Here is a 114754-nt window from a genome sequence, read left to right on the forward strand (position 1 = left end):
TAAGTTGCCACAAGGGCCCGTGACTTGCCACATGGCATCCGAAGTTGCCACAAGGGCTCGCGACTTGCCACATGGCATCCGAACTTGCCACAAGGGCTTGCGACTTGCCACATGGCATCCGAAGTTGCCACATGACCCGTCGACTTGCCACATGGCACCGCCCAATTCACACTCTCCAAATCTCTTAACAATTTATCATCACCCCGCTCCCTCCTACATATGATAGAGAAAACATTTTGCAGGGGTGTGGTGCGGATGAGGTGGAGGGAGAAGTGGGTGGCGGCGCTGCTCGTGACTGTGGTGCTGTTCGGGGTGGCGAAACTGGAGGAGCATCAGGTGATGAAGACGCAGATCACGCATCTGGTGCGGTCGGGGGAGGAGCTCACCGTGCTGAAGAAGTGGGTGATGTCTTTTGTGGATCAGGGGCGTCCGGAAACGGTGGTTCCGGTGACCGCGGACGGTGCAACGCCGGCGATGGCGGAGTTTTCGTCGCTGCAGCCGTTCCGGGAAGGGGTCGTGCTGTCGTATGATGCGACCATTCCGGTGACGGCGAAGGGGGACGGACTGGTGATATATACCGGGCACACTCGCCAGACGGGAAAGACGGTGACCGTCCAATATGATGACGGGGATACCGTGACATATGGGTTTATCGGAAAGTTCCTGACGCTGCCGTATACGACGGTCGGCGCGGGTGAGGCGATTGCGGAGCTGGAGACCGGGGCGATGTTCCTCGGTGTGCAGCGGGACGGTGATGCGATGGATGCGGAAGGCGTGAAAAACTGGTTGGCGTCGCTGAGGGGGACGGGGGAATGACAACCGGAGTCCTCTCTAAATGAAGTACCGGATGCATCCGGTCATGATCCCGTTCCTGCTTGCCATCATTGCGAGCGGGAATGTCTCATTCTATGCCATCGTCCTCGGTTCGCTCCTGTTCCACGAGGCCGGCCATCTGCTGGCTGCGAAATGGACGGGCGCTTCCGTAAGGCAATGTGTAATTATGCCGTACGGCGGGGAAATCGTGATTCCCCGTTTTTCCCGTTTGCCGAAATCGGACAGGCTTCTGATCGTCGCAGGAGGACCCGCAGCGACAACCTTATTGCTGGGCATTTCATTTTTGGTCCAGATGCCGGGGCGGGAACTGCTCATCTCAACACAACTGGCCTTGCTCGGCCTGAACCTGCTGCCGTTTTTGCCGCTGGATGGCGGCCGGGCGGCGCTCGTTTTCTTTCCGGAACAAAAGCTTGCATTCATTCTAATATCTATTTTTGCATCAGCTTCCGGAGCCGTTTTTTTCATCGTTTATTTGCCGCAGTCGGCACCTTACCTGTTCCTTGCTCTTTTCCTGCTGCTCCAAAATATTCTTCACTGGCGGTACAGAAAATATGAACGGGTGCTGGAGAGAGTTTATTCCGGAAGTTTTCCGAAGCCGGCAGTTGACCGGAAGTCGGGTCTGTGATAGTATTTTCATGTTGGTTTGTAGCGCACCCGTGCTACTACAACCGCACCGACAAGGTCTTAAGCACCACTTGGTCACCTTGGAGGGCGAGTCTTAGTCTAAGAGGAGGTGCAAGCATGTACGCAATCATTGAAACAGGCGGCAAGCAAGTTAAAGTTGAAGCGGGCCAGGAGATTTACATCGAAAAGCTCGCAGGTGACGTTGATGAGACGATCACATTCGATAAAGTATTGTTCGTCGGCGGCGACGACGTTAAAGTCGGAGCTCCATTCGTGGAAGGCGCTACCGTAACAGGTAAGATCGCCAAGCACGGCCGCGGCAAGAAAATCGTTGTCTTCAAATACAAGCGCCGTAAAAACTACCGCAAGAAGCAGGGTCACCGTCAGCCTTACACGAAAGTCGTCATCGACGGCATCAACCTGTAAGCCGTGATCCGGGTAATTGTGGATGAAACATCAGATGGCCGCATCACCTCATTCGAGATGACCGGCCATGCGGACTTCGCGGAACACGGAAAGGATTTGGTCTGCGCCGCGGCCTCGGCCGTGTCGTTCGGCGCCGTGAACTCAGTGTATGCACTGACGGAAACGGAACCGGAAGTGGAGCTTGGCGACAATGGCGGATATTTATCCGTCAAAGTGCCGGATCCCGAAGACGAATCCGTCCAGCTGATCCTGAAGTCCATGATCGTTTCATTGCAGACCATTGAGCGGGACTATGGTGAACATATCAAAGTGACTATTAACCGATAGGAGGTGGACTATATGCTACGTTTGGATCTCCAGTTCTTCGCGTCGAAGAAAGGGGTAGGTTCCACGAAGAACGGCCGTGACTCCGAAGCGAAACGCCTTGGTGCGAAGCGCGCGGACGGCCAATTCGTAACCGGCGGCTCCATTCTGTACCGCCAGCGCGGGACAAAAATCCACCCTGGTGAGAACGTCGGCCGCGGCGGCGATGATACGCTGTTCGCAAAGGTTGACGGTGTCGTACGCTTCGAGCGTTTCGGCCGCGACAAGAAAAAAGTTAGCGTCTATCCGGCTGCTCAATAAGCAACAGGCGGATGACGGCGGGCTGCATGATTCTCATGCGGCCCGCTTTTTTCTTTGCCGTTTTTTTAATCCCCTGCATTGAAACTGGCATGTCCTGTAGTGGTATACTGTACGTATGGGATGAACACGACCTTTTGAAGAAGGGAAGTGACCGCAATGGAAGAACGTCTGTCGGCACAAGAACTGCTGAAGTACTCGAGGCATGATCATATGAACACACTCCATCTGATCCGGATGCTTCTGGATCTCGGCAAGGAGGACGGCGTGCGGCAAGCGATTGATGCGGCCGTTGAACGGGCACGGCAAGAATCCGCATTGGGTGCCGCGGCAATGCCGCGCCTGGCAGTATGGCTTCTTACCTTCGGCTGGCGCTTCCCGGAATACGAAGTGTCGCTGGACGTGTCCGCGGACGGCCCGGGAGACAAAGAGGCGGACAGGGAGGCGGAAGCCTTTCTCGAAGAATTGTTCACAGATCTGCAAGAGGGCCTGAGTCCTTATGCGGAATACGGGGCACAAATCCGGGTAAAGACGGAATCCGGGGCGTGGGCGGTCACGTTCAAGCTGGCAGGCCCTCACGAACTGCATGAAGGGCTGCCGGAAGCGGCACCGGATGCACGCTTTACGTTCGAGCACTCTGAAGAAAATGGACAACTGAAGATGACAGTAGCTGGAAGGAAGGTGGATCGGTGATGTTTGTCGATCACGTAAAGATCTATGTAAAAGGCGGGGACGGCGGCAATGGAATGGTCGCTTTCCGCCGGGAAAAATATGAGCCGATGGGCGGACCTGCCGGCGGAGACGGCGGCAAGGGGGCCGATGTCATCTTTGTGGTGGACGAAGGCCTGCGTACGCTGATGGATTTCCGCTATCAAAGGCATTTCAAGGCCCCGCGCGGTGAGCACGGGATGAGCAAGAGCATGCACGGCAAAAATGCGAAGGATATGATCGTCAAGGTACCGCCGGGAACGACGGTGACGGATGCGGAGTCTGGCGCAATCATCGCAGACCTGACTGAACACGGCCAACGTGCGGTCATCGCAAAAGGCGGCCGCGGCGGGCGGGGCAATATCCGCTTTGCGACCCCTGCCAATCCGGCTCCGGAAATTTCCGAGAAGGGCGAGCCGGGGTATGAGCTTGAAGTCGTCCTTGAATTGAAAGTGCTGGCGGATGTCGGCCTCGTCGGCTTCCCGAGCGTCGGCAAGTCGACCTTGCTGTCCGTCGTTTCGGCAGCCAAGCCGAAAATCGGTGATTACCATTTCACGACGATTGTTCCGAACCTCGGTGTCGTGGATGCCGGTGACGGGCGAAGCTTTGTCATGGCGGACCTGCCCGGCCTGATTGAAGGGGCCCATCAGGGCGTCGGGCTCGGCCATCAGTTTCTCCGCCATATTGAGCGGACGCGCGTCATCGTGCATGTGATTGACATGTCCGGCATGGAAGGCCGGGATCCGTATGAGGACTATACGACAATCAACGAGGAGTTGGAGCAGTACAACCTCCGACTCACGGAACGTCCGCAGATTGTCGTGGCCAATAAGATGGACATGCCCGAAGCCGAGATGAACCTTGCGGAATTCAAGGAGCAGATTCCGTCCGATGTGAAGGTCTATCCGATTTCCGCGATCACCCGCCAGGGGCTGTCGGACCTGCTGTATGCCATTGCGGACCTTCTCGAGGAAACGCCGGAGTTCCCGCTTTATGATCCAGAGGAAGTGGAAGAATCACGCCACGTCCTTTACAAGTTTGAAGCGGAGAAGAAAGAGGAGTTTGTTATCGGCAGGGATGACGACGGTGCGTTTACGGTTGGCGGTCCTGCGATTGAGCGGCTGTTCAAGATGACGAACTTCTCGCATGAGGAATCGGTGCGCCGATTCGGACGCCAGCTCCGCGGCATGGGCATTGATGATGCGCTGAGGGAGCGCGGCGTCGAGAACGGCGATACGGTCCGCATCATGGATTACGAATTCGAATTCGTTGATTGAGACCTGCCCGGTAAAGGGGGCCTGCCGGCGAGGACGGCAGGAAGAGAAAAGAGGGCTGAAACAATGAAAGATGTTTCGGATGAAAATTACTACCTTGTCAGGGAAGATGTCCTGACGGAATCGATGCAGAAAACGCTCGAAGCAAAGCGCCTCCTGCAGAACGGTGAGGAGACGACCATCTGGGATGCAGTGAAACGGGTCGGCCTGTCGCGGAGCGCATTTTATAAATACCGCGACACGGTCTTTCCGTTTCATTCGGTCGTCCAGGAACGGATCCTCACGATTTTCCTGCAGCTTGAGGATAGGGAAGGGGCACTCGCGGAACTGCTGCGCACCGTGGCGGAGGCGGAGTGCAATGTGCTGACGATCCACCAGACGATTCCGATCCAGGGACGCGCCAATGTGACACTGTCCCTGGACGTCACCGCGATGACGATGGAACTGAACACGTTCCTGCAGACGCTCAAGCGGCTGCCGTTCATCGAATCGGCGGATGTCGTCAGCTCGGGCGCTTATTGAGGGGGAGAACGGTTTGGAAGAAACAGTGACACGGGTGGCTTACCTCGGACCGGAGGCGTCGTTCACCCATCTGGCGGCAGATGGCCTGTTCCACGGGGACTGGCTCATGCCTTACACGACAATTCCGGAAGCGATCGAAGCCGTATCGGAAGACCGCGCAGACTATGCGGTCGTCCCGATTGAAAATGCGTTGGAAGGGGCCGTCTCCCTGACGGTCGATTACCTTTATCATGAAGTGGAACTTTACATCACAGCGGAGATCCTGCAGCCGATCGATCAGCACCTCATGGTCCATCCAAAGCAGGCGGACAGGTGGGAAGAGGTGGAGTCGATCCATTCCCATCCGCAGGCTCTGGCACAGTGCCACAAATTCCTGCACTATCGGTTCCGCGGCGTGCCGCTGATCCAGGCGACCTCGACTTCGGGTGCGGCAAAATATGCATCCGAGAATCCGGATCTGAACATTGCCGCCATCGGCAACCGGTTCGCTGCAGAAAAATACGGCCTGAAAATCGTACAGGACAGCATCAACGATTTTCACTTTAACCGGACACGGTTTGTCGTCCTTTCAAAGCGTGATGGAGAGATCGGCAAGCCCGGATGCGGGGACAAGGTCAAGTCGACACTGATGATCAACTTGCCGAAGGACAACCGATCCGGTGCGCTCCATCAGGTGCTGTCGGTCTTTGCCTGGAGGCGGCTGAACCTGACCAAAATCGAATCCCGGCCGATGAAAACGGGTCTCGGCGACTATTTCTTTATCGTCGATGTGGACGCGGGAAAAGAAGAGCCGATGATGAAGGGCGCCATGGAAGAGCTCGCCGCACTCGGTTGCGTCGTCAAGCCGCTCGGCACGTACAGGACATATGAAATAAAACCGGCACCGCGCGAACATTAAGCGCGATGCCGGTTTTTATATTGGGTGCTGTTGGATAGGCGCAATCCCCGTCACGCCTCGTCCGTCAAAAAACCGTGCTCCCTGAGCGCCTGCTCCGCGCGGTCGAGAATTTCCTCGCTGTCCGCGGTGATGGTGTGCAGGTGCGGGCCGCCGGTCAGCTCCAGAAGAAAAGGCGATCCGGTCTCGTTCACCCGGGAGATAAACTGGCCCACGTCATGCCGGTTGTTGACCATGATTGCGGCGGTAAGTTCCCCGTACACCGGATGTTCGACGGTGACATCACGGACGGAGGCGCCGGCGTCGACGATCAGGTTCAGCTCGTCCTCCGTCTGATCCGGCGTGTGCGTGCAGGCGATTTTTCTCGAGAAACCGCTTTTCCGTTCCGGCGCTTCACTTCCCAGATGGATATACCCCGAACTCGTGGCCATGATGGACTCGCCGTGCGCCTTCAGCAGGGTGATATCTCCGACGATGACCTGGCGGCTCACTCCGCAGGCCTTTGCCAGGTCGGCCCCTTTGATCGGCCGCCCGTTTTCTTTCAGCTTCCTGAGGATCAGCTCCCTCCGCTCGTCCCCTTTCAACTTTTCCATGGGCTTCGACTCCTTCCCGTCATAACTGCTGTTCGTTTTCTCATAGCTTATTGTGAAGACGTCCTCGGAGTCTGTCAAAGTTTCAGTGTCATCGCCCAGTGCGGGTTCATACGCTATACCGATGGAAGGGGGAGAAGCAATGCACGTGCACATTGTGCAGAAAGGGGATACCCTCTGGAAAATCTCCAGGCAGTACGGGGTTCCCTTTGAGGAAGTAAAACGGCTCAACGCCCATCTGGCAAATCCGGACTACATCGTGCCGGGGATGAAGATTTTCCTGCCGGATCATGCAAAGAAAGGGAAAGGCAAGCCGCCGGCCGAACATCCGTATAAAGACGGGCGGCCGAAAAAACCGGTGAGGGAAAAGCAGGAAATGGAATCGCCGGAACTCACACCGGTTCCGCCACCGCCACCACCGATGGAAAAGCCTGCGCCGCCGAAGCCTGCGCCGCCGAAGCCTGCGCCGCCAAAGCCTGCACCTCCGAAACCGGCACCGCCAAAACCAGCTCCACCAAAACCGGCTCCACCAAAACCGGCACCGATGCCGGTTCCGCCACCTCCGCCGATGGAAGAAGAGTCGCCGATGGCCCCGCCTCCGGTCATGCCGGAAATGGATATGCCGCCGATGCATGAGCCTTGCCCACCTGAGAAGGAGGCGGCCATCCCGATGATGCCGATGCCGTTCTGTTATATGCCGGTGTTTGATATGAGCTGCATGTGCGGCCATATGCCGTACCATCACTATCCTCAAATGATGCACCCTTATCCTCAGATGCCGATGCAGCCGTACCCCGAGGCCCAGCCGTATCCGGCGATGCCGCAGATGCCGGCAGCACCGGGCTATACACTGCCTGTGGCGGAAGGGATGCCGGAATACGCCATGCCGGCGAAGCATGAATCGCCGGATGATGGCTGGAAAATGGGTGAATCCAGTTCTTATTCGTCTTCGCTGGACGTGTACATGGGCAAACATCACGAACAGGAGTCGCCGATGACTGACGACCTCCATGTGCCTCAGGCTCCGCCGCAGATGTACCCGGCAGAGTCACCTGGCGGCTGCGGATGCGGTGACGGGCCGTCCGTGCCGTACGCCGTCCAGGCCGCTGCTTGGCCATACTGGCCGCAGCCAGGTTTCATGCCTTATCCGGGCCATGGCCATCAGCATGGACATCACGGACATCAAGGACACTGCTGCAACGTATGCGGGTCACCGTTCGGATACGGCGGCTACTGATTATCCATGACTGCCGGGGGCAACATCCGACAGATCAAACAGAATGTATGGAAATGGGACGTCGGCGGCAAACGGTATTCGCTGAAGAAGTATGATTCCGTCCAACAGGCTCGCAAGGTGAGGCGGATCCATGATGAGCTCGAGAATATCGGGTTTCCGCACATCCTGCCGATCATCGGTTCGGCGGATGAACGGGCGGTCATACAGCCGTGGCTGGACCGTGCCAGGCCAGCCGACTACTCAAGCAGGGCGGGGCGGGAGCGGACGCTTTCTGTCCTCAGCCTGCTCCATGAGACATCCGAACGGGTGAACTGGGAAAGTACGGGTGTGCTTTACAGGTATCCGCTCATTGCCAAATGGGAGGACCGGCTCGAGAAGTTCCGCAGTCAGAAAAAGAAGCTGGTCCAGCTGATGGGAAGCCAGCACTATGGCGCCATAGTCTATCATGCCGAGGAAGCGCTCCGGGCCATCCGGAAAACGTATGATCCCGAAGAAGACTGCACACTCCTGCATGGGGACGTCGTCCATCATAATTTCCTGAAGGGCCCGGATGGCAAATACGTCATGATCGATTTTGATCTGGCTTGCATCGGTCCGTCCGGCACGGAGACTGCCCTGTGGGTTCACCGCGTCCTGTCGCATGTCGACTTTGACCTGGATTATTTGTGCGGCGAGCAGCCCGAACTCGCTTCGCTTACCGCGTCATCGTTCAATCTGCTGCTTTATCCGAATGAATTGCTGAGGGAATGGCTGTACTTGCTGTCCCTCGATGAAGACAAACAGAAGATCATGAAGGTGAAGCTGGACCGGTTCACAGATAAAGCGATGTCTGCATGGATTCCGCTCTGTTATCAGATATCAAAACGGGCGAACGCTTGATTGTCATTTGCTTCGGATCTCTCTGAGCGAAGAGAGATGCGGGGCATTTTTTGTTTGGCGGACAGCTATTACACTATATATTTATTATGTAAATAGAAATCTTCTCTCCATACCCCTGCTGATGCGGGGATGCGAACATGTATGCTATAATCTACTCATTGTGACAGAGGGGGAACACGGCTTGTACGATTACATAAAAGGGCGCATCACCAGGGTAACGCCCGAGTATATCACGGTTGAACAGGGCGGCATCGGCTATCAGGTGATCACGCCCAATCCGTATGCCTTCCATGCGGATGAGGAAAAGCAGGTCTATACGCATCTCCATGTCCGGGAAGACGTGATGCAGCTGATCGGTTTCCAGGCCCCGGAGCAGCGGGAACTGTTCAGGAAACTGATCACCGTTTCCGGAATTGGTCCAAAAGGTGCGCTGGCGATTTTGGCCGGCGGCATGACCGCGCAGGTCGTTGCGGCAATCGAGGCGGAAGATGAAAAGTTCCTCGTGAAATTCCCTGGTGTCGGCAAGAAGACCGCCCGTCAGATCATCCTCGACCTGAAAGGGAAGCTGGACGGCGTGACCGATGAAGTCGTCTTTATGACTGAAAACGAACCGGAGCCGGCTCTGGATTCAAATCACGACCTTGAGGAAGCGATGCTCGCGCTCACCGCGCTCGGCTACTCGGAGCGGGAGCTCGGCAAGATCCGGACCAAGCTTGAGAAAGAGACTCTGGAAAATACAGAAGCCTATATGAAGCGGGCGCTGGCGCTTTTGCTGAAGCAGGGTTAAATGATGAACCGCTTTGAACAACCTGATGGAAAGGAGGGGCACTGATGGAAGAACGGGTCATTTCCGGCGAAGCTTCGGCATTTGACGACGGCTTTGAGCAGTCGCTGCGGCCTCAGCGGCTCGGACAATACATCGGACAGGAGCGGGTCAAACATAATCTCGGCATTTTCATCGAGGCGGCCAAGCAGCGGGAGGAAAGTCTGGACCATGTACTTCTCTACGGGCCGCCTGGCCTCGGCAAGACGACGCTCGCCTCGGTCATCGCAAATGAGATGGGCGTCAATTTCCGGACAACGAGCGGTCCCGCGATCGAACGCCCCGGGGACCTTGCGGCCATCGTCAGCTCACTGGAACCGGGAGATGTGCTGTTCATCGACGAAATCCACCGTCTGAGCCGTGCGGTCGAAGAAGTGCTTTATCCGGCGATGGAAGACTTTTGCCTTGATATTGTCGTCGGCAAGGGGCCGGAGGCAAGGTCGATCCGCTTTGACTTGCCTCCTTTCACGCTGATCGGTGCCACCACGAGGGCCGGCTCTTTATCGGCACCGCTCCGGGACCGGTTCGGCGTGCCTCTGCGGCTCGACTACTATGACCGGGAGGCGCTGTCGGAAATTGTCGTCCGCAGCGCCGACATTTTCGGCGCGCCGATCACCCGCGAGGCGGCGGAGGAGATGGCGATGCGTTCACGGGGGACGCCGCGGATCGCCAACCGGCTGCTCAGGCGCGTCCGTGATTTTGCGCAAGTGCGCGGCAACGGTCAGATCACCCTGCCGACGGCTCAGGAAGCGCTGGAACTGCTTCAGGTCGATTCACACGGACTGGACAGCATCGACCATAAGCTTCTCCTCTCCATGATCGAGCGGTTCAGGGGCGGGCCGGTCGGCCTCGACACGATTGCTGCAAGCATCGGCGAAGAATCGGCCACCATTGAGGATGTTTACGAACCTTACCTGCTGCAGGTCGGATTCCTGCAGCGCACACCACGCGGGCGTGTGGTCACACCGCTCGCCTATGAACATTTCGGCATGGACATGCCGGACGACGGAAGAAGGAACCAACCATGAATGTAGAAGACTTTGATTTTCATCTGCCGGAAGAACTGATTGCTCAGACACCGCTAAAAGACCGGGCGGCATCCCGCCTGCTTGTCGTCGACCGGGAGAACGGCGATTTCGAAGACCGGAAGTTCTCCGATATCCTCGAATACTTCGAACCGGGAGACTGCCTTGTCCTGAACGATACCAAGGTTCTGCCCGCGCGCCTGATGGGTACAAAGGAAGAAACGGGTGCCACAATTGAAGTGCTGCTTCTGACAGACAAGGGCGAGGATGAGTGGGAAACGCTCGTCAAGCCGGCAAAACGCGTGAAGCCGGGCACGGTCGTCACCTTTGGTGACGGGCTGCTCAAAGCCGAATGCACCGGAGTTGGCGACCATGGGGGCCGGACGTTCAAGTTCAGCTATGATGGCATTTTTTATGAAGTGCTCGACCGGCTGGGCGAAATGCCGCTGCCCCCTTATATCCATGAAAAATTGGATGACCGGGACCGCTACCAGACTGTTTTCGCCAAAGAACGAGGCTCGGCGGCGGCTCCGACGGCAGGGCTGCACTTTACGGAACAACTGCTGGACCAGATCCGCGGTAAGGGCGTTGAGATCGTCTTCATCACGCTTCACGTCGGGCTAGGCACATTCCGCCCGGTAAGCGTTGATACGATTGAGAACCATGAGATGCATTCGGAGTACTACAGCGTCTCAGAAGAAGCGGCCGCGACCATCCGGAAAACAAAGGAAGCGGGTGGCAGGGTGATCGCAGTCGGCACCACATCCACACGGACGCTCGAAACGATTGCTTCCGAAAACGGCGGCACCGTCGTCGCATCCGGCGGCTGGACTTCGATCTTCATTTATCCGGGTTATGAATACAAGGCGATTGACGGGCTGATCACCAACTTCCACCTTCCGAAGTCGACACTGATCATGCTCGTGTCCGCCTTCTCATCCCGAGAAATCATCCTGAATGCATACAGGCATGCAGTGGACGAGCGTTACCGGTTCTTCAGCTTCGGTGACGCGATGTTCCTGAAGCCACCAAAGAAAGGGAGAATCAAATGACTCCAGCGGTCACCTATGAACTGATCAAGAAAGACAAGCAGACGGGAGCGCGCCTCGGCATCGTCCATACGCCTCACGGCTCGTTTGAAACGCCCGCGTTCATGCCGGTCGGCACGCAGGCAACTGTCAAAACGATGTCTCCGGAAGATTTGAAAGAAATGAAAGCCGGCATCATCCTGAGCAACACATATCATCTGTGGCTCCGCCCGGGCCATGAAATCATCAGAGAGGCGGGCGGCCTTCACAAGTTCATGAACTGGGACCGGGCCATCCTGACCGACTCGGGCGGCTTCCAGGTGTTCTCGCTGAGTGACATGCGAAAAATCGAAGAAGAGGGCGTCCATTTCCGCCATCACCTGGACGGCAGCAAACTTTTCCTGAGCCCCGAGAAAGCGATGGAGATCCAGAACGCGCTCGGCTCTGATATCATGATGGCATTTGATGAATGCCCGCCGTATCCGGCATCCCACGAGTACATGAAGGCGAGCGTTGAGCGGACGTCCCGCTGGGCGGAGAGGTGCCTCGAGGCGCACAAGCGTTCCGAAGACCAGGCGCTGTTCGGCATCGTCCAGGGCGGCGAGTTCGAAGACCTCCGGCGCCAGAGCGCCCAGGACCTCACCTCCCTGGATTTTCCGGGCTATGCGGTCGGCGGGCTGTCTGTCGGAGAGCCGAAGGACGTCATGAACCGGGTCCTCGATTTCACAACGCCGCTCCTTCCGGAAAACAAGCCGCGCTATCTGATGGGCGTCGGATCTCCGGATGCGCTCATCGACGGATCGATCCGCGGCATCGACATGTTCGACTGTGTGCTGCCGACACGGATTGCCCGCAACGGCACCCTTATGACGAGCGAAGGGCGCCTCGTCGTCAAGAATGCGAAGTTTGCGCGTGACTTCCGGCCCCTGGACGAGAATTGCGACTGCTATGTATGCCGGAACTACAGCCGTGCCTACATCCGCCATCTGATCAAGGCGGAAGAGTCGTTCGGCATCCGGCTGACATCTTACCATAACCTGTATTTCCTCATGAATCTCATGGAGCAGGTCAGACAGGCGATCCGCGAAGACCGTCTTGGCGATTTCCGCGAAGAGTTTTTTGAGCAGTATGGCTACAACAAACCGAATGCAAAAAACTTCTGAAGCTTGTATACTTGTACCATACAGAAAGGGGGAAAATAGATGGAAACATTAGTAGCCCTGGCGCCGCTGATCCTGATGTTCGCCGTGATGTGGTTCTTCCTGATCCGCCCTGCGCAGAAGCGGCAGAAAGCCACACAAAAAATGCAAAATGAACTCCAGCGCGGTGACAAAGTCGTTACAATCGGTGGCCTCCACGGCACAATCGATGCAGTTGACGACGCGACCGTATTCTTGAAATGCTCCGACGGATCCCGTCTCCAGTTCGAACGTGCGGCAGTCGGCCGTGTTCTTGACAACTGATCCGTTTCAATAACCGCAGGCACAGCGGAATTATCCGCCGTGCCTGCGGTTTTTGTGTTCCAAGAATTTGTCCATTGCGGCAACATGGTGAATGTTTCCCTCCCGGATGCCCATACTGAGCGGGAAAAGAGGTGCATCATGGAAGATTTGCTGACAGTGATATGGCGGACGGTTTTCCTGTATGTGCTCATCATCATCGTGCTGCGATTGATGGGAAAGCGGGAGCTCGGGGAATTGAGTGTGGTAGACCTCGTCATTTCCGTCCTGATGGCCGAAGTTGCCGCCTTTGCGCTGGATGATCCGGACAGTCCCATCTTTCTCGCCATCCTGCCGATTATTGTCCTGCTCATCATTCAGATTACCGCCTCCTACCTTTCCCTCAAAAGCAAAAAGTTCCGGGATGTCGTCGAGGGGGACCCGGCGGTCATCATCCGGAACGGAGTAATCGAGGAACAGAATATGAGAAAACAACGGTATAACATCGATGACTTGCTACAGCAACTGCGGGAGCAGCAGGTGGCTTCTGTGCGCAACGTCGCCTATGCATTCCTGGAGCCGAGCGGGAACTTGGCGGTCTTCGAAAAAAATAGTGACAAGCCGATACTTCCGCTTATTTCAGACGGTGTCATCCAAAAGGAGCACTTGCCCCTGATCGGAAAAGACATGGAATGGCTGATGAACGAAATTCAGGCCGCCGGCTACAATGGCCCCGAACAAATCTTTTTTTGCACGCTGGATAAGGACGGCATGCACATCCAGGAAAAAGGCCGTACAGGGTGATGTTCAAAAGCGCTTGGCAAGCTTGCGGACCATCTGCAAGTCGGACAGCCGGAAATAGCGGAACAGGAAAAGAAGCACAAGCAGGAAAGCAGAAGTGACGATGATGTCTCCGAGCATTCCGAATGGCACTTCCTCGATCAGAAGCGGCTGGGCGACGACAGTCAGGATAAAGGAAAGATACGGGATGATGAACATCGTGAAGCCGGTGGAAGCATCCCGTTTTTTGCGCAGCGTCGCAATATGAAGAAATGAGGTCACAAGAACCCCGAAGCCGATGGCCATAACGGCGCCCGCTTCCTGGAGACCGGGTTGTGATGCCAGGACGAACATGACGAGGAGCTTGCCGATGCCGCCGTAGACGGAGTTCATCATAGCGGCGTTTGCCTCCTGCATCGCCTGCAGAATGGAGTGGAGCGGACCCTGGATATAATAGAAGAAGAAAATCGGCGCAAGCATCAGCATATAGGCACCTCCATCCGAAATGTGGAACAGCTTGACCGCCATTTCCTCTCCGTGAAGGAAAAACACGGCGGCGGCAACGCTGCCCGTAATCGCGGAAATCCGGAGCGACAAATGAATCCTCTCCCGGAGAAGCCGGATATCGTTCAGAGCAGCTGCGCTTGAAACCGCAGGCACAAGGACGACGGAAAGCGCATGCGAGATAAAGGCGGGGAACAAAAGCAGCGGAATGAGCACACCTGAAATGACACCGTACAGCGAGGTCGCCGCCGTCACCCCGATTCCGGCCATGCCGAGCGCGCGGATAAAAACGATCGGTTCGAGAAACCAGGTGAACGATCCGAACAGGCGGCTCCCGGAAGAAGGAAGAGAAACCGAGAGAATCGGCCGGAGCGGGTACATCCCCTTCGGCTTTTCAGTTTTGCTCCTTTTGACCTGGCGGTATTTGATATACAGATAAAGCAAGGTCGCCACTTCGGCCGCTCCGGTAATAGCCATTGCAAACCCCGCCGTTATCGCAGGGCTTGTCGGATCGGCGAACATCGGCAGAAGAAAGCTGATGAGGGCAATCCGGACCGTCTGTTCGAGAATTTGTGACCAGGCGGTTTCCTCAATCCGCGCAATGCCCTGGAAATACCCGCGGATCAGGCCGGAGGCGGTGGCAACCGGCAGAGCGGCCAGCGAGATGTACAGCACGACCGAGGTTTCGGGATTCCCGAGGAGAGTCCCGGACAAATAAGGGATGCCGAGGATGAACAGCGGAAGGAGAACGATGGAAGCGGCGACAGACAGGATGACCGATGTGCGCATCACTTGATGGAGGCCGTTCCGTTCGCCCTTTGCATGCAGTTCGGCGACAACCTTGGCAACACCGATCGGGAGGCCGAGCTGGATCAGGGCTAGGAAAAAGATGAACGCCGGATAGGCGGTCATGTAAGTGCCGACCGCTTCTTCCCCTGCAACCCGCATAAACTGCATCCGGTAGATGAAGCCGAAGAACTTGGACAGGAAAACCGCGCCCATCAGGATGATGGTCCCCCGGAAAAATGTCGACACATTGAACACTTCCTTCTCATGGTGGCCGAAATCTTATACAATATCCGTATGCGGGAGCAAGGGCCCGTACGACTCACGGAGAGGATGTGACAGTATGGTTCAGCAAGATACCGGAGATCTGTTTGGGCGGGTCATGCCGGCGCTTTCGAACAAAGCGGATGAATTCAGTTTCTACGGCTACGGTTCTGTGACGGAAGAAGATCTGTGGACGTATTGCCTGGTGAAACTGTGGCGCAAAAAAGATCTTCAAGCCATTCCGGTCCATGAGGCAGTGGGTGACATTCTGTCCATTTCTCCTTCACGCTACATGACCCATACGCAGGTGGAAGGGTTTAAAAAGGCAGCGGGAAACAGCGGCTTTGGAGGACTGGACGATGAAGAATTCCGTGAGCTCCTTGCTCCGAAAGGACGAAAACGAGACACCGGCACAGCGCAAAAGCCGAATTGACACGAAAGGCAACGTATTCCATAATGGAACTGTTGCTTTTTTTGTACGTCTATAATAGGTGTCCGTAGAACCTGAGGGCACTGTTTTTTGCTGCAAATTGAATAGGGGGAACACATATGAAAACTCGAGGGCGCATAGTCGCTTTTCTCTTGCTCCTGGTCCTGTTTGCCACAATGATTGGCGGTACGGGCAAGCAGATTGCCAAGGAAGTCAACCTCGGACTGGACCTGCAGGGCGGATTTGAAGTGCTTTACCAGGTGGAACCGCTCCGCGACGGCCAGAAGATCACCGAAGAGGTCGTGGCCGACACAGCGCGGGCGCTGACTGACCGGATCGACGTGCTGGGGGTTAGTGAGCCGAGTGTCCAGATCGAGTCCGGAAACCGGATCCGCGTGCAGCTGGCGGGAGTCGAGGACCAGGAATCGGCGCGGGAACTTTTGTCCACGCAGGCTAACCTGACGTTCAGGGACACCAATGACCGCCTTATGCTCGACGGGGATGACCTGGTCGAAGGCGGCGCCAAGTCGACCTTTAGCGACCAGGGACAGCCGATTGTCACGCTCAAGCTGAAAAGTGCGGAAAAGTTCGGTGAAGTCACTTCCGATATTGCCTCGATGGCACCAAACAACCAGCTTGTCATCTGGCTCGACTTTGAGGAGGGCGTGGACTCATACGCCGAGGAAGCGGCGAAACCGGATCCGAAGTTCATTTCGGCTCCGAACGTCTCCAAGCCGATCCTTTCTTCCGACGTAGAGATTTCCGGGTCGTTTACGGTGGATGAGACCAAACACCTGGCCGGAATCCTGAATGCAGGCGCGCTCCCGGTCAACCTGGAAGAAATCTACTCAACCTCTGTCGGCGCCCAGTTTGGTGAGCAGGCACTTGATCAGACCGTCATCGCCGCGGCGATCGGCATCGGGCTTGTCTTGCTCTTCATGCTCGTTTACTACCGTGTGGCAGGCTTTGTGGCATTGGTCACATTGTCCGTCTATGTGTATCTGGTACTGCTCGTCTTTAACCTGCTGAATGGCGTGCTGACGCTTCCGGGAATTGCGGCGCTCGTGCTCGGCGTCGGGATGGCGGTCGATGCCAACATCCTCACATATGAGCGGATTCGCGAGGAACTCAGGATTGGGGCCACGGTTAAGGATGCCTTCAAGGCAGGGGCGAAATCGTCCTTCACGGCCATTCTTGATGCGAACATCACCACGCTTATCGCGGCGGGTGTCCTGTTCGTATTCGGGACAAGTTCCGTAAAAGGATTCGCGACGATGCTTATCCTTTCGATCCTGCTCAGCTTCGTTACGGCGGTATGGGGATCGCGGCTGCTGCTCGGGTTGCTTGTCCACAGCGGAACGCTTGATGGAAAACCCGGTGCCTTCGGCCTTTCGAGAAAGTATATCCATGCCAAAGAGGATGAGATGGAGGTCCTCGACCTCACCACGAGATTTGACCGATTCGACTTTGCGGGGAACAGGAAAAAGTTCTTTGCAGCCTCGATCCTCTTCCTCGTGGCCGGTGCGATCGTACTCGGAGTCTTCCGGCTCAATCTCGGCATCGACTTCTCGAGCGGTACCCGTGTGGAAGTGCTGTCCAATGAACCGCTTACCCAGGAAGAGGTTGCCTCAACGCTCAAAGAGGCCGGTCATCCGACTGAAGATATCCTGATTTCCGGAGAAAACAAGGAAATGGCTGTTTTCCGCTACAAGGATGACTTGAATCAAAGTGAAATCAACCAGCTCAAAGCGGATCTCGGAGAAATTTATGGTCATGAGCCGAATGTCAGCACCGTTTCACCTACCGTCGGACGGGAGCTTGCCGAAAATGCGGTTAAGGCGCTGGCCATTGCCATGATCGGTATCATTATCTATGTCGCCTTCCGGTTCGAATGGCGAATGGGTGTCGCATCCATTGTCTCGCTCCTGCATGATGCGTTCTTCATGATCGCGCTCTTTAGCCTGCTGAGGCTGGAGGTCGACATCACCTTCATCGCCGCGATCCTGACGATTGTCGGTTATTCCATCAACGACACGATTGTCACCTTTGACCGGATTCGCGAGAACCTCCACAAGATGAAGAAGATCGAGACGGAGGAAGACCTTAAGAACGTGGTCAACAAATCTCTCCGGCAAACGCTCGGACGCTCGGTCAACACGGTGCTCACTGTTGTTCTGGTTGTCCTCGCACTGATCTTCTTCGGGGCGGAATCGATCCGCAACTTCTCGCTTGCGCTGTTGTTCGGCCTGGTTGCAGGGACCTATTCGTCCATCTTCATCGCCGCTCAGCTCTGGCTGCAGCTCAAAAAGCGGGAAATCAACAAAAAAGGGACGCTCGACGTCCAGAAAAAAGAAAAGAACTGGGGCTCCGACGAACCGGTCGTCTGATCAGGTTTCCGCTCAGGAACGGACAGGGTATACATCTGTATGCCCTGTCTTTTTTGTGGAAAGGAGGAGCTCAATGAGATTCCAGTGGACATTGCTTCTGGGACTGATCCTTGCCCTGATCGTCGCCTGGTTCGCGATTGTCAACGTGGAGCCGGTGCCTGTGAATTATGTATTCGGAACGGCGGAATGGCCGCTCATCATCGTCATCCTGGCATCGGCTCTGCTCGGCGCTGCGGTGAGCGGGTTCGTGTCAATGTTCCGCTCCATTCTGCAGCAGCGGAAAATCAAGCGGCTCGAGCGCGAGGTGAACGAGAAGGAAGTCCAGATTGCAGATCAGCAAAATGAAATTGCCGCCATGCAGCATGCCGCATCGGCATTTGCCGCGGAACCCGAATCAGAACCGCGCAGCAACAATCTCGGCGGCGACAGCCACAGCTCCTGACAACCAGTCAGGGGTTTTTTTGATGTAGAAGAGGAGCCCGGGCGTCCGGCTCGCCAACTAAGCCGGGATTTTCCATGTGTCCCTCTGTTATTTGGGGATGGGTAGACTCGTGCGTTCTCATGTATAATAGTCTCCAAGGAAGTGATGGAATGATAGAATCGATGAAGCGCTGGCGGTCCCAGGAAAGTGAGGCCGGGGCGGCGGAAAAGCTCCGCCAGGCTCTCGGGCTTTCGCCGATTGCGGCAAAGGTACTGGCGTCACGGGGATTCACGGACCCGGAAGAAGCGTCCGCCTTTATTCAAATCGGGCTGGAAAGCTGGCACGACCCGTTTCTTATGAAAGACATGGACAAGGCGGTTGACCTGATCCATAAGCATATCCGTACAGGAAGGCGCATCGCTGTCTACGGAGACTATGATGCCGACGGTGTTACGAGCACGACCGTCCTTATGAAGGCGCTGCTTTCGCTGGGTGCGGATGCCTTCTATGTGATCCCGAACCGGTTTGAGCACGGATACGGTCCAAATACTGACCTTTTCCGTCAAATATACGAACGCGGTGCCTCGCTGATCGTGACGGTTGACAACGGAATATCCGGCAACGAGCAGGTGGCAGCGGCAAAGGAAATGGGCATGGATGTGATTATCACAGATCACCACGAGCCGGGCGAAGTCCTGCCGGAAGCGGATGCAATCATCCACCCCCGCCACCCGGAAGGAAACTACCCGTTCGGTGAGCTGGCGGGTGTCGGAGTGGCCCTCAAGGTCGCCCATGCACTGACCGGTGACTTTCCGGCAGATTCGCTGATTTTTGGTGCAATCGGCACAGTTGCCGACCTTGTCCCCCTTCATGAAGAAAACCGGCTCATCGTCAAAATGGGAATCGGGAAATTAAGACAAACATCCAATCCGGCCGTACGGGCACTCTGCAGCGTATCGGATGTGCGCCAGCATGAAATCAATGAAGAAACGATCGGTTTTGCTTTCGGTCCTAGAATCAATGCCCTCGGCAGGCTGGGTGATGCAGGACCTGCCGTCCGCATGTTCCTGACCGGTGATGCAGCGGAAGCATCGATGCTTGCCGCTCAGCTAAATGACAGGAACAAGGAAAGGCAGAAGATGGTCGCCTCCATCGCCGATGAAGCGATCGCACAGATCGAAGATACATATGGCGATGCGGTCCCTCATGTGCTGACGGTGGCGGGAGAGGGCTGGAATCCGGGCGTCGTCGGCATTGTTGCATCGAGGATAACCGAGAAATATTACCGCCCGTCAATTGTACTCGCACTCGACCCCGAAAAGGGAATTGCAAAAGGGTCCGCACGGAGTATCGAGGGCTTCCATATGTACCGTGAGCTCAAGAAAAATGCGGATCTCGTCCCGCATTTCGGGGGCCACCCGATGGCCGCCGGGCTGACAATGCCGATCGAACATGTTACGCAACTAAGGGAAAACCTCATCAGTCAGGGGGAGGAAGTGCTGACAGAGGAGGATCTGATTCCGACTCTGGACGTCGATGTGCAGCTGACTCTGGATGAGGTCGATATCGCTTCGATCGAATCACTGAGCGAGCTTGGACCATATGGTGTCGGCTTCGCCAAGCCTGTCTATTGCCTGACAGACCTGAACGTGGAATCGAGCCGGAAAATCGGTTCGATGAAAAACCACCTGAAGCTCAGCGTCTCTGACGGGACGATCTCGCTCGATGTTGTCGGGTTCGGACTCGGGCATCTTGAAGACGAGCTGACACCGGATGCGCGTGTGAGCGTTGCAGGCGATCTGCAGATCAACGAGTGGAACGGCAGGAAAAAGCCTCAGCTCATGCTGACGGACCTGAAGTCCGACGGTTGGCAGCTGTTTGACGTGCGCGGAGAGCGCCTGCTGTCCAGGTGGCTTCCTTCTATTCCGGAAGAAGCGTTATTTGTTGCCTTCAGAAAAGAGAGCGTACAGAAATTCCGCGCAGACACCGGGAAGGACATCATTCAGCCGAAGGACCTGGACCCGGCCCGTTCGTCCACGCTTGTCCTGCTGGATCTGCCTGACTCACTCGAGGAACTTGAAGGGTTGCTCAGCTCATGCATGCCGTCGAGGATCTATGCGCATTTCCACGTGCCGGAATCCCGCTACTTCATGGGGATTCCCGACCGAAAGCAGTTCGGCTGGTACTATACGTTCCTGAAGCAGAAGGGCACCTTCCACGTCTTGCATGAAGGGGAACGATTGGCCAAACATAAAGGATGGAGCCGGGAAACGGTTATTTTTATGACAAAGGTGTTTTTTGAGCTCGGGTTTGTTACAATGGAGAACGGACTTGCTGCAGTCGTGGGCAACCCGCCAAAGCGGGATCTGTCCGAATCCGAAACGTTTTCGGGGCTGGAGCGGATGATCAATATCGAGCAAACTTTACTTTATTCGCCTTATCAGGAATTACGGCGGGTCATCGGCAGCATACTGGATGCGCCTGAGACTGCCCGGGAGGAGCAACAACTATGGATTTAAAGCAATACGTGACGATTGTCGACAACTATCCGAAAGAAGGCATCAGCTTCAAGGATATTACGACTATCATGGACAATGGTCCTGTTTATAAATACGCGACCGACCAGATCGTCGAGTACGCGAAAAAAGTGGGGGCGGAAATCATTGTCGGCCCGGAAGCACGCGGTTTCATCATCGGGTGCCCAGTCGCCTATGCACTCGGAATCGGCTTCGCCCCGGTACGGAAGGAAGGCAAGCTTCCGCGCGAAACGATCAAGGTCGAATACGGCCTCGAGTATGGCAAGGACGTCCTGACCATCCATCACGATGCGATCAAGCCGGGGCAGAAAGTTCTCATCATCGATGACCTTCTGGCAACCGGCGGAACGGTCGAAGCGACGGTCAAGCTGGTTGAGGAACTCGGCGGCGAAGTGGCCGGCTGCGCTTTCCTCATTGAGCTTTCTTACCTGGACGGACGGGACCGCCTCAAAGGCTACGACGTCCATGCACTAATCAATTACGAAGACTGATTTCGGCCCCCGGCGGAAGCCGGGGGTCTGATTCGAGAGCGCGTTTTTGCAAAAACGCGTTTTTTTGATAAAATAGTCTTACTTTATATCAGAAAAGTAATCGGAAGGCGGTGGACGGAATGGCGAAAAATACAGTGATGACGGTAGAGGATGTTTTCGCATCCGTCTCCTCCTATATGAATGAAGAGCATGTCCAGTTTGTCAGAGAGGCCTACGAAGTGGCGGAACAGGCACATGAGGGGCAGACCCGCAGCTCGGGTGAGGCGTATATTACGCATCCCGTACAGGTTGCGGGCATCCTTGCCGACCTCCAGATGGATCCGGAAACTGTGGCAGCAGGCTTCCTGCATGATGTCGTGGAAGACACGGCAGTAACGAGAGAGGAGCTGGTCTCCCGTTTCGGGGAAGAAGTGGCCAGGCTGGTCGACGGCGTCACCAAGCTGGACAAGCTGAAGTACAAGTCAAAAGAAGAAAAGCAGGCGGAAAACCACAGGAAGATGTTTCTCGCGATGGCGCAGGACATCCGGGTCATCCTCATCAAGTTGGCCGACCGCCTTCACAATATGCGCACCCTTAAATTTACAAGCCCTGAAAAGCAGCGGCGTGTATCGGCCGAGACACTTGAGATCTTTGCGCCGCTTGCCCACCGCCTAGGAATTTCGACCATTAAATGGGAACTGGAAGACACTGCGCTGCGTTACCTGAATCCGCAGCAGTACTATCGCATCGTCAATCTGATGAAGAGAAAGCGTACCGAGCGGGAAAATTATCTCAAGAAAGTCATGGACCAGATTCGTGGCGAACTGGAACAGGTAAACATTAAAACGGAACTTTCCGGCCGTCCAAAGCATATCTACAGCATCTACCGCAAAATGGTCCTGCAGAACAAGCAATTCAATGAAATCTATGACCTGCTCGCCATCCGGGTTCAGGTCTCGAGCATCAAAGACTGCTACGCCGTTCTGGGGATTATCCATACGCTCTGGAAACCGATGCCCGGGCGGTTCAAGGACTACATTGCCATGCCAAAGCAAAACCTGTACCAGTCCATTCATACGACCGTCGTCGGCCCGAATGGCGAGCCGCTCGAAGTGCAGATCCGGACAGATGAGATGCACCGGATTGCCGAGTACGGGGTTGCGGCCCACTGGGCATACAAAGAAGGCAAGAACCTGCAGGAAAATCAGGACAGCCTGGATTCCAAGCTGACTTGGTTCCGGGAGATTCTTGACTTCCAGAACGAGTCGTCTAACGCGGAAGAATTTATGGAATCACTAAAGTATGACCTGTTCTCGGACATGGTCTACGTCTTCACGCCGAATGGCGATGTCCTGGAACTCCGGTCGGGGTCTGTCCCGATCGACTTTGCCTACAGGGTCCACTCGGAAGTCGGAAACAAGATGATCGGCGCCAAAGTCAACGGCAAAATCGTCCCGCTCGACACAGAACTCAACACGGGGGATATCGTGGAGATCCTCACGTCCAAGCAGTCGTTCGGACCAAGCCGGGACTGGCTCAAAATCGCGAACACCTCCCAGGCCAAAAACAAGATCAAGCAGTTCTTCAAAAAACAACTGCGTGATGAAAACATCATCAAGGGCCGAGAGATGATCGAGCAAGAACTCAAAGAACGCGGGCTGGCGAAAAAAGATGTACTTACCGAAGAGAACATCAAGCGGGTTTGCGACAAGTTCAACTTTGCGAATGAAGAAGACATGCATGCCGCCATCGGTTTTAATGGCATCACCGTCCAGCAGGTGGTCAACCGGCTGACGGAAAAGCTCCGTAAAGAAAAAGAAGCCGAATTGCAGCTTGAAAAAATCACCAAGGAAATGGCGGCTCCACAACAAAAGAAAGAAACTGAATCCGGCGTCATCGTTCCGGGTATCGATAACCTGCTCATCCGCCTGTCCCGTTGCTGCAGCCCGGTTCCGGGTGATGAAATTGTCGGGTATATCACGAAAGGCCGCGGTGTCTCGGTTCACCGGGAGGATTGCCCGAACGTCGTGCCCGACGATTCGGAAAGCCGTCTGATCGACGTGGAATGGGCGGGCAGTCCAGCAGGAAAATATAAAGAGTATCAGGTGGATATCGAAATCTCAGGTTTCGACCGTCCCGGCCTGCTGAATGAAGTGATGCACATCGTCAATGAACTCAAGACGGTGATCACGGCGGTCAGCGCGAAAAGTGATAAAAACAAAATCGCGACCATCCATATGACGCTCCTGATCACGAACATCACCCACCTGCACCGGATCGTTGAGCGCATCAAGCAAATCCGCGACATTTATTATGTCCAGCGGGTCACGAACTGAGGAAGGGGGAGAGTTTTAAATGAAAGTGGTCATTCAGAGGAGCGGGGAAGCGTCCGTGACCGTCGGCGGTAAGGTGACCGGTGCCATCGACAGCGGCTATGTGCTTCTGGTCGGCATCACACACTCCGACACGGAAGAGGATGTCCGTTATGTGGCCAATAAAGTCGCCAACCTCCGCCTGTTTGAAGATGACGAGGGAAAGATGAACCTGTCGATCCTGGAAGCGGGCGGCGCCATTTTATCTGTATCGCAGTTCACGCTGTATGCGGATACGACAAGGGGACGCCGTCCCGGATTCTCAGAAGCGGCAAGGCCCGAACAGGCCCAGCCGATTTATGAGCGATTCAATGAAGAGCTCCGCGGCCTCGGGCTCCGTGTGGAAACCGGTGTCTTCGGCGCCATGATGGACGTCAGCCTCACCAACGACGGCCCTGTCACGGTGATTCTTGAATCGAAGAAATGACTAAAAGAGCTAAAAAGGCTTTACAAGTGACTGCAGACAAAGGTGAGCATATCGCCCCTTCGCCTGCAGTTTTAATTTTAGATGAATCCTTGGGATTTCCGCGTCAGGCCCCCCGTTTTCCGAAGTATTGCTTCAGTCGGCACCAGTCCATAGGCTGACGTCTTCGCGCATCGCACAGTGGAAGGTCTTCCTTGTTTATCTGTGGTACTTGGCTATGGTTTCTATACTGCTGCGATACATTTTCCGAATCGTTCATAGTGATTTATCGGTGTTGATTGGAGCAGAAGGTGTTTGACTCCTGCGATAAAAGCGGGCCAGGCGGTACACCGCAGGACCCCGCGAGGCTCGATGAGGCTTGCGGACCGCACGCGGAAAGCAAGCACCCGGAGCGGAAATCGGTCAATAATACGTAAAAGCTGCAGATCATGGAGCAATTTTGCTCTCTTGATCTGCAGCTCGGCAGAACCCGGCTCAGTTCTGCTTTTTATTGTCCCAATTGGGAATCGAAGTATTTGATAATTCCTTTGTAGATGCCATCTGTTGCCTGTTCCCGGTACTCAGGGTTTGTCACGCGGCGTTCTTCGGACAGGTTGCTGAGAAAGCCGAGTTCGACGAGGATGGACGGCTGCCGATTGTCGCGCAGCACGAGGTAGTTCCCTTTCTGGACACCCCTGTCCTTCAGGTTCACAGATTTGCCTAGATAGATGTTGACGTACTCAGCAAGAGGTTCCTCGATTGATTTCTGGTAATAGGTGGTGAATCCCCGGACCGAGTGGTCGGTCGTCGCGTCGTAATGAAGGCTGATGAACGCGTCGGCCCCCGCCTGATTGCTGAGCGAAACCCGCTTTCTCAAGCCGACATACTCATCGGTTTCCCGTGTCAGGATCACTTCCGCACCGGCTGCCCTTAGCTTGGAAGCCAGGAGTTCTGCCGTGGGGAGGGTGAGGTCTTTTTCATTTGTTCCCCTCATGCCGGTTGTCCCGCCGTCATTGCCGCCGTGGCCCGGGTCAATTACGAGGGTGACCCCATTCAGCGTTCCCTCTTTGCGCCCGGCTTTTTTCTTTTGGTCTTTCAGCTCCGCCGCTTCGCCTCCGACTGACACGACCCAGCTTGCCACATAGGCTTCCGAGCCGTCATTCAGCGAAATCCGATACCAGTCGCCTTCACGTACACCGCTAAAGGTTTCTCCGGCAGCCGCCCGTTTTACCACATCAGATGAAGTGGAATCACTGCTTCGCAGGTTCGTTCCGTCATAAAGAATGGTGACCGAATCGGCTTGGTTGCCGGACTCCGATCCGGTTTTTCCAGAAGGGGTGCCGGCAGCAGCGGCCCCGGAAGAGCGGACGCCATGGAAGGCGTACACCCAGCCCTCTTTGCCGCTGATGGAGAGTTTGACCCAATTTCCGGAAGTTTCGGTGATCGGGTAACTTTCACCCTGTCTGACCACTGTGACTTTACCGGCGGTCAAATCCGGTTTTTCGCGGACGTTCAGCGCGGATACGGCAACTGTGAACGTTCCGCTTTCCGCTTTCGCCTTTTCCGTTTCAGGCTTGGCCGAAGAGGCGGTTATGTATTGACTGGATACCCAGCCGCGCGTTCCGTTCACAGTCACTTCCGTCCATCCGCCAGAAGAGCCGTGGGAAGTGGCCTGGTCGCCGCGGTTCATCTTCAGAAGAACCGCGGATGACGTGGTCGGCTGTGCGCGTACATTCAGCCTGTCCACCTGCGAAATGACGGTGTCGGATCCCGGTGCCGGGGCAGCTGACGTTTTGGTCAGGTAAGCGGCGATATACCCTTTGGAAGAACCGGCATCCACATACAGCCAATCGCCTTCGGATCCGAGAACCTTGACGGTGTCACCGCGTTTCAGGGAACCGGTCACACTGTGTGCGAGCCCCGGTCCAGAACGGATATTGACCGAATCGGTATCGACTGTCACTGTGCCTGCCGCCCGGACAGTGCCGGATGTGCCATGGAAGCCGAGCAACAGTCCGCAGACCAGCAAAATGGATAATGCGATTTTCCGTTTGTTTCTCATTCATCCCCCTCCTCAAGGATAAGTTTACGGTGAAGTCACGGAGAATTCTATACCTTTTTCGAAAACGGTTGACAGTTGATTCTTAAGTCATTAAGATAATGGTTAATTGATACTGGAATGGACGCCACTGACCGGAAAATTAGCGGCCCATTGTCCTGAAAAGAGAGGGTGGGACCCGGGCTGAAATCCCGCCTGCAGGACAAGGGCCGTGAACAACATCCGAGAGGCTCTTCTTCGAAAAGGGAGGATCTCCCCGCGTAGGAGAAGACGGAACCGGCCGTTACCCGGACCGAGTGGGTGCAGCTTTGCTGTGCCAATCAGGGTGGAACCGCGGTGGCTAAAAGTGAGCCTTCGTCCCTTGCAGAAATGCAGGGGACGGGGGCTCTTTTTCATTTCTTGGAAAGGATGGATATCAATGATGTTCAAAGTGCCTAGAGGAACGAAAGATCTGCTTCCGGAAGAAACGGGAAGCTGGCAGGCGGTCGAGTCGCTGATCCGGGAAACATGCCGTCTTTACCGTTATGAAGAAATCAGGACACCGGTTTTCGAGCAGACCGAACTGTTCACAAGAAGTGTCGGGGACACGACCGATATTGTCCAGAAGGAGATGTACACATTCGAGGACCGGGGCGGGCGTTCGCTGACGCTCCGGCCGGAAGGCACTGCGCCGGTCGTCCGGGCATTTGTCGAAAACAAGATGTTCGGCTCACCTGATCAGCCAGTGAAGCTCTATTACATGGGACCGATGTTCCGCTATGAACGCCAACAGGCAGGACGTTACCGCCAGTTTGTGCAGTTTGGTGTCGAGGCGATCGGAAGCGATTCGCCGGCAATCGATGCGGAAGTCATTTCCCTCGCGATGGATGTGTATCAGCGTGCGGGGCTCAAGGAATTGCGTCTTGTAATCAATTCGCTCGGCGACAAGGAAAGCCGGAACGCACACCGCGAAGCACTGATCCGCCACTTTGAACCGTCGATCGGCGAGTTCTGCAGTGACTGCCAGAACAGGCTCGAGAAAAATCCGCTCCGGATCCTGGACTGCAAAGTGGACCGGGAACATCCGCTGATGAACAACGCACCGGCGCTTACCGACTTCCTGAACAAAGAGTCCGCAGCCTACTTCGGAGAGGTGAAAACGGCGCTGGACGCACTCGGAATCGACTATGTTGTCGATCCGAACCTTGTCAGGGGGCTGGATTACTATAACCACACCGCTTTCGAAATCATGAGCACTTCGGACGGATTCGGAGCCATCACGACGCTCTGCGGAGGCGGGCGCTATAACGGGCTGTCGGAAGACATCGGCGGTCCGGAAGCGCCCGGCATCGGGTTTGCCATGAGCATCGAGCGTTTCCTGATGGCGCTGGAGGCCGAAGGCAAGATGCCGGAAACCGAAAGCAAGCTGGATGCGTTCATCGTCGCTCTGGACGATGAGTCCCGGAAAGAAGCGGTCAAGATTCTCGGCAACCTTCGGCGGGAAGGCATCGCGGCAGATATGGATTACCTTGGCCGGAAGATGAAGGCCCAGATGAAGGCGGCAGACCGCATGAAAGCGAGACATGTTATCGTCATCGGCGAAGATGAGCTTAAAAACGGAGCCGCCGGCGTGAAAAACATGGCGGACGGCACACAGGAGACGGTGGAATTCTTCCGTCTTTCGGAAGCCCTGAAAAGCAGATCTTGAGTGAGGAAGGAAGAGCTGACATGAAAAGAACCAACTATTGCGGTGAAGTCACCGAGACACAGATCGGACAGAAAGTCGTCCTGAAGGGGTGGGTGCAGCGGCGCCGTGACCTTGGAGGCCTGATTTTCGTTGATCTTCGTGACCGGACGGGAATCGTGCAGGTCGTCTTTAATCCGGACTTTTCCGGTGAGGCCATGAAGACAGGTGACCGGCTGCGCAATGAATTTGTCGTCGAGGTGCGCGGCACTGTAATCGGCCGCGAGGAAAACCAGGTTAACCCGAACCTCAAAACAGGCAGGATTGAAGTCCAGGCGGAAGAGATCGACATCATCAACGAAGCGAAAAATCCGCCATTCGTCATTGAAGATGCAAACCAAGTAGGCGAGGAAATCCGACTGAAATACCGCTACCTTGACCTGCGCCGCCCGGAAATGTACCGGACGTTCAAAATGCGCTCGGACATCATGAAAACCGTGCGGAACTATCTGGACGACAATGGATTCATGGAAGTCGAGACGCCATACCTCACAAAATCGACCCCGGAAGGTGCCCGGGACTACCTTGTTCCGAGCCGTGTCCATGACGGCGAGTTTTATGCGCTTCCGCAATCTCCGCAGCTTTTCAAGCAGTTACTCATGGTCTCCGGTTTCGATAAGTATTACCAGATTGTCCGATGCTTCCGGGACGAGGACCTGAGGGCGGACCGGCAGCCTGAGTTTACCCAGATCGACATGGAGATGAGCTTTGTCGAAATGGAAGACGTCATCGAACTGAACGAAACCCTTATGCAAAAAGTGATGAAGGACGTCAAAGGTGTTGAGGTGTCCGTGCCATTCCAGCGCATGACCTATGACGAAGCGATGGCGCGTTACGGTTCCGATAAGCCGGATGTCCGATTCGGACTTGAACTTCAGGATGTTTCCGAAATTGTTGCAGACTCCTCCTTCAAGGTGTTCGCGGGCGCGGTTTCATCCGGAGGGCAGGTCAAGGCGATCAACGTTAAAGGCGCCGCGGGCGATTATTCCCGCAAAGACATCGATGCGCTCGGGGAATTTGCGGGCCGGTACGGTGCCAAGGGGCTTGCCTGGATGAAAGTCGAAGAAGACGGGCTGAAGGGCCCGATCGCCAAGTTTTTCGAAGGCGAGACGGCGGAACAGCTGAAGGCTTCTCTCGAAGCGGAGCCCGGTGACCTTCTGCTATTCGTTGCCGACAAAAAGCAAGTGGTCGCTGACGCGCTGGGCGCTCTCCGTCTGAAACTCGGCAAGGATCGCGGCCTGATTGATGAATCCCGCTATGCCTTCCTGTGGGTGACCGACTGGCCGCTGTTTGAGTATGACGAAGAAGACGGCCGCTATTATGCAGCCCACCATCCGTTCACGATGCCGGTCCGTGAAGACATTGAGAAGCTCGGCACGGAGCCACAGAAAGTCCGGGCGATGGCCTATGACATGGTGTTGAACGGTTTTGAGCTCGGCGGAGGTTCTCTCCGGATCTATGAACGCGATATCCAGGAAAAAATGTTTAAGGCACTCGGATTTACCGAAGAAGAGGCAAAGGCCCAGTTCGGATTTTTGCTGGATGCCTTTGACTATGGAACGCCTCCGCACGGCGGAATCGCTTTCGGTCTTGACCGCCTTGCGATGCTTCTTGCGGGCGCATCAAGCCTGCGCGACGTCATCGCATTCCCGAAAACGGCAAGTGCAAGCGACCTCATGGTTGAAGCGCCGTCCGGTGTGTCTGACGCTCAACTCAAGGAACTGGGTATAAAGCTACAGAATTAAAATAAGGCGGAAGCCATAAACGTTCAGCATTGATTCCAAGATTCAGATATGTTACTATGATTCCAATACAGATCCTGATGTGTTCGTTATTTGTCTATCAGTTTTGACCGAACATTCAAATCGTAGGGAGTCCGAATACCGGCATTGCTGGCATGCCCCTCAGAGGGAAGTCAAACGTGCCGGTGAGGACACCCACCTGCCTTGTGCGGGTTCAAAACGATTAACCAAAGACGGCACAATCGGGATCTGTCCCGTTTTGACTGACCGCCTCCCGCCTGAGCGGGAGGCTTTTATTTTGATTTGCGAAAGGAAGGAACCCCCATGCTGCACCAGTTTTCCAGAAATGAACTATCAGTAGGCAAAGAGGGGCTGGACCGATACAGGCAGACGACCGTCGCCGTTCTCGGTGTCGGCGGCGTCGGCTCATTCGCGGCAGAAGCGTGCGCACGGACAGGAATAGGCCGGATCATCCTGATCGACAAGGATGAAGTCGACATCACGAACGTCAACCGCCAGCTTGTCGCTTATCTGTCTACGGTCGGGCGGAAAAAAGCCGAAGTGATGAAAGAGCGGATTGCGGACATCAATCCTGATTGTGAAGTGATCACACTCAACATGTTTTACACGGAAGAAACGGCGGACCAACTGTTTGATCTGAGTCCTGACTATGTGATTGATGCATCCGACACGATCGCCTATAAGATCCATCTGATCAAAGAGTGCGTGAAGCGCGGCGTGAAAGTCATCTCCTGCATGGGGGTCGCCCGCAAAACCGATCCGACACGTTTGCAGATTGTGGACATCTCGAAAACTCACACGGATCCGCTTGCCAAAGTGATCCGGACGACGCTCCGAAAGGACGGCATCCGAAAAGGCGTCCCGGTTGTTTTCTCGGACGAAAGCCCGATCATTTCCAAGGAAGAAGTCAATGAGGTGGTGGGGAAGCCGGATGCGAAAATCCGCAAGGCGAAAATGCCTCCTGCATCGAACGCATTTGTTCCGTCGACCGCCGGATTGTTCTGTGCTTCCTGGGTACTGAATGACATCGTCAAGGACATCAAGATCAAACGTGTAAAAGGCGAATAAATAACATCCGTTCCCCCTGGGGAGCGGATTTTTTCTCTGTTCGAGTTGGAATTAGATAATAATTTTATGTTTACAAAGTTAAACTAGGAGCCCGAAGTTGCAACATGGAATACGGAGTTGAAACATGGAGCGGAAAGTTGCAACATGGAATGCGGAGTTGAAACAAGGAGCGGAAAGTTGCAACATGGAATGCGAAGTTGAAACAAGGAGCGGAAAGTTGCAACATGGAATATGGAGTTGAAACAAGGAGCGGCAAGTTGCAACATGGAATACGGAGTTAAAACAAGGAGCCCGAAGTTGAAACAAGGAACGCCGATACCGGCTCCGGCTGCCACCAATCAAAAGGGGTTGTCCAGAAAGTAAGTATGAATTTAAAAAAAACAAACAGCACGGACTCTGGTCGCTTACCGCGGGCCGGCGCCGAGCCCCGCGTCAAGCGGGTCACGACAGCCCGGCTTTTCCCGCAGGACATAAAAGCCTCCTCGAATAAGCCTCGCACGAAGGAAATGCGAAGCATTTTCGAGGAGTCTCCCGGCGTCCATGCCGTTTGCTATATGGCGGGCTGAATCCAAATTTTTTGGACAGCCCCTTCATGGTTTTTTCATGAACTGCTTCAGCTTTTTATAGATGCCGGCCATCTTTTTCTCCCTGCCGGCGATGACGGGTTCATAGAACCGTTCATCAGCCACCTTGTCTGGAAGGTACTGCTGGCTGGTCCAACCGCCGAACTCGCCGAGGGGGGTGTCGTGCGGGTACTTGTATCCTACATGTCCGAGCGCCGCGGCACCGGCGTAGTGGGCGTCTTTGAGGTGCTGGGGAATTTCGCCGGTGTCTCCGGCATGGATTCTGGACGCCGCAGCATCAAAAGCGCGATAGGCCGAGTTTGATTTTTCGGAGAGGCACATCTCGATGACCGCCACACTCAGGGGGATTCGGGCTTCCGGCATGCCGAGGTGCTCAGCGGACTGTGTCGCCGCCAGAACATGCGCGCCGACTTCCGGATTGGCCAGGCCGATGTCCTCATAGGCCATGACGAGGAGACGCCGGCATACCGCGGTCAGGTCGCCCGATTCCAGAAGATGAGCAAGGTAAAAGACGGCGGCATCCGCGTCGCTTCCGCGTACGGATTTTTGGAGGGCCGACAAGAGATTATAGAAGTGGGAACCGTTTTTGTCCCCGAACACACCAGTGCGCCCGATGAGGCTCTTGATCACCGCATCTTCCACAATGGTCGTGCCGTCTTCCTCATCAGAAGCGAGCACAGCCGATTCAAGAAGTGTCAGTGCCTTCCTGGCATCGCCGCCAGCGCCCTCCGCTAAACGGACGACCTGGTCGTCAGTGATCCGGATGTCCATCCGGCCGAGGCCCCGGTCTGTGTCGGAGAGCGCTCTCCGGATCAGTTCCACGATGTCCTCGGTCTCCAGCCCTTTTAACTGAAGGATTTCTCCGCATCTTGAACGGATGGCGGGATTCACATCGTGAAACGGGTTTTCGGTCGTGGCCCCGATCAGGACGATCGAGCCGTTTTCGACATGCGGGAGCAGCGCGTCCTGCTGTAATTTATTGAACCGGTGGATCTCGTCCAAAAAGAGAATGACCTTGCCGGTTACCCGTGCCTCGTCTACGACCCGCTCCACGTCTTTTTTACCGGACACGGTGGCATTCAGCGCAATGAACGGCAGGCCGCTCGTGCCCGCTATCGCATGCGCGAGCGACGTCTTGCCGACACCTGGGCGGCCATAGAGGAGCATGGGCGGCACGTGCCCGTTTTTGATCATCCGGTAAAGTGCCGTCCCTTTCCCGATGATGTGCCGCTGGCCGGCAATCTCGTCGATTGTTTCCGGCCTCATCCTGAAGGCGAGCGGTTCGTTCTGCATGAGATCAGCCCTTTCTTTCATCCATCCTTCCATTATACAGTTCCTTTCGGGACTCTTCATGCGCGAGAGCGGTAATCATTATGCTATAATGGCGGATAGAAAAGCGCAGGGTAGAGGTGTACTGATGAAAATATCAACCAGGGGCCGTTACGGGCTGGCAATCATGATCGAGCTCGGACGGCAATACGGCAGCGGGCCGGTTCCGCTCCGCAAAATTGCAGAAATCAATGACCTTTCCGAGGCTTACCTCGAACAGCTCGTTCCGCCGCTCCGCAATTCGGGGCTTGTCAAAAGTGTACGGGGCGCGCACGGCGGATACAAACTGGCCAAGCCGCCGCATCAGATTTCGGCCGGAGATGTGATCCGGGTCCTGGAAGGGCCGATCCAGCCGGTCGAGGGGATTGAAGACGAGCCGCAGCCCCAGCGGCTGCTGTGGGGGCGCATCCGCGACGCTGTAAAAGAAGTGCTTGATACAGTCACGATTGAAGACCTGATCAATATGAAATCTGACAGCAAAGACGAAGGCTACATGTTCTATATCTGACAGCCTGATATCAACAGCCGGACCGAAATAATCAGTGAAACGACCGGCACCACTGCTGGGAAAGGATTTTGGAGATGAACGGAATTTATCTGGACCATGCGGCCACGACACCGGTGCATCCGGAAGTGGCCCGGGTCTACGCAGAACTTCTCACAAGCACATACGGTAATGCTTCAAGCATCCATGGCACGGGGCGCAGTGCAAGAAAGCTGCTTGATGACAGCCGGGCAACCGCAGCCGGCCTGATCGGCGCCCGTCCGGAAGAAATCATCTTCACGGGCGGCGGCACGGAAAGCGACAATCTCGCCATTTTCGGAACGGCTGAAGCAAGGTCGGATGAAGGCCGCCATATCATTACGACGGCCATCGAGCACCATGCAATTCTCAACGCCTGCAAACGGCTGGAAAAGCGCGGCTTTGAGGTGACCTGGCTTCCGGTCGACCGGGAAGGGCGCGTGTCCCCTGAAGATGTCCGGAATACGCTTCGGGATGACACGATCCTTGTTACGATCATGGCGGCAAACAACGAGGTAGGCACGATCCAGCCGATCAGGGAGATCGGACAAATCCTGAAGGGGCACCCGGCGACATTCCATACCGATGCGGTTCAGGCTTTTGGAGAGATTCCGGTCAATGTCGGGGAACTCGGTGTCGACCTGCTCAGCGCGTCCGCACATAAAATCAACGGTCCGAAGGGGATCGGTTTCCTTTATCAGAAAAACGGCACGAAGCTGGTGCCGCCGACTTCCGGCGGCCAACAGGAGCGCAAACGCCGCGCGGGGACGGAAAACGTGCCGGGCATCGCGGCATTTGCCAAAGCGGCAGAAATCGCCCATGAATCTCTTGAGGAACGGCGGGAACGGCATGAGTCATTCAAGAAGACCCTGACAGGCACACTCGAAAAATCCAAAATCGATTTTAACGTAAATGCCGGACAGGCAAGCACATTGCCGCACATTCTGAATATCAGCTTTCCGGGCACGGATATCGAATCGCTGCTCGTTAATCTGGACCTGGCGGGCATTCATGTATCGAGCGGCTCCGCCTGCACGGCGGGTTCGATCGATCCATCCCATGTGCTCGTCGCAATGTATGGGGAAGGGGCGGAGGAGCTGCGCAATTCCGTCCGCTTCAGTTTCGGATACGGCTTATCGGACGAAGACATCCGGGCCGCCGCGGAAAAAACGGCAGCTGTGGTCCGGAGACTCGCTGGACAATAGAAAGGTGAAAAAACATGGCAATTCATAAAAAACCAGAAGACACCCGCGTCGTCGTCGGCATGTCCGGCGGCGTCGACTCCTCTGTAACCGCGCTGCTTTTGAAAGAGCAGGGCTACGATGTCATCGGCATCTTCATGAAAAACTGGGATGACACCGATGAAAACGGCGTATGCACGGCGACGGAGGACTATGAGGATGTGATCAGGGTCGCCAACCAGATCGGCATCCCGTATTACGCGGTCAACTTCGAAAAACAATATTGGGACAAAGTATTTACGTACTTCCTGGATGAATACAAAGCCGGGCGTACGCCGAATCCCGACGTGATGTGCAACAAGGAAATCAAGTTTCGGGCTTTCCTCGACCATGCGATGAGCCTAGGCGCCGATTACCTGGCAACGGGTCACTATGCGCGGGTAGAGCACCGGGAGAATGAATCCGTTATGCTGCGCGGCGTCGACGAAAACAAGGACCAGACGTATTTCCTCAACCAGCTGTCTCAGGATCAGCTGTCGAAGGTCATGTTCCCGCTCGGACATCTCGATAAGTCCGAAGTCCGCAAGATCGCCCTTGAGGCAGGGCTTGCGACTGCGACAAAAAAAGACTCGACGGGAATCTGCTTTATCGGTGAGCGCAACTTTAAGGAATTCCTGTCCGGCTACCTCCCGGCACAGCCTGGCGCGATGGAGACGATGGACGGCAAGCGCATGGGAACCCACGACGGGCTCATGTATTATACAATCGGCCAGCGCCATGGTCTCGGCATCGGAGGAGCGGGCGATCCCTGGTTTGTAATTGGGAAGGACCTGAAGCGAAATGTGCTCCTCGTCGGCCAGAACTTCCACAACGACGCATTGTACTCCGACAGCCTGAAGGCGGTCCAAATCGGTTTCACTTCTGATGTCCCGAAGCCGGAAACATTCCGCTGCACGGCGAAATTCCGTTACCGGCAGCCGGACACAGGCGTTGAAGTAGAGTTGCACGGCGACGGAACCGCCACGGTGACATTTGACGAACCGGTCCGTGCGATCACACCGGGCCAGGCGGTCGTATTTTATGACGGCGACGTCTGTCTCGGAGGCGGAACGATCGACGAAGTGTACAAAAACGGCAACCGGCTTGACTATGTCGGTTGAGGAGTGATGGGAATGGATCATAATACCGAAGGGATCAAAGCGATCCGAAACGAAGACTATGAAGAAGCCGTGAAAGCATTCACGGAAGCGATCGACGCCAATCCGGACGATCCGATCGGCTATATCAATTTCGGGAACCTGCTCGCATCGATCGGACGGGAAGAGGAAGCGCTGAAAGCGGAGAAATTCTTCCAGAAAGCGCTGGCCCTTGACCCGGATTCCATGACGGCAATCTACGGGCTGGCCGGCCTCTATTATAACCTTGAGCGTTACGAGGAAGCGGCAAGGCTTTACGAAAAAGCGATCCGTGGCGGCATTGAGGGAGCGGACGCTCCTTACATGCTGGCAAAGTCACTCGAACGTACCGGCAAGCTGAAACTGGCTCTTCCGTACATGCAGCGCGCGCGGGAACTGGCGCCCGATGATTTGCAGATCCGGCTGTCCTACGGCATCCTTCTGGCTTCCTTGGAAATGTTTGTTGAAGCGATGGAAGAGCTGAAGTACGTTACGGAACATGATCCGGACAATGCAGACGCCCACTATAACCTCGGTGTGCTGTATGCAGTGTCTACGCAACAGCGCGGGCATGCGCTCAGCCACCTGGAAAAAGCATTCACGATCAGCCCGGACCATCTCCAGGCGCGTGAAGTCTATACCATGATCAGTCAGTCGGAACAGTAAGGCAAAGGAGGTAAGCGGAATGGCCGGGCAAATGGACCTATTTAAAGAAGATGAAAAATATCTATCCGGCCGGCCGGTTTCCACGGTCTTCCACAATCCGCAGAACCTGTTTTCAATCCTCCGTGTCAAAGTCACTGCGACCGACTCCGGATATGACGGCAAGGAGATTGTCGTGACCGGATATTTCCCTCCCCTTGAAGGGGAGGATACATATAAGTTCCAGGGAAGCCTTGTGGAGCATCCGAAATATGGAACCCAGTTCAAGGCTTCCGTGTTCACGAAAGACCTTCCAGACACCGAGACGGGACTTGTCCATTACCTGTCGTCTGACCTGTTTCCCGGAATCGGCCAGAAAACTGCCCAGGCGGTCGTCAAGGAACTTGGAAAAGATACGATCAGTCTCATCCTGAATGACCCGTCCGCCCTCGACAGGGTGCCGAGGCTGTCAGACGAGCGGAAAGAGACGATCGTTTCCGTCCTGCAGGAGAACATGGGGCTGGAAAGGATCATGATCGCGCTGAATGAATGGGGTTTCGGCCCTCAGCTCGCAATGCGGATTTACCAGACATACCGGGAGGAGACTGTCAGCGTACTGCAGACGAATCCGTACCGGCTGATCGGGGAGATCGAGGGAGTCGGCTTCCAGCGGGCGGATGAACTCGGGGCACGGCTCGGAATCACAGGAGATCACAGGGACCGGGTGAAGGCGGCAGTGCTTCACCTCCTGAACATGGCGGCACTGTCGGAAGGCCATGTGTTTACGCAAGCGGAGGCGCTCCTGCCGGAAGCCAAGAGGATGCTTGAAGCGAGCCAGCCCCACAAGATCAGTTTCGAAGCGATCACGCAGGCGATTATCGAACTCGGTGAAGAAAGCAAGATTGTCGTCGAGCAGCAGCGCTGCTACCTGCCGTCGCTGTACTTTTCCGAGATCGGCATCGCCTCGAAAGTGGTTTCGTTGCTTGAGGACGAGTCGCACAAGGATGCTTTTCCACAGTCTGAAATCCGGAAGGCACTCGGCGGCATTGAGGAACGTCTCGGGGTCACCTACGCCAAAACCCAGGTGGAAGCGATCGAGCTTGCGCTCAATTCGTCGTTCATGATCCTGACGGGCGGGCCGGGGACTGGCAAGACGACCGTCATCAGGGGACTGGTCGAACTGTATGCCGAGCTTCACGGGCTGTCGCTTGAACCGAAGGACTATGCGAAAAAGGAAGAATCCTTCCCGATCGTGCTCGCCGCACCGACAGGACGCGCGGCAAAGCGGATGAGCGAGTCGACCGAGCTGCCTGCGATGACCATCCACCGGCTTCTAGGCTTTAATGGAATGGAGCGGGAAGAAGAAACCGAGCGGGAACTGGACGGCCGGCTTTTCATCATCGATGAAGTGTCGATGGTCGATACGTGGCTCGCGCATCAGCTGATGAAGGCGATTCCGGACGGGGCCCAGGTCATCTTCGTCGGAGACCAGGATCAGCTCCCGCCTGTTGGCCCGGGGCAGGTTCTGAAAGACCTGCTTGCCTCCAAACAGGTGCCTGCGGTAGAGCTGACCGATATTTACCGCCAGAGCAGCGGTTCATCGATCATCGAGCTCGCCCATAAGGTGAAAAAGGGCGGTGTCACAGACGATATCGGGAAAAAGACATCCGACCGGTCCTTTATCAAAGCCGGCACGCCGCAGATTCCGGAAGCGGTCGAGAAAGTGCTGAAAAGCGCCATGACGAAAGGACAGTCGATCCAGGATGTCCAGGTGCTGGCTCCGATGTACAAGGGCCCTGCCGGCATCGACAACCTCAACAAACTGATTCAGGAAATCGTTAATCCGGCAAAAGAAGGCCGGAAAGAAACCGTGTTCGGCGACATCACCTACCGGATCGGTGACAAAGTCCTGCAACTTGTCAATCAGCCGGAAAGCAATGTGTTCAACGGTGACATCGGCGAAGTGGTCGCCATCATGAAGCCGAACGAGACCGTCGACAAAAAAGAGATGATCGTGGTCTCCTTCGACGGCCTTGAAGTGAACTACGAGCGGAAAGATCTCAGCCAGCTGACACTGGCCTACTGCATCTCGATCCATAAATCCCAGGGCAGTGAATTCGGAACGGTCATCATGCCCGTCGTCCGGACTTACCGCCGGATGCTCCGCAGGAATCTGTTATACACCGGACTGACGCGCGCGAAAAACTTCCTGATCCTCATCGGCGAGCCGGATGTCTTCAGGGAAGGCATCGCCCGGGCAGACGACCTCAGCAGGAGGACGTCGCTCTTGGAGAGGGTGACAAGCGGAGAGACGCCTTCTGCCGAAACGGCCGTACAGGCAGCGGAGAAGGAAGCTTCCGGCACCGTAACCGAGCCGGAAGCTGTCCCTGCAACATCAACTTCGGAAATCGGCTCAGGGCAAGAGCGGTCACCGTCCGCTCCGCCGTCCCTCAACCTGTCCAATCATCAGGCCATCGATCCGATGGTCGGCATGAATGGCGTGTCGCCGTTTGATTTTATGGACGGCCGTTGACAAGGTGCCTCCCTTTTCACTATAATGCGGGATATAAGACAATTCGATGACGGAGAAAGTACGCACTGCGCCGGCACAGGAAGGATTCCCCCGACTGAAAGGGATCTCGTAGGCAAGGATGCGGAAAGCTACTCCAGAGTGCAGCTCATCCCTGCCGTCCGCCGCGTTAAGGCATTTGAGAGACAGCGGCGGATGCTGCTGTAATCAGGGTGGTACCGCGAACAGATCCTTCGTCCCTATTGTATAGGGGATGGAGGATTTTTTTTATTGCCGCACCGCCCAACCAATAAGGAGGAGAACCTAATGAAAGCATTGACATCTGCAGAAATCAGAGAGATGTACCTGAAGTTCTTCGAAGAAAAGGGCCACTCGGTCGAGCCGAGCGCCTCGCTCGTCCCTGTCGATGATGCCTCGCTTCTATGGATCAACAGCGGCGTCGCGACACTTAAGAAATACTTTGACGGACGCGTAGTGCCGGACAACCCTCGCATCGTGAACGCCCAGAAAGCGATCCGGACAAATGATATTGAAAACGTGGGGAAGACCGCACGCCATCACACGTTTTTCGAGATGCTCGGCAACTTTTCGATCGGTGATTACTTTAAGCGCGAATCCATCCACTGGGCATGGGAGTTCCTGACCCATCCGGACTGGATCGGCCTCGATCCCGTAAAGCTGTCGGTGACGGTCCATCCGGAAGATGAGGAGGCGCTTGAGATCTGGCGCGATGAAGTCGGTGTGCCTGAAGAGCGGATCATCCGTCTCGAAGGGAACTACTGGGACATTGGGGAAGGTCCTTCGGGTCCGAACTCTGAGATTTTCTATGACCGGGGGCCGTCATACGGTGACGACTTCTCTGATCCTGAGCTTTATCCGGGCGGAGAAAACGAGCGCTATCTGGAAATCTGGAACCTCGTCTTTTCCCAGTTTAACCATAACCCTGACCACACCTACACCCCGCTGCCGAACAAGAACATTGATACCGGCATGGGGCTGGAGCGGATGGTTTCCGTCGTACAGGATGTACCGACAAACTTCGACACCGATCTGTTTATCCCGATCATCCGTGAAATCGAGAAAATTTCCGGGGCATCTTATGGTGAACAACCGGAAAAAGATACCGCATTCAAAGTGATTGCAGACCACATCCGCACCGTGGCATTTGCGGTCGGAGACGGGGCTTTCCCGTCCAATGAGGGCCGCGGTTACGTGCTCCGTCGCCTTCTGCGCCGTGCGGTGCGCTACGCGAAACAGATCGGAATCGACGAGCCGTTCATGTACCGCCTCGTGCCGGTTGTCGGAAGCATCATGGAGAGCTATTACCCGGAGGTCACCGAAAAAGCCGAATTCATCCAGCGGGTCATCAAGAATGAAGAAGACCGGTTCCATGAAACGCTCAATGAAGGCCTGTCAATTTTGTCCGGCATCATCCAGCGGGTGAAGGAAGAAGGCGGCAACGAGATTTCAGGCGTAGATGCATTCAGGCTGTATGACACATTCGGGTTCCCGGAAGAGCTGACTGCCGAATACGCGGAAGAACAGGGCCTCGGCATCGACGAGGAAGGGTTCCGCCGCGAGATGGAGGCCCAGCGGGAGCGTGCCCGTGCGGCGCGCCAGGATGTCGGTTCGATGCAGGTCCAGTCAGGGGCGCTCGGCGGATTCCACGGGGAAAGTGAATTCATCGGCTATGACCACATGGTGGCAGGAGCGGAAATCATTGCGATTGTCAGCGGCGGAGAACTTGTGGAAACCGCATCAGAAGGTGAGGATGTGCAAGTGATCCTTGACCGCACACCGTTTTATGCAGAGAGCGGAGGCCAGATCGCCGACCGCGGATCGATGACCGGCGAAGCTTTCCGTGCGTCCGTTCAGGATGTGCGCAAAGCACCGAACGGCCAAAACCTTCACTCGGTTAAAGTTGAAGCCGGCACGATGACAAAAGGCGATACGCTCAAAGCGGAAGTCGATGCAGCGCAACGGCGCCTGACCGTGAAAAATCATACAGCGACACACTTGCTGCATCAGGCCCTCAAAGACATTCTCGGCGGGCACGTGAATCAGGCAGGCTCCTACGTTGGACCTGACCGCCTCCGCTTCGACTTCAGCCATTTCGGAGCGATGACGGATGAGGAACTTGAAACAGTGGAACAAATCGTCAACGAACGGATCTGGGACGGCATCGGTGTCGGCACTGCCTACCATCCGATCGAGGAAGCGAAAAAAATGGGCGCCATGGCCCTGTTCGGGGAAAAATACGGCGATGTCGTTCGTGTCGTTTCAATCGGAGACTACTCGCTTGAGCTGTGCGGCGGCTGCCACGTCCGTGATACGTCGGAGATCGGTCTCTTCAAGATTATGTCCGAAGGCGGCATCGGGGCGGGCACAAGGCGGATCGAGGCGCTGACGGGCAAGGAGGCCTTCCTCTATATGAAGGGGGAGGAAGAAATCCTGGCACAGGCCGCTTCGATGCTGAAGGCAAATCCGAAAGACCTTCTCAAGAAACTGTCCGCCCTGCAGTCCGAGCAGAAAGAATTGAAGCGTGAGCTTGAGTCGCTTTCTGCACAAAAAGCCCAGGGCCAGCTTGGTACGATCCTGGAATCTGCCCGTGAGGTCGGAGGCGTGTCGGTTGTGGCGGCACGTGTGGAAGGCGCGGACGGCAACCAGCTCCGCACCATGATGGACGAGCTCAAGCAAAAGCTGGGCAACGGGGTCATCGTGCTCGGATCCGCCGACGGCGGCAAAGTGACACTTGCTGCCGGCGTAACCAAAAACATTGCCGGCAAGGAGTATCATGCAGGGAATATCGTCCGCCACGTTGCGGAAATATGTGGAGGCAAGGGCGGCGGCCGTCCGGATATGGCAATGGCCGGCGGCAAAGACCCGTCCAAACTTGATGAAGCGCTCCAATCCGTGTATGATTTAGTCAAATCCGTATAATCGCGGATCTGTACGTTTATAATGGGATGCGAGGTTCTAAAGCATCCCAAGGGAAAGCGGGGTGCTGACCATGGATTCATTCGACAAGACGATGAAGTTCAACTTTCCGGAAGAGCCGATGGAAGATGAGGTGCGGACAGTTCTGCTGAAGGTCCATACCGCGCTGAAAGAAAAGGGATACAGCCCCATCAACCAGATTGTCGGCTACCTCTTATCGGGAGATCCGGCATACATCCCGCGGCATGATGATGCACGGAACATGATCCGGAAGCTTGAGCGGGACGAGATCATAGAAGAACTCGTGAAATTTTATATTGCCGGTCATGACGAGGGCCGTTCATGAGGGCAATGGGATTCGACGTCGGCACCAAAACAATCGGCGTCGCAGTGAGTGATGGGCTCGGCTGGACGGCCCAGGGAGTCGAAACGATCAAGATCGACGAGGAGGCCGGGGAGTTCGGCATTGCCCGGATCCGCGAACTGGTTACGGAGTATGGTGTAACTTCATTCGTTGTCGGGTACCCAAAGAATATGAACAACACAGTGGGACCGCGCGCGGAAGCATCCGAGCGTTTTGCGGACCTGCTGAGGGATGAATTCTCCCTTCCTGTGGAACTCTATGACGAGCGCCTGACGACAATGGCGGCGGAAAAGATGCTCATCAGTGCTGATGTCAGCCGCAAAAAGCGCAAGAGCGTCATCGACAAGATGGCTGCCGTCATGATTCTGCAGGGCTGGCTGGACAGAAAAAACGGATGAGGTGATTTGAATGGAACACGGAGATGCGCACATCACGGTTGTGGATGAAGAAGGCAACGAACAGCTTTGCGAAGTCCTTTTCACATTTGAAGCGGAACAGTTCAACAAGTCGTATGTTCTTTACTACCCGGTAGGGGCCGAAGAAGACGACAATGAGGAAATCGAGATCATGGCTTCTTCTTTTACCCCGGGTGAAGAGGGCGAACAGGGAGAACTGAAGCCGATCGAAACCGACGAAGAGTGGGACATGATCGAAGAAATGCTGAATACGTTCCTCGCTGAAGACGACGAAGAGGACGAAGAAGAAGAATAAGAGATTTGAACACTCTGGCGATAATCCGCCGGACAGCTCCCCGGGCGCATCGCACACTCCGTGCGGTGCAGAAACGGGGGGCCTTTTCGTGTGCCTTTATCCGAATAAGCCGCACAGGCCGCCTGCCCTTCCGCCAACGCCTTTCCTGTTGCTGTTGTTTCATGTATAATAGCCTCGAAATGCAGAGGGGGAACGCGGTTTATGAGTGACCGATCCAAAAAACAGATCATGCTTGAACGCATGAACGAAAAAAAGAAGGAAGTAAAGACGGTCCGGCGAATCGTCCTGATTGTCTTTCTCTCCGTACTGCTCCTCATGGTCATCGGGGGCACCATCCTCTACTCCTACGTGACGGGAGCGCTAAAACCGGTTGATCCGGATGCTGAGGACACTGTCACCGTCGAGATTCCGATCGGCTCGAATCTGGACTCGATCGCGCTGAAACTCGAGGAGGCTGGGGTCATCAAAAATGACCGGATATTCAAGTATTATGCCAAATTCAACAATGAGAGCGACTTCCAGGCGGGCACCTATGAAATGAGCCAGGCCATGACACCCGATGAACTGCTCCAGAGCCTGAAGACCGGCAAGGTCTACAGGGAACCGGTATTCCAGTACACCATTCCGGAAGGCCTGAATCTGGCCCAGATTTCCGAAGTGATTGAGAAAAATACGGAGTACACGGCCGATGAATTCATGAAGCTCGTCACGGACGAAGCTTACATCAATGAACTGATTTCCAAGTTCCCGAATCTTCTCACCGAAGAAGTCCTGGATGAACAGATCAAGTTTCCGCTGGAAGGCTATCTGTTCCCGGCAACCTACCCGGTATTCGAGGAGCAGCCGACATTGGAGGCGCTGGTCGAGCAGATGATCGGAGCGACGGATGAGACCCTCTCGCCTTACCGCGAAGCGATTGCCGAAGATGAACGGACCGTCCATCAGGTACTGACGATGGCTTCGCTCGTTGAAGAGGAGGCCCGGACACCGGAAGACCGGAAATCGATTGCCAGCGTCTTTGAAAACCGCCTCGAGGAAGGCATGCCGCTTCAGACGGACCCGACGGTCGCCTATGCGCACGGGAAACACCTCGAACGGACGATGTACAGCGACCTGGAGATTGACGACGCCTACAACACCTACCAGAACAAGGGGCTTCCGCCCGGGCCGATTTCGAATGCAGGCAGTTCATCGATAGATGCCGCGCTCAACCCGTCCGACACGGATTACCTCTACTTCCTCGCCGACCCGTCCGGCATCAATCATTTTGCAAAAACATACGAGGAACATCTGCAAAACAGGGACAAGTATCTGAAGAGCGGGGAATGACCCGGAGAAGGAGAGCTTCCGCTTTCCTTCTCTTTTCATGTGAATAGTGCTATGATGAACGGGTATTTTTTTGGATAAGCAGGTGTGATTGATGGAACATGAATATAGCCGGTATTCGGAGGGTATGATTCTGCCCCGTCCGGAGCGGATCATGGCAATGGAGCAGTATGCACGCGAAAATAGGGTACCGATCATGCAGCTTGAGGGGATGGAAGCGCTGCTTCAGATTCTCCGTGTGCAGCGTCCCGGAAGAATCCTGGAAATCGGCACGGCCATCGGGTACTCGGCGATCCGGATGGCAGAGGCCCTGCCCGGCACCGAAGTGGTGACGATCGAGCGGGAACCGGCCATGCAGGAAAAGGCCGAGGAAAATATCAGCCGCTCCGACGCAAAGGGGAGGATCCGGCTAGTCCGCGCGGACGCGCTGGAACTGGAAGACAGGCTCCCGGAAGGACCGTTCGATGCGCTGTTCATCGATGCAGCAAAAGGCCAATACAAAAGGTTTTTCGACATTTACGAGCCGCTTCTGTCCGGACGCGGCGTGGTCTATTGTGACAACATGTTCATGCACGGCCTGACCGCCGAAGATCCGAAGGACATCCCGAGGAAAAACCGGACAATGATCCGCAAACTCAAGGCGTTCACAGAATGGCTCATGGCTCATCCGGGCTACGATTCGGCTCTTTTGCCGGTGGGCGACGGACTTATGATCAGTACGAAAAAAGAACCAACCGAAGAAGGTGCAGCATTATGACGACAAAACGGCCCCTCATCATCGGGATTGCCGGCGGTTCGGGTTCCGGCAAGACGAGCGTTACACGTTCGATCTACGACGTCGTGAAAGAACACTCCGTCGTTGTGATTGAACACGATTACTATTACAAAGACCAGTCGGAGCTGGCGTTTGAAGAGCGGCTCAAGACCAATTACGACCACCCGCTCGCATTCGACACGGACCTTCTCATCGAACACATCAAAGAACTGCTCGAGGGACGTCCGGTCAATCGGCCGGTGTATGACTATGCGCTACATACACGTTCTGACAAGACGGTGGAAATCGAGCCGAAGGACGTCATCATCATCGAAGGAATTCTGGTGCTGGATGATGCCAGGCTGCGCGAACTGATGGATATCAAGCTTTTTGTCGATACCGATGCGGACCTCCGGATTATCCGGCGCATCCAGCGGGACATCGAAGAGCGCGGCCGTTCGATCAGTTCGGTGATCGGCCAGTATTTGTCGGTCGTCCGCCCGATGCACAACCAGTTCATTGAGCCGACGAAACGATATGCGGATCTGATCATCCCTGAAGGCGGGGAGAACAAGGTCGCAATCGATCTGATGGTGACGAAAATAAAAACAATTCTTGAATCTCCACAAAATCTGTAATATACTCTTGTCAGTTAAAACCATCACATTTCCGCTATGTCGCATTCCCGGCCACGGGGCGGCATAGTATTCTTTTTATGAAGGAAAGACGCGAAGGAGAGATTGTTTATGTCTACAGAGAAAAAATTTCCGATGACACAGGCGGGAAAAGAGAAACTTCTTGAAGAACTGGAGTATTTGAAAACGGTTAAACGCAAAGAGGTCGTCGAGCGCATCAAAGTGGCCCGCAGCTTCGGGGACCTGTCCGAGAACTCCGAGTACGACTCCGCCAAAGAAGACCAGGCCTTTATCGAGGGCCGTATATCTACGCTTGAGTCCATGATCCGCAATGCGGAAATCATTGAAGACAACGGCGATGACGATCGTGTGCAGCTTGGCAAGACCGTAACATTCAAGGAAGTTCCGGATGGCGATGAGGAATCCTACACCATCGTCGGTTCCGCAGAGGCGGATCCATTCGAAGGCCGCATCTCGAACGACTCGCCGATCGCCAGAGGGCTTCTCGGGCGTACAGTCGGAGACCGCGTCAAGATCATGACACCGGGCGGCGAGATGGATGTCGAGATCGTTTCCATCGGCTGATTACTGATGGACATCACCCATACAGGCAGGGAATAACCAAAATGGCTGATTCAAGCAGATGGCTCCGGAAACCGCGGCAGCGGAGGAGTTCTGCGGAGATCAGCTTTTTTCATAGTATCGCGGCAAGCAGGTGGACGGTTTTATTAACACCCTCAGCCCTTTGCTTAACACCCGAGGGTCTGATTATTAGGGATGCCTGAAATTCCTTTTCATGAAACTGAAACAAACCGGTAATCGTTTCGTCAAATAAGCGGAAATCGTTTATGATAGAGTTACCGGGGGAGGAGATGGCATGGAAGAACAGAATTTTTCCAGGGTAGCGCGGAACCGCCAGAAATCAAACCGGATCCTCAACATCCTGATCGGCGTCGTCTTCGTCCTGATTGTCATCACTGCGGCAAGCATCTTTACCGGCGGGGATGACCGGGCGGCCAACGGAGGGAATGAGGCAGGGACTGAACAGGCGGGAGGCACCAGCGGACCCGATGGCGGAAAAGTGCCGGCTGATGATGGCGGGGAAGATTCCGATGCAGCCGGTGACGATGAGTCCGAAGACGGGGAAGCGACCTCCGAAGAAAAAGCTCCCGATTCGGACAAGCGCGGCGAAGAACCCGAAGAATCCGATCAGCCGGGCAAAGTGATCCGGACACCTTCAGAAAGCGGCGTCGTCGATGAGACGATCGTTGACACATCCTGGAAGCCGATCGGCACCGGACAGTCGGGCGAACATGTCTCGGTCTATGAGAAAGGGCATATCGACTGGCAGGAAAAGGTGAAGGCCATGTCGTATGCCACCGGCATCCCTGAAAAAGAAATGATTGTATGGTATGTGAAAAACGGCGGAGGTCCGCAAAAATCGATCGGGACCGTATCGACCGGAGATAAAAGCGAAAAATATAATGTCCACCTGGAATGGGTGGACGGTGAAGGCTGGATGCCGGTGCGGCTCGACAAGCTGAACACGCTTGAAGGGGCCTATTGACCGGAACGGAACGGAGGATTCTCGCATGAAAATAGCCATTATCGGTGCGATGGAAGAAGAAGTCGAGCTTCTGCGCAGCCGGATCGAAGAAAAAGAGACAACAATGGCCGGAAACAGTGAGTACACTGCCGGTAAACTCAATGGCGCGGACGTCATTCTGCTAAAAAGCGGGATCGGAAAAGTGAACGCGGCCATGTCCACGGCGGTATTGCTTGACCGTTTCAAACCGGATGCCGTGATCAACACCGGTTCTGCAGGTGGCTTCAACAGTGACCATGAAATCGGCACGGTCGTCATTTCGTCCGAAGTGCGGCACCATGATGTGGATGTAACGGTATTCGGTTACGAACACGGCCAGGTACCGCAGCTTCCTTCCGCATTCACGGCGGACAGCAGGCTCATGGAAGCGGCACGCAAGGCCGTGGAAGACATCGGTGAACATGCGTCGGCAGAAGGGCTGATCATCACCGGCGACTCATTTATGTCCGATGCAGATCGTGTAGCCCGTGTGCGTGAACTTTTTCCCGAGGCACTAGCCTCCGAAATGGAAGCGGCTGCGGTTGCCCAGGTCTGTCACCAATTCGGCGTGCCGTTTGTGGTTATCCGCGCGCTTTCCGATATCGCGGGCAAGGAGTCGGCCATGTCGTTTGACGAGTTTTTGCCGAAGGCGGCAAAGCATTCGGCAGAAGCGGTCATGCGCGCGGTCTCGAATCTTCAGGGATCGCATGGTATAATCGGATAAGTGAATCACCATTTGGACAGGGAGTGAACAATATGCTTTATCTGATGGCAGGTTCGTTGATTTTGACAGGTATCCTTGCGGGCGTCATGATGGCCCAGCTCGGTTCCGAAAAGTGATCTAGTCTGCCCTTCCCCCGCGCTCGGCGGGGGAGGGGTTTTTTTCATGCTTGAACTGCTGATAAAGCTTGACGAGGGCCCGCTTCTCGATCCGTGAGACGTAGCTGCGCGAAATGTTCAGCTGTGCCGCAATTTCTTTTTGGGTCATCGGATTGTCGTCCAAGAGGCCGTAGCGTCTCTGGATAATCTCCAGCTCACGCTCATCAAGCTTGGTCAGATGCCGGTACAGCCGGTCAAAGCGCTCCTTCCGCTCCAGCCGGTCATCGGCTGTTGATTCGTCGACTTTCAGGACATCTGTAATCTGGAGCGAGTATCCGTCCTTGTCAATGCCGATCGGCTCATAGAGTGAAACATCTTTCTGGACTTTTTTCTGCGCGCGGAGATGCATGAGGATCTCATTTTCAATACAGCGTGCGGCGAAAGTGGAAAACTTGGTTTTTTTATCGGGGGTAAAGCTGCCAACCGCCTTCATGAGGCCGATCGTGCCGATTGAGATGTAGTCGTCCAGCTGCTCGTGCCGTGGATGGAATTTCTTCACGATATGGGCGACAAGGCGCATATTGCGCTCGATCAGCTCATCTTTTGCGCTTTCATCACCTTCAGCTACCCGCCTCAGGCAGTCCGCCTCTTCTTCCGCATTCATCGGCTTCTGGAACGCCTGGCCCTTCAGGTAGCCGACCAGTGCTGGGATATCCGCCCACAGCTGAAGCAGAGCAGTGAAAATCCCGCTCACGCCAACACCTCCTAAGTTGTTTCTGCCACCATATGTCACAATGTGAGGAATCATGAGAATGACGGGTCCCGGGATGTGGGACGGAGCGGCGCTATGGTATAATCGGGAAAGAATTCAGAGCCAATGGAGTGAATCGGGTGTATCGTCTTTTTTTGCCGAATGAATATGTGAAGGACATTTTCCGTGTGACACCGGAAAAACTGAAAAGCAATGGGATCCGGGGAGTCATTACTGACCTGGACAACACGCTTGTCGAATGGGACAGGCCCGATGCAACCGCAGAAATCATCGAATGGATGAGGGACATGCGCGATGCGGGCATCCATGTGACAATCGTCTCGAACAATAACGAGGAACGCGTCAAGGCGTTTTCCGACCCGCTGGGCATTCCCTTTATCCACCGGGCGCGCAAGCCGATGGGCAAGGCTTTCCGCCAAGCGGTCCGCCAGATGGGCATTCCGAAAGAGCAGGTTGTCGTAATCGGCGACCAGCTGCTGACGGACATTTTCGGCGGGAACCGCAGCGGCCTGCATACCGTCCTTGTCGTTCCGGTCGCCAGCTCGGACGGATGGGCCACACGGTTCAACCGGAAGGTCGAGCGCATGATCATGCGGAAGCTCAAAAACCAAGGGCTCATCGATTGGGAGGAAATAAAGTGACCGAAGAAAAAACCTGTATCGGCTGTGGGGCCGTCCTGCAGACTGATGATGAAAAAGCGCCGGGCTATGCCCCGGCTGCGACGCTTGAAAAGGAAATGCCGCTCTGCAGGCGCTGTTTCCGGCTCAGGAATTACAATGAGCTTGAACCTGTGCCGCTGACGGATGATGATTTCCTGAAAATCCTGAATACAATCGGCTCCAAGGACGCACTTGTCGTCTACCTCGTCGATATTTTCGACTTCAACGGAAGCTGGATTCCGGGAATGCACCGGTTTGCCGGTTCCAATCCCGTGCTTCTCATCGGCAACAAAGCAGATCTGCTGCCGAAGTCGGTAAAGGAAAACAAGCTCATCCATTGGATAACATCCGAATCCAGGAAGCTCGGTCTGCAGCCGGAGGACATTCTGCTTGTAAGCGCCGATAAGGGAACCGGAATCGATACTGCGATTCACCGCATCGAGGAGCTTCGCGCTGGGCGGGATGTCTATGTGGTGGGGTGCACGAATGTCGGAAAGTCCACATTCATCAACCGGATCATCAAGCAAGTTGCAGGCGGTGACGATGTCATCACGACGTCCCATTTCCCGGGGACCACACTGGACATGATCGATATCCCGCTTGATGACGGGAATTCCATGTACGATACGCCGGGCATCATCAATCACCATCAGATGGCACACCTCCTTGATGCAAAGGACCTGAAGTGGATTACGCCGAAAAAGGAGATCAAGCCAAAAGTCTTCCAGCTGAATGAGGAGCAGACCCTGTTTCTCGGGGGGCTGGCGCGGTTCGACTATCTGAAGGGCGGCCGCACGGCGTTCACCGTACACGTTTCAAATGCACTTGACATCCACCGGACCAAGCTGGAAAAGGCGGATGACCTGTATTCGCGTCAGAAGGGCGATCTGCTAACGCCTCCGACAGCGGATCCGGAAGCATTTCCGAAGCTTGTGCGCCATGAATTTTCGATCAGGGAAGAAAAGACGGACATCGTCATCTCGGGCCTTGGCTGGATCACAGTCCAGCAGGCAGGGAAAGTGGTTGCGGTCCACGCGCCCGAAGGGGTCGCTGTCATGCTCCGTCCTTCCCTGATCTGAGGGGGAAAACAGAATGAAAAAATGGTATGCGGTGATCGGTGATCCGGTTTCCCATTCAAAGTCACCGGCCATGCATGAGGCGTGGTTCAGGGAAAACGGCATCGATGCATCTTATATTCCGGTCCATGTCCCGGCCGGAACGGTTGGCGACGCTGTCGCCGCCCTGCGCCGCCTGGGTGCTTCGGGATGGAATGTGACGGTGCCCCATAAACAGGCCATCATCCCTTTTCTGGACGAAGTGGAGCCGATTGCTGCAGAGATGCAGGCGGTGAATACGGTCAAGGTTCTCCCTGACGGCCGGCTGCTTGGGATGAACACGGACGGCCCCGGTTTCGTCCGTTCTCTCGAGGACAGGATCGGCAGCGGCCGAAAGAATGACCGTGTGCTGATCATCGGTGCCGGCGGTGCCGCAAACGGGATAGCCCTCGCCATGAGACATGGCGGGTATGAGAAGGTCGCCGTGTGCAACCGCACCGTGGAAAAGGCAGAGGCACTCTGTAATCGGATCGGCGGCGAAGCACTTGGCCTTGAAGAGGCGGCAGGGAAACTGGGCGAATTCGGGATCATTATCCAGACGACGCCCGTCGGCATGTCGACCGCAACAGGCGGCCTGCCGATTGCCATGGACCACCTGGATCCGGGCGCGGTTGTTGCGGATATCGTCTACAGCCCTCTCCAAACCGAATTCCTGAAAGCTGCACTGAAAAACGGAAATGAAATCGTGGACGGCCTGGGCATGTTCATCTGGCAGGGCGCACTTGCCTTCAATGAATGGACAGGCCGGATGCCGGACACGCTTGGAACAAGAAAACGGCTGATCGCAGAAATGGAGGAAACTACATGCTGACCGGAAAACAAAAGAGATTCCTGAGAAGCGAGGCGCATCACCTTCAGCCCGTCTTCCAGGTAGGAAAACAGGGTGTCAACGATGAACTGATCAGCGGCATTTCCGAAGCACTGGAAAAACGCGAACTGATCAAGGTGGCCATTCTTCAGAATGCGCCGGAGGAAAAAGAAGATGTCGCACAGGTGCTTTCGGAAAGGACCCGTTCCGAGCTCGTGCAAGTGATTGGCAAGACGATCGTGCTTTACCGGGAGTCGAGGGACAATAAGCGTCTCGTGCTTCCGGGTGAGTGAACGGAGGAAGGTCGGAATCCTGGGTGGGACGTTCAATCCGCCCCATGTCGGCCATCTGATGATTGCCGAAGGCGTCCGAGACGCCGAGGACCTTGATGAAATCCGCTTTATGCCAAACGCAATCCCTCCGCACAAGATAAAGGAAGGCGATGCAGAACCTTGGCAGCGGCTTGAGATGACAAAGCTTGCGATCCGCGGCAACCCCGATTTCACGGTTGAGTCCATCGAGGTGGAGTCGGGAGGGGTTTCCTACACCTCCCGGACGCTGGACCTGCTCCGTGAACGAGAATCCGGATCGGATTTTTCTTTCATCATCGGCGGCGACAGCATCGAGCATCTGCATACGTGGTATGACATCGATTCGCTCATGGATAAAGTGCAGTTCATCGGTGTACCCCGCCCGGGCAGCAGCGCATCCGGCCGGTACCCGGTCAGAATGGTCGGCATCCCGCAGATTGATCTGTCCTCGACTCTCCTGAGGGAAAAGCTGAAAGCGGGTCGTTCGGTTAAATACCTGATTCCCGATCCGGTCATCCGCTTTATCCGCGAGGAGGGATTGTATGGGATCTGAACAACTGAAAAACGGGGTGGCACAGCGCCTTCCCGCAGGCAGATTCCAGCATGTCCTGAGAGTTACTGAAACAGCGATGATTCTTGCGGACCGTTTCGGGGAAGATAAAGAAAAAGCGGAAACCGCCGCACTCCTCCATGACGTGGCCAAAGCCATGCCAAAGGAAGAGCTGAAGCGGATCGTGGTATCAGAAGGGGATCCCGCCGGCGTCCTCGGATTTCATCATGAGCTGTGGCATGGCCCGGCGGGGGCTGTGATCGCCCATGATGAGTTCGGGATCCGGGATGCCGATATCCTGGCTGCCGTCCGGTTCCACACAACGGGTCGCTCAGGCATGTCGCGTCTTGAAAAAATTGTTTTTATAGCGGACATGATTGAGCCGGGCAGGAATTTTCCCGGGGCGGAGCAGCTGAGAGCGGAGGCGGAGCGCTCGCTTGAAGATGCGCTTATTGCGTGCAGCGCACACAGCCTCCAATACCTGGTCTCCGTCCGCGCCGCCATCCATCCGGACACGCTCCGATGCTACAACGACAGTCTCTCGCAAGGAAAGGGTGCTTTAAACCGATGACAAACCAGACATTGCTTGAAACGGTATACAATGCCGCAGATGATAAAAAAGCGGCCGATATGGTCGTCCTGAACATGCAGGGCGTTTCGCTTCTCGCTGATTACTTCCTGATCTGCCATGGAAATTCCGACCGGCAGGTACAGTCCATCGCCCGTGAGATCAAAGACAAGGCGGAGGAAGCCGGCTTTGACGTCAGACGGCTTGAAGGCTTCGATTCCGCGCGCTGGATCCTCGTGGATCTGGGTGATGTGGTCGCGCATGTCTTCCATAAGGACGAGCGTGCATATTACAACCTCGAACGACTGTGGGGAGATGCGCCGGAATTGGAAATGGAAGGGCGATGAACGGGGAGTCCTACCGCGCGTTCGCTTCGGTTTATGATCTCCTGATGGAAGATATCCCCTATGGCCGATATGCCGAATGGGTCCGGAAGGCGGCAGGCGATGCAAAAGGGCTAAAGCTGCTGGATATCGGCTGCGGCACAGGGGTGCTGACAGAACGCTTTGCCCGTGAAGGCTTCAGTGTGACGGGGATTGACCTGTCCGGTGACATGCTCGCGGTCGCAAGAGAACGCTTCGAGGAAGCCGGCCTGGAAGGGGCATTTTTTGAACAGCCGATGCAGGAGATGGAAGGACACTCCGGGTACGATCTGGCGGTGATTGCCATCGACTCTCTGAATTACGTGACAGAAGACGAGGAAGTGGCCGCGGTGTTCAGGCATGTCTTTGGCGCACTGAATCCTGGAGGGCGACTGCTGTTTGATGTCCATTCCCCCTATAAGATGACCGAGCTGTTCCTTGACGGGCCGTTCACTGCCGATCTGGAAGATGTTTCGTATATTTGGCATACGTATCCGGGGGAAGAGCCGCTTTCCGTAGAATCAGAAATCAGCTTTTTCATACGACGGCCAGACGGGCTTTACATGCGGCAGGAAGAGTTTCATCTGCAGCGGACTTTCACGCCGGATACTTATATCCGCCTTCTGGAAGAGGCGGGCTTTGCCATCCGTTCGGTCACGGCTGACTGGACGGGCCAAACGCCTTCGGAGTACAGTGAGCGTGTATTTTTCCATGCCGTAAAATGAAGCTTTCCAAATAGTCGAACATCAGGTATAGTGGAGTAGACTCCATGATCCGCCATCCCCGGGAGGAAACGCTTTCTTGGAATGGCTGAAAATGAACTGGAGGAAGCTGATCCCCCCGATAGCGGCTTCCGTCCTGATCCTGACATTTATCCTGTATACGAAGAGCCATACCGCGGGTGTTCCTGCGGATTCATTCATACCAGCTTCTGACGGGTTGGACCCGATCAGTGCCGATGACCGTGCGGATTCTTCCGCAGCGGTCATTTTTGTTGATGTGAAGGGAGCCGTGGAAAAGCCGGGTGTCTATAAGGCGGATGAAGGGGACCGCGTGATCGACGCTGTTGCCAGGGCGGGCGGTTTTCTTCCAGAAGCAGTGCCGGACGCAATCAACCATGCGGAACGACTTCGTGATGAGATGGTCATATATGTGCCGTTCTTCTCGCATGAGGGGGGCGGGGAAGCCGGCGCAAGCCCCCCGCCCGTTTATGGAGCGGACGACGGGAAAGTGAATCTCAATACCGCTGAGGCGGATGAACTCATGACCCTACCGGGAATAGGTCCCGCAAAAGCCGAAGCGATCATCGCCCACCGTACCGAGCATGGGCCGTTTGCCGAGCCGGCCGGCCTGATGGATGTGAGCGGGATCGGTGAAAAGACATTCGCGGCACTTGAAGAGCTTATCACCGCAAAATGACATTGAATCCCGGCGCGCACACCGATAAACTGAGGATAGTGATTTGCAAAGTTACAGGAGGCGGACTTCATGGAGCGGATTAGTTGGGATCAATTTTTCATGGCGCAAAGTCATTTGCTGGCACTTCGGAGCACATGCACGAGACTGTCGGTCGGAGCGACGATTGTCCGTGACAACCGGATTGTCGCAGGCGGCTACAACGGCTCGATATCCGGGGGCGACCACTGCATCGATAAAGGTTGCTATGTCGTCGATGGTCATTGTGTAAGGACGATCCATGCCGAGATGAACGCGCTTTTGCAGTGCGCGAAATACGGTGCGCCGGTTGCGGGTGCTGAAATTTATGTCACCCACTTCCCGTGTCTTCAATGCACAAAAGCCATTATCCAGGCCGGAATTTCCAAGCTGGTTTATGCATCTGATTATAAAAATAATGAGTATGCCCAAGAGCTTCTCCAGCAGGCAGGAGTCCGGGTGCTCAAGGTTCCGTTCGAGGAGCGTGAAGTCGATTTTCTCGCTGAGGAAAAACTCGGTCTTTATGAGGAGCTACTGGGCAAGCTGAAGGATTCCGGAATTCCTGAGGAAGAACTCGGGGCATACGGCAGGAGAGTGAAGGCTCTATTCGGCTGAGGCTGATTGAAAACCCTATTTTGTATCTGGCGCTGCCTGTTCTGGCTGCAGCTGCCGCAAGCACGGTCTCCCCGCTGTTTGCGGCATTGCTGTTGCCTGTTGTCGCGGTTGCAGCCCTGAAGAGGGAACCCCCGGCTGTCTGGGTTGCAATTATGGGAGTCACAGCAACGTCATATGCCTGGTTCAGTCTGGATACAAAACCGGATCAATGGCCGTCTGTACCGGACGAGATTGTCTGGACGGACAAAGTGTCTGAATCAGGCGGTCTGCTTAAAGGATTCGCAGAAGATTCCTCAGGAAACAAATGGTATGTCAATTACCGGTTCCGGGCTGGAGAAGAACGGGACCGGTTTTTTCTTGAAGGAATTGCGGGGTACCGTTACCTGGTCCGGGCGGAAACGGAGGAACCAGACCCTCCACCCCACGCATATGCCTTTGACATGGCGGCGTGGCTGCAATCCGAAGGGGCAGACGGCATCCTGAAGCTGCAGGATGCCGAGCCTGCAGGGGCCGCTCCTGGAATGACCGCTGCGCTCAGAAGATGGAGGGCAATGCTCGGCAGCCATATCCGGGCGAACTTTCCGGAATCGGTCGCCGCCGAGGCGGAAGCGCTTATCATCGGCGAGCGCTCAGCCACCGATCCGCAGGATAAACGGGCATACAGAAAACTCGGGATTACCCATCTGTTTGCCATTTCAGGGCTGCATGTAGGAATCATGGTTTATTTGCTCAGGGAAGGCCTGCTCAGGCTTGGTGTCAGGACCCACGTCGTGAGGACGGGGTTGATTCTCTTCCTTCCGGTTTATGCCATGCTTGCGGGCGGCGCACCGCCCGTGTGGCGGGCTGTCCTCATCTCCCTGATGCTGCTCGTCCCGGAGTCCAAATCCGGAAAACCGCGATTGGATCTCTTCCTCTCCGCCGGTATGGTTTTGTTTTTGCTCATCGACCCCCAAGCCGTCACCAAACCCGGCTTCCAGATGAGTTACCTGGCAGCATTCGCGCTGATCCATTCTTCCACCGTTTTGGAATCGGCACGCGGTGCTCTTCATCAGGCATGGCTGGTTACGGTCATTTGCCAGGTGGCGGTAACACCGGTGCTCCTCTATCATTTCTTCGAGACGTCCATTTCCGCATTTGCCGCCAATCTGCTGTTCGTCCCGCTTTTTTCAATCGTCATCCTGCCTGCAAACCTGATCCTGCTTGTGCTGACTTTCATACTGCCACAAGTGGCCGGGCTATTGTTTGCCGTGTATGTCCCGCTGCGGGAAGGATTGGCAGGCTTTATTCTGTTGTGCGCGGAACTGCCGCTGAGTGTTTGGACACCGGGCAGGCCGGATCTGCCATCCATACTGTTGCTGATTGCCGCGATTTTCATATTCTTTTGGCTTTTGGAAAAACAAAAAGGCCTTGCGGCCGCTATTGTTTTTGGTGCTGCGTGCTGCATTGTCCATGCCGTCCCTTATGCCGATCCATCCGTCCATGTCACGTTCATTGATGTCGGGCAAGGGGATTCGGCATTGGTGGAACTTCCATTCAGGCGCAGCGTCTTCCTTATTGATACCGGAGGCAGGCTTTTGTTTGAAGGGGAAGAAGAGGGGAGAATGGGTTCCGGAGTCGGGGAGAGGGTGGTTATCCCTTATTTGAAAGGCCGCGGAATCACCAGAGTGGACAAGCTCGTTTTGTCGCATCCGGATGCGGATCATGCGGAAGCGGCAGATGAAGTACTGGAGGAAATCCGGGCTGGCGAAATCCATATCGGCCCAGGTACCCGCGGAAAGGAAGGATATGCGGACGTAATCAGGGCCGCGGGGGCCAAGAACATCCGGGTCAGGGAGATGATTGCCGGGGCCGGCTGGCAGGAAGGAAACACACTTTTCAGGTATCTCAGCCCATCTGATTCAGAATACCGGGGAAACAACGACTCTCTTGTGCTGCACATGGAACATAGGGAGTTCCGCGTGCTGTTCACCGGTGACCTGGAGGAAGAAGGGGAAAAGCGGATCATCGGGGAATACGGAAGCCTCTTCCCGGTGATGATCCTCAAGGCAGGCCATCACGGAAGCCGGACATCCAGCAGTGCTCCTTTTTTGAAAGCGGCCGATCCTTCGTTGACGGTCTTTTCCGCAGGCAGGAACAACCGATACGGCCATCCCCATCAGGAGGTCACCGGGCGGCTCGCAGAGGCAGGGCTGCCCGCCGTTTCCACTGCGGATTACGGAACGATGACTTTTTCGCTCTCCCCGGGAAAAAACATGACGATCACCCACAGCCGAACGCAAGGAAATTAAAAAACGGAGGCCCCGGTTTTCCGGAAGCCTCCGCCCTGATCAGCGTGCAACGAGTTCAATAACCGTCGCAATGACGAAGATCAGCGAAAAGAATACAAAGGATACGATGAAGCCCACGCCCGAGTCGATGACGTCGTTTCGCTTCGTCTGCGGGTTCTGTTCGAATTCGTTCATTGCTACCCCTCCTATGGTTCCCCCATATTATAAGGGATGATGCAGAAAAAAGCTATAACGTACGAACCGATCCTTATGCGGTTCACAAGAGGTTCTTAAAATTTTCACAAACGATGGCGCCGACCGGCTTCATGTATAATAGATGAACAGCCTCGCGAAACGGAGTGTTCGAAATGTTTACGGATAGTTGGAGAAACATGGCCAAAGGAAATATTTCACCGGTCTACCTGATCAGTGGCCCGGAAATGTATTTTTTTGATGAAACAGAGAAGAGGCTTAGGGATGCCATGCCAGATGCGGCCGCGTCGGAACTGATCACGTTCGATCTGGATGAAACTCCGGTGGAGGCCGTGATCGAAGAAGCGGATACGTTCCCGTTTTTCTGTGACCGGAAGCTGATCATTGCCAGAAACGCATCATTTCTGAAAGCTGCCGACAAGGGAAAGGAAAAAGTGGAACATGACTTGGACAGGCTGATGGACTGGCTTGCCCATCCTCCGGAAAGCGCGGTCGTCCTGTTTCTCGCTCCCTATGAGAAGCTGGATGCCCGAAAAAAAGTGGTCAAGGCATTCCGTAAGCATGCGGTCTGCCTGGAAGCGGAACCGCTCAAAACCCATGATGTCGAAACCTGGATCAAGCAGGAAGCGACCCGTCTCGGGAGCAGCGTATCGGACAGCGCCGCACGTCTTCTGATTGATACCGCAGGAGAAGACCTCGTCCGGCTCCGTTCAGAGCTGGAAAAGCTGTCGCTTTATACAGGAGAGGGCAAGGAAATCAGTGAAGACACTGTCAGCCTTCTCGTGCCCAAAACGCCTGAAGACGATGCCTTTAAACTGCTCGACGCCTATATGCAGGGAGACTCGGCCAGGGCACTTCAGATTTATAGGGATCTGCTCCGGAATAAAGAAGAGCCGATCCGCCTGAATGCACTTCTGGCCAACCAGGTCAGGCTCATCATACAGGTAAATGCACTAAAGAAAAAGGGCTACCAGCAGCATCAAATCGCCAAACAGCTTAAAGCCCACCCGTACCGGGTCAAACTGATTCTGGAGAACCGGAAACTGGCCGACGACGCCCGCCTGCTTGAAACCCTGTCGCGCCTTGCGGATGCAGATCTCCGGCTGAAAACTGTCTCCGGCAACAGGGAACGGATTCTCGAGCTGGTGCTTATGCAGAAGGTGAGCGGAATAAAATGAACAGACTGCAGAACCGGGCTTAAAGTTCCGGTATGCAGTCTTTTTTTATGAACTGTCACGGTTGGATATGGCTTTTGCAGGAGATTCGGGAAGTTACCCAACTCTCAATATAAAGATTAATTCCAAAGGGTTGCACCCCTGATTAAATCCGGGTATAGTACGGGTGAATTACGATCCATCGCACCCTGAGCCTATTGATGAAAGTCATATGATCGCACAAGCCACTGCCTAAGCTACACCCACAAATTCCCATGAGGTGATTGAAATGATGGATGATGAAATCCACGGCTTGCTCAGGAAAGAATACAAATGTGCAGTTATGAAAGTGGGTACAGAAACAACAGCCATCCTGATAAACCGGAAAAGAAAGAACGGGCTAAAAAAACGCATGGCAGGCATGCTGCCATTGTACGAATACGAGAAGTGGGAAGAGGAACTGGACCACTGGGAATACCGGCCGGTCGGCTTCATGACCCTGTTTTCCAGGAAATACATCCACACCACCATCGCGATCTGCTTCGATGATAAGGAAAACGTCGTTTACTGGCGCTACCTCACACCTGCAGAAAAAAACCAAATGCACTTCGCACGGGTTTTGTAATAAATATCAGGAAAAGTGACAGGAATACTACAAGAGAAATCACTCCCCGATGATGTTCTTCTCCCTTCAGGGAAGCATCGTCGGGGAGTGATTTTATGGGAGAGTGATGCCATTCGAAATTAACAGCTCTCTTTATTGGCGGATTGGAGCGGAGTGCCTGAGACACGAGCGGGAAAAGCGTATTTTAAATAAAAAAACCGCCCCTAATCCGGAAGGCCGGATCAAGACGGTCGGAAAGCCAAGCAGAATTACTGGGCTTTTTTCGTGAGGCGGGATTTCTGACGGGCAACCGTGTTCTTGTGGATCAGCCCTTTGTTTGCCGCTTTGTCGAGTTTTTGGATCGCGTCTTTCAGAAGCGCGCTTGCATTCTCGTCATTGTTGGCAATCGCCGCTTCTGCTTTTTTCATCGCCGTACGCATCGCAGATTTCTGCGTGACGTTTTGTGCGTTGACTGCTTCATTCTGGCGGATTCGTTTAATTGCTTGTTTGCTGTTTGCCAATGGATTCACCTCCATTCAGGGTCGGATCAGGAAGCGGCCCGCTTGCCGGGCCTGCCTTTATGCAACAGACAACATTCTATCAAAACTGAAGGTTGATTGCAATCATGAAACGCAAAGAATATTCCCTTGACACTTGGACATACTGATCTGGAGGTGAGCGACATGATGCAATTCGGCAGAACGGATCTGCTTGACGAAACGGAAGAAATGGTCAGGCACCGAACTGAAAAGGACAAAGAAAAACTAAAAGAATCCAGCGGCATCGATTTTCGTGAAAAGCGAAAAGGGCGCTTTATCGTAACGGAGATCCGGGTGGATGAAAAAGGCGCCGAGAAGATCGGCAGAAAGCCCGGTACGTACATTACCCTCACCGCACCGGGCCTCACTGCCGATGATTCGGAAGGCTTCGTGGAAATGGAACAGCTTCTGGCTGACAAACTGCGGGAAATGCACGCATCTCTCGGACTGCCGGAACACCCGAAAGTGCTCGTCGTCGGACTTGGCAACCGCTCCGTCACACCGGATGCTGTCGGCCCGTATGCCATCGATCGCCTTCAAGAAGCCGTCCCGGCATTTTACTCGGAGGATCCCGGACTCATTGCCTATGCGGCAGGTGTGACCGGCCAGACAGGATTCGAAACCAGTGATTTTGTACATGCACTGGCGGATAAAGTCAGCCCGGACCTGATCATTGTCATTGATGCACTGGCGGCAAGGGACAGCACACGATTGTGCCGGACCATCCAGCTGACGGATACCGGCATCCATCCGGGGTCCGGTGTCGGCAACGAGCGGAAAGAAATCTCAAAGGAAGTGCTCGGAATCCCGGTTACTGCAATCGGCGTCCCGACGGTCGTGGACGGGCCGGTCATGGTGTCTGACGCCATCGAATCGGTATTTAACTACATCGCAGCAAAAATTGAAGAAAAAAATTCCCCATCATCGGCACTGGCCGTCACCCCGTGGCTTCATGACAAATCAAAAGAAACCGATAAAAAGGTGCTTAAGCCGATCTTCGGTGAATGGTCACAGTGGTCCAAGGAAGACAAGCAGCAACTGTTCGAGGAAGTGCTTTCGTCGGACGAGCAAAGCATGTTCGTCACGCCAAAGGAAACCGATACGTGGATCCTGCAGTATGCAACGCTCGTATCGTCAGGCGTGGTGAAATGGCTGTCACCTGCCAATCCGGGTTCTGAATCCCCTGCTTCCGCCATATAGTGCGGGAGGGGGGATTCTTTTGATGAAGAAAAAGTGGCAGTTCTATACATGGCTGATCCTATTCTTGTTCTTGATGCCGTTCATAACGGTCAAGATCCCCGGCCTGAATCCGGAGGTCCGGGAGGCCGCCCCGGAATCGGGCAGGCTCGTCTATGCCGCCAACCTGTTCGACTTTGAGGTTGAAGAGGACGGAGAACCTGCGGAAGCGGGCGGGACCGGACGGGCACTGATGTACTTTACCCATTCCCACGAGGCATTTGCGCCGATTCTACGGGCAAAGGAAGGCAAGACCGCCGTCTCGCACAGCAAGGAGAATATTATGAACCTCGGCGAGGCGTTCAATTCCCACTTCGGCATGAATGGAATCAAGCTGGACGTCCTGAACTATGACAATGCCGGCCAGATGAGCCGGAATGGTGTCCCGCACAGCCGCGCCTATAAGGCGATCAGGCCCCATGTGGCAAAGCAGATGGAGGCAGGAAAATACGACCTCGTCCTGGATGTCCACAGGGATTCCCTCGGCAGGAACAAGACCACACTGGACCATAAGGACGGGCCTTATGCGAAAGTGTATTTTGTCATCGGTGAAGATCACGGCGGCCATAAGGACAATCGGCAATTGGCGGAAAAAATCTCTGCAAAAATGAACGAACTGATTCCCGGCATCTCCAAGGGGATCTTCAGGAAAAGCGGCCACGGCGTCGACGGCATTTATAACCAGGATCTCGGACCGAACGTGCTGCTGATCGAAATGGGCGGTACGGAAAATACGGAGGAAGAGCTTAACCGGACAGCGGCGATTGTCGCAAAAGCTTCGGCAGAAGTGCTTGCAGGAAGATGAACGGCCGGAAAAACAATGACTTTCCCGCAGGGCCCTGATTGAATCATGTTTTGTCCACTGTTATAATTCAAAATAGTTTACAGAGGAGTGGACAACATGAATCGCGAAGAACGACTTGCACGCCGGGACCACATCCGGAATTTCTCGATCATTGCTCATATCGATCACGGGAAATCCACGCTGGCCGACCGGATTTTGGAGAAAACGGAAACCCTGACATCACGGGAAATGAAAGACCAGCTCCTTGACTCGATGGACCTGGAGCGTGAGCGGGGCATTACGATCAAATTGAATGCCATCCAGCTGAAATATAAGGCAAAAGACGGTGAAGAATATATCCTTCACCTGATTGATACACCTGGGCACGTCGACTTCACTTATGAAGTATCACGGAGTCTGGCTGCATGTGAAGGCGCCATCCTCGTCGTTGATGCGGCGCAGGGAATCGAGGCCCAGACGCTGGCAAACGTGTATCTGGCGCTCGACAACGACCTGGAAATCCTGCCGGTCATCAACAAGATCGATCTTCCTGCTGCAGACCCGGAACGGGTCAAGCAGGAGATTGAAGATGTGATCGGACTGGATGCTTCCGAAGCCGTCCATGCTTCGGCCAAAGCGGGAATCGGCATCGAAGAGATCATTGAGCAAGTTGTGGAAAAAGTGCCGGCACCGACCGGAGACCCGGACGCGCCGCTGAAGGCACTCATTTTCGACTCTCTTTATGATCAGTACCGGGGAGTCGTCGCCTACATCCGGATTGTCGAAGGGACAGTGAAACCCGGGGACAAGATCCGCATGATGGCGACCGGTAAGGAATTCGAAGTCGTGGAGGCAGGCGTCTTCACGCCAAAAGCCACTAAACGCGACGAACTGACTGTCGGCGATGTCGGCTACCTGACAGCAGCGATCAAGAATGTCGGGGATACCCGCGTGGGGGATACCATCACACTCGCCTCGAATCCGGCCGATGAACCTCTCCCGGGTTACCGGAAGCTGAATCCGATGGTTTTCTGCGGGCTTTATCCGATTGATACGGCCAAATACAATGACTTGCGCGAGGCTCTGGAAAAACTGGAGCTGAATGATTCCGCGCTGACCTATGAAGCGGAAACATCCCAGGCGCTCGGTTTTGGCTTCCGCTGCGGATTTCTCGGCCTGCTCCATATGGAAATCATCCAGGAGCGGATCGAGCGTGAATTCAAGATCGACCTCATCACCACCGCGCCAAGCGTCATTTATGATGTCGTCATGACGGACGGTTCCATTCTGAAGGTGGACAACCCGTCGCTGATGCCGGATCCGCAGAAAATCGAAGAGGTCCAGGAGCCGTATGTCAAGGCCTCCATCATGGTTCCGAACGATTACGTCGGGGCTGTCATGGAACTGTGCCAGCGGAAACGCGGCCACTTTATGACGATGGATTATCTGGATTCGACACGGGTAAACATCATCTATGAGATCCCGCTGTCCGAGATCGTTTATGACTTCTTTGATCAGCTCAAGTCGCATACGAAAGGGTATGCTTCGTTCGACTACGAACTGATCGGATACCGCACGAGCAAGCTCGTGAAAATGGATATTCTTCTGAACGCCGAGAAAGTGGATGCGCTCAGCTTTATTGTTCACCGCGACTTTTCCTATGAGCGGGGCAAGGCAATTGTTGAAAAGCTGAAGGAACTCATCCCTAGGCAACAGTTCGAGGTGCCCGTACAGGCGGCCATCGGAAATAAAATTGTCGCCCGCTCGACCATCAAGTCCATGGGCAAAAACGTCCTTGCCAAATGTTACGGCGGGGACATTTCCCGGAAACGCAAACTTCTCGAAAAGCAGAAAGCCGGGAAAAAGCGGATGAAACAGGTTGGTTCTGTTGAAGTGCCGCAAGAAGCATTTATGGCCGTACTCAGCATGGACGAGGACAAGTCCTAACACCGGAAAAAGGAGGCGGCCGCCTCCTTTTTTCGCATGAAAGAAGGAAACACAAGATGACAGACGGTCTTTATATCCATATTCCTTTCTGCCACCAGATTTGCTTTTACTGTGATTTCAATAAAGTGTTTTTTAAAAACCAGCCGGTTGATGAATACATCGACTGCCTGGGCGAAGAATTAATGATGATGCGCAGGGAAGGAATGTTCGGCGGCGGCGGTCCGCTCACGATCTTTATCGGCGGCGGAACACCGACCGCACTGGAAGACAGGCAATTGGAAAAGCTGTTCTCCCATATTTGCAGCGCCGTGCCGACGGACCGCCTGATTGAGTTCTCCACTGAAGCGAATCCGGACGAACTCACCCCGGACAAGCTCGCGATTCTTTGGGAAAACGGCGTCCGGAGGCTCAGCATCGGGGTCCAGTCATTTGACGCCGGACTCCTTGAAAGGCTGGGCCGCACCCACAGCCCGAATGACGCGGAACGGGTTGTGCGGCAGGCCCGTGAAACGGGATTCGAAAATATCAGCATCGACCTGATGTACGGCCTTCCCGAACAGACGATTGGCCAATGGGAACACACGTTAGACCGTGCCCTTTCACTTGAACTCCCGCATTATTCCGCATACTCACTGATTGTCGAGCCGAAGACGATCTTCTATAATCTGATGAACAAAAATCAGTTGCCGCTCCCGGGGGAAGACACGGAAGCGGGCATGTTCAACCTGCTGATGGAGCGGATGGCGCAATCGGGACTGCGGCAGTATGAAATCAGTAATTTTGCCGAGGAAGGCTTTGAATCGGTCCACAACAAGCTGTATTGGCAGAATCGCACCTACGCGGGTGCCGGTGCAGGAGCGCACGGTTATGCGGGAGGTGTCCGATACTCCAACCACGGTCCGCTTAAAAAGTATATGAACGCGGTCAGCGAGGGCCGGCGGCCGGTATTTGAGGAACATCGCGTCACCGCGAGTGAAGAAATGGAAGAGGAGATGTTCCTCGGGTTGCGCATGACGGAAGGCGTCCGTTTCGACAGATTCCGGAAACGGTTCGGCAGGGAGCTGAACGATGTTTATGGGACACGGATCCGGGAGCTTTCCGAGAAGGGTTTGCTGGCATCGGACGGGGAATCAGTGCGTCTTACCCAGAAGGGCATTTTCCTCGGAAATGAAGTGTTTCAGGAGTTCCTCGGATAACGTACAGTTTGATTGACGGACGGAATGGCTTTTGTTAAATTGGGTATAGATATTAGCACTCAATATAACGGAGTGCTAACAGAGGTGATGATCATGCTGACAGAGCGTCAATTGCATATTTTGCAAGCGATCGTCGACGGGTTTATCCGGTCGGCCCAGCCTGTCGGATCGCGCCAACTATCCAAACTTGATGCCGTGCCGTTTAGCGCGGCGACCATCCGGAACGACATGGCGGACCTCGAAGAGTTGGGTCTTCTTGAAAAGACACATACATCCTCGGGCAGGGTGCCTTCCGAGAAAGGCTACCGCTTTTACGTGGACCATCTGCTAAAGACAAAAAGCCTGGAAGGCAATGATTTGGACCGGATCCGATCGATTTTCGGTGATCGGCTGCTGGAAACCGAACTGATCATCCGAAAAACAGCCGACATACTGTCCGAGCTGACCAGTTACACATCGATCTTGCTCGGTCCGGATGTCGGCCAGCATAAGGTGAGGAGGTTCCAGATTATTCCGCTGTCCGATGATTATGCGGTTGCCATCATTGTCACCGACGGCGGCCATGTCGAACACCGGAACTTCCACATTCCTGAGGATATTCATCCGTCCGACATCGAACGGATGGTGAACATCCTCAATGAGCATCTGGTCGGCGCATCGCTACATGAAATCGACCAGCGGATGCAGACTGAAGTCTCCGATATTCTCCGGCGTCATGTCGGCCGTTACGGGGATCTGTTCAAATCATTCCGGGAGTCGCTCAGCGCTTCCAATGATGAAGATCGGCTGTTCTTCGGCGGCCGCATGAACATGCTGACACAGCCGGAATTCAACGATCCGGAAAAAGCGCGCCAGGTCATGCACTATATGGAAGACGCGCCGCTCGCGGCGCTCCTGTTCGATCTTGGCGATGACGGGATTCATATCCGGATCGGTTCTGAAAACGGTCACCTTGCCATGGAAGATTGCAGTGTCATCACTGCTTCTTATACAGCGGGAGAGGGACGAAAAGGTGCGATCGCCATAGTCGGTCCGACTCGGATGGACTATGCGCGGGTCGTGTCCGTGCTCGACTACATGAGCCGCGGTCTCTCCCGTGAACTGGGCCGGCATCTTAAGTGATGCCTGCCCGATCAAGTTCGGGATTCCTTTACTCGGGAACACCCGAATCACAACGGTTAGTATGAGAGTTTGGAGGAGAATGACCCGTGTCCAAGGATGAAAACAAAGAATTGAATGAGGAAACCGTCAAGACGGCGGCGGTCGAAGGGGACAACAACCTGACCGAAGAAGCGAGCACCTCAGGGGGCTCGCCGGATGAGGCATCAGAAAATCCGGCATCGCAGGAAAGCGGCGAAGCTGAAACCGATTCCCGTGACGCCCGCATCGCTGAACTGGAAGAGGAACTGGAGCGCAAAGAAGACAAGTATCTTCGTCTGCTCTCGGATTTCGAGAACTTCAAGCGCCGCTCTGCCGCAGAAATCCAGGCTGCCGAGAAATACCGTTCGCAGCGTCTCATGCTTGAACTGCTTCCTGTCCTGGATAACTTCGGGCGCGCATTTGATGCGGAAGTGACGTCTGAAGATGCGCTCGCCCTCAAAAAAGGCATGGAGATGATCTGCCAGTCTTTCCGTTCCGCCATGGAAAAGGAAGGGCTCGAGGAAATCGAGGCGGAGGGCAAGGAGTTCGATCCGAACTTCCACCACGCCGTCATGCAGGGCCAGGACGACTCCAAGCCGTCCAATACCGTTTTGGAGGAACTCCAGAAAGGGTATATGCTGAAGGATCGGATTCTGCGTCCTTCAATGGTGAAAGTCAACGAATAAACAACTTGCATAACGCTTCATGATGCATTGATTTTAGGAGGAATGGACAATGAGCAAAATTATCGGGATCGACCTTGGAACAACCAACTCTGTAGTAGCGGTACTGGAAGGCGGCGAGCCGAAAGTCGTTCCGAACCCGGAAGGCAACCGGACGACTCCTTCCGTCGTATCGTTCAAGAACGGCGAGCGCCAGGTCGGTGAAGTGGCGAAGCGCCAGTCGATCACCAATCCGAATACAATCATGTCGGTCAAGCGCCTGATGGGTACAAATGAAAAAGTGTCCGCTGAGGACCGCGACTATTCTCCACAAGAAGTATCGGCGATGATTCTTCAGTACCTGAAAGGGTATGCGGAAGACTATCTCGGCGAAAAGGTGAGCAAAGCGGTCATCACGGTTCCGGCTTACTTCAATGATGCCGCCCGGCAAGCGACAAAAGATGCCGGCCGAATCGCCGGGCTTGAAGTTGAGCGGATCATCAACGAGCCGACGGCTGCTGCCCTTGCCTATGGCCTTGACAAGACGGACAGCGAGCAGACCATCCTCGTCTATGACCTTGGCGGCGGAACGTTCGACGTTTCGATTCTCGAACTTGGCGACGGTGTGTTCGAAGTGCGTGCGACTGCCGGTGACAACCAGCTCGGCGGCGACGATTTCGACCAGGCGATCATGGACTGGCTCGTAGAAGAGTTCAGGAAAGAAAACGGCATCGATCTGTCCAAGGACAAAATGGCGATGCAGCGCCTGAAAGATGCGGCTGAAAAATCGAAAAAAGATCTGTCCGGCGTCACTTCGGCACAGATTTCCCTGCCTTTCATCACGGCAGGTGAAGCCGGTCCGCTGCACATGGAGACGACTCTTTCCCGTGCGAAATTCGACGAACTCACGGCAAGCCTTGTCGAACGTACGATGGTTCCTACACGCCAGGCACTTAAAGATGCCGGCCTTTCTGCCAGCGAGCTTGACCAGGTCATCCTTGTCGGCGGTTCCACACGGATTCCTGCCGTGCAGGAAGCAATCAAGAAAGCGACCGGCAAGGAGCCTCACCGCGGCGTTAACCCGGACGAGGTGGTCGCGATGGGGGCAGCCATCCAGGGCGGCGTCCTCTCCGGCGATGTCCAGGATGTCGTTCTCCTCGACGTCACGCCACTGTCCCTCGGAATTGAAACGATGGGCGGTGTAATGACCAAGCTGATCGACCGCAATACGACCATACCGACATCGAAGTCGCAGGTGTTCTCGACCGCCGCTGACAACCAGCCGGCTGTTGACATCCATGTTCTCCAGGGGGAGCGCCCGATGGCGGCCGACAACAAGACGCTCGGACGCTTCCAGCTGACTGATATTCCCCCGGCACCGCGCGGCATCCCTCAGATCGAAGTCACTTTCGACATCGACAAAAACGGGATCGTCAACGTCAAAGCTAAGGATCTGGGCACGAACAAGGAGCAGCGCATCACGATCCAGTCCGACAATTCGCTGTCTGACGAAGAGATCGAACGCATGGTTAAAGACGCGGAGGCAAACGCCGAAGCCGACAAGAAGCGCCAGGAGGAAGCTGAGCTCCGCAACGAAGCGGACCAGGCTGTCTTCATGACCGAAAAGACGATTTCCGATCTCGGCGACAATGTTTCCGAAGAGGAAAAGAAACAGGCTGAAGAAGCAAAAGATGAGCTGAAAGCCGCTCTCGAAAAAGATGACATCGAAGACATCCGCACCAAGAAAGACAAGCTCATGGAGATTGTCCAGCAGATGTCGGTGAAGATGTATGAACAGGCTGCCCAGCAGGCTCAGGCACAGCAAGACGGCGGATCTTCAGATGACGGCGTCGTCGACGCAGACTTCGAAGAAGTCGACGATGACAAGAACAATAAATAATCCGCCCTCGGAAAAGCCAAAGTCGGTGTTTCGGCTTTGGCTTTTCTACTGTTTAAAAGCGGGCAGCGGGCCCCGGAAAGTTCTGCGGGGACGGGAATGCAGGCGCCCGCCATGTTTTTGAAAGACCATTTTGCGCATGGTACAATGATTCTCATGCAAGAGGGTCTCGAGTCGGGCTTCGTCGGTACTTTAGACTGAGGAGAACGACGCCTTCCTCTGCAGGTCGCAATAACGTTGCAGAGAGGTACGGAGAAGCAGGATAAATTTGTGTAGACATCTAATTCTACGTTTGTCTATGTTTAAAGGAGCAGTGAGACTATGAGCAAGCGTGATTACTATGAAGTACTTGGTGTCACGAAATCTGCAAGCAAAGATGAAATCAAGAAAGCGTACAGGAAACTGTCCAAGCAATATCACCCGGACCTGAACAAAGAGGAAGGGTCTGATGAGAAATTCAAGGAAATCGCCGAAGCTTATGAAGTTTTGAGTGACGACGATAAGCGTGCCCGCTATGACCAGTTTGGCCATGCCGACGCGGCGGGAGGCTTCGGTGGCGGCGGGTTCGGAGGATTTGGCGGAGGCGCCGCCGGATTCGACTTTGATGATATTCTGAACACGTTCTTCGGTGGCGGCGGCAGGCGCCGGGATCCGAATGCCCCTCGCCAGGGAGCAGATCTCTCCTACACGATGACCATCGATTTTATGGATGCCGTTTTCGGCAAAGAAACAGAAATCAATGTCAACAAGGAAGAAAACTGTGATACTTGCGGAGGAGATGGCGCGAAGCCGGGAACGAGTGTTAACACTTGTACAGAGTGCGGCGGCTCCGGCCAGGTAAGCGTTGCACAGACGACGCCGTTCGGCCAGATGGTCAACCGCCGCCCTTGTCCGACCTGCCAGGGAACAGGCAAGATCATTCCGGAGAAATGTTCCGAGTGTCACGGGGCGGGCCGCGTCAACAAACGCAAACGCATTAAAATCACCATTCCTGCAGGCGTTGAGGACGGACAGCAGCTCCGTGTTTCCGGCCAGGGAGAACCCGGCGTAAATGGAGGGCCTGCAGGTGACCTTTATGTGGAATTCCGTGTACGTCCGCATGAGCGCTTTGTACGGGAAGGGGACGACATTCTGCTGGAGCTGCGTGTCAATTTTGCACAGGCAGCCCTCGGGGATGAAGTGGAGGTCCCGACTGTCCACGGAAAAGTGAAGCTGAAGATTCCGGCCGGAACCCAGACGGGCACGACATTCCGTCTGAAGGAAAAAGGAGTTCCGAACGTTCACGGTTATGGGACGGGCGACCAGCACGTCATCATAAAGCTCGTCACTCCGACGAAGATGACCGAAAAGCAAAAGCAGCTGATGCGGGACTTTGCCGCCGTCAGCGGAGATGTACCGGACGAATACCAAAGTTCGCTGTTTGATCGTCTGAAGCGAACATTCAAGGGTGACTGAAAGGGCTGATTTTTACATGAAATGGGCGGAAATCGCGGTGCACACTTCCAATGAGGCAGTCGATGCCGTCTCGAACCTCCTTTACGAAGCAGGGGCAAGCGGAGTCGTGATCGAAGACTCCCGGGAACCCGACCTCGAGCACGACACACGTTTCGGGGAACTGTACGAGCTGGACAGGGCGGACTATCCTTCCGAGGGAGCCGTCGTTAAAGCTTACCTCCCGGTGAACAGCTTCCTTCCCGAGACAGTGAACGAGCTGAAAAACGAAATTTCCAATCTGGTGTCATTCGGGCTCGACATCGGCCCGAACGCTGTGACCCAGTCGGAAGTGGATGAAGAGGACTGGTCAACCGCCTGGAAAGATTATTACCACCCGGTTAAGATCTCAAAGCGATTCACGATTGTGCCGACTTGGGAAGACTATGAGCGGCTCGGCACCGATGAGCTGATCATCGAGCTGGACCCGGGCATGGCATTCGGCACAGGCACACATCCCACGACAGTCATGTGCCTGCAGGCGCTTGAAAAGACGGTCCGGGAAGGTGACGAAGTGGTCGACATCGGTACCGGCTCGGGCGTACTGTCAATCGGTGCCGCGCTGCTCGGAGCCGGGCGGATCACGGCGCTGGACCTGGATGAGGTGGCTGTAGAGTCAGCCCGCCAGAATGCTGAGCTTAACGGGCTGGCGGGAACGATCGATGTCCGTCAGGGCAACCTGCTTGATGTTTACGACGGGCGCCCTGATATCGCGGTCGCCAACATCCTTGCGGAAGTCATCGTCACATTCACAGATGAAGCCTACCGTGTCCTGAAGCCGGGAGGCCTATTCATCACATCCGGAATCATCGCCCAGAAAAAGGATGAGGTAAAGGAAGCGCTGGCAGCTTCCGGCTTCCGGATTGAGGAAGTGATGGTGATGGAAGACTGGACAGCCATTATCGCACGCAAACCGGAAGCGGGTGGGACGGATGCAGAGATATTTTCTTGACGAACCGTTTGCTGCCGGCGGCAGAGCAGTGATCCACGGTGAAGATGCAAGGCACATCGCGAAAGTGATGCGAATGGCTGAAGGCGGGAGAATCATAGCCGTATCGGGCGGAGAGGCTTTCGAGTCAGAAATCACCTCATTGGCTGATGGTGAGGTTGAGATCCGCAGGCTCGGGGAAGCACTGCCTTCCAACGAGATGCCGGTCCACGTCACGGTCGCCGCAGGTCTTCCAAAGGGGGACAAGCTGGACCTCATCGTCCAGAAAGGGACCGAGCTGGGGATGTCCGGGCTGATTCCTTTCGAAGCGGAGCGGTCCATCGTGAAGTGGGACAGCAAAAAAAGCGGTAAGAAGATCGAGCGGCTCAGGAAAATCGCAAAGGAAGCAGCGGAGCAGTCGCACCGGAGCGTCATTCCGGAAATTTCGGAAGTGACCGGCCTGGACGGCCTGGTCCGGCTTGCGGAGTCGTTCGATCTGCTGCTTATCGCGGATGAGGAAGCCGCCAAAGACCGAAGCGGGGGCTCGATTGCCGCCCATCTTGAAAACGTGTATCATGGACAGAAGGTGCTTGCCGTCTTCGGTCCCGAAGGCGGCATCAGCCGCAAAGAAGCGGAGCGGTTCCGTGAAGCAGGATTCAGGCCCATTGAACTCGGGCCGCGAATCCTCAGGGCCGAAACGGCACCACTATACGCGCTGTCCGCCATTTCAAGCGAAATAGAAGGAAAGAGGTGAGCCCATGTCGACAGTTGCCTTTCATACATTGGGCTGTAAAGTGAACCACTATGAGACGGAGGCCATTTGGCAGCTTTTCAAAGACGCAGGCTATGAGCGTGCGGAATTTGACGGCCGCGCAGATGTCTACGTCATCAATACATGCACAGTTACAAATACCAGTGACAAGAAAAGCCGGCAGGTGATCCGGCGCGCCATCCGGACGAACCCGGATGCCGTCGTCTGTGTTACAGGCTGCTATGCCCAGACATCTTCTGCCGAAATCATGGAGATTCCGGGCGTCGACATCGTTGTCGGCACACAGGACCGGACGAAGCTGCTCGGCTACATCGAGCAGTACCGCCGCGAACGCCAGCCGATCAACGCGGTCGGAAACATCATGAAAAATCGTGTTTATGAAGAGCTGGATGTCCCTTCATTCACCGACAGGACACGGGCATCCCTGAAAATCCAGGAAGGATGCAACAACTTTTGTACGTTCTGCATCATCCCATGGGCCCGCGGCCTGATGCGTTCCCGCGACCCGGAAGAAGTCGTTGCACAGGCGCGCCAGCTCGTCGAGGCAGGGTACAAGGAGATTGTCCTGACCGGAATCCATACCGGCGGTTATGGTGAGGACCTGAAGGACTACAATCTTGCACAGTTGCTGAGGGACATCGAAGCGAATGTACCCGGGCTCAAGCGGCTCAGGATCTCTTCGATTGAAGCCAGCCAGCTGACGGATGAAGTGATCGGCGTGCTGAAGGAGTCCAATATCGTCGTTCGCCATCTTCATATTCCTATCCAGTCCGGTTCGGATACTGTCCTGAAGCGGATGCGCAGGAAGTATACGATGGCCTTTTTCGCGGATCGGCTGGAGCGTCTCCGTGAAGCGCTGCCGGACTTTGCACTGACTTCAGACGTCATTGTCGGCTTCCCGGGCGAGACGGAAGAAGAATTCATGGAGACCTACACATTTATCCGTGATCACCGCTTTGCAGAGCTGCATGTATTCCCGTATTCCATGCGGATTGGCACACCTGCCGCCCGAATGGATAACCAGATCAACGAAGAAGTGAAAAACGAACGCGTTCACCGCCTTCTTGAGCTGAACGATCAGCTGGCAAAGGAATATGCCTCCGCCTACGAGGGCCAGGTGCTTGAAATGATTCCTGAAGAACCTTTCAAGGAAGATCCGGGCAGCGGGCTTTACGAAGGCTATACAGACAACTACATGAAAGTCGTCATACCTGCCGACGAATCGATGGTCGGCAAAATCGTCCGCGTCAAAATTACAAAGGCAGGCTATCCTTACAACGAAGGTGCCTTTGTCCGCGTGATCGAGGACAGGCCGGAACCGGTCGCCTGAGACGGCGCATCGCCCGGAGCCGCTCCACGGCTTCCGGGCATCTTGCGTCGGAGCGGAAAAGTCTTGGCTATTTCAGTTAACTGACCTGAGGGTCATTTTAGGAGGATCTGACATGAGCATCAACGTTGCATCAATGATCGACCATACGCTTCTGAAGCCGGAAGTGACCAAAGAGCAGATTTTGAAGCTGTGCAGTGAAGCAAAAGAGTACAAGTTCGCTTCGGTCTGCGTGAATCCGTACTGGGTGGAAACGGCCGCATCCGAGCTGTCGGGCACTGAAGTGAAAGTCTGCACGGTCATCGGCTTCCCGCTCGGCGCAAGCACAAAAGAGGCCAAGGCGTTCGAAACAAAGGACGCCATCGAAAAAGGCGCGCAGGAAATCGATATGGTACTCAATATCGGCGCCCTGAAAAGCGGCGATGAAGAAGCGGTTGAATCGGACATCCGTGCAGTGGTAGAAGCGGCGGCCGGCAAGGCCATCGTCAAAGTCATCATCGAGGCCTGCCTCCTGACCAACGATGAAAAAATCATCGCGTGCCGCCTGTCCAAGCAGGCAGGTGCTGACTTCGTGAAGACGTCAACCGGATTCTCGTCGGGAGGCGCGACAATTGAGGACGTGGCCCTGATGCGCCTGACAGTCGGCGATGAAATGGGCGTGAAGGCTTCCGGCGGCGTCCGCAGCCTTGAGGACCTGCAGGCGATGGTCGAGGCCGGCGCCACGAGGATCGGGGCCAGCTCCGGCGTCAAGATTATGCAGGGGCTTACATCTTCAGAAGATTACTGATCAACTTCTGAAAGCACGCATGCGAAATTAAAAGATATATATTGACCGGCGCCATTATATAAGCTATAATTTTTGAGTACATGACGTGTTTTCATGTATGGAAGTGCGTACGGAGGGAGGGGAAAAGACATGACAAAAACTGTCGTTCGTAAAAACGAATCGCTTGAAGATGCTCTTCGCCGCTTCAAACGTGGTGTTTCCAAATCGGGCACGATCCAAGAGGCCCGCAAACGCGAGTACTATGAGAAGCCAAGCATTAAGCGGAAGAAAAAGTCCGAAGCAGCCCGCAAGCGCAAATACTGATCCCCCCTCACCATCCCTGCGTCCATAACAGGAATGGCACAAATCAGATAATGAATGCAAAACCGGAAAGTCCCTCGGGATTTTCCGGTTTATTTCATTTAAATGAAACTTTTTGCTTTGTTCATCCGTAGAATCACCTATAATGGACGGAGAGACGAATGGGGGTGAAGACTTGAAAGGAATCCGCTTGATACGCGGTCTCCTTCTGTTTGCCGCCCTGTTCCTCATGGCGATTCCTCATGCCGGAGCGGATAGCGGTAAAGTTTACCATGTGCCATTGGAAAACGAAGTTGAACGGGGACTGTATGAGTTCCTGAACCGTTCGTTCAGCGAAGCTGAAAAGGCAGGAGCCGAAACGATCGTCCTGGAGATCAACACACCGGGAGGATTTGTGGATGCCGCCGGCCGGATAGCCAAACTGATGGACGAAACGAAACTTCATGTAATTGCGTATATCAATCGCGACGCCTTGTCGGCAGGCGCATTCCTTGCGTTGCATGCTGACGAAATCTATATGCACCCGAATGGCCGGATCGGCGCAGCACAGGTGATCGACCAGTCGGGAAATGCCGCAGACGACAAAGCCAACAGTGCCTGGCTGGCATCCATGAAGGCGGCTGCAGAATCGTCCGGCCGTGACCCTGAGTTCGCACTCGCCATGGCGAATGCGGACATCGACCTGCCACAGTACCGGGCGGAAAAGGGTAAACTTCTGACACTTTCCGCCGATGAGGCACTTGAAGTCAAGTATAGTGAAGGGACGGTTTCATCATTTGACGATCTGCTTGCAACCTCCGGGCTCGAAGGTGCAGAAATCGTCAAGATGAATGAGACATTCAGTGAAAAACTGGCCCGCTTTATCACGAATCCGGTCGTCGTGCCGATCCTCCTGTCCATCGCTGGCCTTGGACTGGTGGTGGAATTATATTCCCCGGGCTTCGGGATTCCGGGTTCAATGGGTGCCGGGGCATTGCTCCTGTTTTTCTACGGGCATCTCGTAGCGGGACTCGCCGGATATGAATCACTGTTGCTGTTCCTGGCAGGAGTCGGATTGCTCATTGCCGAGCTGTTCGTTCCGGGCGGCATACTGGGCATCCTCGGCGGTGTGGCGATGGTGGCGGGCATCATACTGGCAGGGGCTGACCCGGCCTGGATGGCCGTATCTGTCATCACGGCGCTGGTCATCACGATATTGGGAATGGTGATCATGATGAAATTCTTTGGCAAACGGCTTCATCTGCTTAACCGCATCGTCCTGAGAGACGCCACCGATACCGAAAGCGGCTACGTCTCCAGTGCCAACCGGCTTGAACTGATCGGCCGTACGGCAAGAACGGTGACACCGCTGCGTCCTTCCGGCACGGCGGAGCTGGACGGTGAGTATCTGGATGTCGTCTCGGAAGGCAGATTCATCGGTAGAGACCAGAAAGTCAAGATTACGAAAGTCGAAGGCTCCAGGATTGTTGTCCGGGAAGCCTCCGACGAATAGGAGGAAACAGAATGCTTGGATTAGGAACAATCGGGCTGATCATCGTTGCTTTTCTCGTGATCGTCGCCCTGTCCGTCTTCTTTACATTTGTGCCTGTCACGCTGTGGATTTCCGCACTGGCAGCCGGCGTAAAAGTCAGCATCTTTACACTGATCGGGATGCGTCTGCGCCGGGTTATCCCGAGCCGGATCGTCAACCCGCTGATCAAGGCCCACAAGGCGGGGCTGGACGTGGCCATCAATCAGCTGGAGAGCCACTATCTCGCCGGCGGTAACGTTGACCGCGTCGTCAACGCCCTCATTGCGGCTCACCGCGCGAATATTCCGCTGAATTTCGAACGTGCAGCTGCAATTGACCTGGCAGGCCGTGACGTGCTTGAAGCAGTAAGCATGTCCGTCAACCCGAAAGTGATCGAAACGCCGTTTATCGCCGGTGTTGCCATGAACGGGATCGAGGTCAAAGCAAAGTCCCGCATTACGGTCCGTGCCAATATCGACCGCCTCGTCGGGGGAGCCGGCGAAGAGACGATTATCGCCCGTGTCGGCGAAGGGATCGTCTCGACGATCGGTTCTGCAAAGCACCACACTGTCGTTCTCGAGAACCCGGATAAGATTTCCCAGACGGTTCTCTCGAAGGGTCTCGACTCCGGAACGGCGTTTGAAATTTTGTCGATCGATATCGCCGATGTCGATATCGGCAAAAACATCGGAGCCGAGCTCCAGACCGAACAGGCGGAAGCCGACAAGAATATCGCACAGGCAAAAGCGGAAGAGCGTCGTGCGATGGCTGTTGCGAGCGAACAGGAAATGCGTGCGAAAGTCGGCGAAATGCGTGCCAAAGTCGTCGAGGCGGAAGCCGAAGTTCCACTCGCCATGGCAGAAGCGCTCCGTTCCGGCAATATTGGCATCATGGATTATGTGAACTATAAAAACATCCAGGCAGACACCTCAATGCGTGAAACCCTAGGCAAAATGGGCAAGGAGCAGGAGAAGCGCTCCGACGGCCAACAATGATGCGCGGTCTGACGGAAAGGGGATGAGCTGATGGAACCGATCATCCTGCTGATCATCTCACTGATAGTCGGCTCCCTGTTCAAGGGAAAGGATAACCAGAAGCCGCCGGCGCAAAAGCCGAACCAGGCCCCGCGTCCTGAAGTGCCCAAGCGGTCCGCCCAACAAAGCGGAAACCTCAAGGATCTGACCAAGCAGCTGTATGAAGATCTTCAGAGGGAAATTCAGAAAGAATCCAAGGAGTTCCGGACGGATCCCCGCACTTCTGAAACGGCACCTCAGCCAAAGCAGGAGCGGCCGAGGGCCGACCGGGAAAGGACGGTTTCTGACCGTACGGCGGGGAGAATGGGGGAGACGGTTGATGTTCCTCCCGCACCGGGCCGACCTGATCGGAAAGAGCGGGTTCGCAAAACGGCACCGGTTTCCGGCAAAACGGACTTTGCAGATTCGGAATCGCTTTTCCCGGAAAATGAAGAGGAACTGGCGCGAGCCATCGTGTTTGCGGAAATTCTCGGTCCGCCAAAAGCGAAGAGAAGATAAGCCGGCTGATGCCGGTGTGAATGCCCCCCCTCGGCCTGTCATAAACTGAAGGCCAAGGGGGGTTTTTGTATGCGCAGATTTTTCAGGATGGTTCCGTTTCTCGAAATCGAGGATCATCAGACGCTGCGGCTCAACGGGAAATTCACTATCGGGAAGATCGGGGAGCGTGCGGTCAGCCTCCGCCTTGCACCGTATGCGATGACACTTGAAGGGGACGCTGTGAAAGTGGAGGAGATCGGCGACGAGGCGGCACTCATCACATTTGAGCGGCTTGACCGGCTGACGCTGATCCGGACTAGGGACCATGCGGACGGCTAAGCGGCTGCGCGGACGGGAGACCGTCCGTCTCACGGTGACAGGAAGCGGAACCGATGCATTTTTCTCAGCATGTGCCGCGTCAGGCATCCGCCTGAGGGATGTCGGCCGGGACGGGGAACGCCTCCAGTTTTCCGTGATGCGAAAGGACATGCCCGCTCTGCGCAGGCTGAGGCGGAAATACCGTGTACGGATCGGGCTGCATGCCGGACGCTACGGAGTGATCTTGGACCTTTCCCTTGTCCGCGTAATGGCCGTTCTGCTTTTCCTGTTCGCGCCCCTGGCCTGCTCCGGCTTGATCTGGTCTGTCGGTGTGGAAGGCGGAAAGCCTGAACGCCAGGAACGGATCAGTACTTACCTCGCAAAAAACGGCATCAGGCCGTTTATTCCGATTGGATCTGTTCCTGACGAGTCTGAAATCAGGAATGATCTGATGGTTGCTGATCCGGGACTTAGCTGGGTGCGGGTGAGCCGCGAAGGCGGCCGCCTGACCATCCACCCGATCGAGGCTCCGGAAACGGGCGAGGATGCAGAGGGTAAGTTGCCTCCGGCACATCTGGCCGCGTCCAAACGTGCGGTCATCACCAGGTTTGAATTATCCAGCGGAGTCCGCAACGTCCTGCCGAATACGACAGTTGAAAAAGGAGACATCGTCGCCTCCGGAATTGTCACGCAACGGGAAGACAGCCATGTGACCGGAGCGGAAGGGAAAGTGTACGGGGACTATTATGTCGAGACCCGGTTTGAAATGCCGGCAGTTATCCGGTATTCAGCCCCCGGGGATCGCGCGTACCGCTTATCATTCGGAAGTGAAGGGCCTGCAAGTGATGCTTGGCGGGACATTCCGGTTCCCTCAATTTTCGGTTCATTCCTGACGTTGTCAGAAAGCCGTGATGGCGCAGCCAGGGAGGTGAAAATCACGGAGGAGAATGGAGAGCGGATCATCCTGTCTGTTTTGAAGGAAAAGTTGCTGGGAACACTTGATCCTGACGCGACTGTAAAGGATGAAAAAGTTTTGCGAGTGCATTATGATAATGATAAAGTAAAGGGGACCGTATTATTTCTCATAAATGAAAATATTGCCGTAAGAAAACAGATTCCCCAAGGAGATTGATCGATTGGAAGAAAACAACACGGTTCAACTGCATGTGGAAGATCCAAATGAAGCGGTGATGCTGCTCGGAATTTCCGACCAGAACATGAAGCTGATTGAGGAAGAGCTCGGGGTTCGGGTGCTCACACGGGGCGGCGTCATCGTGATAAAAGGTGAAGAGGAGCCCCGGGGAACCGCCCAGGAGCTTCTGAGCCAGCTTCTGCGCGTCATCCGCAAAGGCATCAACATCAACCTCCGCGACGTGTCCACCGCCCTTGAGATGGCCAAGAACGGCACAATTGAATATTTTGCTGAACTTTACGATGAAGAAATCGCAAGAAACTCCAAAGGCAAGGCCATCCGTGCCAAGACAATCGGTCAGCGTGAGTATGTCCATGCCATCCGCGCGGAGGACATGGTGTTCGGAATAGGTCCTGCCGGAACAGGCAAAACCTATCTGGCCGTCGTGATGGCTGTCCAGGCACTGAAAAATGGACAGGTCAAGCGCATCATCCTGACAAGGCCTGCCGTGGAAGCGGGAGAAAACCTCGGCTTTCTCCCTGGCGACCTGAAAGAAAAGGTCGATCCTTACCTCAGGCCGCTGTATGATTCCCTTCACGATGTGCTCGGACCGGAACAGACAGAACGGCTGATCGAACGGGGAACCATAGAAATCGCCCCTCTTGCTTATATGCGCGGCAGGACTCTGGATGATGCCTTTGTCATCCTTGACGAGGCACAGAACACGACCAAGGCCCAGATGAAGATGTTCATGACCCGGCTCGGCTTCGGTTCCAAGATGGTCATTACGGGTGATCAGACACAGATTGACCTGCCGCGGGGCACGGAATCAGGGCTCATTGTCGCCCAGCGGATCCTGAAAGAGGTACAGGGCATTCGCTTTCAGCACTTTGAGCAGGCGGACGTCGTCCGTCATCCGCTCGTGGCGCGGATCATCGAAGCATACGAAGCAAGCAGTCACCGGGAGTGAGCGAAACGGTTCACCGGCCGAGTACTCCTGCCTCAGCTGGAGTCCGGCCGGTTTTGTCGTCCTTTGGGCAGAGTACAACAGATATGGAAGGGGAAAAGTGCTGCGGCCACGAATTTGCCAAATGCGGTTGCAGGATCACGGGTCGCATTCGCGAATGCACGTTTTGACCCGCCGCTAGGGGGAAGCTGCTATGTTCAAGGCTTTGCAATCGTTCGTTGAAAAGATTTCTTTTTCCATTTTCTCGATCGCCCTTCTGGGGCTTTCAGCAATCCTGGCCTTTTTCATCATGCTGGGAAGTGTAAAGGATGAAACTTTTGATATCCGGATGTTCCACCTTGCAAACGAAACCATACGGGCGACCAAGACGGTGGAAGATCCGGTCAAGACGGAGCAGGAAAAGCAGCGTGCCGAGTCCGAGGTCACGCCGGTCTATGACTATGATGAGGAGGCCCCGAAAAACAGTGCGGCCATCGTACGCTCTGTTTTCGACTATGCCTTGGATGCCAAAGCGGAGGCGGCAGAAGACGATCAGGAAGAACCTCCGGACACTGAACGGCAAATAGCGGATCTGCGTAAAAAGCTCGAAGACCTTGAAGAGTCGGGTGGCGGATTCCGCCTTTCCGACGACCTTCTCGGGATGCTCGTGCGTGCCGGCAACGCAGAACTTGAGAAAGCACGCGATACCGTCAGTTCGATTGTATCCGGAGTAATGGAGCAGCCGATCCGGGACACGGGGCTTGCGGATGCAAGAAATGAAACAGAGGATCTGATCCGCTCCGCCGCAATCCCTCGGGGACTTTTGCCGGCAGCGGTTGAGATCGGCCGCTCCAGCATCACGATGAATGAGAAGTTGGATGAGCAGCAGACCGAGGCAAGAATCGAGCAGGCAAGGGCAGAGGTGGAACCGACGCGCATCCTGCAAGGTCAGGTGATCGTCCAGGAAGGGCAAATCATTGACAGGGAAGTGCACCGCCAGCTTGAGCTTGCCGGGCTTCTGAATGAAAACACATCGCTTAAGCCGGTACTGGCTCTCGGACTTTTCACGCTGCTGATCTTTTGGTTCATCTACCGCCATTTCAGGCAACTGGAACAACCGGCCGCCGTAAAAAAGAAATGGCTGTCCATCACACTGGTCGTCTATTTTCTCACAATCGTTGCGATGAAGCTGCTTGCAGCAACGGAAATCGATTTTAATATGGCGCTGGCCTATGTGTACCCGACAGCACTTGTGCCGTTTCTTCTCCGGCTTCTGACTGACGGGAGAATGGCGATTCTCCTGACGGTGCTGACTGCCACAACAGGCGGGCTCCTGCTGCAGGAAGGGTATTCACCGGTCGCCAATATGGAGGTTGTACTGTATATCCTGTTCGGCGGATTTGCGGGACATTACCTGATCCAAGGTGATGGACGCAGATCGTCGATTCTGACGGCAAGCTTTGGCGTTTCGGTTGTGAACGCGCTCTTTATCACTTTTTACTTGCTCATGAACCAATCCCACTTCGGCTGGCAGGAGTGGTCGCTGTTCGTGATGGCGGCATTTGGTTCCGGCCTGCTGTCAGGTGCGCTCACCATCGGGCTGATGCCATTTTTTGAAACGGTGTTCGGCATTTTGTCCGACCTGAAACTTGTTGAGTTGTCAAATCCGAACCATCCTCTCCTGAAGAGGATCCTCACAGAGACACCGGGTACATACCACCATAGTGTCATGGTCGCCAACCTGTCTGATGCGGCATGCGAAGCGATCGGCGCAAACGGGCTCCTTGCCCGGGTAGGAAGCTATTATCACGATATCGGGAAAACCCGGAGGCCTGCATTTTTCATAGAAAACCAGATGGCCGGCACAAACCCGCATGATTCGCTGCCTCCCGAGAAAAGCAGGGACATCATCATCGCCCACGCCAAGGACGGGGCAGAGATGCTGAAAAAACATGGGATGCCTAGAGAGCTTGTGGACATCGCCCGGCAACACCATGGCACATCATTGCTAAAATTCTTCCTGGTAAAAGCCAGGGAGTCCGGAGAAGATGTGGACGAGGAGTCATTCCGTTATCCTGGGCCAAAGCCGCAGACAAAGGAAATCGCGGTCATCTCGATTGCCGACAGCTGTGAGGCGGCTGTACGCTCGATGAAAGAACCGACTCCTGAAAAGATCGAGCAGGTGGTCCGTTCCATCATCAAAGAAAAGATGAATGACGGTCAATTTTCGGAATGTGACCTCAGTTTCAGGGAACTGACTATTGTGGGGGAAGTGATTTGCACGACTCTTAACGGGGTGTTCCACAACCGGATCGAATATCCGAAGTGACCGACTGGAGGACTTGATATGGTACTGACAATCGATATGATGGATGAAACCGGCACAGTTGGGGAAAAGGATCAGCAGCTGGTCATGCGGCTTCTGGAACACGCCGCCGAGATGGAGAAGATCGGCGATGCGGAAGTGTCTGTCACATTCATGGATGATGAATCCATCAGGGCGATTAACCGGGACTACCGGGAAAAGGACCGGGCGACCGATGTGATCTCATTCGCACTTGAAGAAACGGTCGAAGGAGAGATGGCCCTGAGCACCCCGGCAGGCATGCCCCGTATTCTCGGGGACATTCTCATTTCCACAGAAACAGCGGATCGGCAAGCCGGGGAATACGGCCACAGCAGGGAACGGGAAATCGGCTTTCTTGCACTCCATGGATTTCTCCATCTGCTCGGCTATGACCATATGAACGATGAAGACGAAAAAAGGATGTTCGGCCGTCAGGAAGAAATACTGAAGCTATTCGGCCTCGGACGGGACACGGATGGACGCCCGTAAACTTTTCCGTTCCTTCCGGTATGCTTGGCAGGGGATTGCAGAAGGATTTCGGACCGAGCAGAATTTCAGGTTCCATCTACTGGCTGCGCTGGTCGTGACAATCTTGGGATGGCTGTCCGGGTTGTCTGTTTTGGAATGGCTGATCGTCATCCTGCTGTTCGGAGGCATGTTCGCTCTGGAGCTTATAAATACAGCCATTGAACGGGTGGTGGATCTCGCATCACCTGAACATCATCCGCTCGCCGGACAGGCAAAAGATGTCGCTGCAGGCGCTGTCCTCGTCTTTGCAATGGCGAGCGCTCTGATCGGATGCGTGATTTTCATCCCCAAATGGCTGAATCTCTTTTATTGAAGGTGGTTAATCAATGGATAAACAACAACTGATGGAGCGGGCCAAAACTGCCCGAGAACTCGCATACGTGCCCTACTCAAAATTTCAGGTAGGGGCCGCTCTCCTTACAGAAGATGGTGAAGTTTTCGGGGGATGCAATATCGAGAATTCTGCATACAGCATGGCGAACTGTGCGGAGCGGACGGCTTTCTTCAAGGCCATCTCGGAAGGGCACCGTGCCTTCACGGCGCTGGCGGTAGTCGCGGATACTCCGGGACCCGTTTCTCCTTGCGGTGCCTGCAGGCAGGTCATCGCGGAATTCTGCGACGGTGATATGCCTGTGTACCTGACGAATCTGCAGGGGGATGTCATGGAAACAACCGTGAGCCAACTCCTGCCGGGAGCTTTTAAAGCGGAGGATATGGAAAATGCTGAATAACCGCGAAGGCTTCAAGTCAGGATTCATCTCGATCATCGGGCGCCCGAATGTCGGCAAATCAACTTTCCTAAATCGGGTGGTCGGGCAGAAAATCGCGATTATGAGCGATAAACCCCAGACCACACGGAATAAGGTCCAGGGAGTCGTCACCACAGAAGACAGCCAGATGATCTTTATCGATACGCCGGGCATCCACAAGCCGAAACATAAGCTCGGTGATTTCATGATGAAGGTGGCCAAAAACACGCTTAAGGAAGTTGACATTGTCCTCTTCATGGCAAATGCAGACGAATCGCTCGGCAAGGGCGATGAATTTATCATGGAGATGCTGGGCGAAAGCGGAACCCCGGTTATTCTTGTCCTGAACAAGATCGATCTGATCCATCCTGATGAACTGATCGGCGTCATCGATTCGTACCGGGAGCGAATGGACTTTGCGGAGATTGTCCCGATTTCTGCCCTCCAGGGGAACAATGTGGACCGTCTGATGAACGTGATCAAGAGCTATTTGCCTGAAGGGCCGCAGTACTACCCTGCCGATCAGGTGACAGATCATCCCGAACGGTTCATCATCTCTGAAATGATCCGTGAAAAAGTTCTTCACCTCACCCGAGAAGAAATCCCGCATTCGGTGGCCGTCGTCATTGAGCGGATCGCCAAGCGGGAAGGGCAGGAAACCGTCGACGTCAGTGCGACCATCATCGTGGAACGCGACTCCCAGAAAGGGATTGTCATCGGTAAACGCGGTGCGCTACTTAAAGAGATCGGCACCCGTGCCCGCCAGGACATAGAGATGCTGCTCGGCAGCAAAGTGTACCTCGAGCTGTGGGTGAAGGTCCAGAAAGATTGGCGGAACCGGGCCAACCAGCTTAGGGAGTATGGTTTCCGGGAAGATGAATACTGACGGGGCGCGGGCCGGCTGCCCGCGCTTTTCTTCTCGTTCGGGGAAGGAGATGAACGAATGCTGAATAAGTGGGAAGGGATCGTCCTCCGCACAGGGCCATATGGCGAAACGAATAAAGTGGTGACACTCTTGACCAGGGAAGCCGGCAAAGTGACCGCGATGGCCCGTGGGGCAAAAAAACCGGCCAGCCGACTTGCCGCGGTCACACAGCCATTCACTCATGGACTCTTCATGATATACAAGGGGAGGGGCATGGGAACGCTCCAGTCGGGAGATACGCTCCACCAGATGCGTCATCTGCACCAGGACATCACAGCAACCGCCTATGCAAGTTACATTGCCGAACTGATGGACCGTCTGATTGAAGACAACCAGCCATCGCCTGCCCAGTTTGAACTCCTGAGACAGGCGTTCCATGCCATCGACGAGGAATATGATCCGGAGGCAATTACGTTATTTGTGGAATGGAAAATGCTCCCCGTCGCTGGAATCCATCCTGTCCTGCATCAGTGTGCAAGCTGCGGCGCTACAGAAGGGGAATTTGCATTTTCCTTCCAGGAAATCGGCTTTCTCTGCCATCGCTGCTTCCATGTCGACCCTTACCTGATCCGGCTTTCGCCGTCCCATCTCCGCCTGATCCGGACGTTTTACACCGTCCCGATCGAGCAGGTCGGCAAGCTGACGCTGAAACCCGCGACAAAAAAGTTCATAAGGAAGATTGTGCGGACAATCTATGATGAACAGGTGGGCCTCCGGCTAAAGTCCGCCACATTCCTCGACCAGCTCGACCGCATGCCGACTTTTTCAAGGGACGAGCCGCCGGCTATGAAAGGGCGGAATGAAGAAACAGCATCAGACGACGATGCATGACGTCCTTTCCCGGGAAATGTCAGCGTCTGACTCATGCGGAAATTACACATAAATGATGATCTGTTATCAGGCTGATTTTTAAAGCCGAATGTACCCGGCTGTACGAGACAATCACTTATGGGCCGGCTCGATAACTTACAGAGGGGCGATGCTGATCCATTGCTGGCAGAATCTCCAGCAGTGCACTTTATGAGGAGGCCCTTATTTTCTCTCAACGGACACTTTTTGTGGATCCGAACAACAAAGACAAGGTACGATCAAAAGACCTCCGAAGTCTTTTCCAGAAAAGAAAACTGCAGCCGATGAGCATCATGCTCTCTTTGGCTGCAGTCTGTGGCAGCCCGCCGATGCGGACTGCCTTTTTCATATGGAAATCAGAATTCAAGACGCTGTTCGATGAATGCGCGGACTTCGCTGATCGGCATGCGCACCTGTTCCATCGTATCGCGGTCGCGGACCGTCACTTGGCCGTCTTCCTTGGAATCAAAGTCGTAGGTGATGCAGAAAGGTGTGCCGATTTCATCCTGGCGGCGGTAGCGTTTGCCGATCGACTGGGATTCGTCGTAATCCACCGGGAACGCTTTGCGCAGATCCGCCCATACATCCTGAGCCTCATCAGAAAGTTTCTTGGAAAGCGGAAGGACCGCTGCCTTAAACGGTGCAAGGGCAGGGTGGAAGCGCAGGACCGTACGCTGGTCATCTTCTCCAATCTTTTCTTCCTCATATGCATCGCACAGGAATGCAAGTGTAACCCGGTCTGCTCCGAGGGAAGGCTCGATGCAATAAGGAACATACTTTTCACCGGTCTCCGGATCCGCCATCGTGAAGTCTTCGCCGGAATGCTCCATATGGCGCTTCAGATCAAAGTCGGTCCGGTCCGCGATGCCCCAGAGCTCGCCCCAGCCGAATGGGAATTTATATTCGATGTCGACTGTTGCGTTGGAGTAGTGGGAAAGCTCTTCTTTTTCATGTTCGCGCAGACGGACATTTTCATCCGTCATATTAAGCTGATCAAGCCAGTTTTTGCAGAAGTCGCGCCAGTATGCGTACCACTCGAGGTCTTCACCCGGCTTGCAGAAAAATTCCAGCTCCATCTGTTCGAATTCACGGGTACGGAACGTGAAGTTGCCCGGCGTGATTTCGTTTCGGAAGCTCTTTCCGACCTGGGCGATCCCGAACGGCAATTTTTTGCGCATGGATCTCTGGACGTTTTTGAAGTTGACGAAAATACCCTGCGCCGTCTCCGGACGGAGGTAGATGTCGTTCGAGGAAGAATCCGTCACACCCTGGGAAGTTTTGAACATCAGGTTGAACTGGCGGATTTCGGTGAAGTCCTGCGCGCCGCAGTCCGGGCAGGAGATTTCGTGTTCCCGGATCAGTTCCTGCATTTTCTCGAACGGCATACCGTCGACAACCATTTCATTGCCTTCGGCTTCGAGTTTGTTTTCAATCAGCTTATCCGCACGGTGGCGGGCTTTACAGCTTTTGCAATCAATCATCGGGTCGTTGAAGTTGCCGACGTGGCCTGATGCCTGCCAGACCTTCGGGTTCATGAGTATGGCCGCGTCAAGGCCCACGTTGTAAGGGGACTCCTGCACGAATTTCTTCCACCAGGCTTTCTTGATGTTATTCTTGAGTTCCACGCCGAGAGGGCCATAGTCCCATGTGTTGGCAAGGCCGCCGTAAATATCGGAGCCCGGGAAGACAAACCCCCGATGCTTGGCCAGATTGACGATCGTTTCCATTGAAGTCATGTCCGTTTCCTCCTCGTATTCTTTTTCAGGCGATGTCTGATATGGCACCGGACCGGACCGTGACTGAAGGCGAATCATTGCGCTCCATCACAAAAGGCACCCGTCCCCGGACATATCGTCCGGGGACGGGTGCCTGATGACCCGCGGTTCCACCCCGCTTGGCCGGAGATCCGGCCCTCTTTAAGAAGATCAGCTCGGGGGTGCCGCTTCATATCCATGCAGGCTTTCACCATCCCTGCTCGCTTTTGCCGGATATTACTTGATTGTCCCTTCATCGCCGTATGGACTTTGACAACATTGTAGCATGGGGTGAATCGTTTCGCAATCGGCGGGAGATTCGGATATAATGAACTAGGCTATTACCCATCAAGTACAGGATGTGAGTCGTATGGAACTCAATAAGCGTCAGGATGAGATTCTGGAGATTGTGAAGGCCGACGGGCCGATCACAGGCGAACAGATCGCGGAACGGCTCAGCCTGACCCGTGCCACGATCCGGCCCGACCTCGCCATCCTGACGATGGCAGGCTTTCTGGACGCCCGTCCGCGTGTCGGGTACTTTTATTCGGGCAAGAAAAAGGACCAGCATCTGACAGAGAATATGTTGAATATGAAAGTACGGGATTTTCAGTCGATTCCCGTCGTCGTCCAGGAATCACTTTCCGTCTATGATGCCATTACGCAGATGTTCCTCGAAGACGTCGGCACGCTGATTGTCGTGGATGATCAGTCCAAGCTGAGCGGGATCCTTTCCAGAAAGGACCTTCTGAGGACAGCGATCGGCGGCACCGACTTGGAGAAAATCCCGGTGCATATGATTATGACGAGGATGCCGAACATCGCTTACTGCAGGAGAAACGAGGCTCTCGTCCATGTGGCGAAGGTGCTGATCGAACGGCAGATTGATGCGCTTCCGGTCGTTGAAGAGACGGATGAAGGGCTTTCGGTCATCGGCCGCATCACCAAGACAAACATCACCTCGGCGTTCCTGTCGCTGGCGGAAAATCACGATTTGTGAGAGGTGCCCTATGAATCAACTGAAAATGTATATCGTGTCCGATTCGCTCGGAGAAACCGGAGATCTGGTGGCAAAGGCGGCCATCAGCCAATTCCGGAAAGACTTCGAATCGACCGCGGTCAAGCGGATTCCGCATGTGGAATCCACAGACCAGCTCAAAGAAATCACGGAGATTGCAGCAGAGCAGCATGCCATCATCTTATATACGCTTGTCAAAGAAGAGATGAGAAGCTGCCTCAAGCTTGAATGCGAGCGGAGGAATATTCCCTCGATTGATCTGCTCGGCCCCATCATCGATGTAATCGGCAGCACGCTGAACGAGCGTGCGTCCGAAGAACCGGGCCGTGTCCGGTTGCTGGACGAAGATTATTTCCAGAAAATCGAGGCAATCGAGTTTGCGGTCAAGTACGATGACGGCAGAGACCCCAGGGGGCTTCTGCTGGCGGATATTGTCCTCATCGGTGTGTCACGCACATCAAAAACCCCTCTGTCACAGTATCTGGCACACAAACGCTATAAGGTGGCAAATGTACCGCTCGTTCCGGAAGTGGAACCGCCTGAAGAATTGTTCATGGTCGACCCGGATAAGTGCTTCGGCCTCGTAATTTCACCGGAAAAGCTGAATTCGATCCGTAAAGAGCGACTTAAGGCGCTCGGATTGAAAGATGACGCGAATTATGCGAAGATCGAGAGGATCCAAGCAGAGATCGATCATTTCTACTCGGTGGCGGACAGGATCGGCTGCAGGGTCATTGATGTGACCGACCGTGCAGTCGAGGAAACCGCAAACATTATCCTGAATATCAAAACGAAACGAGAACGATGAACGGCAGAACCGCCTCTTCGGAAGGCCGGTTCTTTTTTTGCAGAGTTGCCCCGGAAAGTAACGCGGAAGTTCAAAAAAGCTTTTCTAATGGTGGAAATGCTCGGAGAAGCGTATTATAATTGGATATTGTGAATAAAATGCGCGTAGTGGGCAGTTTTCTTCCCTCCTGCGCACTTTTTTGTCGAAGAATGAAGGATTCTCCACCTGAATCTCGAATTCGAGAGTACGACCGAAAGTGTGGTGTGAAGGATGAAGCGGATTCCTGAGGAGAAGATTGAGGCGATCCGCTCCCAGACGGATATTGTCGGACTGATCGGTGAATATGTCCAGCTGACGAAGAGAGGCAGGAACTGGTTCGGGCTGTGCCCGTTCCACGACGAGAACTCTCCGTCATTCTCGGTTTCCGAGGACAAGCAGATGTTCCATTGTTTCGGATGCGGGGCAGGCGGGAATGCCATCACGTTTGTTATGGATGTTGAAAACCTGTCGTTCGTAGAAGCAGTGGCCAAACTGGGTGCACGCACGGGGATAGAGGTGGAAACCGGTGAGTCGCCCGGCGGAGAGCGGGCCATACCATCCGGCCATCGGCGACTTTTGGATGCGCATCGGTACGCAGCCGAATTTTATCATCACCTGCTCCTGAACACGGTGGAAGGAGAGGAAGCGCTCAATTATTTGTATGGACGCGGCTTCACGAAAGAGACCATCAATAAGTTCGGCATCGGCTGGTCACTGGGCAGCAGGGAGTCGCTTGTGACCCTGCTTAGGCGACAGGGCTTCACTGATGAAGAAATCGCGGAAGCAGGATTGGCGATCATCCCCGAAAACGGTAACGGCGCATTTGACCGGTTCAGGAACCGGGTCATGTTTCCTCTCCACGATATGAACGGGAAAACGGTGGGTTTCTCCGGACGGGTCATCGAAAAGGCCGGAGACGAGCCGAAGTATCTGAACAGCCCCGAATCACCTATCTTCAACAAGAGCGAAATTCTCTATAATTACCACAATGCACGTCTCGCAGCCCGCAAATCGGGTAATGTAATATTGTTTGAAGGATTTATGGATGTTATTTCGGCTGATGCGGCAGGCATTCAATCTGGCGTCGCCCTCATGGGCACGTCGATGTCGGACAAGCACCTGTCGATGCTGGGACGTGTAACAAACGAGGTCATCATCTGTACCGATGGGGACAATGCGGGATGGGAAGCAGCCAGGAGATTCAGCCGGATGTTCCCGTCAAACCGCCTGGACGCCAAGGTGGCCATTGTGCCTGAAGGCCTGGATCCGGATGATTATCTGAAAAAGTACGGAGGAGAAGCATTCAGGGAAAACATTATCGGTCAGCCGCATACGCTCTTGTCTTTCTCAATGATGTATGCCAGGCGGGATAAGAACCTGAAGAATGAAAACGACCTCCTACAGTATATCCATGAAGTTCTGGAAGAATTGGCCGGGAAGACGACGCCGGTCGAGCGCGATCTTTACCTGAAGCAGCTGGCGGAGGAGACGGGCGTCTCTGTGGATGCGCTCACTGCGCAGTTCAGGAAGTCGGAAGCCCGCCATACACGGAGAGAAAGAAATGCACCGCCGCCGGAAACCCGGCCTGCCGAACCGGCAACCTCCCGCGGGAAAACCCGGAAATCACCGGTTGCAAGGGCGGAGCGGATCATTTTATCGCACATTCTCCGTGACGGCGCCCTATTTGCCCGATTCAGGGACTCAGTAGAGGGCAGCCCGTTCTTCCATGATGAATATACGGCGATTTTCGTCAGACTTGCAGGATTTTATGAGGAATATGGCGAACCGGATGTACATCGCTTCTGTGAAACGCTGGACGATCCGGAACTGAGAAAAATTGTTATGGAAACGGCGATGAACGAGTTTTCCGGCGAATACGCCGAAGAAGAGATTCAGGACAGCATGCGCCATATCAGGAAGTACAGGATCGAGATGGAAATCAGCGAAAAGCTGCAGCAATCAAAGGAAGCGGAAAAGATGAGCAATCTGAGCCGCGCCCTTGAACTATCCAGAGAAATCATCGCATTGAGGAAGTCCTTGTCGGCAATCTGAGTGTGCCGGCTTTTGCAGGAGGAGGAGTAAAATGGCAGACCTTTCAGGGCAGTCCAATGAGCATGAACATGAAATGACAATTGAGGAAATGAAAACGCAACTGCTTGAGCAAGGCAAAAAGGCCGGCGAGCTGGCGTTTGATTATGTGACTGAAAAACTATCCGCTTTTGATATGGAGCCGGATCATTTCGAGGAATTCCTTGATCAACTCGAGGAGCAGGGAGTCGAAATTGAACGCAAAGGAAAGGGCCAGAAAGGCGAGGAAGGTGAGGAAGAAGAATTTGACCTCAACGATCTGAGCGTGCCGCCCGGCGTCAAAATCAATGACCCTGTCAGAATGTATCTGAAAGAGATCGGCCGTGTCGACCTCCTTTCTGCGGATGAGGAAATCGCACTTGCCAAACGAATCGAGGACGGGGACGAGGAAGCAAAAAAACGCTTGGCAGAAGCCAACCTGCGGCTCGTCGTCTCGATTGCCAAGCGCTACGTAGGGCGGGGCATGCTTTTCCTCGACCTGATTCAGGAAGGGAACATGGGCCTGATCAAAGCGGTCGAGAAATTCGATTACCGCAAAGGTTTTAAGTTCAGTACGTACGCAACGTGGTGGATCCGTCAGGCCATCACACGCGCAATCGCCGACCAAGCCAGGACCATCCGGATACCTGTCCACATGGTCGAGACGATCAATAAGCTGATCCGTGTCCAGCGCCAGCTTCTGCAGGATCTAGGACGCGAACCGACTCCTGAAGAAATCGGGGAAGAAATGGATCTTCCTGCGGAGAAAGTACGGGAAATCCTGAAAATCGCACAGGAGCCCGTTTCCCTCGAAACGCCGATCGGGGAAGAAGACGATTCACACCTCGGGGACTTTATCGAGGATTCCGAGGCACAGTCACCATCTGACCATGCTGCCTATGAACTGCTCAAAGAGCAGCTCGAGGACGTTTTGGATACCCTGACTGACCGCGAGGAGAATGTGCTCCGTCTTCGCTTCGGTCTTGACGATGGCAGGACCAGAACGTTGGAAGAAGTCGGCAAGGTGTTCGGCGTCACCCGCGAACGGATCCGCCAAATTGAGGCAAAGGCGCTCCGCAAGCTTCGTCATCCTTCCCGTTCGAAGCGGCTCAAGGATTTTCTCGAATAATCAATCACCATCCATCCGCGGTTCCTCATGGGCCGCGGTTTTTTGCTGTTTCAGGAAAAGACATCGTGGACAGGTACAGAAGAAGAAAGCGGGCATCTGCAAAGACCTTGTGAATCTTCCATTCATGGTTGTTAAGCGAGCGCTCGTTCAGTTATACTGTTTTTGAAAGCGTATTCACAAAAGGGGGATGCAACATGAACTTTGATCTGACTGATGAGCAGCAGATGATCCGGAAAACGATCAGGGAATTTGCCGATGAGGTTGTAGCTCCGGGGGCGATCGAGCGCGACAGGACAAAGGAATTCCCAAAGGAAATTTTCCGCCAGCTGGGGGAAATGGGGATGATGGGCCTTCCGTTTGAGGAAAAATACGGAGGAGCCGGTGCGGACACGGTCAGCTTCGCTATCGTGACTGAAGAGCTGAGCCGGGCGTGCGCTTCTACGGGAATCACTTATTCTGCTCATATTTCACTCGGGGGAGCTCCCCTGAACCTTTTCGGAACAGAGGAGCAAAAGCAAAGATATCTTATGCCAATCTGTACGGGTGAATCGCTGGGTGCCTTTGGCCTGACCGAGCCGAATGCCGGCTCCGATGCCGGAGGCACACAGACGACGGCGAAGCCGGAGGGGGACGACTTCGTCATCAATGGCAGCAAGGTCTTCATTACCAATGCCAGCTATGCCAAGCACCTTGCGCTTACCGCCATCACCGGTATGGAAGATGGAAAAAAGGAAATTTCCGCCATCATCGTTCCGACGGATGCGGAAGGGTTCAAGGTGATCGACAATTACGAAAAAATGGGGTTGAATGCTTCCAATACGACAGAACTTGTCCTTGAAAATGTCCGCGTCCCGCAGGAGAACCTGCTCGGCAAGCGGGGCAATGGCTTCCGGCAGTTCCTCGTCACGCTAGATGGCGGCCGGATCGGAATCGGGGCCATGGCAGTGGGCATTGCGCAGGCGGCCTTTGATCGAGCTCTCCAGTACGCCAAGGAACGCAAGCAGTTTGGGCGCGCCATTGCAGATTTTCAGGTGAACCAGTTTAAGCTTGCAGACATGGCCCTCAAGATTGAACTGGCGAGAAACATGGTATATAAGGCGGCTTGGCTGAAAGACCAGGGAAGACCGTTCTCAAAAGAAGCTGCGATGTGCAAGCTTTACGCGTCCGAAATCGCCATGGAAGTGGCTGACGAGGCCATCCAGCTGCATGGCGGGTATGGTTATATGAAGGAATATGAGGTGGAGCGCTATATGCGCGATGCGAAACTTCTTGAAATCGGGGAAGGGACATCCGAGGTTCAGCATATGGTGATTGCACGCCAGATCGGTGTATAAGTGACCGGAGACGCGCCGGACTTTTGCCGAATTTGTCACAAAGTCGCAAAACTTTCCCGGCTAATGCTTTCAGTTTTCGGGGGAATGCAGTACAATATGTATTGTTCACTGTATATAACTGTACAGCTATCTCACGGAAAAGGGGGTTTTAGTCGATGAACAGAAATCCTGTCGTACCTTATATCCTAATCATGGCCCTCGGGATCGGACTTATTTTCTTCATGTCTCTGTACGGACTGGATAACCAGAAGGAAATCGCAGCCGACCAGGAGCAAACCGAGGATGGCGGCGATAAAGCTGCAGATGAGGCCGGTGGAGAAGGCGGAGACGAAGCTTCTTCCGGTGACTTTGATCCAGAGGCACTTGCTCAGGGTAAATGTGTTTCCTGCCACGGCCAGAACTATGAAGGCGGAGTCGGTCCAAGCCTGGTAGGCCTTGATGCGAGCGCTGATGAAGTCAAAGACGTTCTGAAGAACGGTAAAGGCGCAATGCCTGGCGGTCTCGTCCCGGACGAGAACCTCGATGCGATGGCTGAATGGGTGCTTTCGCTTCAATAATGAACTCGCTCTAGGAGCCCTTATCCTGAATTTCGGATAAGGGCTTTAACAATTTACGCATTGTTGTTTACAATTGCACAAGGAGGTGTCGGAAGATGAATGTGAACAAACTGTCCAAGCGGCTGCAGGCAGTCGCCTCTCACATCGGACAGGATGCCGTCCTGGCGGATATCGGGAGCGACCACGCTTACCTGCCAGCCCATCTTGCGATCACTAGCCGGATCCGCAGGGGCATTGCCGGGGAAGTGGCCAAGGGGCCTTATGACTCCGCGGTGGAGACAATCCGCGAGTCGGGACTTGAAGGGAAAGTCGAAGCCCGACTGGCAGACGGCCTTCACGCGATCCGAAAAGAGGACGGAGTGGACACCGTTTCCATAGCGGGAATGGGAGGTCCTCTAATCGCCTCAATTCTGGAAAACGGGAAAAGTCAGCTGAAGAGTGTCCGACGCCTGGTTCTTCAGCCGAACATCCATGCAGGTGCGATCCGCTCATGGGCGGTGGCCAACGGATGGCTAATCACAGATGAAGACATCCTTGAGGAAGACGGCAAAATCTATGAGGTGCTCGTGCTTGAACGGGGAACAGCCATATATGATGACTTACAGCTTAGATTCGGACCGTTCCTGTCCAAGGCCCAGCCTCCCGCATTCAGGAAAAAGTGGGAGCATGAAGCAGCTTCACTTCAAAAAATCTTGCAGCAGATACAGGAAGCGGCCCCTTCCGCAGAGCGTCACGTAAAAGAAGCGGAGCTAATGCGCTCACTTGACCAAATCATGGAGGTGCTCGGTAATGGAGCAGAAAACGACCGTCAATGATATCACCCGCCTGATGGAAGATTGGGCGCCGAAAAAATTCGCATATGACTGGGATCCCGTGGGTCTTCAGATTGGAAGACCGGATGCCCCGGCAGGCAAGGTCCTTGTTACATTGGATGTGACGGAAGAGGTAGTGCGGGAGGCATCGGAAGCAGGCGCAGGGTTGATCATCGCCCATCACCCGCCGCTATTCCGCCCGCTAAAGTCAGTCAGGACCGATACACCACATGGAAGGATTGTGGAACAATGCCTGCGAAACGGCATTTCTGTGTACGTTGCACATACCAATCTGGATGTCGCACCGGGTGGCGTGAACGACATGCTTGCCCAAAGGCTCGGGCTATCCCGAATTTCGACTTTGGAAGAAACCTACAGGGAGCCGTTGTTCAAGCTGGCTGTTTTCACGCCCCATGACAGTGTTGAAAAAGTCCGGAAGGCATTGGGCGATGCAGGCGCCGGTGCAATAGGGGATTATACGCATTGCAGCTATGAATTGGAGGGGACGGGGCGCTTTACCCCATCGGATGGGGCCGATCCCTACATCGGCAGTGTGGGCAAAGAGGAAGCCGTCTCCGAAACGAAGGTCGAAGTGGTGCTCACGGGTTCCATTCGCGACCGTGTCGAGAGAGCGATGATCGACGCCCATCCTTATGAAGAACCGGCCTATGACTTTTTCGTGCTCGACCAGAGACTCGAGGAATATGGGATCGGGCGTGTCGGAAATCTGCCTGATCCGATGACCCTGGAAGCATTCGCAGAGCATGTCAAAGAGCGCCTGGGCGTTCCGGCACTTCGAGCTGTGGACGGAGGAAAAGAAGAAGTCCGGACCGTTGCGGTGCTGGGCGGCTCCGGCGCCAAGTATGTCGGTGCCGCCATCGGTAAAAAGGCAGACGTGCTCGTGACGGGTGACATCGATTTCCATACCGCACAGGACGCTGCAAACCTCGGGCTTTCTATTGTCGACCCCGGTCACCACATCGAACGGATCATGGTCGGCGGTGTCAGGGAGCGCCTGGAAAAGGACGCGGAAAAAGCCGGAATCAACTGCGAATTCATCGAGTCGGCTATTGTCACCGAGCCATTCAGATTCATGTAAACAGGAAAACGGGACTGCCCGATTTGGACAGTCCCGTTTTCAGTTCTCATACCGGATAAGGATCGATCCGTTTGACCGGTTTCGGCTTCCTGATGCGCGGCAGTATTTTTTCAAGCTGTACTTTGGATGTGTTGTCATGTGTTGAAGGGTCATTCGGGTCATACTGGTCGAGGAAGTTGATGACTTCCTTGACGATCGGCGTCGGCGTTGAAGCGCCTGCCGTGACGGCGACCGTATCGACGCCTTCCAGCCAGGCGAGGTCAATGCCGGATACATCTTCGACCCGGTAGGACGGCGTCCCGGCGATTTCGATCGAGACCTGGGTAAGCCGGTTGGAGTTGTTGCTCATCGGATCGCCGACGACGATCAATAGATCCGCATCACCGGCCTGCTCGGCAACAGCTTCCTGGCGGACTTGTGTCGCCATGCAAATCTCCCGGTGCACCTCAAGATGAGGATAGCGCTCCTTCAGGTGCTCCATGATTTCGGCGACGTCCCACTGGCTCATTGTCGTCTGGTTGGTAACCAGAAGTTTTTCGGCGTGAACATCCAGCGCTTCGGCATCAGCCATTGTCTGCACAAGATGGACTTTGTCCGGAGCGACTCCGATGGCCCCTTCCGGCTCAGGATGGCCTTTCTTGCCGATGTAGATGATTTCATAGCCTTCTGCAGTTTTCTCTTCGATCAGATCGTGAGTGCTCGTCACATCAGGGCATGTTGCGTCGATTGCGACAAGGCCTTTGCGGCGGGCAATCTCACGGACTTCAGGCGAAACGCCGTGCGCGGTGAAAATGACCGTGCCGTTTTCGACCTTTTCAAGGATCTCCTTGCGGTTCGGCCCGTCAAGCGTGATGATGCCGTCCTGCTCGAAAGCATCGGTCACATGCTTGTTGTGGACGATCATCCCCAATATATAAATGGGCCTCGGAAGCGACTTGTCCATGGCGGCGTTCTGGGCGATGACCATCGCGTCCACGACTCCATAGCAGTAGCCCCTCGGCGAAATCTTGATTACATTCATGGATTTCACTCCTTCAGGTCACTGCCCCTATTATAGCCGAGCGTGGCCGCGGATTCAAAGATTCAAATGGGCGGCTGGAAAATCCGGGGCACGGAACTGCCGTCAGAGCGCGGAGCCGCGGCTTCAGGACGCTGTTGGACAGCATCCGATGCAGTCCTGTTACCTCCGCCCGCCGAAGGAGTTCCGGAGAATCCCCGGTAGATCTGAAGCAGTGCCGGGATATTCTGCATCATCGGGCTGAGCTGGTTGATCAGCGGTGACAGCTGCTGGGCAGTGGAAAGGAATTTGTCGGCCGTCCTCATATAAGATTCGAACCGTGACATCCCCTGTCCCTGGCCTCCGGGATTTCCGGATATCCCGAACGATCCACCCGGACCTCCACGGCCTCCTGCAGCTCCAAACCCTCTTCTGCCGAACCCACCCGGACCAAAGCCGGGATTTCTGCCGAAGCCGGCAGCCGGATCGTTGAACATGCCGCTCTGAGGAGGAGGTCCGAACGGCATCCGCGGGGGGCTTCCGCCGCCTGAAAACGGGTAAAATGACTGATATCGCATACGGCGGACTCCTTTCATCAAAATACTCTCTCTCTAAATCATATGCAGAACCTTCCGCATTGCCACTGATCCCGAATATCTGCGTATCCGCAACAAACGGGAGAATCCGGGCCGCCTGTGTTAAAATAAAGGACAGTTGAGGAGGAAAACGCATGTTGAAATTCACTGAAATGAAACTCCAGCCTTTTCTGCAGGATGCCATCCGCAGAATCGGGTTTGAAGCGCCGACGCCGGTACAGGAAGCCGTCATCCCGCTGGTGCTTGCTGGAAAAAGCGCCATCGGGCAGGCTCATACCGGTACGGGGAAGACGCACAGCTTCCTGATTCCGATTGTTGAGCGGCTCAATCAGGAAGCCGAAACGGTCCAGGCCGTTGTCGCTGCACCGACAAGGGAACTTGCGGAACAGATCCATTCGGAACTGCAGAAGCTGACCGAAGGGACAAGCATCCGCTCCGGGCTATTCATGGGCGGAACTGACAAACAGCGTTCCATCGATAAGCTGAAGACACAGCCGCATGTCGCTGTCGGCACTCCCGGAAGGCTGCGTGACCTTGTCCAGGAGGATGCCCTCCTGGCCCACACGGCCAAAATTCTGGTCATCGATGAAGCTGACCTGGCGTTTGACATGGGGTATATCGAGGATATCGACCAGGTAGCCTCCCGGATGCCGAAAGATCTCGAGATGTATGTGTTCTCGGCGACCATTCCGGAAAAGCTCAAGCCATTCCTGAACAAATATATGGAATCGCCCGAGCACGTCCGGATCGGCGAGCGCCGCCCGGTTGCGGAAGGGATCGAGTTTCCGCTTGTGCCGGTAAGGAGCATGGATCGGAAGAAGAAACTGCTCCATGTCATGGAAGGGCTGAATCCCTACCTGGCCATCATCTTCACGAATACCCGTAAAGAAGCGGAAGAGGTCGGGGAATTTCTGTCCTCAAACGGCTTCAAGACAGGGCGCATCCATGGGGACCTGACACCCCGTGAGCGCCGGAAGATGATGAACCGTGTCCGCGACCTGGAATTCGAGTACATCGTCGCGACCGACCTGGCTTCCCGGGGAATTGATATACCGGGTGTCAGCCACGTCATCAACTACAACCTGCCTGAAGACCTGGAATTCTTCATCCACCGCTCCGGGCGGACGGCAAGGGCCGGCCTGCACGGAACGGTCATTACGCTCTATGAGCCAGCGGATGATGATGCTATCGTTCGCATAGAAAAGATGGGCGTACCGTTTGTCCACCGTGACGTGAAAAACGGGGAATGGATCGAGTTGAAGGAACGGCATGCACGGTCCACCCGGCAAAAGACCGACAGGGAACTGGATGAAAAAATCCGCCGACAGGTCCGAAAGCCATCTAAGGTCAAGCCTGGCTATAAGAAAAAGATAGAAAAGCAAGTGGCCGATATCCGGCGTAAGGAAAAGCGCAAGGAGTTCCGGCAGGGAAGGAGAAAGTAAAGTGCTGATTGGTTCACATGTATCCATGAGCGGCAAGAAGATGCTGCTCGGGGCCAGCGAGGAAGCAGCTTCTTACGGCGCGTCGACGTTCATGATTTATACCGGGGCACCCCAGAATACGAGGCGGAAGCCGGTTGAAGAGCTGAACATCGCGGCAGGCCGCCTTCATATGGAAGAAAACGGACTTTCAAACATTGTGGTCCACGCCCCGTACATTATCAATATCGGGAATACGGTCAAGCCGGAAACGTTCGAACTCGGCGTGAACTTCCTGCAAAGCGAGATTGAACGGACGGCTGCCCTCGGTGCCGACCAGATTGTCCTGCACCCGGGGGCCCATGTAGGCGAGGGGACTGACAAAGGAATCGCCAAAATCATCGAAGGTTTAAACGAAGTGCTTCAGGTAGAAGCCCCCGTCAGGATCGCTCTTGAGACGATGGCGGGCAAGGGCTCGGAATGCGGGTGCTCATTTGATGAATTGGCAAGGATCATCGACGGTGTGGAGCGGAACGATCGGCTGACAGTCTGCTTCGACACCTGCCACGTCCACGATTCGGGATATGACATCCTCAACGACCTCGATCAGGTGCTGACAGAGTTTGATCAGGCAATCGGTCTGGACCGGATTTCGGTCATCCACGTCAACGACAGCAAAAACGAACGCGGCGCAAGAAAAGACCGGCACGAGAATATCGGCTTTGGCCACATCGGATTCGAGGCTCTGGCAAGGATCGTCCACCTTCCCGAATTTGCAGAACTTCCAAAAATTCTCGAGACCCCTTGGGTCGGGCCGGATAAAACCAGCCGCAAGGCCCCTTATCGAGATGAAATCGCCATGCTGCGCGAACAATCGTTCAGCCGCAAGCCGATCGAAGCCCTTATGGTGTAAAAAATATAATCAGGCTGCCTGGGCGTCCCTTAAGGACGCAATGGCAGCCTGATTTTCTGATTCCGATGGTTTACAGATACTGCTCCATGATCCGACGTGTCCGTTCCGGTCCGATAATTGATTCCACTTTCCTGATAAACGGCTCCGGAACTCCTGTCCAGAGAAATGAAAATGAAACTTCATCTAGAAGCGGGCGCAGTTTACGGACTTCTCCCGAAGACAGTTCAACCCCATACTGCGCGGCAAGTTCCCTGAGTTCCCGGTCTGACATTCTTTTCAGTTCCGCAATCATCCCATTCAGATTCATCCTTGGCCTCCATTCTCAAATCATTTACAACACGCGTGAACTGTACTATACTTCATTGAGTAAATCGTAGTCATTCCGAATTGGAAAAGAGGACCGCAACATGACAGAACCATTGATAGAGCTCGAAGACGTGTCGTACCGGTACGGGGACACGGCCGCGCTCGAGCATATTTTCCTCACTGTCGAAAAGGGGGAATTCTGGGCGGTGATCGGGCCGAACGGTTCGGGTAAATCAACACTGATCAAACTGATTCTTGGCCTGATCAAGCCGCTGTCGGGGCAGATCCGCCTGTTCGGACACGATTCATCTGACTTCAGGGAAAAGGAGAAAATCGGATATGTGTCGCAAAAGTCCAACGCATTTAACCGGGCCTTTCCCGCAACGGTAAGGGAAGTGGTCCGCAGCGGGCTGGTCAAAAAGACCGGCCTGTTCAGACGCTACCCGGCCAATGCCAACGAGAAAGTGGACAGTGCGCTTGCGGCTGTCGGGATGGAAGAGTTCGCGGACCGGAGCATCGGTGACCTCTCGGGGGGGCAACAGCAGCGCGTGTTCATCGCCCGGGCGCTCATCAGCAATCCCGAACTTCTCGTTTTGGATGAGCCGACTGTCGGCATCGACCGCAAACACATGCAGTCATTTTATAATATGCTGGGCCGGCTGAACCGTGAGAAGGGGATCGCCATTGTCCTGGTCACTCACGATGTGGATACGGTTTCGGAACTGGTGACACATGTTGCCTGCGTGAACCGGTCGATCCACTTCCATGGTCCCCACGAAGAATACAGCCGGCAGGAAGACAGAATCCGCAGCGAATGGTACGGGCATGCCGTCCGGCGGGTCCATCACGGCAGGAAGGCGGAGGACGCATGATTTCTGCCATATTCAATTATGAATTTCTTCAAAATGCTTTTGCCTCCGGCCTGATCATCGGTCTCGTCGCGCCGGCGCTGGGCCTGTTCATCGTGGTGAGAAGGCTGGCGCTGATCGCGGACGCGCTGAGCCATGTTGCGCTTGCCGGGATAGCGGGAAGCCTTTTCCTGAGCCAGAACGTTCCCGCATTTGCGGCGCTTAACCCGCTTTATCTCGGGATCGGCTCTTCTGTTGCGGGATCACTTCTGATCGACCGGTTGAGGGAATTGTATAAGAGCTATGAGGAGCTGGCCATCCCGATCATCATGTCTGGCGGGATAGCGCTGGGCGCCATTTTCATCTCCTTGGCGCAAGGGTTCAGCACCGACCTGGTCGGCTATCTGTTCGGATCGGTCTCGGCTGTTGGACGGGAAGATTTGTACACGATCATTGCAGTTGCCGTGATCACGATCCTGTTTATCGTGCTGACCTACAAGGAGCTTTTCTCAATGTCATTTGATCCCGAGTATTCCAGGGCCCAGGGCATCTCATCAAAGGCGCTGAACATCGGGTTCATGATCGTCACGGCTCTTGTAGTCGCCGGATCGATGAGGATCGTCGGCATTTTGCTCGTGTCTTCACTGATGACCATACCGGTGGCGGCTGCGATGCAGCTTGCAAAGGGATTCCGCCAGGCGATGCTGTACGCTGCCATTTTCGGCGAGCTGTCGGTACTTGGCGGCCTGTTCGCCGCCTTTTACCTGGACCTTGCTCCAGGTGGCACCATTGTCGTCATCTCGATCATGATTCTGCTCCTCGTGCTGGGGGGCAAAAAACTGGCCGCATCCCGGAGTGCGGCACGGAATGGGGAGGTGGAAACCGGTGAACTTTGATCTCGCCATGGAGAGGCTGAAGTCGGAAGGTTTCAAACGTACGCCAAGCAGAGAAGCGATCCTCAGGCTTCTTGAGAAAGAGGACCGGTATCTGTCTGCCGGAGATGTCAGGAAGGCACTGGCCGAGGATCATCCGAAAATGAGCCAGGATACCGTATATCGCAATTTATCGTCATTTTCGGAAATGAAGATCCTTGAAGAAACCGAACTTGGCGGAGAGCGGAAATTCCGCATGCATTGCGACCGTCATGGCCATCACCACCACTTCATCTGCATGGAATGCGGCAGGACCGAAAAATTGGACATCTGCCCGATGGAACAGGTAACACATGCGCTGCCGTCGTTCGTCATCGATGACCACAAATTCGAGGTCTACGGCCAATGCCCCGACTGCCGCACGGCGGGCTGACGGATGATCAGGCACTGAAAAAAAGCGTGAGGATTTTCATCCTCACGCTTTTTGTGTGCCGAATTCTTGTTTGATCCAGTTGTCCGCCTCGCGCCAGTCCCGAACGCGGATGACTCCGGGCGGGGCGGGAAGGCGGTTGTATGGAGCGTCAAACAGCAGGACGGGAATGCCGACTTCCTCATGGATATCGACGGCATTGTCATGCTTGTCTTCGAAAAAGATTTCGATTTCGTGCTTTTTTGCCGCTTCGATTTTCCGATGGCTGCCTGTCAGTTCAATATGGCGGTAGGGGATGCCGTGCTCCCTGAACCAGCTGAACGTGACATCCCTGACTTCCAGGCCGCGGGCCGAAATGTAGTAAAGTTCGTGCAGGCGGTTCCATTTATTCAGGATCTCTTTTGCATAGTCATGAGCAGGAGAAGTCCGGTAAATTTCCGGTTCCGCTTCCTTGAACCAGGCGGCAAACTCTTTGGGATCCAGCATTGGAAACGAGGCAGTCAGGCTGTAGTCGGTGATGTCGTCCAGCTTGAACTCCCTGCCGAACCGCTTGTTGATGTGCGGCAGGAGGGCAGCGGGACTGGTCACCGTACCGTCAATGTCGATTCCGAGGCGGAGCGGTGTCACTCTGCGCCTTCTCCCTGAAGCGCCAGTTCTTCCTCACGGCGCTTGTTCTCGAAGTATTCTTCGGCCAGCTTATCGATTTCCTTCTTGAGTTCATCGACCATCGTTTCTTCCGGAACTTTGCGGACAGTTTCGCCCTTCATGAAGAGAAGGCCCTCACCGCGCGCCCCGGCGATGCCGATATCCGCCTCGCGTGCTTCTCCCGGCCCGTTGACCGCGCAGCCGAGAACTGCGACTTTGATCGGTGCCTTGATGTGGGAGATGTATTCTTCCACTTCATTGGCAATGGAGATCAGGTCGATCTCGATACGGCCGCATGTCGGGCAGGAAATGAGTGTCGCTGCGTTGGAAGACAGTCCGAAGACCTTCAGCAGTTCCCGTGCCACCTTGATTTCTTCGACAGGATCCGCACTGAGCGATACGCGGAGCGTGTTTCCGATTCCCATGCTGAGCAGGGTGCCGAGACCGGCCGCGCTCTTGATCGATCCGGCAAACTGGGTGCCGGACTCGGTGATGCCGAGGTGGAGCGGATAGTCAAAGGCTTCCGAGGCCTTGCGGTAGGCTTCGATTGCCAGCTGAACATCCGATGCCTTCAGGGACACGATAATGTCGTGGAAGTCGAGATCTTCAAGAATCTTAATATGATGCAACGCACTTTCAACCATGCCATCTGCAGTCGGGTATCCGTATTTCTGGAGAATGTGGCGCTCGAGTGAACCGGCATTGACGCCGATCCGGATCGGGATGCCTTTCGATTTTGCTGCTTTGACGACTTCCTCGACGCGCTCACGCTTTCCGATGTTGCCCGGGTTGATGCGGATCTTGTCTGCGCCCTGTTCAATCGCAATCAGCGCAAGGCGATAGTCGAAATGAATGTCAACGACAAGAGGGATTTCGATCTGCCTCTTGATTTCACCGATGGCGAGTGCTGCACGCTCGTCAGGGCAAGCCACCCGGACGACCTGGCAGCCAGCTTCCGTCAATTGCTTGATCTGGGCGACAGTCGCCTCCACATCATGCGTCTTGGTCGTTGTCATACTTTGTATAAAGAGTTCATTACTGCCGCCGATCGTCAGATTGCCGACTCGGACCGGACGGGTTTTTGAACGGTGTGTAATTTCACCCATGGTTCATTCTCTCCTTTTCAGGCCGGTGCCTTCACTTGGATTATTCTATCAATGCATGCGGGCTTAGACAAGTAATCCGGATGCAAATGACCCGCCGATCGGGAGTCAGCCGCATGGATTCCCGCTGGTGGGAGACAGGGGCAAAAAGACCGTCTCGCCCGAAGCCGGCTGCTGATTTTTCAGATGGGGGTTCAATTTGTAAAACTCACTCAGGCGGGTAAGGAGATCCATGTCATCCGGATAAAGCGCGAATAGTGAACGGACTGTATCGCCTTCGACGACAGTCACGGGAATCACGTCGGGTTCTTCCGATTCCGTGCATTGGGAGTTGCCGTTTTCATTTGAATAGAAGGCGGCTTTCGGAATAGTCCCTTCCTGCAGATCGGTTCTGATGAAATAAGAAATGATGAGAATCGCGATGGCCGTCAGGAAAATCCTCATGGATAAACCCCCTTTTCCACATTCTATGAACGGGCAGGGGGTTTATGCGCGCCGGGTCTCTTAGCAGGCGAGTTTTTGGGATAATAGCCGGCCGCCAGCCAGATATAAACGAGGACCACGGCCCACGACAAGGCTGTCGCAAGCGGAATGACTCCGCCAAGCAGGTCATCAGCCAGAAGCAGCAGCGTCGGTACGGTAAGCGCGACTGCAGAGGTACGCCAGAGGTGCCGGTATTCGCCGCGCCGACCGCGAATACGGATGATTCCCATCCCAGCAAGAGCAGCGATGCTTGCTTTGATATAAAAGTAAAAAGTGGAGATCAGAAACTGGAGAACAAAAGCGGCCGGATAAAGGAGCGGGCCGATGCCTTTCAGTTCCTCTGCCGGCATTTCGGTATCAGCCAGGATATCCCCGGAAGATAGCGAAAAGTTGATAAACGACAGGACGGCCGTGAGAAACACGAATACAAAAATATATTTTACCACTTTGCCGAATGGCAGAAGCCTGTAGGCGGCCAGTTTCTTCGGCTCATAAAAAGCCGAAAGGAAGAGTTGCCGGAACTTCAGATTCAGATCAATCGCCTCCCTAACCTGTTTATTTTAACATGCGGAAGGGTAGTTCTAAATGAAGAATACGACAGTTCTATGACTCCGGGGCCTCCGATTGTTAACGTATTGTAAATTCTTTTAAGCGTCTCTTTACAATCAGCAGGCAGACTCTACATAATGGACAGGCATCAATATTTGTCGAATGGGGTTGAATGAACTCGTGGAAATCAACTGGACAGAAATGTTATTCCAGTTTATTGGAGGACTGGGAATTTTTCTTTTCTCCATTAGCTTTATGGGGGATGCTCTCCAGAAAGCAGCCGGAGACCGGCTCAGGGATATTTTGGACCGGTTTACGACGAATCCGTTTATGGGTGTGCTGGTAGGGATTGTCGTAACGGTCCTGATCCAGTCCAGTTCAGGTACGACAGTCATCGTCGTCGGCCTGGTGAGCGCGGGCTTCATGAAGCTGCGCCAGGCCATCGGCGTCATCATGGGGGCCAACATCGGAACGACCGTCACCGCCTTCATCATCGGGTTTGACGTCGGCGCCTATGCGCTGCCGATCATGGGTCTCGGTGCCTTCCTCCTGTTCTTCTTTAAGAAGGACAAAATCAAGAACTTGGGCGAAGTCGTATTCGGCTTTGGCGGACTTTTCCTCGGTCTTGAACTCATGAGCGGCGGAATGAAGCCGCTCCGCGAACTTCCTGCATTTATCGACATGACTGTGGCGATGAGCGAGCATTCGGTACTCGGTGTCGTCGTCGGTACGGTCTTCACACTGATCGTCCAGAGCTCCAGTGCCACGGTCGGAATCCTGCAGGGACTTTATGCCGAGCAGCTGATCGACCTCAGAGCGGCACTGCCTGTTCTTTTCGGAGACAATATCGGGACGACGATCACGGCAATTCTCGCCTCTCTCGGAGCTTCCGTAGCGGCGCGCCGTGCGGCTGCCACTCACGTCCTGTTCAACGTGGCGGGAACAATCGTCTTTATGATCTTCCTTGTCCCGTTTACTGCGTATGTCAGCTGGCTGTCATCCGTACTCGGACTTGAACCGAAAATGCAGATTGCATTTGCCCACGGTTCCTTTAACGTTGCCAACACGATCCTCCAGTTCCCGCTGATCGGGGCTTGGGCATACGTTGTGACGAAGCTGATCCCTGGCGATGATGTTTCGATTGAATTCAAACCGAAGCATCTGGATCCTTCGTTCATCTCCCAGTCGCCGTCCATTGCCATCGGCCAGGCGAAAGAAGAAATTCTCCGCATGGGGGAATACGCTGTCCGCGGGCTGAATGAGACGTACAGCTACCTGAAGACAAGCAACAAGAAGCATTCAGAGACGGCCTACCAGCTGGAAGACGCAATCAACAATCTTGACCGCAATATCACGGACTACCTCGTGAAAGTTTCCGCGGAGCCGATTAGCGCCATTGAATCCGAGCGCCACGTCATCCTCATGGAGACCGTCCGTGACATCGAACGGATCGGAGACCATTTTGAAAATATCATCGAACTGATCGACTACCGGGAAGCAAACCGTGTAGTCATGACGGAAGGTGCAATGGCAGACCTGGATGAAATGTTCACCTTGACCATTGAAACAGTCGGACGCTCTCTTGAAGCGCTCAACCATCACGACGCAGAAATAGCACGCGAAGTCGCGGAAAAAGAAGACCTCATCGACAAAATGGAGCGGAAGTTCCGCAAAAAGCATATCCAAAGGCTGAACGACGGCCAATGCTCCGCACAGGCGGGAATCGTATTTGTCGATATCGTGAGCAACCTGGAGCGGATCGGCGACCATGCCGTCAATATTGCGGAAGCCATCCTAGGACGGAACGTATAATGTAAAAAAAGTGGAGGAGGGGAACCGAATGGCCATCATCGCTTGGACGCTGATTATTTTAAGTTTCACGGTTGCGTTCATCGGGCTGGTCTATCCGGTGATCCCCGCTTCTCTTTTTGTTTTTCTGGGGTTTGTCCTGTACGGCCTGTTTTACTCGTTTGCCGATCTCCCATGGTGGTTTTGGCTGGCTGAAGTCCTGTTTGTCATCTTGCTTTTCGGAGCGGATTTCCTGGCCAACGCAGTCGGAGTGAAAAAGTATGGCGGTACCAAAGCCGGTATGTGGGGAAGCACGATCGGTATTCTTATCGGGCCCTTCGTCATCCCGGTGTTCGGAATACTGGCCGGACCGTTTATCGGAGCGGTGCTCGGGGAACTGCTGGTGAACAGGAAGGGGCTCAAACAGGCCCTCCGTAGCGGGCTTGGCTCGCTGATCGGTTTCCTGACATCGGTTGGCGTCAAGGGCGCTATCCAAATTATCATGATTTTGCTGTTTGTCATTGTCGTCACATAACTCATTTTCTTGCACCGCCACATTTGGCGGTGCTTTTTATTTGAAGCTGTGCAACAAGTTTGATAATGTGAGGGATGTAGTCAATCATCTGAAACCGGGAGGAATGTGAAATGGCTTTTAAATTGCCTGAACTTCCATACGCGTACGACGCGCTGGAGCCAAGCATCGACAAAGAAACAATGGAGATCCACCATACGAAACACCACAACACGTATGTAACAAACCTCAACGCAGCAGTTGAAGGAACGGATCTCGCTGAAAAATCGATCGAAGAAGTTCTCCGCAACTTCGATTCCGTACCGGAAGACAAAAAAACCGCAGTCCGCAACAACGGCGGCGGACACGCAAACCACTCGCTCTTCTGGCAGATCCTTTCGCCAAGCGGCGGCGGACAGCCATCCGGAGCACTTGCTGAGGCAATCGACAAAAAGTTCGGCAGCTTCGACAAGTTCAAAGAAGAATTCGAAACAGCAGCGAAGGGACGTTTCGGTTCCGGCTGGGCATGGCTCGTTGTGAACAACGGCGAGATCGAAGTTACGTCCACTGCGAACCAGGACTCTCCTCTCATGGAAGGCAAAACGCCTGTGCTCGGCCTTGATGTCTGGGAGCATGCGTACTACTTGAAGTACCAGAACCGCCGTCCGGAATACGCATCGGCATTCTGGAATGTTGTAAACTGGGAAGAAGTTTCCAAGCGTTACGAAGAAGCGAAGTAATTTTACCGCTCAGCAAAAAATCCGGCTGTGCCGGAAACCCCGCACACACCACGGGCGTCCCGTTGGTGTGTGCTTTTTTTGTTGGTTTGCGGTACAATTTTCATAGAAATTTGCAGGGAAAGGGGGAAGCCGCGTGAATCGCCGCAGGCGCTCCTCTAAACAGGAAACACCAAAACAGAGATTCCGCAAGAACACGACCTTCAGGATGAATATCCTGTTCTTCACCATCTTCCTTTTGTTCTCGGCTCTGGTTCTTCGTCTGGGCTATCTCCAGATCGTCAAAGGCGAAGACTACAAGCGTGAGATCGAGCGGAAAGAGGAAATCTCCGTCAACACTAGTGTGCCGCGCGGCAGGATCTACGACCGGAACGGGGAGATTTTGGTCGGCAATGAACCAAAGCGCGCAATCACTTACACGAAAAAGCAGTCAACAAAGACGGAGGAAATGCTCGAGATCGCCCGTGGCCTTGCAGAGCTGATTGAAAAAGATGCAGAAGCCGTCACGACTCGCGACAAAAAGGATTTCTGGATTCTTCTCAACAAAGACGAGGCGTATGACCGAGTGTCGGACAAAGAGAAAAAGGCGATCAATTCGGATGAGACAAAAACTAAAACCCAACGCCAGCGGGAACTGGACAGCCTGGTGCGCGACAAGATCACGGAAGACGATCTGAATGCCATGACTGACGAGGAGCTTGAAGTTCTTGCCATCTACAGGGAAATGTCCTCGGGCTATAATTACTCTCCGCAGATCATCAAGAGCGGCGATGTGACGCCGGAAGAATACGCGAAAGTTTCCGAGCGGCTCAATGAGCTTCCCGGTGTCAACACGACGACAGACTGGGAGCGGGTGAAGAACTCAGAATTGGCCATCCTCGGGAATACGACGACACCGAAAACAGGCCTTCCGAGTGAGAAGTTGGAATACTATCTCTCCCGGGGATATTCCCGCAACGACAGAGTCGGCACGAGCTTCATTGAGGAGCAGTATGAATCCGTCCTGCAGGGGCAGAAAACCATCGCCAAGAACATTACGGACAAGGCAGGCAATGTCCTCGAAACGGTGCCTGTCCAGGAGGGGCAGCCAGGCAAGGACCTTGTTCTGACTATTGACAACGAACTTCAGCAAAAAGCGGAGGAAGTTGTTTCCCGCCATGTATTGTCCATCAAAAACGGAAGGAACTCCCAAATGTTCGACCGAATCTTTTTCGTCATGATGGATCCCAACAACGGAGAGATCCTTTCGATGGTCGGCAAGCAGGCTTATTACGATAAAGAATCGGGCAAATACAAAGTCCGTGACCGGACATTCGGCACTTTCCAGGATGCCTATGAAGCCGGGTCCACCGTCAAGATGGCGACGGTCCTCGCCGGTTATGAGTACGGGGCGGTAAATGTCGGACAGACCATGATCGATGAGCCGATGGTTTTCGGCGCCAACGGAACTCCGAAGCGGTCCCTTTTCAACCAGTCTGGCCGTGTGCCCGTTAATGATTTAACTGCGATCACCAGGTCTTCAAACGTTTATATGTGGAAGGTCGCCATCGGAATAGGCGACGGCTCTTACGTGAGAAATGCCCCGCTTGCCATTGACACTGAGGCAATCGAGCGATTGCGCCATTCGTTCGCATCGTTCGGCCTCGGAGTGGAAACCGGAATTGATCTGCCGGCTGAAGCCGCCGGACAGCATCCAAAACTTTCACAACCAGGACAGATCCTGGACTTTGCCATCGGCCAGTATGACACGTATACGACGATGCAGCTTGCCCAGTATGTCGCAACGATTGCAAACGGCGGATACCGGGTTGCCCCGCGCGTGGTCAAGGAAATCCGGGAGCCGTCTCCGGACGGCAAGACACTCGGCCCGATTGCGACGGAGATTCCGGCAAAGTATTTGAACCGTATCAATAACTCTGACGGTCAGATCGACCGGATGAAGCAGGGGATGTACACGGTCTACTACAATCCGCGCGGAACTGCATATTCCACATTCAAAGATACGAAAGGTTATAAAGCTGCCGGAAAGACGGGGACCGCCCAGCGTAACTACTACGAGGCGGACCGGAACGATCCGTGGTTCGGCAAGCCGACCGTCAACGTATCGCACGTCGGGTTCGCCCCTTACGAAGAACCGGAGATTGCGTATGCGGTCCTGGCTCCGAACGTTTCGTCAAATACCGGCTACATTCCGCATCCGAACAACGAAATCGCACGCGAAATGACCGATTACTATTTTGAACTCAAAAAGCAGCGGATCGAGGACGGCGAAGCCGGCCCCAACACCGAGGGCACACTAAAAGAATCCTCTGACGATACTGTGATCCGGGAAGGCGAAGGGGAATGACCAATAGGGCCGGGATTGCCGCAAAGGCGCCCGGCCCTTGCCTTTGACGCCGAAAAAAATGCCGTCAATCGCATATTCTTTAGTGGACATCAGCACTCCGTGTGCTATAATGGAACAGTCGTATAAATCATGCTCACTTTACATGCTCAAACATTTCTATCCTGTATGAGTGGGAGGGGAACCGAATGCGCGTTAATGTAACTCTTGCTTGCACCGAATGCGGCGAGCGCAACTATATCACGACCAAAAACAAGCGGACCAATCCGGAACGCATTGAAATGAAAAAGTATTGCTCACGTGATAACAAACAGACTCTGCACCGCGAAACAAAGTAAGCGGATCCTGCCAAAACCGGTACCGGTTTTGGTTTTTTCGTTGAAGGGGGTTCTGTAATGGATAAAAAAGAGATCCGGAAGAACATACTCGATGCATTGGACTCAATGGACCCGGAAGAACATGCTGCCCGGAGCCTGGAGGCAATCCGCCGTCTCAGATCCGATTCAAGATATAGAGAAGCCGGCGTGATCGGCGTGACGATCTCAAGATTTCCTGAGCTGGATACAAGGCCGCTGGTCCAGGCTGCCTGGGAAGACGGCAAGCGGGTGGCTGCGCCAAAATGCGCGCCTTCCGACCGAAGCATGCAGTTCCGCTACATCCGCTCCTATGAGGAATTGGAGACCGTCTACATGGACCTTCAGGAACCGGCGGAAAACAGAACGATGCCCGCCGGCAAACAGGAGATCGATCTTCTGGTCGTTCCGGGCGTCGCTTATTCGGAGTCCGGCTACCGAACCGGCTTCGGTGGGGGTTATTATGACCGTTATCTGGTGCAATACAGCGGCCACAAGGTCTCCCTCGCTTTTGAAAAGCAGCTGTGCGGGGAAGTGCCGGTTGAATCCCATGATATCCCCGTTGACAGTATCTTTACGGAACGTCGTATGGTCGACTGCCGAGGAGGGTCGCCGGATGGAAACCGTCTATGATGTCATGCAGCTGTTAAAGCGCTTCGGGACGTTTGTCTATACCGGAGACCGGAATGCCGACCTCATCCTCCTGGAAATGGAAGTCCGCCAGCTATATGATAACGGCCTGATCACCCAAAAGGAATTTGCGCAATCCCTACTTGTTTTAAGAAGAGGAAAATAAGCCCGGGGCTGATTTTCAGGTCTATGGAAGTATTAAGAATTTATGAACTTCAGTTTAAAATGAAACCATATGAAGTTTACATCCGTCATAAGTAGGGTAACCGGATTTGAGCAGTCCTGTGTTTGTCTTCATTCCAATCATTTATATCCTGCCAAACCGGAAAACCGACAAGAAAGGGGTTAGCCAGAACGTGGCAAATACGAAAAGGCCAAAACTCCTGCTGCTGCTTGCGGTTGCAGTAGTGGCATCATGGCTCAAAACCTATATCACATATAAAACAAGCTTCAATATGGCGATCGATAACGTGATGCAGGAATTTATCCTGTTTATCAACCCGCTTTGCTTCCTGCTCTTCATTTACGGCTTCTCCATGTACATGAAGACGTGGAAAGGGACGGTCAGGTACCTGCTCATCACAAGTACGATCATGACGATCATTCTGTATGCAAACGTAGTGTTCTACAGATTTTACAGTGATTTCATCACACTTCCGGTTCTGTTCCAGACAAATAACTTCGGAGACCTCGGATCTTCCGTGCTGTCGAGCCTGAGAATCCATGATCCGCTTTACTTCGCGGATATCCTGATTATCTGGTTTGCCGCGAAAAAACTCGGCGAACCTGCTGTCAAGGCAGCGGTCCGCCCGATGTTCCGAAGAATTTATTTTGTGGGGACCGCGGCATTGCTCGTTCTGAACCTCGGCCTTGCCGAGACTGAACGACCGCAGCTTCTCACACGAAGCTTTGACCGTGAATTGCTCGTTAAAAACCTGGGGATGTACAATTATCATCTATATGACATCTACATTCAGTCAAAATCCCATGCCCAGCGTGCTCTGGCAGACGGAACCGAACTGACCGAGATTGAAAACTACACATCCGCCAATCATGCCGAGCCTGACCCAGAGATGTTCGGGGTAGCAGAAGGCCGGAATGTCATTGTTGTCTCGATGGAGTCCCTCCAGACATTCGTGATCAACAACGATATGAATGGCCATGAGGTCACGCCATTCCTGAACAGCCTGACCCAGGACGAGGATACGTTCTACTTCCCGAACTTCTACCATCAGACCGGTCTCGGGAAAACATCGGATTCCGAGTTCCTCGTGGAAAACTCGCTTTATCCGCTGAGCGGCGGAGCGGTATTTTTCACACACGGAGGAAACACCTATAACTCGATGGCTGAGAAACTCGGGGACAACGGCTACTACACCAACGTCATGCACCCGAACGGAAAAAGCTTCTGGAACAGGGACATGATGTACAAGGCGCTTGAGGTGGATCACTTCTACGACATCGAGAGCTACTCGGTCGGCGAAGGGGATGCGGTCAACTGGGGCATGAAGGACATTCCGTTCTTCGAGCAGTCCGCAGACCTGATGGCGGAAATGCCGCAGCCGTTTTATTCCCGGATGATCACTCTCACGAACCATTATCCGTTCACGCTCGATGAAGAGGACAAGTACATTCCGGAATACGACTCAAACTCGAGAACATTGAACCGCTATTTCCAGACAGTCCGCTATATGGATGAAGCCCTCAAGAGCTTCTTCGACGACCTGAAGGAAAAAGGGCTCTATGACAATTCCATCATTGTCATGTACGGGGACCACTATGGCATCTCCGAAAACCACAACAAGGCGATGAGCATGTACCTTGGTGAAGAGGTGACGCCGCTGATGTCCGCTGAACTTCAGAAGGTGCCATTGTTCATCCACATTCCGGGATATGGGGAAGGGGAGACGCTGGACACCCTGGCAGGGCAAATCGACCTCCGCCCGACCATTTTGCACCTCATGGGAATCGATACAAAAGAGGACCTGCAATTTGGAACAGACATATTCTCTCCTGAGCATGATGAGTCTGTCATTTTCCGTGACGGCCGCTTCATCACTCCGGAAAATATTTATGCCGGAGAAATGTGCTATGACCTTTCAACCAGGGAAGCCGGAGATCCGGCTGCCTGTGAGGAAAGCATGCAAAAAGTCCAGCAGGAGCTGAAATACTCGGATATGGTCATTAACGGAGACCTGCTTAGATTTTATAGGAATCAGCCGGTTTCCGGGCAGGAATTAGAACTGCGCGAAGCCGAATGACCGGAAGCCTGTGCGGAACCATTGCCGCACAGGCTTTTTACATAAGCATAAAGAAACGGGGGGCCAAGATTGAGGATTATCTGGATGCTTGCCGCCATGCTCGCCATCATTTTGCCGGCAGCCGGCTGTTCACCTGACGAAACGGAATCTCACGGATCGGATAAAATGACTGGAGCTGCAGAACAACCCGGAGAAGGAACCCGAACCGAACCTGATCTCGGAGAAAATCCGTTAGTCCTTGGGTTTGATGCAGAAGGCAACATTCTCTCCGTCTCTGCCGGAGAAACCGGAGGTTCCGTCCTGTACACAATCGATCCCGAAAAAGGCACTGCCGAAGAAGTTGTCAGTACAGAGCTTGTCATCACCGAGGCGGAAAGCCATCCGTCCGGCCGGCTGCTGCTCAGGCTTGATGCTGGTGAGGGAGAAGCCCATCTGAGACTGCTCGGTGATGATACAGCTGGTGAAGACTTGATTGTTCAATCTCACGATATCGCCTGGTCTTGGAATCCGGACAATTGGAGAAATATTTACATCACGGCCTTTGATGAAAACTGGGACTTCAAGGTGTTCTTGGCCGATGCTTCAACCGGATCGCTGAAGGCGGTGCAAGGTGCCGGTCCTTTCCCGGTCTGGATGGAGGCCGGCGGAGTGGTTGAGATCATTGATGACGGCAACCTCGGGGACGGCGGAACACTGGTGGATGGCAGCGGAACCATACTTGCGGAAAATGTATTGGAATTTTCGACGGACGGCAAGATGTTCGCCATTGCCAAAGCTGCAGGCGGCGGCAGCATCGACTATATGATCGGCAGCGGCAACGGTGATTGGATGCCGGTCTTGAACCTTCCTGCGGGAGAACAATTTCTGGGACTCCTCCCTGCAGAAATTGAGCTGGCAGGGCCTGGGCGGTTTGCCACACTTCTTCCGGTGGAGACGGATGCCATGTCTGAGGCTGCCGGTTGGCAGCCGGCAGTGATCTCGGCAAGAGGCGTCCGGAAGTCGCCGGTGATGGTCGATTCACCGGTCATGACCTGCTCTCCGGATACCTCCTTCTGCCTGTCGGGCGCAATGGGTGAGATGCTTTTCGACACGGCAGACGGTACGGTTGTCAATTGGATGGAACAACTAAAAGGC

General features: G+C 54.5%; 117 protein-coding genes, 1 other RNA gene and 2 other annotated features (1 of these 120 running past the window's edge). Of the genes, 103 read left to right on the forward strand and 15 right to left on the reverse strand.

Translation table 11 applies throughout. The annotated features are described in order from the left end of the window. The first annotated feature begins 255 nt into the window (after positions 1-255). The 9 genes from KHA84_RS07175 (at position 256) to pheA (ending at position 5907) form a co-directional block, all read left to right on the forward strand. Positions 256-816 carry a peptidoglycan DD-metalloendopeptidase family protein gene (locus KHA84_RS07175; protein WP_213422854.1) on the forward strand — a complete coding sequence of 187 codons (561 nt, stop codon included), beginning with the start codon at positions 256-258 and terminating at the stop codon, positions 814-816. Positions 817-835: 19 nt separating this feature from the next. After that, positions 836-1459 (forward strand): site-2 protease family protein, encoded by a 624-nt coding sequence (locus KHA84_RS07180; protein ID WP_213422855.1) that lies wholly within the window; start codon positions 836-838, stop codon positions 1457-1459. A gap of 31 nt (positions 1460-1490) precedes the next feature. Further along, positions 1491-1563 (forward strand) — a sequence feature (ribosomal protein L21 leader region). A gap of 12 nt (positions 1564-1575) precedes the next feature. Then, entirely contained in the window at positions 1576-1884 is a 309-nt protein-coding gene (gene rplU, locus KHA84_RS07185) for a 50S ribosomal protein L21 (protein ID WP_008299799.1), read from the forward strand. A 3-nt stretch (positions 1885-1887) separates the two neighbouring features. Beyond that, positions 1888-2211, forward strand: a complete 324-nt coding sequence (locus KHA84_RS07190; protein WP_213422856.1) for a ribosomal-processing cysteine protease Prp — start codon at positions 1888-1890, stop codon at positions 2209-2211. Between the two features lie 12 nt (positions 2212-2223). Further along, complete coding sequence (gene rpmA, locus KHA84_RS07195; RefSeq protein WP_213422857.1) at positions 2224-2508, forward strand: 50S ribosomal protein L27; 285 nt, start codon at positions 2224-2226, stop codon at positions 2506-2508. 156 nt (positions 2509-2664) lie between these two features. Beyond that, positions 2665-3198 carry a Spo0B domain-containing protein gene (locus KHA84_RS07200; RefSeq protein WP_213422858.1) on the forward strand — a complete coding sequence of 178 codons (534 nt, stop codon included), beginning with the start codon at positions 2665-2667 and terminating at the stop codon, positions 3196-3198. Continuing rightward, positions 3198-4490: a GTPase ObgE gene (gene obgE, locus KHA84_RS07205; protein ID WP_213422859.1), complete on the forward strand. Its 1293-nt coding sequence runs from the start codon at positions 3198-3200 to the stop codon at positions 4488-4490. The genes KHA84_RS07200 and obgE overlap by 1 nt, the downstream gene beginning before the upstream one ends. 63 nt (positions 4491-4553) lie before the next feature. After that, positions 4554-5009, forward strand: coding sequence for an ACT domain-containing protein (locus KHA84_RS07210; protein ID WP_213422860.1), 456 nt, complete (start codon positions 4554-4556; stop codon positions 5007-5009). Next, positions 4984-5907 carry a prephenate dehydratase gene (pheA, locus tag KHA84_RS07215; RefSeq protein WP_213422861.1) on the forward strand — a complete coding sequence of 308 codons (924 nt, stop codon included), beginning with the start codon at positions 4984-4986 and terminating at the stop codon, positions 5905-5907. Before KHA84_RS07210 ends, pheA begins: the two co-directional genes overlap by 26 nt. Positions 5908-5957: 50 nt before the next feature. Here the strand turns inward: pheA and KHA84_RS07220 are convergent, their stop codons facing one another. Then, complete coding sequence (locus KHA84_RS07220; RefSeq protein ID WP_213422862.1) at positions 5958-6497, reverse strand: transcription repressor NadR; 540 nt, start codon at positions 6495-6497, stop codon at positions 5958-5960. Between the two features lie 139 nt (positions 6498-6636). Here KHA84_RS07220 and KHA84_RS07225 point away from each other — a divergent pair, with 139 nt between their 5' ends. The 8 genes from KHA84_RS07225 (at position 6637) to KHA84_RS07260 (ending at position 13729) form a co-directional block, all read left to right on the forward strand. After that, the gene (locus KHA84_RS07225; RefSeq protein ID WP_213422863.1) at positions 6637-7731 is read left to right on the forward strand and encodes a LysM peptidoglycan-binding domain-containing protein; all 1095 of its coding nucleotides are present in this window, start codon (positions 6637-6639) and stop codon (positions 7729-7731) included. A 6-nt stretch (positions 7732-7737) separates the two neighbouring features. Continuing rightward, a complete protein-coding gene (locus tag KHA84_RS07230) occupies positions 7738-8610 on the forward strand; it encodes an aminoglycoside phosphotransferase family protein (protein ID WP_213422864.1) in 873 nt (290 codons plus the stop codon). A 181-nt stretch (positions 8611-8791) separates the two neighbouring features. Further along, positions 8792-9397, forward strand: coding sequence for a Holliday junction branch migration protein RuvA (ruvA, locus tag KHA84_RS07235; RefSeq protein WP_213422865.1), 606 nt, complete (start codon positions 8792-8794; stop codon positions 9395-9397). A 44-nt stretch (positions 9398-9441) separates the two neighbouring features. Next, complete coding sequence (gene ruvB, locus KHA84_RS07240) at positions 9442-10461, forward strand: Holliday junction branch migration DNA helicase RuvB (protein ID WP_213422866.1); 1020 nt, start codon at positions 9442-9444, stop codon at positions 10459-10461. Continuing rightward, positions 10458-11510 carry a tRNA preQ1(34) S-adenosylmethionine ribosyltransferase-isomerase QueA gene (queA, locus tag KHA84_RS07245; protein WP_213422867.1) on the forward strand — a complete coding sequence of 351 codons (1053 nt, stop codon included), beginning with the start codon at positions 10458-10460 and terminating at the stop codon, positions 11508-11510. Before ruvB ends, queA begins: the two co-directional genes overlap by 4 nt. After that, positions 11507-12649 carry a tRNA guanosine(34) transglycosylase Tgt gene (gene tgt, locus KHA84_RS07250; RefSeq protein WP_213422868.1) on the forward strand — a complete coding sequence of 381 codons (1143 nt, stop codon included), beginning with the start codon at positions 11507-11509 and terminating at the stop codon, positions 12647-12649. The genes queA and tgt overlap by 4 nt, the downstream gene beginning before the upstream one ends. Positions 12650-12688: 39 nt before the next feature. Beyond that, complete coding sequence (yajC, locus tag KHA84_RS07255) at positions 12689-12949, forward strand: preprotein translocase subunit YajC (protein ID WP_092096612.1); 261 nt, start codon at positions 12689-12691, stop codon at positions 12947-12949. 138 nt (positions 12950-13087) lie between these two features. Next, the gene (locus KHA84_RS07260) at positions 13088-13729 is read left to right on the forward strand and encodes a DUF421 domain-containing protein (RefSeq protein WP_213422869.1); all 642 of its coding nucleotides are present in this window, start codon (positions 13088-13090) and stop codon (positions 13727-13729) included. Positions 13730-13732: 3 nt separating this feature from the next. Here the strand turns inward: KHA84_RS07260 and KHA84_RS07265 are convergent, their stop codons facing one another. Next, positions 13733-15244, reverse strand: coding sequence for a putative polysaccharide biosynthesis protein (locus KHA84_RS07265; RefSeq protein ID WP_213422870.1), 1512 nt, complete (start codon positions 15242-15244; stop codon positions 13733-13735). A 94-nt stretch (positions 15245-15338) separates the two neighbouring features. On the opposite strand from KHA84_RS07265, the gene KHA84_RS07270 reads away from it, so the two are divergent. The 7 genes from KHA84_RS07270 (at position 15339) to dtd (ending at position 24303) form a co-directional block, all read left to right on the forward strand. Then, positions 15339-15692, forward strand: a complete 354-nt coding sequence (locus KHA84_RS07270) for a post-transcriptional regulator (protein WP_213422871.1) — start codon at positions 15339-15341, stop codon at positions 15690-15692. A gap of 116 nt (positions 15693-15808) precedes the next feature. Further along, positions 15809-18076, forward strand: a complete 2268-nt coding sequence (gene secDF / locus KHA84_RS07275; RefSeq protein WP_213422872.1) for a protein translocase subunit SecDF — start codon at positions 15809-15811, stop codon at positions 18074-18076. A 73-nt stretch (positions 18077-18149) separates the two neighbouring features. Then, the gene (locus KHA84_RS07280) at positions 18150-18518 is read left to right on the forward strand and encodes a LapA family protein (RefSeq protein WP_213422873.1); all 369 of its coding nucleotides are present in this window, start codon (positions 18150-18152) and stop codon (positions 18516-18518) included. 149 nt (positions 18519-18667) lie between these two features. Beyond that, positions 18668-21016, forward strand: a complete 2349-nt coding sequence (gene recJ, locus KHA84_RS07285) for a single-stranded-DNA-specific exonuclease RecJ (protein ID WP_213422874.1) — start codon at positions 18668-18670, stop codon at positions 21014-21016. Then, positions 21007-21525, forward strand: coding sequence for an adenine phosphoribosyltransferase (locus tag KHA84_RS07290; protein WP_213422875.1), 519 nt, complete (start codon positions 21007-21009; stop codon positions 21523-21525). Before recJ ends, KHA84_RS07290 begins: the two co-directional genes overlap by 10 nt. Positions 21526-21644: 119 nt before the next feature. Further along, positions 21645-23840 (forward strand): RelA/SpoT family protein, encoded by a 2196-nt coding sequence (locus tag KHA84_RS07295; RefSeq protein WP_213422876.1) that lies wholly within the window; start codon positions 21645-21647, stop codon positions 23838-23840. A gap of 19 nt (positions 23841-23859) precedes the next feature. Continuing rightward, positions 23860-24303 (forward strand): D-aminoacyl-tRNA deacylase, encoded by a 444-nt coding sequence (gene dtd, locus KHA84_RS07300; RefSeq protein ID WP_213422877.1) that lies wholly within the window; start codon positions 23860-23862, stop codon positions 24301-24303. 484 nt (positions 24304-24787) lie between these two features. Here the strand turns inward: dtd and KHA84_RS07305 are convergent, their stop codons facing one another. After that, complete coding sequence (locus KHA84_RS07305) at positions 24788-26341, reverse strand: N-acetylmuramoyl-L-alanine amidase family protein (protein WP_213422878.1); 1554 nt, start codon at positions 26339-26341, stop codon at positions 24788-24790. A 118-nt stretch (positions 26342-26459) separates the two neighbouring features. Next, positions 26460-26703 (forward strand) — a binding site (T-box leader). A gap of 53 nt (positions 26704-26756) precedes the next feature. On the opposite strand from KHA84_RS07305, the gene hisS reads away from it, so the two are divergent. From hisS to KHA84_RS07325, 4 genes are all read left to right on the forward strand, one after another. After that, complete coding sequence (gene hisS / locus KHA84_RS07310; protein WP_213422879.1) at positions 26757-28025, forward strand: histidine--tRNA ligase; 1269 nt, start codon at positions 26757-26759, stop codon at positions 28023-28025. Positions 28026-28045: 20 nt separating this feature from the next. After that, complete coding sequence (gene aspS / locus KHA84_RS07315; protein ID WP_213422880.1) at positions 28046-29806, forward strand: aspartate--tRNA ligase; 1761 nt, start codon at positions 28046-28048, stop codon at positions 29804-29806. Positions 29807-29874: 68 nt separating this feature from the next. Then, positions 29875-30056: non-coding RNA, 6S RNA (gene ssrS, locus KHA84_RS07320), on the forward strand. A gap of 71 nt (positions 30057-30127) precedes the next feature. Continuing rightward, positions 30128-30892, forward strand: a complete 765-nt coding sequence (locus KHA84_RS07325) for a tRNA threonylcarbamoyladenosine dehydratase (RefSeq protein WP_213422881.1) — start codon at positions 30128-30130, stop codon at positions 30890-30892. 590 nt (positions 30893-31482) lie between these two features. On the opposite strand, the gene KHA84_RS07330 is transcribed toward KHA84_RS07325, so the two are convergent. Further along, entirely contained in the window at positions 31483-32769 is a 1287-nt protein-coding gene (locus tag KHA84_RS07330; protein WP_213423116.1) for a replication-associated recombination protein A, read from the reverse strand. Between the two features lie 124 nt (positions 32770-32893). Between KHA84_RS07330 and cymR the strand changes: the two genes are divergently transcribed. The 15 genes from cymR to mtnN all read left to right on the forward strand — a co-directional run bounded on the left by cymR (position 32894) and on the right by mtnN (position 47892). Continuing rightward, positions 32894-33313 carry a cysteine metabolism transcriptional regulator CymR gene (gene cymR, locus KHA84_RS07335; protein WP_213422882.1) on the forward strand — a complete coding sequence of 140 codons (420 nt, stop codon included), beginning with the start codon at positions 32894-32896 and terminating at the stop codon, positions 33311-33313. A 74-nt stretch (positions 33314-33387) separates the two neighbouring features. Continuing rightward, complete coding sequence (locus tag KHA84_RS07340; protein WP_213422883.1) at positions 33388-34533, forward strand: cysteine desulfurase family protein; 1146 nt, start codon at positions 33388-33390, stop codon at positions 34531-34533. 20 nt (positions 34534-34553) lie between these two features. After that, positions 34554-35669, forward strand: coding sequence for a tRNA 2-thiouridine(34) synthase MnmA (gene mnmA / locus KHA84_RS07345; protein WP_213423117.1), 1116 nt, complete (start codon positions 34554-34556; stop codon positions 35667-35669). 12 nt (positions 35670-35681) lie between these two features. Continuing rightward, positions 35682-36350, forward strand: coding sequence for a tetratricopeptide repeat protein (locus KHA84_RS07350; protein WP_213422884.1), 669 nt, complete (start codon positions 35682-35684; stop codon positions 36348-36350). Positions 36351-36369: 19 nt separating this feature from the next. Then, the gene (gene recD2 / locus KHA84_RS07355) at positions 36370-38859 is read left to right on the forward strand and encodes an SF1B family DNA helicase RecD2 (protein ID WP_213422885.1); all 2490 of its coding nucleotides are present in this window, start codon (positions 36370-36372) and stop codon (positions 38857-38859) included. 303 nt (positions 38860-39162) lie between these two features. Continuing rightward, positions 39163-41796 (forward strand): alanine--tRNA ligase, encoded by a 2634-nt coding sequence (alaS, locus tag KHA84_RS07360; protein WP_213422886.1) that lies wholly within the window; start codon positions 39163-39165, stop codon positions 41794-41796. Between the two features lie 70 nt (positions 41797-41866). Beyond that, the gene (locus KHA84_RS07365; protein WP_213423118.1) at positions 41867-42139 is read left to right on the forward strand and encodes an IreB family regulatory phosphoprotein; all 273 of its coding nucleotides are present in this window, start codon (positions 41867-41869) and stop codon (positions 42137-42139) included. Continuing rightward, complete coding sequence (gene ruvX, locus KHA84_RS07370; RefSeq protein ID WP_213422887.1) at positions 42136-42555, forward strand: Holliday junction resolvase RuvX; 420 nt, start codon at positions 42136-42138, stop codon at positions 42553-42555. Before KHA84_RS07365 ends, ruvX begins: the two co-directional genes overlap by 4 nt. Before the next feature lie 10 nt (positions 42556-42565). Further along, positions 42566-42868, forward strand: coding sequence for a DUF1292 domain-containing protein (locus KHA84_RS07375; RefSeq protein ID WP_213422888.1), 303 nt, complete (start codon positions 42566-42568; stop codon positions 42866-42868). Between the two features lie 201 nt (positions 42869-43069). Further along, positions 43070-44197, forward strand: a complete 1128-nt coding sequence (gene mltG / locus KHA84_RS07380; RefSeq protein WP_213422889.1) for an endolytic transglycosylase MltG — start codon at positions 43070-43072, stop codon at positions 44195-44197. A gap of 91 nt (positions 44198-44288) precedes the next feature. Continuing rightward, complete coding sequence (locus tag KHA84_RS07385; protein ID WP_213422890.1) at positions 44289-44951, forward strand: O-methyltransferase; 663 nt, start codon at positions 44289-44291, stop codon at positions 44949-44951. After that, positions 44948-45586: a uridine kinase gene (gene udk, locus KHA84_RS07390; RefSeq protein ID WP_213422891.1), complete on the forward strand. Its 639-nt coding sequence runs from the start codon at positions 44948-44950 to the stop codon at positions 45584-45586. The genes KHA84_RS07385 and udk overlap by 4 nt, the downstream gene beginning before the upstream one ends. Positions 45587-45694: 108 nt before the next feature. Further along, positions 45695-46168: a transcription elongation factor GreA gene (gene greA, locus KHA84_RS07395; RefSeq protein ID WP_213422892.1), complete on the forward strand. Its 474-nt coding sequence runs from the start codon at positions 45695-45697 to the stop codon at positions 46166-46168. Between the two features lie 292 nt (positions 46169-46460). Further along, a complete protein-coding gene (locus KHA84_RS07400; protein ID WP_213422893.1) occupies positions 46461-47150 on the forward strand; it encodes a YrrS family protein in 690 nt (229 codons plus the stop codon). A 25-nt stretch (positions 47151-47175) separates the two neighbouring features. Continuing rightward, positions 47176-47892 (forward strand): 5'-methylthioadenosine/S-adenosylhomocysteine nucleosidase, encoded by a 717-nt coding sequence (mtnN, locus tag KHA84_RS07405; protein ID WP_213422894.1) that lies wholly within the window; start codon positions 47176-47178, stop codon positions 47890-47892. 117 nt (positions 47893-48009) lie between these two features. On the opposite strand, the gene sigK is transcribed toward mtnN, so the two are convergent. Further along, complete coding sequence (gene sigK, locus KHA84_RS07410) at positions 48010-48741, reverse strand: RNA polymerase sporulation sigma factor SigK (protein WP_213422895.1); 732 nt, start codon at positions 48739-48741, stop codon at positions 48010-48012. A gap of 137 nt (positions 48742-48878) precedes the next feature. On the opposite strand from sigK, the gene KHA84_RS07415 reads away from it, so the two are divergent. From KHA84_RS07415 to KHA84_RS07465, 11 genes are all read left to right on the forward strand, one after another. Next, positions 48879-49400, forward strand: a complete 522-nt coding sequence (locus KHA84_RS07415; protein WP_213422896.1) for a YqeG family HAD IIIA-type phosphatase — start codon at positions 48879-48881, stop codon at positions 49398-49400. Continuing rightward, on the forward strand, positions 49397-50497 hold the full coding sequence (gene yqeH / locus KHA84_RS07420) for a ribosome biogenesis GTPase YqeH (protein WP_213422897.1): 1101 nt from the start codon (positions 49397-49399) through the stop codon (positions 50495-50497). Before KHA84_RS07415 ends, yqeH begins: the two co-directional genes overlap by 4 nt. Before the next feature lie 13 nt (positions 50498-50510). After that, positions 50511-51344: a shikimate dehydrogenase gene (aroE, locus tag KHA84_RS07425; RefSeq protein ID WP_213422898.1), complete on the forward strand. Its 834-nt coding sequence runs from the start codon at positions 50511-50513 to the stop codon at positions 51342-51344. Continuing rightward, on the forward strand, positions 51338-51634 hold the full coding sequence (yhbY, locus tag KHA84_RS07430; protein ID WP_213422899.1) for a ribosome assembly RNA-binding protein YhbY: 297 nt from the start codon (positions 51338-51340) through the stop codon (positions 51632-51634). The genes aroE and yhbY overlap by 7 nt, the downstream gene beginning before the upstream one ends. Next, positions 51627-52205, forward strand: coding sequence for a nicotinate-nucleotide adenylyltransferase (locus KHA84_RS07435; protein ID WP_213422900.1), 579 nt, complete (start codon positions 51627-51629; stop codon positions 52203-52205). Before yhbY ends, KHA84_RS07435 begins: the two co-directional genes overlap by 8 nt. Then, entirely contained in the window at positions 52195-52773 is a 579-nt protein-coding gene (gene yqeK / locus KHA84_RS07440; protein ID WP_213422901.1) for a bis(5'-nucleosyl)-tetraphosphatase (symmetrical) YqeK, read from the forward strand. Before KHA84_RS07435 ends, yqeK begins: the two co-directional genes overlap by 11 nt. Then, the gene (rsfS, locus tag KHA84_RS07445) at positions 52770-53117 is read left to right on the forward strand and encodes a ribosome silencing factor (protein ID WP_213422902.1); all 348 of its coding nucleotides are present in this window, start codon (positions 52770-52772) and stop codon (positions 53115-53117) included. The genes yqeK and rsfS overlap by 4 nt, the downstream gene beginning before the upstream one ends. After that, positions 53114-53857 carry a class I SAM-dependent DNA methyltransferase gene (locus tag KHA84_RS07450; protein WP_213422903.1) on the forward strand — a complete coding sequence of 248 codons (744 nt, stop codon included), beginning with the start codon at positions 53114-53116 and terminating at the stop codon, positions 53855-53857. Before rsfS ends, KHA84_RS07450 begins: the two co-directional genes overlap by 4 nt. Positions 53858-53933: 76 nt before the next feature. Further along, on the forward strand, positions 53934-54551 hold the full coding sequence (locus KHA84_RS07455) for a helix-hairpin-helix domain-containing protein (RefSeq protein WP_213422904.1): 618 nt from the start codon (positions 53934-53936) through the stop codon (positions 54549-54551). Between the two features lie 69 nt (positions 54552-54620). Continuing rightward, positions 54621-55181, forward strand: coding sequence for a ComE operon protein 2 (locus tag KHA84_RS07460; protein ID WP_213422905.1), 561 nt, complete (start codon positions 54621-54623; stop codon positions 55179-55181). Positions 55182-55201: 20 nt separating this feature from the next. Next, positions 55202-57469 (forward strand): DNA internalization-related competence protein ComEC/Rec2, encoded by a 2268-nt coding sequence (locus KHA84_RS07465; protein WP_213422906.1) that lies wholly within the window; start codon positions 55202-55204, stop codon positions 57467-57469. Positions 57470-57508: 39 nt separating this feature from the next. On the opposite strand, the gene KHA84_RS07470 is transcribed toward KHA84_RS07465, so the two are convergent. After that, complete coding sequence (locus KHA84_RS07470) at positions 57509-57643, reverse strand: YqzM family protein (protein WP_092051279.1); 135 nt, start codon at positions 57641-57643, stop codon at positions 57509-57511. 173 nt (positions 57644-57816) lie between these two features. Here KHA84_RS07470 and holA point away from each other — a divergent pair, with 173 nt between their 5' ends. Further along, the gene (holA, locus tag KHA84_RS07475; protein ID WP_213422907.1) at positions 57817-58839 is read left to right on the forward strand and encodes a DNA polymerase III subunit delta; all 1023 of its coding nucleotides are present in this window, start codon (positions 57817-57819) and stop codon (positions 58837-58839) included. Between the two features lie 265 nt (positions 58840-59104). Further along, the gene (locus KHA84_RS07480; RefSeq protein ID WP_213422908.1) at positions 59105-59440 is read left to right on the forward strand and encodes a hypothetical protein; all 336 of its coding nucleotides are present in this window, start codon (positions 59105-59107) and stop codon (positions 59438-59440) included. A 248-nt stretch (positions 59441-59688) separates the two neighbouring features. Here KHA84_RS07480 and rpsT read toward each other — a convergent pair whose 3' ends face one another. Next, entirely contained in the window at positions 59689-59940 is a 252-nt protein-coding gene (gene rpsT, locus KHA84_RS07485; RefSeq protein WP_213422909.1) for a 30S ribosomal protein S20, read from the reverse strand. A gap of 162 nt (positions 59941-60102) precedes the next feature. Between rpsT and gpr the strand changes: the two genes are divergently transcribed. The 25 genes from gpr (at position 60103) to recO (ending at position 85222) form a co-directional block, all read left to right on the forward strand. Further along, complete coding sequence (gpr, locus tag KHA84_RS07490) at positions 60103-61158, forward strand: GPR endopeptidase (RefSeq protein ID WP_213422910.1); 1056 nt, start codon at positions 60103-60105, stop codon at positions 61156-61158. Positions 61159-61180: 22 nt separating this feature from the next. Beyond that, a complete protein-coding gene (gene spoIIP, locus KHA84_RS07495) occupies positions 61181-61999 on the forward strand; it encodes a stage II sporulation protein P (protein WP_213422911.1) in 819 nt (272 codons plus the stop codon). 96 nt (positions 62000-62095) lie between these two features. Continuing rightward, positions 62096-63925 carry a translation elongation factor 4 gene (gene lepA / locus KHA84_RS07500; protein WP_213422912.1) on the forward strand — a complete coding sequence of 610 codons (1830 nt, stop codon included), beginning with the start codon at positions 62096-62098 and terminating at the stop codon, positions 63923-63925. A 56-nt stretch (positions 63926-63981) separates the two neighbouring features. After that, positions 63982-65121, forward strand: coding sequence for a radical SAM family heme chaperone HemW (gene hemW, locus KHA84_RS07505; RefSeq protein WP_213422913.1), 1140 nt, complete (start codon positions 63982-63984; stop codon positions 65119-65121). Positions 65122-65214: 93 nt separating this feature from the next. Continuing rightward, complete coding sequence (gene hrcA, locus KHA84_RS07510) at positions 65215-66243, forward strand: heat-inducible transcriptional repressor HrcA (protein WP_213422914.1); 1029 nt, start codon at positions 65215-65217, stop codon at positions 66241-66243. Between the two features lie 86 nt (positions 66244-66329). Next, on the forward strand, positions 66330-66947 hold the full coding sequence (grpE, locus tag KHA84_RS07515; RefSeq protein WP_213422915.1) for a nucleotide exchange factor GrpE: 618 nt from the start codon (positions 66330-66332) through the stop codon (positions 66945-66947). Between the two features lie 49 nt (positions 66948-66996). Continuing rightward, positions 66997-68823 (forward strand): molecular chaperone DnaK, encoded by a 1827-nt coding sequence (gene dnaK / locus KHA84_RS07520; RefSeq protein WP_213422916.1) that lies wholly within the window; start codon positions 66997-66999, stop codon positions 68821-68823. A gap of 318 nt (positions 68824-69141) precedes the next feature. Further along, positions 69142-70275 (forward strand): molecular chaperone DnaJ, encoded by a 1134-nt coding sequence (gene dnaJ, locus KHA84_RS07525; RefSeq protein WP_213422917.1) that lies wholly within the window; start codon positions 69142-69144, stop codon positions 70273-70275. 16 nt (positions 70276-70291) lie between these two features. After that, entirely contained in the window at positions 70292-71263 is a 972-nt protein-coding gene (gene prmA, locus KHA84_RS07530) for a 50S ribosomal protein L11 methyltransferase (RefSeq protein WP_213422918.1), read from the forward strand. Then, entirely contained in the window at positions 71244-71993 is a 750-nt protein-coding gene (locus KHA84_RS07535; protein ID WP_213422919.1) for a 16S rRNA (uracil(1498)-N(3))-methyltransferase, read from the forward strand. The genes prmA and KHA84_RS07535 overlap by 20 nt, the downstream gene beginning before the upstream one ends. 4 nt (positions 71994-71997) lie before the next feature. Then, positions 71998-73341, forward strand: a complete 1344-nt coding sequence (gene mtaB / locus KHA84_RS07540; RefSeq protein ID WP_213422920.1) for a tRNA (N(6)-L-threonylcarbamoyladenosine(37)-C(2))-methylthiotransferase MtaB — start codon at positions 71998-72000, stop codon at positions 73339-73341. Positions 73342-73453: 112 nt separating this feature from the next. Then, positions 73454-74125, forward strand: a complete 672-nt coding sequence (gene deoC / locus KHA84_RS07545) for a deoxyribose-phosphate aldolase (RefSeq protein ID WP_213422921.1) — start codon at positions 73454-73456, stop codon at positions 74123-74125. A 129-nt stretch (positions 74126-74254) separates the two neighbouring features. Next, positions 74255-74428, forward strand: coding sequence for a 30S ribosomal protein S21 (gene rpsU, locus KHA84_RS07550; protein ID WP_008299898.1), 174 nt, complete (start codon positions 74255-74257; stop codon positions 74426-74428). Positions 74429-74600: 172 nt separating this feature from the next. Further along, positions 74601-75917, forward strand: coding sequence for an NfeD family protein (locus KHA84_RS07555; protein ID WP_236823179.1), 1317 nt, complete (start codon positions 74601-74603; stop codon positions 75915-75917). Positions 75918-75928: 11 nt separating this feature from the next. Continuing rightward, positions 75929-76930, forward strand: a complete 1002-nt coding sequence (gene floA, locus KHA84_RS07560) for a flotillin-like protein FloA (protein WP_213422922.1) — start codon at positions 75929-75931, stop codon at positions 76928-76930. A gap of 30 nt (positions 76931-76960) precedes the next feature. Further along, complete coding sequence (locus KHA84_RS07565) at positions 76961-77467, forward strand: hypothetical protein (protein WP_213422923.1); 507 nt, start codon at positions 76961-76963, stop codon at positions 77465-77467. 69 nt (positions 77468-77536) lie between these two features. Beyond that, positions 77537-77785 carry a hypothetical protein gene (locus KHA84_RS07570; protein WP_213422924.1) on the forward strand — a complete coding sequence of 83 codons (249 nt, stop codon included), beginning with the start codon at positions 77537-77539 and terminating at the stop codon, positions 77783-77785. Next, positions 77772-78896, forward strand: coding sequence for a sporulation protein YqfD (locus KHA84_RS07575; RefSeq protein WP_213422925.1), 1125 nt, complete (start codon positions 77772-77774; stop codon positions 78894-78896). Before KHA84_RS07570 ends, KHA84_RS07575 begins: the two co-directional genes overlap by 14 nt. Positions 78897-78900: 4 nt before the next feature. After that, positions 78901-79866, forward strand: coding sequence for a PhoH family protein (locus KHA84_RS07580; RefSeq protein WP_213422926.1), 966 nt, complete (start codon positions 78901-78903; stop codon positions 79864-79866). A 190-nt stretch (positions 79867-80056) separates the two neighbouring features. Continuing rightward, the gene (locus tag KHA84_RS07585) at positions 80057-82171 is read left to right on the forward strand and encodes an HD family phosphohydrolase (RefSeq protein ID WP_213422927.1); all 2115 of its coding nucleotides are present in this window, start codon (positions 80057-80059) and stop codon (positions 82169-82171) included. A gap of 18 nt (positions 82172-82189) precedes the next feature. Continuing rightward, complete coding sequence (gene ybeY / locus KHA84_RS07590; RefSeq protein WP_213422928.1) at positions 82190-82678, forward strand: rRNA maturation RNase YbeY; 489 nt, start codon at positions 82190-82192, stop codon at positions 82676-82678. After that, the gene (locus KHA84_RS07595) at positions 82665-83030 is read left to right on the forward strand and encodes a diacylglycerol kinase family protein (protein ID WP_213422929.1); all 366 of its coding nucleotides are present in this window, start codon (positions 82665-82667) and stop codon (positions 83028-83030) included. The genes ybeY and KHA84_RS07595 overlap by 14 nt, the downstream gene beginning before the upstream one ends. A 13-nt stretch (positions 83031-83043) precedes the next feature. Beyond that, on the forward strand, positions 83044-83448 hold the full coding sequence (locus tag KHA84_RS07600) for a cytidine deaminase (RefSeq protein ID WP_213422930.1): 405 nt from the start codon (positions 83044-83046) through the stop codon (positions 83446-83448). Next, a complete protein-coding gene (era, locus tag KHA84_RS07605; protein WP_213422931.1) occupies positions 83438-84352 on the forward strand; it encodes a GTPase Era in 915 nt (304 codons plus the stop codon). Before KHA84_RS07600 ends, era begins: the two co-directional genes overlap by 11 nt. Positions 84353-84409: 57 nt before the next feature. After that, positions 84410-85222 (forward strand): DNA repair protein RecO, encoded by an 813-nt coding sequence (gene recO / locus KHA84_RS07610; protein WP_213422932.1) that lies wholly within the window; start codon positions 84410-84412, stop codon positions 85220-85222. 374 nt (positions 85223-85596) lie between these two features. Here the strand turns inward: recO and KHA84_RS07615 are convergent, their stop codons facing one another. Continuing rightward, positions 85597-86976 carry a glycine--tRNA ligase gene (locus KHA84_RS07615; protein WP_213422933.1) on the reverse strand — a complete coding sequence of 460 codons (1380 nt, stop codon included), beginning with the start codon at positions 86974-86976 and terminating at the stop codon, positions 85597-85599. Positions 86977-87355: 379 nt separating this feature from the next. On the opposite strand from KHA84_RS07615, the gene KHA84_RS07620 reads away from it, so the two are divergent. The 8 genes from KHA84_RS07620 to KHA84_RS07655 all read left to right on the forward strand — a co-directional run bounded on the left by KHA84_RS07620 (position 87356) and on the right by KHA84_RS07655 (position 95836). After that, on the forward strand, positions 87356-87994 hold the full coding sequence (locus KHA84_RS07620; RefSeq protein ID WP_176765084.1) for a transcriptional regulator CcpN: 639 nt from the start codon (positions 87356-87358) through the stop codon (positions 87992-87994). A gap of 10 nt (positions 87995-88004) precedes the next feature. After that, the gene (locus tag KHA84_RS07625) at positions 88005-88820 is read left to right on the forward strand and encodes a pyruvate, water dikinase regulatory protein (RefSeq protein WP_213422934.1); all 816 of its coding nucleotides are present in this window, start codon (positions 88005-88007) and stop codon (positions 88818-88820) included. A gap of 249 nt (positions 88821-89069) precedes the next feature. Further along, positions 89070-90890, forward strand: coding sequence for a DNA primase (dnaG, locus tag KHA84_RS07630; protein WP_213422935.1), 1821 nt, complete (start codon positions 89070-89072; stop codon positions 90888-90890). Positions 90891-90921: 31 nt separating this feature from the next. After that, a complete protein-coding gene (rpoD, locus tag KHA84_RS07635; RefSeq protein ID WP_213422936.1) occupies positions 90922-92034 on the forward strand; it encodes an RNA polymerase sigma factor RpoD in 1113 nt (370 codons plus the stop codon). Between the two features lie 194 nt (positions 92035-92228). Continuing rightward, positions 92229-93368, forward strand: coding sequence for an acyl-CoA dehydrogenase family protein (locus KHA84_RS07640; protein WP_213422937.1), 1140 nt, complete (start codon positions 92229-92231; stop codon positions 93366-93368). Positions 93369-93523: 155 nt separating this feature from the next. Then, complete coding sequence (gene cccA, locus KHA84_RS07645; protein WP_213422938.1) at positions 93524-93925, forward strand: cytochrome c550; 402 nt, start codon at positions 93524-93526, stop codon at positions 93923-93925. A gap of 95 nt (positions 93926-94020) precedes the next feature. Continuing rightward, positions 94021-94740, forward strand: a complete 720-nt coding sequence (locus tag KHA84_RS07650) for a tRNA (adenine(22)-N(1))-methyltransferase (RefSeq protein WP_213422939.1) — start codon at positions 94021-94023, stop codon at positions 94738-94740. Next, positions 94715-95836: a Nif3-like dinuclear metal center hexameric protein gene (locus tag KHA84_RS07655; protein WP_213422940.1), complete on the forward strand. Its 1122-nt coding sequence runs from the start codon at positions 94715-94717 to the stop codon at positions 95834-95836. Before KHA84_RS07650 ends, KHA84_RS07655 begins: the two co-directional genes overlap by 26 nt. A 46-nt stretch (positions 95837-95882) precedes the next feature. Here the strand turns inward: KHA84_RS07655 and KHA84_RS07660 are convergent, their stop codons facing one another. Further along, positions 95883-96857 (reverse strand): 4-hydroxy-3-methylbut-2-enyl diphosphate reductase, encoded by a 975-nt coding sequence (locus KHA84_RS07660; protein WP_213422941.1) that lies wholly within the window; start codon positions 96855-96857, stop codon positions 95883-95885. A 62-nt stretch (positions 96858-96919) separates the two neighbouring features. Further along, positions 96920-97411 (reverse strand): VrrA/YqfQ family protein, encoded by a 492-nt coding sequence (gene vrrA / locus KHA84_RS07665; RefSeq protein ID WP_213422942.1) that lies wholly within the window; start codon positions 97409-97411, stop codon positions 96920-96922. 152 nt (positions 97412-97563) lie between these two features. Between vrrA and KHA84_RS07670 the strand changes: the two genes are divergently transcribed. Both KHA84_RS07670 and KHA84_RS07675 read left to right on the forward strand, forming a co-directional pair. Further along, the gene (locus KHA84_RS07670) at positions 97564-98871 is read left to right on the forward strand and encodes a DEAD/DEAH box helicase (protein ID WP_213422943.1); all 1308 of its coding nucleotides are present in this window, start codon (positions 97564-97566) and stop codon (positions 98869-98871) included. 1 nt (position 98872) lies between these two features. Then, complete coding sequence (locus KHA84_RS07675; RefSeq protein ID WP_213422944.1) at positions 98873-99760, forward strand: deoxyribonuclease IV; 888 nt, start codon at positions 98873-98875, stop codon at positions 99758-99760. Between the two features lie 70 nt (positions 99761-99830). On the opposite strand, the gene KHA84_RS07680 is transcribed toward KHA84_RS07675, so the two are convergent. Next, the gene (locus KHA84_RS07680; protein ID WP_213422945.1) at positions 99831-100067 is read right to left on the reverse strand and encodes a hypothetical protein; all 237 of its coding nucleotides are present in this window, start codon (positions 100065-100067) and stop codon (positions 99831-99833) included. 100 nt (positions 100068-100167) lie between these two features. Here KHA84_RS07680 and KHA84_RS07685 point away from each other — a divergent pair, with 100 nt between their 5' ends. The 3 genes from KHA84_RS07685 to KHA84_RS07695 are packed head-to-tail and all read left to right on the forward strand — an operon-like array spanning position 100168 to position 102219. Next, a complete protein-coding gene (locus KHA84_RS07685) occupies positions 100168-100938 on the forward strand; it encodes a metal ABC transporter ATP-binding protein (protein ID WP_213422946.1) in 771 nt (256 codons plus the stop codon). Then, positions 100935-101810, forward strand: coding sequence for a metal ABC transporter permease (locus KHA84_RS07690; protein WP_213422947.1), 876 nt, complete (start codon positions 100935-100937; stop codon positions 101808-101810). Before KHA84_RS07685 ends, KHA84_RS07690 begins: the two co-directional genes overlap by 4 nt. After that, positions 101800-102219, forward strand: a complete 420-nt coding sequence (locus KHA84_RS07695) for a Fur family transcriptional regulator (RefSeq protein ID WP_336511114.1) — start codon at positions 101800-101802, stop codon at positions 102217-102219. Before KHA84_RS07690 ends, KHA84_RS07695 begins: the two co-directional genes overlap by 11 nt. Before the next feature lie 42 nt (positions 102220-102261). Here KHA84_RS07695 and KHA84_RS07700 read toward each other — a convergent pair whose 3' ends face one another. The 4 genes from KHA84_RS07700 to KHA84_RS07715 form a co-directional block, all read right to left on the reverse strand. Further along, entirely contained in the window at positions 102262-102843 is a 582-nt protein-coding gene (locus tag KHA84_RS07700; RefSeq protein ID WP_213422949.1) for a hypothetical protein, read from the reverse strand. Further along, positions 102840-103967, reverse strand: a complete 1128-nt coding sequence (gene ispG, locus KHA84_RS07705; protein WP_213422950.1) for a flavodoxin-dependent (E)-4-hydroxy-3-methylbut-2-enyl-diphosphate synthase — start codon at positions 103965-103967, stop codon at positions 102840-102842. Before ispG ends, KHA84_RS07700 begins: the two co-directional genes overlap by 4 nt. Positions 103968-104072: 105 nt before the next feature. Continuing rightward, entirely contained in the window at positions 104073-104408 is a 336-nt protein-coding gene (locus KHA84_RS07710; protein ID WP_213422951.1) for a hypothetical protein, read from the reverse strand. 23 nt (positions 104409-104431) lie between these two features. Further along, a complete protein-coding gene (locus tag KHA84_RS07715) occupies positions 104432-104893 on the reverse strand; it encodes a DUF1189 family protein (protein ID WP_213422952.1) in 462 nt (153 codons plus the stop codon). A 304-nt stretch (positions 104894-105197) separates the two neighbouring features. Here KHA84_RS07715 and KHA84_RS07720 point away from each other — a divergent pair, with 304 nt between their 5' ends. From KHA84_RS07720 to KHA84_RS07760, 9 genes are all read left to right on the forward strand, one after another. Further along, a complete protein-coding gene (locus KHA84_RS07720) occupies positions 105198-106808 on the forward strand; it encodes a Na/Pi cotransporter family protein (RefSeq protein ID WP_336511121.1) in 1611 nt (536 codons plus the stop codon). Positions 106809-106836: 28 nt separating this feature from the next. After that, positions 106837-107319 (forward strand): DUF456 domain-containing protein, encoded by a 483-nt coding sequence (locus KHA84_RS07725; RefSeq protein WP_213422954.1) that lies wholly within the window; start codon positions 106837-106839, stop codon positions 107317-107319. Positions 107320-107429: 110 nt separating this feature from the next. Next, positions 107430-108035, forward strand: coding sequence for a superoxide dismutase (locus KHA84_RS07730; RefSeq protein ID WP_213422955.1), 606 nt, complete (start codon positions 107430-107432; stop codon positions 108033-108035). A 133-nt stretch (positions 108036-108168) separates the two neighbouring features. Next, entirely contained in the window at positions 108169-110379 is a 2211-nt protein-coding gene (locus tag KHA84_RS07735; RefSeq protein ID WP_213422956.1) for a peptidoglycan D,D-transpeptidase FtsI family protein, read from the forward strand. Positions 110380-110564: 185 nt separating this feature from the next. Beyond that, complete coding sequence (gene rpmG / locus KHA84_RS07740) at positions 110565-110714, forward strand: 50S ribosomal protein L33 (RefSeq protein ID WP_008299952.1); 150 nt, start codon at positions 110565-110567, stop codon at positions 110712-110714. A gap of 57 nt (positions 110715-110771) precedes the next feature. Then, entirely contained in the window at positions 110772-111362 is a 591-nt protein-coding gene (locus KHA84_RS07745) for a 5-formyltetrahydrofolate cyclo-ligase (protein ID WP_213422957.1), read from the forward strand. Next, positions 111346-111525, forward strand: a complete 180-nt coding sequence (locus KHA84_RS07750; RefSeq protein ID WP_213422958.1) for a YqgQ family protein — start codon at positions 111346-111348, stop codon at positions 111523-111525. The genes KHA84_RS07745 and KHA84_RS07750 overlap by 17 nt, the downstream gene beginning before the upstream one ends. Positions 111526-111715: 190 nt before the next feature. Next, positions 111716-113620, forward strand: a complete 1905-nt coding sequence (locus tag KHA84_RS07755) for an LTA synthase family protein (protein ID WP_213422959.1) — start codon at positions 111716-111718, stop codon at positions 113618-113620. A 69-nt stretch (positions 113621-113689) separates the two neighbouring features. Next, positions 113690-114754, forward strand: partial view of a YqgU-like beta propeller domain-containing protein gene (locus KHA84_RS07760; protein ID WP_213422960.1) — the 5' portion only. Its footprint extends 15 nt past the window's final position; only the first 1065 of its 1080 coding nucleotides appear in the window; its start codon is at positions 113690-113692; its stop codon lies beyond the right edge, outside the window.

It is taken from the genome of Bhargavaea massiliensis (assembly GCF_018390575.1).
GTDB lineage: Bacteria > Bacillota > Bacilli > Bacillales_A > Planococcaceae > Bhargavaea > Bhargavaea massiliensis.

Excerpts from the sequence above, each read along its gene's own strand:
- KHA84_RS07175 (WP_213422854.1), top strand. The coding sequence starts at position 256 with ATGAGGTGGAGGGAGAAGTGGGTGGCGGCGCTGCTCGTGACTGTGGTG.
- KHA84_RS07180 (WP_213422855.1), top strand. The coding sequence starts at position 836 with ATGAAGTACCGGATGCATCCGGTCATGATCCCGTTCCTGCTTGCCATC.
- rplU (WP_008299799.1), top strand. The coding sequence starts at position 1,576 with ATGTACGCAATCATTGAAACAGGCGGCAAGCAAGTTAAAGTTGAAGCG.
- rpmA (WP_213422857.1), top strand. The coding sequence starts at position 2,224 with ATGCTACGTTTGGATCTCCAGTTCTTCGCGTCGAAGAAAGGGGTAGGT.
- KHA84_RS07200 (WP_213422858.1), top strand. The coding sequence starts at position 2,665 with ATGGAAGAACGTCTGTCGGCACAAGAACTGCTGAAGTACTCGAGGCAT.
- obgE (WP_213422859.1), top strand. The coding sequence starts at position 3,198 with ATGTTTGTCGATCACGTAAAGATCTATGTAAAAGGCGGGGACGGCGGC.
- KHA84_RS07210 (WP_213422860.1), top strand. The coding sequence starts at position 4,554 with ATGAAAGATGTTTCGGATGAAAATTACTACCTTGTCAGGGAAGATGTC.
- pheA (WP_213422861.1), top strand. The coding sequence starts at position 4,984 with ATGTCGTCAGCTCGGGCGCTTATTGAGGGGGAGAACGGTTTGGAAGAA.
- KHA84_RS07220 (WP_213422862.1), bottom strand. The coding sequence starts at position 6,497 with ATGGAAAAGTTGAAAGGGGACGAGCGGAGGGAGCTGATCCTCAGGAAG.
- KHA84_RS07225 (WP_213422863.1), top strand. The coding sequence starts at position 6,637 with ATGCACGTGCACATTGTGCAGAAAGGGGATACCCTCTGGAAAATCTCC.
- KHA84_RS07230 (WP_213422864.1), top strand. The coding sequence starts at position 7,738 with ATGACTGCCGGGGGCAACATCCGACAGATCAAACAGAATGTATGGAAA.
- ruvB (WP_213422866.1), top strand. The coding sequence starts at position 9,442 with ATGGAAGAACGGGTCATTTCCGGCGAAGCTTCGGCATTTGACGACGGC.
- queA (WP_213422867.1), top strand. The coding sequence starts at position 10,458 with ATGAATGTAGAAGACTTTGATTTTCATCTGCCGGAAGAACTGATTGCT.
- tgt (WP_213422868.1), top strand. The coding sequence starts at position 11,507 with ATGACTCCAGCGGTCACCTATGAACTGATCAAGAAAGACAAGCAGACG.
- yajC (WP_092096612.1), top strand. The coding sequence starts at position 12,689 with ATGGAAACATTAGTAGCCCTGGCGCCGCTGATCCTGATGTTCGCCGTG.
- KHA84_RS07260 (WP_213422869.1), top strand. The coding sequence starts at position 13,088 with ATGGAAGATTTGCTGACAGTGATATGGCGGACGGTTTTCCTGTATGTG.
- KHA84_RS07270 (WP_213422871.1), top strand. The coding sequence starts at position 15,339 with ATGGTTCAGCAAGATACCGGAGATCTGTTTGGGCGGGTCATGCCGGCG.
- secDF (WP_213422872.1), top strand. The coding sequence starts at position 15,809 with ATGAAAACTCGAGGGCGCATAGTCGCTTTTCTCTTGCTCCTGGTCCTG.
- KHA84_RS07280 (WP_213422873.1), top strand. The coding sequence starts at position 18,150 with ATGAGATTCCAGTGGACATTGCTTCTGGGACTGATCCTTGCCCTGATC.
- recJ (WP_213422874.1), top strand. The coding sequence starts at position 18,668 with ATGATAGAATCGATGAAGCGCTGGCGGTCCCAGGAAAGTGAGGCCGGG.
- KHA84_RS07290 (WP_213422875.1), top strand. The coding sequence starts at position 21,007 with ATGGATTTAAAGCAATACGTGACGATTGTCGACAACTATCCGAAAGAA.
- KHA84_RS07295 (WP_213422876.1), top strand. The coding sequence starts at position 21,645 with ATGGCGAAAAATACAGTGATGACGGTAGAGGATGTTTTCGCATCCGTC.
- dtd (WP_213422877.1), top strand. The coding sequence starts at position 23,860 with ATGAAAGTGGTCATTCAGAGGAGCGGGGAAGCGTCCGTGACCGTCGGC.
- KHA84_RS07305 (WP_213422878.1), bottom strand. The coding sequence starts at position 26,341 with ATGAGAAACAAACGGAAAATCGCATTATCCATTTTGCTGGTCTGCGGA.
- hisS (WP_213422879.1), top strand. The coding sequence starts at position 26,757 with ATGATGTTCAAAGTGCCTAGAGGAACGAAAGATCTGCTTCCGGAAGAA.
- aspS (WP_213422880.1), top strand. The coding sequence starts at position 28,046 with ATGAAAAGAACCAACTATTGCGGTGAAGTCACCGAGACACAGATCGGA.
- KHA84_RS07325 (WP_213422881.1), top strand. The coding sequence starts at position 30,128 with ATGCTGCACCAGTTTTCCAGAAATGAACTATCAGTAGGCAAAGAGGGG.
- KHA84_RS07330 (WP_213423116.1), bottom strand. The coding sequence starts at position 32,769 with ATGCAGAACGAACCGCTCGCCTTCAGGATGAGGCCGGAAACAATCGAC.
- cymR (WP_213422882.1), top strand. The coding sequence starts at position 32,894 with ATGAAAATATCAACCAGGGGCCGTTACGGGCTGGCAATCATGATCGAG.
- KHA84_RS07340 (WP_213422883.1), top strand. The coding sequence starts at position 33,388 with ATGAACGGAATTTATCTGGACCATGCGGCCACGACACCGGTGCATCCG.
- KHA84_RS07350 (WP_213422884.1), top strand. The coding sequence starts at position 35,682 with ATGGATCATAATACCGAAGGGATCAAAGCGATCCGAAACGAAGACTAT.
- recD2 (WP_213422885.1), top strand. The coding sequence starts at position 36,370 with ATGGCCGGGCAAATGGACCTATTTAAAGAAGATGAAAAATATCTATCC.
- alaS (WP_213422886.1), top strand. The coding sequence starts at position 39,163 with ATGAAAGCATTGACATCTGCAGAAATCAGAGAGATGTACCTGAAGTTC.
- KHA84_RS07365 (WP_213423118.1), top strand. The coding sequence starts at position 41,867 with ATGGATTCATTCGACAAGACGATGAAGTTCAACTTTCCGGAAGAGCCG.
- ruvX (WP_213422887.1), top strand. The coding sequence starts at position 42,136 with ATGAGGGCAATGGGATTCGACGTCGGCACCAAAACAATCGGCGTCGCA.
- KHA84_RS07375 (WP_213422888.1), top strand. The coding sequence starts at position 42,566 with ATGGAACACGGAGATGCGCACATCACGGTTGTGGATGAAGAAGGCAAC.
- mltG (WP_213422889.1), top strand. The coding sequence starts at position 43,070 with ATGAGTGACCGATCCAAAAAACAGATCATGCTTGAACGCATGAACGAA.
- KHA84_RS07385 (WP_213422890.1), top strand. The coding sequence starts at position 44,289 with ATGGAACATGAATATAGCCGGTATTCGGAGGGTATGATTCTGCCCCGT.
- udk (WP_213422891.1), top strand. The coding sequence starts at position 44,948 with ATGACGACAAAACGGCCCCTCATCATCGGGATTGCCGGCGGTTCGGGT.
- greA (WP_213422892.1), top strand. The coding sequence starts at position 45,695 with ATGTCTACAGAGAAAAAATTTCCGATGACACAGGCGGGAAAAGAGAAA.
- KHA84_RS07400 (WP_213422893.1), top strand. The coding sequence starts at position 46,461 with ATGGAAGAACAGAATTTTTCCAGGGTAGCGCGGAACCGCCAGAAATCA.
- mtnN (WP_213422894.1), top strand. The coding sequence starts at position 47,176 with ATGAAAATAGCCATTATCGGTGCGATGGAAGAAGAAGTCGAGCTTCTG.
- aroE (WP_213422898.1), top strand. The coding sequence starts at position 50,511 with ATGAAAAAATGGTATGCGGTGATCGGTGATCCGGTTTCCCATTCAAAG.
- yhbY (WP_213422899.1), top strand. The coding sequence starts at position 51,338 with ATGCTGACCGGAAAACAAAAGAGATTCCTGAGAAGCGAGGCGCATCAC.
- yqeK (WP_213422901.1), top strand. The coding sequence starts at position 52,195 with ATGGGATCTGAACAACTGAAAAACGGGGTGGCACAGCGCCTTCCCGCA.
- rsfS (WP_213422902.1), top strand. The coding sequence starts at position 52,770 with ATGACAAACCAGACATTGCTTGAAACGGTATACAATGCCGCAGATGAT.
- KHA84_RS07450 (WP_213422903.1), top strand. The coding sequence starts at position 53,114 with ATGAACGGGGAGTCCTACCGCGCGTTCGCTTCGGTTTATGATCTCCTG.
- KHA84_RS07460 (WP_213422905.1), top strand. The coding sequence starts at position 54,621 with ATGGAGCGGATTAGTTGGGATCAATTTTTCATGGCGCAAAGTCATTTG.
- KHA84_RS07470 (WP_092051279.1), bottom strand. The coding sequence starts at position 57,643 with ATGAACGAATTCGAACAGAACCCGCAGACGAAGCGAAACGACGTCATC.
- holA (WP_213422907.1), top strand. The coding sequence starts at position 57,817 with ATGTTTACGGATAGTTGGAGAAACATGGCCAAAGGAAATATTTCACCG.
- KHA84_RS07480 (WP_213422908.1), top strand. The coding sequence starts at position 59,105 with ATGATGGATGATGAAATCCACGGCTTGCTCAGGAAAGAATACAAATGT.
- gpr (WP_213422910.1), top strand. The coding sequence starts at position 60,103 with ATGATGCAATTCGGCAGAACGGATCTGCTTGACGAAACGGAAGAAATG.
- spoIIP (WP_213422911.1), top strand. The coding sequence starts at position 61,181 with ATGAAGAAAAAGTGGCAGTTCTATACATGGCTGATCCTATTCTTGTTC.
- lepA (WP_213422912.1), top strand. The coding sequence starts at position 62,096 with ATGAATCGCGAAGAACGACTTGCACGCCGGGACCACATCCGGAATTTC.
- hemW (WP_213422913.1), top strand. The coding sequence starts at position 63,982 with ATGACAGACGGTCTTTATATCCATATTCCTTTCTGCCACCAGATTTGC.
- hrcA (WP_213422914.1), top strand. The coding sequence starts at position 65,215 with ATGCTGACAGAGCGTCAATTGCATATTTTGCAAGCGATCGTCGACGGG.
- dnaK (WP_213422916.1), top strand. The coding sequence starts at position 66,997 with ATGAGCAAAATTATCGGGATCGACCTTGGAACAACCAACTCTGTAGTA.
- dnaJ (WP_213422917.1), top strand. The coding sequence starts at position 69,142 with ATGAGCAAGCGTGATTACTATGAAGTACTTGGTGTCACGAAATCTGCA.
- prmA (WP_213422918.1), top strand. The coding sequence starts at position 70,292 with ATGAAATGGGCGGAAATCGCGGTGCACACTTCCAATGAGGCAGTCGAT.
- KHA84_RS07535 (WP_213422919.1), top strand. The coding sequence starts at position 71,244 with ATGCAGAGATATTTTCTTGACGAACCGTTTGCTGCCGGCGGCAGAGCA.
- mtaB (WP_213422920.1), top strand. The coding sequence starts at position 71,998 with ATGTCGACAGTTGCCTTTCATACATTGGGCTGTAAAGTGAACCACTAT.
- deoC (WP_213422921.1), top strand. The coding sequence starts at position 73,454 with ATGAGCATCAACGTTGCATCAATGATCGACCATACGCTTCTGAAGCCG.
- rpsU (WP_008299898.1), top strand. The coding sequence starts at position 74,255 with ATGACAAAAACTGTCGTTCGTAAAAACGAATCGCTTGAAGATGCTCTT.
- floA (WP_213422922.1), top strand. The coding sequence starts at position 75,929 with ATGCTTGGATTAGGAACAATCGGGCTGATCATCGTTGCTTTTCTCGTG.
- KHA84_RS07565 (WP_213422923.1), top strand. The coding sequence starts at position 76,961 with ATGGAACCGATCATCCTGCTGATCATCTCACTGATAGTCGGCTCCCTG.
- KHA84_RS07570 (WP_213422924.1), top strand. The coding sequence starts at position 77,537 with ATGCGCAGATTTTTCAGGATGGTTCCGTTTCTCGAAATCGAGGATCAT.
- KHA84_RS07575 (WP_213422925.1), top strand. The coding sequence starts at position 77,772 with ATGCGGACGGCTAAGCGGCTGCGCGGACGGGAGACCGTCCGTCTCACG.
- KHA84_RS07585 (WP_213422927.1), top strand. The coding sequence starts at position 80,057 with ATGTTCAAGGCTTTGCAATCGTTCGTTGAAAAGATTTCTTTTTCCATT.
- ybeY (WP_213422928.1), top strand. The coding sequence starts at position 82,190 with ATGGTACTGACAATCGATATGATGGATGAAACCGGCACAGTTGGGGAA.
- KHA84_RS07595 (WP_213422929.1), top strand. The coding sequence starts at position 82,665 with ATGGACGCCCGTAAACTTTTCCGTTCCTTCCGGTATGCTTGGCAGGGG.
- KHA84_RS07600 (WP_213422930.1), top strand. The coding sequence starts at position 83,044 with ATGGATAAACAACAACTGATGGAGCGGGCCAAAACTGCCCGAGAACTC.
- era (WP_213422931.1), top strand. The coding sequence starts at position 83,438 with ATGCTGAATAACCGCGAAGGCTTCAAGTCAGGATTCATCTCGATCATC.
- recO (WP_213422932.1), top strand. The coding sequence starts at position 84,410 with ATGCTGAATAAGTGGGAAGGGATCGTCCTCCGCACAGGGCCATATGGC.
- KHA84_RS07615 (WP_213422933.1), bottom strand. The coding sequence starts at position 86,976 with ATGACTTCAATGGAAACGATCGTCAATCTGGCCAAGCATCGGGGGTTT.
- KHA84_RS07625 (WP_213422934.1), top strand. The coding sequence starts at position 88,005 with ATGAATCAACTGAAAATGTATATCGTGTCCGATTCGCTCGGAGAAACC.
- dnaG (WP_213422935.1), top strand. The coding sequence starts at position 89,070 with ATGAAGCGGATTCCTGAGGAGAAGATTGAGGCGATCCGCTCCCAGACG.
- rpoD (WP_213422936.1), top strand. The coding sequence starts at position 90,922 with ATGGCAGACCTTTCAGGGCAGTCCAATGAGCATGAACATGAAATGACA.
- KHA84_RS07640 (WP_213422937.1), top strand. The coding sequence starts at position 92,229 with ATGAACTTTGATCTGACTGATGAGCAGCAGATGATCCGGAAAACGATC.
- cccA (WP_213422938.1), top strand. The coding sequence starts at position 93,524 with ATGAACAGAAATCCTGTCGTACCTTATATCCTAATCATGGCCCTCGGG.
- KHA84_RS07650 (WP_213422939.1), top strand. The coding sequence starts at position 94,021 with ATGAATGTGAACAAACTGTCCAAGCGGCTGCAGGCAGTCGCCTCTCAC.
- KHA84_RS07655 (WP_213422940.1), top strand. The coding sequence starts at position 94,715 with ATGGAGCAGAAAACGACCGTCAATGATATCACCCGCCTGATGGAAGAT.
- KHA84_RS07660 (WP_213422941.1), bottom strand. The coding sequence starts at position 96,857 with ATGAATGTAATCAAGATTTCGCCGAGGGGCTACTGCTATGGAGTCGTG.
- vrrA (WP_213422942.1), bottom strand. The coding sequence starts at position 97,411 with ATGCGATATCAGTCATTTTACCCGTTTTCAGGCGGCGGAAGCCCCCCG.
- KHA84_RS07670 (WP_213422943.1), top strand. The coding sequence starts at position 97,564 with ATGTTGAAATTCACTGAAATGAAACTCCAGCCTTTTCTGCAGGATGCC.
- KHA84_RS07680 (WP_213422945.1), bottom strand. The coding sequence starts at position 100,067 with ATGAATCTGAATGGGATGATTGCGGAACTGAAAAGAATGTCAGACCGG.
- KHA84_RS07685 (WP_213422946.1), top strand. The coding sequence starts at position 100,168 with ATGACAGAACCATTGATAGAGCTCGAAGACGTGTCGTACCGGTACGGG.
- KHA84_RS07690 (WP_213422947.1), top strand. The coding sequence starts at position 100,935 with ATGATTTCTGCCATATTCAATTATGAATTTCTTCAAAATGCTTTTGCC.
- ispG (WP_213422950.1), bottom strand. The coding sequence starts at position 103,967 with ATGGGTGAAATTACACACCGTTCAAAAACCCGTCCGGTCCGAGTCGGC.
- KHA84_RS07710 (WP_213422951.1), bottom strand. The coding sequence starts at position 104,408 with ATGAGGATTTTCCTGACGGCCATCGCGATTCTCATCATTTCTTATTTC.
- KHA84_RS07720 (WP_336511121.1), top strand. The coding sequence starts at position 105,198 with ATGTTATTCCAGTTTATTGGAGGACTGGGAATTTTTCTTTTCTCCATT.
- KHA84_RS07725 (WP_213422954.1), top strand. The coding sequence starts at position 106,837 with ATGGCCATCATCGCTTGGACGCTGATTATTTTAAGTTTCACGGTTGCG.
- KHA84_RS07730 (WP_213422955.1), top strand. The coding sequence starts at position 107,430 with ATGGCTTTTAAATTGCCTGAACTTCCATACGCGTACGACGCGCTGGAG.
- rpmG (WP_008299952.1), top strand. The coding sequence starts at position 110,565 with ATGCGCGTTAATGTAACTCTTGCTTGCACCGAATGCGGCGAGCGCAAC.
- KHA84_RS07745 (WP_213422957.1), top strand. The coding sequence starts at position 110,772 with ATGGATAAAAAAGAGATCCGGAAGAACATACTCGATGCATTGGACTCA.
- KHA84_RS07750 (WP_213422958.1), top strand. The coding sequence starts at position 111,346 with ATGGAAACCGTCTATGATGTCATGCAGCTGTTAAAGCGCTTCGGGACG.